Genomic DNA, 110,908 nt, shown 5'->3' on the forward strand with positions numbered 1-110,908 from the left:
CCCGTACTTCGTCGATCACCAGGGCCAGGTCTTGCTCGAAGCGGCGGTCGTGGGGCAGGTCGCCGCGGGCGCCGCCGGAGGCGCCATGCCCGCGCTGGTCATGGCCGACCACATGCCAGCCCCAGTGGTTCAGATGGGCGGCCACGTGCTCGTAGCGGCCCACATGCTCGCCCAGGCCGTGAACAATCAGTACCGTGCCTCGGGCCGGCCCCATGCCGGTCTTGTTCCATTGCCGCCAGTGCAGGGGCACGCCATCGTCAGTCTTCAGGGTTCGCATGCGGCGCAGTGTAGGCAGGGCCGGCGGCGGCTCTCCCTGGGGCAAGCCCTGGGAAGCGTGCGCTTTGACCTAGGGGCAGCTCTCCATCTTGTCACCTGCGCGATGGCCGAACGCCCCGGCGGCGCTAGGCTTGGCGGCTTCATCGAGCATGCAAGGATCCCCCATGAGCGCAGCCCACTACTTCGACCTGGACCTGCAGGAGGGCGGCGTGGCCCTGCTGACCCTCAACCAGCCCGAGCGCATGAACACCATGGCGCCGGACTTCTTCCCTGCCCTGCGTGACGCCGTGCAGCGCCTGCATGACGAAGGCCAGGCCCGCGTGCTGGTGATCGCATCCACCGGCAAGCACTTCAGCGCCGGCATGGCCTTGCAGACCTTCGCGGGCCAGGGAGGCCTGCTGGATACGGGCGATGCCCGCGCACGGCTCTCCTTCCAGGATTCCCTGCGCCGCCTGATGGCCTGTTTCACGGTGCTGGACGAGGCGCGCTTCCCGGTGATCTGCGCGGTGCAGGGCGGCTGCATCGGCGGCGCCTTCGACCTGGCGGCGGCCTGCGACATCCGCCTGTGCAGCGCCGACGCCTTCTTCAGCATCCAGGAGACCACCATCGGCATGGCGGCCGACCTGGGCATCCTGCAGCGCCTGCAGGGCCTGATCCCGGCCGGCATGGCCCGCCAGATGGCCTACACCGGCGAGCGCCTGGGCGCCGAGCGCGCGCTGCAGCTGGGCCTGGTCAACGCCATCGCGCCGGATGCGGCCGCGCTGCTTGAGCAGGCCCTGGCCCTGGCGCGGCAGATCGCGCTGAAGTCGCCCCTGGCCATCGCCGGCAGCAAGCTGGCGCTGAACCATGCGCGGGACCACGGCGTGGCCGCTTCGCTGCAGCAGATGAGCCTGCTGCAGAGCGCCCTCTTCGACACCGGCGAAATGGGCCGCGCCATCATGGCCTGGCAGGCCAAGCGCGAGGACGCGGGCTTCGAGGCCCTGAAGCCGGTGGCGCCGCTGCCGCAGGGCTGAGCGCGTTCGGCGAGGCCCTTCAGCCGGCGCGGCCCAGGCGGTCCAGCGCCGCCTCGGCCGCCGCGATGGCGTGGCGGTTGTAGTCCCGCGCATGGGCGCTGCTGAGGCGCGCGTCCTTCAGCACCTGCTCCAGCACGGGCCGTGCCTCGGCCTTGCGATCCTGGGCCAGCAGGAACTGGCCCCAGGCGCTGTGGGTCTCCAGGCCGCTGTGCGTGCGCAGGGCGACCTCGAAGGCGGCCTCGGCTTCCTCGGGATGCACGACCGCCAGCAGCCGGGCCATCAGCAGCGCGAGCTCGCCGCTGTAGCGTTCGGGCTGGTCGGCGAACAGCCGGCGCAGGCTGGCCACGGCCGCGGCCTCCTGGCCCGCGGCGGCCTGGCAGCGCGCCAGTCCGCCCAGCGCGGCGGCGTCATGGGCGAACACACCCTGGGCGCAGGCCTGGAAATGGGGGAGGGCCTCCGCCGCCTGGTCCGCCTCCAGCAGGGCCTGGGCCAGGCGCAGGCGGTTGCCCATGCTGGGCGTCTGCTCCAGGGCCAGGCGCGCTTCGCGCAGCTCCCGCTGGGGATCGATGATCTGCCGCAGCGCGGCGCCGGCCTGGCGTCCCAGGCGGCTGTGGCGCTGCTCGGGGAGGAACTCGGCAAAGAGATAGACCAGGCTGCCCAGGAAGGGGAAGGACAGCAGCACGAACAGCCACACGGTGTTGCGGCCGGTGCGCACGGCGTGCACCGCGAAGAAGATCGCGATGGCGACGTGCAGGATGGCGAGGACAGGCATGGATTCTCCCTGGGGGCAGCCTCGTAGGGGCGCTTGGGGCGGCACTATAGCGAGTGCGCCGCCTGCGGTCTCGCGCTGACGCCCTTCGTCCAGGTGGGCTGGGGGCCCCGTGCGGCCGCCCTTGCGAATGGCATGCGGGCCGAAGGCCCTTAGCATGGCGCAGCGCCTGCAGTCCCGCTGCGGCACCCTCACCGCACTCCGCGCCCTCCATCCCCACTGCCCACGACGCTCATGCTCGGCCCAGATCCCAGGAACCCCCACCCCATGCCCGGCTTTCCCCAGGTGTGCTTCATCAAGAACCAGGTCCGGAACCCGAACATCGAGATCGGGGACTACACCTACTACGACGACCCCGAAGGCGCCGAGAACTTCGAACGCCAGGTGCTCTACCACTTCCCCTTCATCGGCGACCGCCTGGTGATCGGCAAGTTCTGCGCCCTGGCCCGTGGCGTCAGGTTCATCATGAACGGCGCCAACCACAAGACCTCGGGGATCTCGACCTATCCCTTCTTCATCTTCGGCCACGGCTGGGAGCGCGCGGCGCCGCAGCCCGGCGAGCTGCCGTACAAGGGCGACACGGTCATCGGGCACGACGTGTGGATCGGCTACGACGCCCTGATCATGCCGGGCGTGCGCATTGGCAACGGCGCCATCATTCCGGCGCGCTCGGTGGTCACCGGCGATGTGCCGGCGTACACCGTCTACGGCGGCAACCCGGCCCGCCTCATCCGCGAGCGCTTTGCGCCCGAGGTGGTGGCCGAGCTGGAGGCGATCGCCTGGTGGGACTGGCCCATCGAGCTGATCAGCCAGAGCCTGGAGGCCATCACGGGTGGCGACGTAGCGGCCCTGCGGGCGCGTGCGCCACGCTGAACGGGAGCGGGTGACCCAAGCCCTGGAGCCTGGCGCTTGCGGCCGCGACGGGCCTTCTGGCGCTGGAACTGCTCCCTGGCCCGGTTGTTCGTGCGGGCCCGCCGTTCACAGCCACTGCACATCCGCCTTCAGCACCTCGGCGGGGTAGTAGCGCCCCATGATCTGCTGCAGGCGGCCTTCGGCCAGGGCCTGCTCGATCAGGCGGCGCAGGCGGCGCCGGGTCTCGGCATCGAAGGTGCTGGGCGAGAGGTAGGTCCCCACCTCCGACGGCGGCAGACCGCTCAGGCGCTGGAAGCGGAAGTCCTGGGTCGCCCGTGCCTCGCTGCTGCCGTCCTGAAGGGCGGAATGCAGCAAGGTGGGCGGCAGGATCGTGAACTGCACGCGGCCGGCACGCAGCATCTGGCTCAGGGTCTTCAGATCAGCGACGACGTCGACGCGATGCTGCTCCTCCAGCCGGCGCAGCAGGCGTTCGTACTCGCTGCCCCAGGTGTAGCTGCGCACGACCACGGCGCGCCACGCCTTGCGGGCCACCAGGGCCTCGACGCTGGCGGGCAGGGCCTCCGTGCTGGCGCCGAAGGTGATCAGCGTGGGCGTCAGGCGCAGCATGGGCAGGAACTCGGCCTTCTGGTCCCGCTCGGCCGTGCGCGAGGCGGGCAGGAAGAGGTCGGCCTCGCCGGTCTCGAAGAACATGAGGCTCTGCCGGGGCCGGGGCACGACGGGGAAGCTGAAGCTGCAGCCCAGGGCCGGCTCCAGGCTGCGCAGCAGGTCGGGATAGACGCCGCGCACCTGCCCGTCCGGCAGCACCTGCACATTGAAGCCGGTGGGCGCGACGGGCACGACCAGGGCGCGTTCGCAGCGGGCCCGGGCTGCCTGTGCAAAGGCCATGCCCAGCAGCGCGGGACCCAGGCCGCGCAGGAAGCCGCGTCGCGCCGGCATCGCTGTGGCCTCGCCGCTCAGCCTCTGCAGAAGGCGTTGAGCTTGTTGCCGTCCAGATCACGGAAGTAAGCGGCGTAGAAGCCGCCGCCGCGCTGGCCCGGTGCGCCTTCGTCGGTGGCGCCCAGGGCCAGCGCCTTGGCGTGCAGGGCCTGGACCTTCTCCTGGCTGTCCACCGCCAGGGCCACCATCACGCCATTGCCCACGCTGGCGGGCTGGCCGTCGAAGGGGCGCAGCACGCCGAAGCCCGGCTTGTCCATGCTGACGCCCCAGGCGTAGCCGCGCTCGAACTCCATCAGGCGCTTGGCGCCGATCACGGCGAAGAGTTCGTCGTAGAAGGCCGCTGCGCGCGGCAGGTCGTTGGTGCCCAGGGTGGTGTAGCCGATCATGGGGGGCTCCTCGTCTCTCGATGACAGTGAATCCTGGGCGAAGCCTACACGCTGGCGTCCGTGCTGCGGGAGTGGCTTGACGGGAATCAAGGACATCATCCCCCAAGGATGCGACCGTGAGGGTTTGATGACAGCCCCGGAGTCCAGGATGAGTACTCGCAGCCGCGCCACCAGCACCCCCGCCCAGGCCCTCAATGGCAGCCAGGCGCCCAAGCCCCGCCGTGCCCGGGCCGGTGACACCAGCGGCAGCGGCGACGCCCAGCGCATCGCCCGCCAGGTGGTGACGGACCGTCTGCAGGCTGCACAGGCCCGCGAGCTGGAAGCGCTGAAGGATGTGGCACAGGCGGCATCCCCCGGCGGCAGCCTGGCCAGCTCGGTGAAGAGCCTGCTGGCCGGCGCCTCGCCGGATGACGCGCAGTCCCTGCGCCAGGCCCTGCTGGCGGAGCTGCAGGAGCTGCCTGGCGTCGGGCGCAATCCGGACGACGAGCTCTCGCCCAACTGGCGCCGCGGCGGCTACCCGTACAAGAACCTGATGTCCCGCAAGGCCTACGAGAAGCAGAAGTACCGCCTGCAGGTGGAGCTGCTGAAGCTGCAGGCCTGGGTGAAGGCCACCGGGGCCAAGGTGGTCATCCTCTTCGAAGGGCGGGACGCGGCCGGCAAGGGCGGCACCATCAAGCGCTTCATGGAGCACCTCAACCCCCGTGGCGCCCGCGTGGTGGCCCTGGAGAAGCCCAGCGAGGTCGAGCGCGGCCAGTGGTACTTCCAGCGCTACGTCCAGCATCTGCCCACCGCGGGCGAGATCGTCCTCTTCGACCGCAGCTGGTACAACCGCGCCGGCGTGGAGCGTGTGATGGGCTTCTGCTCCGACGCCGAATACCAGGAGTTCATGCGCCAGGCCCCCGAGTTCGAGCGCAACCTGGCCCGCTCCGGCGTCCACGTGATCAAGTTCTGGTTCTCCGTCAGCCGCGAGGAGCAGCGCCGCCGCTTCAAGGAGCGCCGCGCCCACCCGCTCAAGCAGTGGAAGCTCTCGCCCATCGACCTCGCCTCCCTGGACAAGTGGGACGACTACACCCGCGCCAAGGAGGCCATGTTCTTCCACACCGACATCGCCGAGGCCCCGTGGACCGTGGTGAAGTCCGACTGCAAGAAGCGCGCGCGCCTCAACGCCATGCGCCACGTCCTGCACCAGCTGCCCTATGCCAACAAGGACCTCGACAAGATCGGCCAGCTCGACCCCCTGCTCGTGGGCCGCGCCAACGTGGTCTACGAACGCGGCGAGAACCAGTCCGCCGCTGGTCCTGGCAAGACCTGACCCCGATCCTCCTACGCATCACGCCACCCTGCCCCTCACGCGCGGCGCAGCCCGCGCCCCCCTGGAGGGCTGGCGAGGCCAGTCGGGGGGGAACGACCCCACCTCCGCCCCGACGCGCGGCGCAGCCCGCGCCCCCTACGGAGGGCGCTGATCCGGCTCGGCCGGGCAGCCGCGCTCGCCCCCCTGGGGGGGCTGGCGAAGCCAGTAGGGGGGGGCTACCTCTTCAGTTTGAAGACAGCCATCGACGCCATCAGATTCGGCCATTGGCGCACCACGCGCCCGTCCTGCACCCCGAAGCTGTCCAGGATCTCCAGCCGGTTCTTGCGCGCCAGCACCTCGAAGTCGGCATAGGTGCCCACGCGGATGTTGGGCGTGTCGTACCACTCGTAGGGCAGGGTGCGCGTGACGGGCATGCGGCCCGCCAGCACCTGCAGGCGGTTGGGCCAGTGCGCGAAGTTGGGGAAGCTCACGATGCCCACGCGGCCCACGCGCGCCGTCTCGCGCAGCATGGCCTCGGCATTGCGCAGATGCTGGAGGGTCTCCAGCTGCAGCACCACGTCGAAACTCTGGTCCTCGAAAACGGAGAGCCCCTCCTCCAGGTTCAGCTGGATGACGTTGACGCCGCGCCGCGCGCAGGCCAGCACATTGGCGTCCGACAGCTCCACGCCGTAGCCGGTGCAGCCGCGCTTCTCCTGCAGCCAGGCCAGCAGCTCACCGGTGCCGCAGCCCAGGTCCAGCACGCGGGAGCCTTCGGGCACCAGGGCGGCGATGGTCTCGATCAGGGCGGTGCTCATCAGCAGGACTCCTTGGCGATGCGCTCGAAGTAGGCGCGCAGCACGCCGTGGTAGCGGGGATCCTCCAGCAGGAAGGCGTCGTGGCCGTGCGGGGCGTCGATCTCGGCGTAGGAGACGTCGCGGCGGTTGTCCACCAGGGCCTTGACGATCTCGCGCGAGCGGGCCGGCGAGAAGCGCCAGTCGGTCGTGAAGCTGGCCAGCAGGTACTTGCAGCGGCTGCTGGCGAAGGTGCGGGAGAGGTCGCCGCCGTGCTCCCGCGCGGGGTCGAAGTAGTCCAGGGCGCGGGTGATCAGCAGGTAGGTGTTGGCGTCGAAGTACTCGCTGAACTTGTCGCCCTGGTGGCGCAGATAGCTCTCGATCTGGAACTCGATGTCCTGGGTGCTGTAGCCCAGCTCGGCCGCGCGCAGCTCGCGTCCGAACTTCTGCTCCATGACGTCGTCCGACAGATAGGTGATGTGGCCGATCATGCGTGCCACGCGCAGGCCGCGCTTGGGCACCACGCCGTGCTCGTAGAAGAAGCCGCCGTGGAAGTCGGGGTCGGTGACGATGGCGCGGCGGGCGACTTCGTTGAAGGCGATGTTCTGCGCCGACAGGCTGGGTGCGGTCGCGATGGCGATGCAGTGCCGCATGCGCTCCGGGTAGCGCAAGGACCAGTCCAGGGCCTGCATGCCGCCCAGCGATCCACCCAGCACCGCCGCCAGCTGCTTGATGCCCAGGGCGTCGAGCACGCGGGCCTGCGCGTCCACCCAGTCGTGCACCGTGACCACCGGGAAGTCGGCGCCGTAGATGCGGCCGGTGTCGGGGTTGGTGTGCATGGGGCCGGTGGAGCCGAAGCAGGAGCCCAGGTTGTTGATGCCGATGACGAAGAACCTGTCCGTGTCCAGCGGCTTGCCCGGGCCCACGAGGTTGTCCCACCAGCCCTCGCTCCGCTCCTGTCCGGCATAGGTGCCGGCCACATGGTGGCTGGCATTGAGCGCATGGCAGACGAGCACGGCATTGGACTTGTCCGCGTTGAGCTGGCCGTAGGTCTCGTAGACCAGCTCGTAGTCGCGGATCTGCGCGCCGCTGCGCAGGGGCAGGGGCGCCTCGAAGCGCAGGCGCTGGGGCTGCACGTCGCCCACCGAGCTTGGGACCATCTTGGGACTCTCCAAAAGCAAAAACCGGCTCCGCGAAAGCTGCGGACGCCGGTTGCAGGAGCGCCCCTCTTTAGCGGAATTTATTGAGCGCCCGCAATTCGGAACAAATCGGCGCTGTGGCCTGGATTATAGGCCGCCGGGTCCAGACCCGGTGCCGGTGCCGTTCGCCGGCACCAGCCCGATGCGCTGCAGCAGGCGCTGGTGATCGCCCTCGCGCTTGAGCCGTTCGTAGGCCTCCTGCAGGGCCTGGACCTGGCGCTCCTGCAGGTCCGGGCTGCCCACCAGCCAGATCTCGCTCTGGTCATAGCTGGGACCCTCGACCCAGTCCCGCGGGTCCTGGCCCGCCGCGCGTATCGCGCCGATCACCGCGGGGATGGCGCCGTAGAGCAGCGTGGCGCTGCCATCGCCCATGCGGCGCAGGATCTGTTCGTAGTCGGGCTCCTGAGAGACCTGGCGGTAGCCCTGCTTCTGCAGGCTCTCGGTACTGAGGGCGCCACGCAGGGTGAGCACCTTCGATTGGCGCGCCAGGGCTTCGTCGATGCCCTTGGGCCAGCGGCTGCGCAGGCCCATCAGGGCATAGCGCTGGGTGTAGAGCGGCACCAGCCAGCGGTATTGGCCCTCGCGCTCCGGCGTGCGGGCCAGGGGCGCCATCAGCACCTGTCGGCCGGTGCGGGCCATCAGCGTGGCGCGGGCGAAGGGGTAGAAGTGCGGGTGCAGGTCCCAGCCCGTGCGTTCGCAGAGCAGGACGAGGAACTCGCCCAGCGGCCCCGGGGCGTCGCGGCCCTGCGGGCTGATCAGGGAGGGGAAGTCGGCGCTGACCAGCTCCATGGCCCGGGCCGTTCCTGCAGGCAGGGCCAGGGCGAGCCCGCAGGCCAGGCCCAGTTGCAGGGCCGCGGCCCAGGCGCTGCGCCGGCGCTGTCGCGCGTGGGGGTGCGAGTGTGGGCGCGGGCCGGGGAGAGTCGGCGGGAGGGGTGCTGCAGCCATGCCGGAAGGGGTGGACGGGTGGGCAGGAGAGGTTCAGCCTGACCCCATTGGAACCCAGCGCCTGCGATTCCTGCAAGCCGTCCTGCTGCGTCTCGCTCAGTCCTCTCGCTTGGAACTGGGCAGGGCGGCGGCCAGGCCCAGCAGCCCGGCGACCACGAGCACGTACCACAGCGAGAGGCTGCTCTCCAGCCTCAGCACCCCCGCACTGGCAAGCACCAGCAGGGCGGCCGCGCTGCCGGCCAGCAGCAGCAGGGCCGCGCCGGCCACGCGGGTGACCAGCAGGCTCTGGTCCCGACGTGCGGCCATGGCGAAGAGCACGTAGCCCAGCAGGCTGAACAGGGGGAAGAAGACCCACAGCGCCGGCCCCGCGCTGATCGGGGCCAGGTGGAGGGGTTCGGCGAGCAGGGCGGCTCCGGAGAACAGCCCCAACAGCAGCAGGAAGGCGGCGGCGATGCGCATCATGTCGTGGTTCCTTGGTCGGTCTCAGGGCGCCGTGCAAAGGCAGTGCACGGTGGTGGAGAAGGGCTTGCGGCCTTCCAGCAGCTCGCTGGCCATGGCGAGGTCCTGCTGGGGCTGCAGCAGTGCGGGCGGGACCTGGAAGCCCAGCTGGGCGCGCACCGAGGCGGCAATGCCGGGGGCCAGGGTGTCACCGACGCTCTGCAGCAACTTCTCCAGGCGGCCCGGTTCCTTCTCGATGTAGCTGACGCGTGGCTGGCCCTCCAGCTTGGCGCGGCCGGCCGCGGCCTTCACCGCGTCGTCCAGGCTGCCCAGGCGGTCGACCAGGCCGCGTTCCAGGGCCTGCTTGCCGGTCCAGACGCGGCCCTGGGCCACGGCGTCGATCTCGTCGATCTTCTTCTTGCGGGCCGCGGCGGCCTTGCCGGTGAACTCGTCGTAGATGTGCTGGATGCTGCTCTGCACCGCCGAGGCCATGCGCGGATCCAGGCCGGTGCGGAAGTCGTAGCCCTTGCCCAGCCAGGTGGTGGTGTAGCCGGCGGTGTGCAGGTTGAGCTTGTCCATCAGCTTCTCGCCGGTGGGCAGCAGGGCGAAGACGCCGATGGAGCCGGTGATGGTGCCGGCGTCGGCGATCACCTCGTCGGAGGACATGGAGATCCAGTAGCCGCCCGAGGCCGCCACGTCGCCCATGGAGATCACGACCGGCTTGCCGGCCTTCTGCGTCAGCTCCAGCTCGCGGCGGATGACTTCCGAGGCGAAGGCGCTGCCGCCGGGCGAGTTGACGCGCAGGACCACGGCCTTGACCTGATCGTCCTCGCGGGCCTGGCGGATCAGCTCGGCGGTGGAGTCGCCGCCGATGGTGCCGGGCGCGGCCGAGCCGTCCTTGATCTCGCCTTGCGCCACGACCACGCCCACGGCCGGGCCCACGGGCAGGGCCGGCTTCTGGCGGGCCAGGTATTCACCCAGGCCGATGCGGGCGAAGCTGTGGCCCTTGTCGTCACGGGCGCCGCGCTCCATCAGCAGGGCGCGGACCTCGTCGCGGGTCTTGATGCCGTCCACCAGCTTCTGCTGCAGGGCCAGCTTGGCCATGTCGCCGCGCAGGGCCAGCAGGTCCTTGTCGGCCTGCTCGACGCTGCGTGCCAGGCTGCCGGCCTCGAGCTTGCGAGCCTTTTCGATGTCGGCCAGGAAGCCGGCCCAGAGCTCGTTGTAGAGATAGCTCTCGGCTTCCAGCGAGGCCTGCGAGGGGCCGTTGGCGATGTAGGGCTCGCCGGCATTCTTGTAGGTGCCCACGCGCAGCAGGTTGGGGCTGATGCCCACGCGTTCCAGCGCGTCCTTGTAGTACATGCGCTGGCGGCCGAAGCCGTCCAGCAGCACGCCGCCCATGGGATGCACGTAGATCTCGTCCGCCTGGGCCGCGAGGTAGTAGGCGCGCTGGCTGAAGCTGTCGCCATAGGCCAGCACCTTCTTGCCGGCGGCGCGCACGCGCTGCAGCGCGGCCGCCACCTCGTGCAGGCCGGCCAGGCCGGCGCCACTGAAGCCGTCGAGGTCCAGCAGGACCTGGCTGATCTTGGCGTCCTTGCCCGCGGCCTCCAGCACAGCCAGCACGTCGCGCAGGCGCACCTGCTTGGGCTCGACGCCCTGCAGCTGGTTCAGGGCCTGGTCACGAGCCGAGCCGGAGAACTGCTCCACCAGTGGCCCGTTGAAGCTCAGCACCAGGGTGCTTTTGTCGCGCAGCGGCTTGGGGCCGCCGCTGAACAGACCCCAGACCAGTGCGACCAGCAGCAGGAGCAGGATGAGGTTGAACAGCGCACGGCGCATGCCGTCCACCACCCACCAGATCTTCTTCAACAGCCACCAGACGGGTGAGACGAGGGTCTTGATGCCCATGCGATTCCTCCAGGTTGGGCGCGCGCTCGGGCGCGGTTCTCGATGCGCGCCGATTGTGCAGCAAGCCGTCCGCTGTGGCGTGTGCGCAAAGCCACCGCACTGCAGCGTGACAGGCGCGCGCTTTGATGCTGCACTGCAGCCCTGGGGAGGGGCTGCCGGGGGTCGGGTCTTGCGTCCACCGGCTGTCGACCCGTTGCCGCCCCCCTATCCGGAGACCGCCCCCATGCTGCCCTGGCTCAGAAAAGTCGACGACTACTTCCCCCTGCGCTACCTCAGCTGGTGGCTCTGCGGCCTGGGTGCGGTGCTCAGCGCGGTGGGCACCTGGTACTTCTGGCCGGCCTGGCCCTGGTTCATCGTCTTCATGGGCCTGAGCCTGCAGGGCTTTCGCGACGTGCGCCAGACCAGGCGCGCGGTGCTGCGCAACTACCCCGTGATCGGCCACCTGCGCTTCCTGCTGGAATACATCCGGCCGGAGATGCGCCAGTACTTCATCGAGTCCGACAACGAGGCCACGCCCTTCTCGCGCCAGCAGCGGTCCCTGGTCTACCAGCGCGCCAAGGGCGACCCCGACAAGCGCCCCTTCGGCACGCAGAAGGACGTGGGGGCCGCGGGCTACGAATGGATCAACCACTCCATACAGCCCACCCAGCTGCCGGGCCACGACTTCCGCGTCACGATAGGCGGCGAGCGGGCCCAGCCCTACTCGGCCAGCGTGTTCAACATCTCGGCGATGAGCTTCGGCGCGCTGTCGGCCAATGCCATCCTGGCCCTGAACGCCGGGGCCAAGGCCGGCGGCTTCGCCCATGACACCGGCGAGGGCTCGATCAGCCCCTACCACCGCGAGCACGGCGGCGACCTGATCTGGGAGATCGGCTCCGGCTACTTCGGCTGCCGCACGCCCGCCGGGCGCTTCGACCCCGAGAAGTTCGCCCTCAACGCCCGCGACCCCCAGGTCAAGCTCATCGAGATCAAGCTGAGCCAGGGCGCCAAGCCCGGCCACGGCGGCGTGCTGCCCGGGGCCAAGGTGACGCCCGAGATCGCCCTCACCCGCGGCGTGCCGGCGGGCGAGGACTGCAATTCGCCGGCCGCGCATTCGGCCTTCACGACGCCGGTGGAGCTGATGCAGTTCATCGTCGAGCTGCGCCGGCTCTCGGGCGACAAGCCGGTGGGCTTCAAGCTGTGCATCGGCCATCCCTGGGAGTGGTTCGCCCTGGCCAAGGCCATGCAGGAGACGGGCATCCTGCCCGACTTCATCGTGGTCGACGGCGCCGAGGGCGGCACCGGCGCCGCGCCGCTGGAGTTCACCGACCACGTCGGCGCGCCCCTGCAGGAAGGACTGCTGCTGGTGCACAACACGCTGGAGGGGCTGGGCCTGCGCGAGCGCGTGCGCATCGGCTGTGCGGGCAAGGTCGTCAGCGCTTTCGACATCGCCCGCGCCATGGCCCTGGGGGCGGACTGGTGCAACTCGGCACGCGGCTTCATGTTCGCCCTGGGCTGCATCCAGGCCCAGGCCTGCCACACGGGGCGCTGCCCCACCGGCGTCACCACCCAGGACCCGCTGCGCCAGCAGGCCCTGGTGGTGCCTGACAAGGCCGAGCGCGTCTACCGATTCCACCGCAACACCCTGCATGCGCTGCAGGAGCTGGTGCAGGCGGCCGGGCTGCTGCATCCCGGCGAGATCAGCGCCAATCACATCGTGCACCGGGTCAGCCCGCACGAGGTGCGCCTGCTGACCAATCTGCTGCCCTTCGTGCGCCCCGGCGCGCTGCTGGAGGGAGAGCTGCCCGGCGCGGTCTTCAAGACGTACTGGCCCATGGCCAGCGCACACAGCTTCGAGCCGGTGCGAGCCCTGCGCCGGGGTTTCCTGGCCGTCTGAGGCGGGCGGCGCCGGCTTTTTGCGCCGCTCTTTTGATCTCGGGCAGAGCCCGGCCTGAGCCCCGTGCCTGCGGGGTGGTCAAGACCCCCTGCTGGGGGAGAATGCGCGGCTTGTAAGCAAATGCACGCATGTCTTCGGTCTTCCTGCTCCGCCACAGCCAACGTTCCCTGAACCGGGCGGTCGGAGACTTGGCGGACAGCGGCTGGCACTGCCTTGGGGCGAGTCAGCACTGGCAGGAGGCGGCGGCCAGCCTGCGTCACGCGATGCCGGCCTATCTGGTCAGCGACGTGCACCTCAGCGACGGCCATGCGAGCTGCCTGCTGCAACACCTGGACACGCTGCCGCCGGCGCTGGCGCGCCCTCGCGTGCTGCTGATCAGCGATGCCGTCGACGAGATGACCCTGTTCCGCACGCTCAGCTGCGGGGCTCATGCCTACCACCTGGACCAGCCGCGCGGCCCCGGCCTGCAGGACAGCCTGCGGGCGCTGGCGCAGGGCCGGGCCCAGATGTCCCCGGCCATCGCGCGCCAGGCCTTGCAGAGCTTCGGCGCCATGCGCCGCCAGGCCAGCGAGGCGCGCCGCATCGAGGCCGGCCATGACCGCCAGCCCCTCGCGGCGCTGAGTCTGATCAGCCGGGCGGAGCAGGCCCTGCTGAGCCTGCTCTCGCATGGCTGGCTGGTGCCGGAGATCGCCGAGGCCTGGTATGTGCTGCAGGACGAGGTGGAGCGACGCATCGCCCGCCTGTACCGCAAGCTGCACGGGCTGTGCCCGCCGGCCCATGCGGGAGGCATGGCCGGGCTGCAGCTGATCGCCGCCTGATCAGGCCGCCGGCGGGGCGGTGTCGACGAAGCTCTGGCGCGTGGCCAGCTTGGCCAGGTGGCGGGCCAGATTGGGGTATTCCTCGCGCCAGGCGATGGCGGGGAAGCGGAAGTCCAGGTAGGCCAGGGCGCAGCCGGTGGCGATGTCGGCCAGGCTGAAGTGATTGCCCGAGCACCAGGGCTTCTCGCCCAGGCCCAGGCTCATGGCCTTCAGCGCGGCCTGCACCTTCTCCAGCTGGCGCTCCACCCAGGCGGCGCTGCGCTGGGCTTCGCTGCGGCCGGTCCAGGTCTGTTCCAGGCGGGCCAGGATGGCGGCATCCAGCAGGCCGTCGGCCAGGGCTTCCCAGGTGCGCACCTCGGTGCGCTCGCGGCCCCGCTCGGGGATCAGCTTGCCCACGGGGGACAGGGTGTCCACGTACTCCACGATCACGCGGGAGTCGAAGACCGCACCGCTGATCGAGTCCTGGCCTTCCATGACCAGGCAAGGCACTTTGCCCAGCGGGTTCATCTTCATGATGGCATCGGAGGCCCAGACGTCTTCCAGCACGAACTGGTAGTCGAGCTTCTTTTCCGCCATCACGATGCGGACCTTGCGGACGTAGGGACTGGTAAGGGAACCGATGAGTTTCATGTGTGGGCAGGGGACGCGTGTCCTCGTTTCGGCCGGATTCTAGGGGCAGAGCCCGGCGTCTCAGCTGACAGCGGGGGCGCAATCCGGGCCTCGCATGGGGGATTGCTGAAGGGGAGGAAAGCACGGCTTGCCAGCGAGGCCCGGCGCCTCGACACTCCCGCCCGGGTCGCCGGGCCCGGGGCGATGCATCGTTCCGGGGCACGCAGGCGCCCGGCATTTCTACAACATTTCCGAGCCCAGGGAGGGCCTCCATGGAAGAACACGACAAGGCTGCGCCAGCAGCCGGGGCGTCCGTCGCCCTTGAATCGACGATCGCGCAGCCCACCGAGCGGCCTCTTGAACCCTCCGTTGCACGACCCCCGGAACCGCGGCGCCTGAGCCTGCAGTTCACCGGTTCTGGCAGCGAGTATTTCCGGATCTGGATCGTCAACCTGCTGCTGAGTCTGGTGACGCTGGGGCTCTACCTGCCGCATGCCAAGGCCCGGCGCCTGCGCTATTTCTATGCCAACACCCTGGTCGACGGCGAGGCCCTGGCCTTCCATGGCGACCCCTGGCGCATGTTCCGCGGCTTCGTGCTGCTGGCCGTGCTGATGGGCTGCTACGCTGTCGCCGGGCAGATGTCGCCGACCAGCGGCTTCATCGCCTTCCTGGTGCTGTGCGCGGTCTGGCCGGCCCTGTGGCAGTCCAGCCTGAGCTTCCGGCTGAGCAACACCAGCTGGCGCGGCCTGCGCTTTCGATTCCTGGGCAGCAAGAAGGACGCCTACCTGACGCTGCTGCCGACCTACGTGCCCACCATCGCCCTGGTGGGCGTGCAGGCCTTCTTTGCCAAGGACCTCGTGGCGAGCGACGGCAAGCCGGAGGGGCCTGCCCTGGCGTGGATGGGCACCATCGTGCTGGTCTGGTACCTGCTGACCCCCTGGATGCTGTGGTCCCTCAAGCGCTACCAGCATGGGGCCTATGCCTTTGCGAGCCAGCGCACGCGCATGCCGGTGGGCCTGGGCACCTTCTACCTGATGGCGCTGAAGGCCCTGGGCGTGCTGCTGCTGGCTCTGGTGGCCATCGTCGGGATGATCTTCCTCGGCGGCTGGTTGTCCAAGGGCAACATGACGTGGTTGATCGGCAGTGTCATGCTGGGCTACCTGATCTTCTTCGTGATCACCGCGCCCTACTTCACCGCCCGGGTCCAGAACCTCGTCTGGGGCCATACCGAGGCCCAGGCCCTGCGCTTCGACAGTCAGCTGAGCTTTGGCTCCCTGGCCCTGCTGACCCTGAAGAACTGGCTGCTGACGGCCGTGACGCTGGGCCTGTACCGGCCCTTCGCGGCCGTGCGCACGGCGAAGCTGCGCCTGGAGTCCCTGAGCATCCACTGCAGTGAAGACCCTGCCGAATGGATGCAGGCCGCCATGCAGGTCGACAAGGACGCGGCAGGCGAGGCCGCCGGTGACTTCTTCGGCATCGATGTCGGGTTGTGAGGCCATGAGTGCGCAGTCCCTGACGGATCCGGGGGCGGCCTCGACGCTCGCGGTCAGCCATTTCGACGGCCGCCAGGCCCGGGCCCGTGAGGCCAGGGTCTGGATCGCGGGCCAGCGCCTCATGCTGGACTCCGAAGGCCGGCAGGAGCACTACGAGCTGGCACAGGTGCGCTGGTCCGAGCTGAGCCGTCATGGCCAGCGCCAGGCTCAGCTGCCTGACGGCGGCCTGCTGCGGGCCCAGGATGCCGCGGCCTGGGACGCCTGGGCTGCCGAGGCCGGGCTGGGGCGCCCCCTGGTGGCGCGCTGGGCCCAGAGCTGGCGCTGGACCGCGGTGGCCCTGCTGGGTCTGGTCGCGGTGGTGCTCGCCCTGTGGCGCTGGGGTGCGCCGCTGGCCGGGCAGGGCACGGCGCTGCTGCTGCCCCAGTCCTCCGAGCAGGCGCTGGGCGACAAGATCCTGGCGGGACTGGACGAACAGTGGCTCAAGCCCAGCAGCCTCGATGCGGCCGAGCAGGCGCGCTGGCGCCGGCACCTGGAGCAGCTCCTGCGCGGCGGCGGCGCCCTGCCGGAGCATCGACTGGTCTTCCGCGCCGTGGACAAGTCCATCGGCCCCAACGCCTTTGCGCTGCCCGGGGGCACCGTGGTCATCACCGATGCACTGCTGGAGACGCTGAAGGACGATGACAGCGCCCTGCTGGGCGTGATCGGCCATGAGCTGGGCCATGTGCGGCACCGCCACGCCCTGCGCCTGGTGGTGCAGGGCGGCGTGGTGGCCGGTGTCTTCGGCCTGGTGGTGGGAGACTTCTCCAGCCTGCTGGCCCTGGCGCCGAGCGTGCTGGCCCAGCAGGCCTATTCGCGCGACTTCGAACGCGAGGCCGACCGCGAGGCCCTGGCCCTGCTGCAGGCCACCGGACGGGACGGCAGCGGCATGCTGCGCTTCTTCGACCAGCTCGAGGCCCTGCACAAGGGGCGGGACCTCGCCGGGGACCTGGGCCTGCTGTCCAGCCATCCCGCCGACGCCGAGCGCCGCCGCTTCTTCACGCCTCGCTGATTCCGCCTGGAGACCGCCACGCCATGAGCCCCCGCCTGCCCGCCATCACCCTGCGCCACGTCCGCGAGGACGACATGCCCCTGCTGATCCGGGCGGCGACCGACCCGGCCTGGCGCGGCGCCTTCGCGCCGGGGCGCGTCACCGCGCCGGCCACGCTGTGGCAGCGCTTCCGGGACAACGGCTTTTCCAGCGAGGACATGGAACGGCTGATGATCGTCAACGAGGAGGACCGCGTGGTGGGTCATGTGGTGCACTTCCTGGCGCACCGCTATTCCACGGCCCGCGAGATCGGTTGGTCGGTCTACGACCCGGCCGACCGCGGCAAGGGCTATGGCTCGGCCGCGGCGCGCGCCCTGGTGGACTACCTCTTCCGCAGCCTGCCCCTGCACCGCCTGTGCTGCAGCCTCTCGCCCGACAACGTGGCCTCGGCCCGGGTCGCGCAGAAGGCCGGCTTCCATTGCGAGGGCCTGATGCGGGGCGTGGTGTTCGCCGGCGGCGAGTACCTGGACGGCGAGTTCTACGGCATGACGCGCGAGGACTGGCGTCTGGCAGGCGTCGGCTCATCACTAGAATAAAAGTTCTAGACAGTATGTTCTAGAAAATCTATGCTGTCGGCATGAAGACAGCGTCCCCCCCTCCTTCCACGCCCAAGCCGACCCCGGCCGAGCTGGACCTGCTGCGCGTGCTGTGGCGCATCGGCGCGGCCGATGCCCGCCAGGTGCACGAAGCCCTGCTCCCCGAGCGCCCCGAGGCCAGCTATGCCACCGTGCTGCGCCAGCTGCAGCTGATGCACGCCAAGGGCCTGGTCGAGCGTGATGAATCCTGCCGCCCCCACCAGTACGCCGCCGCGCAGGCGCAGCAGACCCTGCAGACCCGCCTGCTCAAGGACCTCATCGCCAAGGCCTTCGCCGGCTCGGGCAAGGCCCTGGTCATGGCTGCGCTGAAAGGCCATGTGAGCCGCAAGGAGCGTGACGAGATCCGCCGCCTGCTCCAGGACAAGGCGCAGGGGGGCGCGGAATGAGCGAGCTCCTGGACCTTCTTGACACGCTCCCCTGGCTGCCCGCCCTGGGCTGGGCCCTGCTGAACTTCGTCTGGCAGGGCGCGCTGATCGGCGTGCTGATCGCCGGGGCCCTGCGCCTGCTGGCCCAGGCGCCCGCGCGGCACCGCTACCTGGTCTGCGGCCTCGGCCTGCTGTGGTGCCTGGCCCTGCCCCTGAGCGCCTGCCTGCAGGCCTGGGTGGCCGGGCCTGGCGAACTGGAGCAGGCGCTGGAGTTCAGCAGCGAGCTGCTGTGGATGCAGGCCCTCACCGAGCTGATGCCGCAGGTGGTGCTGGTCTGGATCCTCGGCGTGGGGCTGATGAGCCTGCGCCTGGCCGGTGGCCTGTGGTGGGTGCGCGGCCTGCGTCGCGCGGCCACGCCGGCGCCCGCTGAATGGCAGCTGCGCCTGGAGCTGCTGGCCCGCCGCCTGGGGCTCAGGCGGCCGGTGCGGCTGCTGCTGTCGGAGGCCGTCAGCGGCCCGGTGGCCCTGGGCCTGCTGCGGCCCCTGGTGATCCTGCCCTGCAGCCTGCTGAGCCAGATGCCCCCGGCCCTGGTGGAGGCCCTGCTGGCCCACGAGCTGGCCCATGTGCGGCGCTGGGACTACGGCATCAACCTGCTGCAGAGCCTGGCCGAGGCGCTGCTCTTCTTCCACCCGGTGGTGTGGTGGCTGTCCGAGCGCATGCGCGCCGAGCGCGAGCAGGTGGCCGACGCCCTGGCGGCCCAGGCCCTCGCCCAGCCGCGGGACCTGGCCCGCGCCCTGCAGCAGCTGAGCGAATGGCAGCCGCCCGTCCTGCCCCTGGTGCAGGCGGCCCGTGGCCGGCACGGTGGCCTGCTGCTGCAGCGCGTGCGCGGCCTGCTGCAGCCCGGCGAGCGCCTGATGCCGGCCTGGAAGCTGGCCCTGCCCGCCTTGCTGCTGGCCCTGGGCGGCCTGCTGGCCCAGGCGCAGGCCAAGGTCAATGCCGGCAGCGAGGCCGGCACAGAGGCCGCCGTGCTGGCGGCCCTGCCGCCGCCCGCCGCCTCCGAGCCGGAGCCCGCGGGGCCCGCCGCCTCGGCGGTGGCGGCGCAGGCCGTGCTGCAGGCCGCGTCTTCCGCGCCTGTGCAGCCCACGGCCGTGCTGGCCGCACCCGCCCGGCCCACGACCTCCGGCTGGCGCCTGCCCGTCAACGCCCGGCATGCCGTGGTGATCGAGGAAGGCAGCGGTCGCGTGCTGATGGCCAAGGATGCTGACGAGCCGGTGCCCATCGCCTCGCTGACCAAGCTGGTGACGGCCATGGTGGTGCTGGATGCGCGCCAGGACCCGCAGGAGCAGTTGCGCATTGCCGATGAAGACGTGGACCGCCTCAAGCACAGCGCCTCGCACCTCAAGGTGGGCAGCCGCCTGCCGCGCGAGGCCGCGCTGAAGCTGGCGCTGCTGTCCTCGGAGAACCGCGCAGCCTCGGCGCTGGCCCGGGCCTATCCGGGCGGCCTGGAGGCCTTCCGCCTGGCGGTGCGGCGCAAGCTGCAGGGCCTGGGCCTGCAGCGCACCGTGATCCAGGAGCCCACCGGTCTGTCGCCGGAGAACGTCTCCACCGCCAGCGAGATGGCACGCATCGCCGCCGCGGCCAGTCGCTACAGCGAGATCAACGCCATCACCAGTGCGTCCAAGGCCCGGGTCCCGGTCAATGGCCAGGCCCGCGAGTTCCACAACACCAACCGCCTGGTGGGCCGCAAGGGCTGGGACATCCTGCTGTCCAAGACCGGCTACACCGAGGAGGCGGGCCGCTGCCTGACCATGCGCATGAAGGAGGCGGGCAAGGCCGTCACCGTCGTGCTGCTGGACGCCGACGGCTCGGCCCAGCGCCTCAAGGACGCCGCGGCCATCCGCCGCTCGCTGGGTCGCTGAGCCGCTGAGCCGCTGAGCCGCTGAGCCGCTGAGCCGCAACTGGCGCGGGCCCCGTTGTGTGGCCCGCGCCTCCTCCACCCACTTCCGCAGTACCCGCGCAGCCCGGCCCGGCAGGCCCGGGCTGGGCTGCTGCATGCCGCTTCGATCGCTGCACTGGAGTTCCATGTCCCCGCTCTTCCGTCTCTTCCTGATGGTCTGCTGTCTGCTGCCGCTGAGCTGGCCGCCAGAGGTCGGTGCCCAGGCCACACCCACCGCCTATGCCCTGGACCGCACCGAGGTCCACCGTCTGCACTCGCGCCTGCTGCAGCGGGACTATGAGCTCTACATCGGCCTGCCGCCCGAGAGCGAGGCCGGCGCCCGCCTGCCGCTGCTCTTCGTCACCGACGCGCCGGTGGCCTTCCCGGTGATCCGCGCGATGAGCCGGCGCCTGGGCCACGAGGGGCCGCAGTCCCAGCAGATGGTGCTGGTGGGCCTGTCCTATGCCCTGGGCGACAGCGCCACGGTGAGCCGCAACCGCGACTACACGCCCAGCCAGCGCGCCTCCAAGGCCGAGGACAGCAGCACCCGCTACGGCGAGGCCGAGGCCTATGTGCGCTTCATCCGCGAGGAGGTGCTGCCCTATCTCGCCATCCATGTGCCGCAGGCCGACCCCTCACGGCGCTACTTCGCCGGCCATTCCTACGGCAGCCTGTTCGGTGCGCATGTGCTGCTGCATCACACGGACCTGTTCCAGCGCTACATCCTCAGCAGCCCGTCGCTGTGGTACGACCAGGAGCGCGTGCTGCGCGAGGCGGCGCAGCTGGCCGCGAAGCGCCAGCCGCTGAAGGCCCAGGTGCTGCTGCTGGCCGGCGCCAAGGAGCAGGCGGCGCCGGGCCGGCGCCCGCGGCCGGGGCGGGAGGCCGATGGCGACATCGTCGGCCATGTGCGCCGCTTCGAGCGCCTGCTGGCGCAGCTGCCCGGCGTGCAGGTGCAGAGCCAGATCATCCCGGACGAGGACCACCTCTCCGCCTTCCCCAGCGCCATGGTGCGCGGCCTGCGCTGGGCCCTGCCGCGGCACTGAGGCGCCTCAGCGCAGCAGCTGGTGCACGGCCGCATCGCCATACAGCGATTCGTAGTGCAGCGTGATGGACAGGCGCTTGAGCAGGGTCTCCAGCGCGTCCGGCTTCAGTGTGCAACCCGGCCCCGCCGAGGACAGCACCATCTGCCGCTGGTTGACGCGGTAGAAGTGCACCAGCGAGCCCGAGCCCATGCAGGCCGGGTCCAGCCCCAGGGCGCGGGCGGCAGCGGCCGTGCTGGGCTGGGGCTTGCCGTCCACCTGGATGTCGGCCCGCGTCACCCGCGCCGGACCCAGGCCGCTGTTCTGCACCAGCAGCGTCCAGCTGCCGTCGAGCTCGGTGTTGAGTTCGGTGTCCAGGATGGGTTGCACCATCAGCCGGTTGTGCTTCTGGATGGCATAGCCCTGCCACAGCGTGGCGGCCAGGGCGCAGACGGACACCACCATGGTCCGGGTGCGGATGGCGGTGATCGTGGCCCAGCGGCGGCCTTTGGGCGGGGCGGTGGGGGCGGTGGCTTCGGTCATGGAGGCGGAGGCATCGTTGGGAGGGAGATTCTGCCGTGCCGGGGACGCGGCCCCGGGGCTCGTTCCGACGCTGGCGCGAAGGCACGGATCCCCCCAGAGGTGGTGGTCCGCGAGCCGCTGGCGCGGCGCCCGCTTCGGCGACACTCCCGCCCGGCCCCGGCCCCGGCCCCGGCCCCGGCCCCGGCCCCGGCGCCCCGACCGATCGACGACTCCGCACCACCCGGCATGAACGACACCGCCCAACGCTTTCTCGACGCCTACGCCCGTGGGGAGATGCCGCCGGGCGGCTGGCTCTTCCCCACTGCCCTGCAGCAGTCCCGGCTCGACCATTCCGAGGACAGCCTGGCCCGGCTGGATCACCTGATGGACGCCATCCTCAAGAAGGTCCGGCCGACCCGCGAGCAGCTGTTCGACAGCGAGCCGGGCCGCAACTTCTGCGCGCTGATCGCCTTCTACCTGGTCGAGCAGGCGCGCCGCCGCACCGGCGCCTACATCGAATGGTTCCCGCGCGAGGCCGCGCCGCAGGTGCTGGCCGACGGACAGACGCTGCCCGACGAGCCCTTCGCCCGCCTCTTCGCGCGGGCGCCGGACCAGGACGTGGTCTTCTTCCCGCTGGGCTGGGTGGAGTCCCGCCTGATGGGCCAGGAGACCCCGATGCCCGCGGCGGACTACCTGGACCGCTCGGTCGCGCGCATCGAGCGCGCCGGGCCGGTGCACTGGTGGGAGGGCATGCAGGCCGTCGGCGAGCTGGCGGCCTGGCAGATGATCATGGCCAAGGGCGGGGCCGTGCTGCCGACGCTGCTGAGCGCCGCCAAGCCGCGGACCTTCATCGCGATGGGCATGCCGGGCCTGTCGGGCAGCCTGGACGACAGCGTGCAGCAGGGCGCGGAGCAGCTCCGCAGCAATCCTGACGGCGCGCGCTGGCAGGTGCTGTCCTACGACGGCTGGCTCGACGGACCGAACGGCCAGCAAGATGCCGTGATGCTGGTGCTGCAGACCTATGGCGAGTCGCCCTTGGCCCTCAAGATGGCCTTCCCCTACCAGCCTGCGACGGCCGGCCGGCAGCTGCGGATCCTGACGCCCGTCATCCAGGGCGCCAACCAGCCGACTGCCACGCTGGAATCGCTGCAGGGCGCGCTGTGGCGGGGCGTCTACGCCATGCAGTGGCCCGACGGCGACAGCTGGGACCAGCATCGCGAGGAGGGCGCCCGCGCCAGGCCGGCATCGCCGCCCTCAGCGCCGGGGCCTGTGCCCGCCGCGCCCGAACCGGCCGATCCGGCGGAACTGGCGCGGATCCTTGACAAGCTCCGCGCCAGCTTCGCGCTGCGCCAGCAGCGCATGAGCGATCTCAGCCTGGCCTCGGTGCTGGCGCCCAAGCCCGACTGGATGGGGCCTTCGGACGGCCTGAACGAGGTTGTCGTCCGGCAGCGCCTGCTGCTGACCGAAGGCGAGGTCGTCTGGGGCGCGCTGGTGATGGCCAACAAGCTGCTGTTCGAGCCGGGCACCGAGGACCTGCCCGCTCTGCTGGTGCATTCGCCGGACCGCCATTTCGATGCGCGACCCGAGGCGCTGCGGGAGGTCGGTCAGGCGCTTTTCGCGCTGAAGGACACGGTGCCTGCCGATCCCGAGCTGGCCCGACTGGCGGCCCTGATCACGGGCGAGACCGAGCGCTCCCTGGGCCTGGCGCTGCCTCCGGTGCTCTGCAGCCGGCCGGTGCGCGCCGGGGTGTTCATGGCGTACCGCCGGCACGTGCCCACGGGCGTCCTGCGCGGCGGGCTCTTCCCTGTGCTGACCCACCCCTCGACGCCGGCGGTGATGATGCTGCCCTTCGAGTTCTGGCCCATCGAGCTGATCATCCTGTGGAAGGAAGGGCGGCTGTAGCGCCGGCCCCGCCCGGATCGGCCTGATGGATCTGATCCGTCGCTGGCTCAGCCGATGAGCCAGCGGCCGCCCTCGCCGAATCGCGGTCTCAAGCCGCCGGCTTGGGCCGGTGCGCCGCGTCGGGCTTCTCGATCCAGGCGCGCAGCTCGGCGCTGCGGGCATGCTGCGGGGCCAGCTCCACAAAGCTCTTGTAGGCGGCCAGGGCCGCGGCCTCGTCGCCGGCCTGCAGCTGGGCATCGCCCAGGTTCAGCCAGGCCAGCGCGCGGCTGCCGTCCATCTCGATGGCCTTCTGGTACCAGCGCGCCGCCTCCACGGGCTTGCCGCGCTTGTAGTAGATGAAGCCCAGGTTGTTGGCTGCCAGCGCGAAGCGGGGCTGCAGCTTGAGGGCCTCGGTGAAGGCGGCCTCGGCCTCTTCGTAGCGGCGCTCCTTGTAGAGCTGCAGGCCGCGGTCGTTGGCCCGCTGTGCCGCCACGCGGGCGCCCGGGTCCACCTTGGCGGTGGGCGCAGCAATGGCGACCTCCTTGCCGTCCAGACCCTGCAGCTTGACCTGCACGGCCTTGGCGCTGGGCGCCTGCGCGGCGGTCTTGGCCTCGTCCAGGCGCTTGGCCAGGGCCGAGGCCTGGGCGTCGAGCTGGCCGCTGTCCCCGCTGAGCGCCTGCTCGGGCGCGGCCGCCAGCTCGAAGACGAACTCACCGCCCTCCGAGCCCGGCAGGCTGCCGAAGGCCGGCGTCTGGTGGGCCACGGCGGACACGGCCGGCGCCACGTAGGCGGCCAGCTCGGTGGCGGTGATGAGGCCGTCGCCGTTGAGGTCGGCCTTGCCGGCGAGGGCCTGCAGCAGGGTCCAGGTGAAGACCGAGTGGCCGCCGGGGCCGTCGTCGGCCACCTGCTGGTCGGTGCCGCCGGCCGTCATCATCTGGCGGCCCAGGCGGCGGGCGTTGTCGCGGATGAAGTTGTTGCTGTTCGAGGCGCCGCCGCCGCGCGTCAGGCCCAGGCCCGAGTAGCAGGCGTCGATCACGAACAGCGCATGCTTGGCCGGCAGCGCCTCGCCCAGCTCCTGCAGCTGGGGCATGGCGATGGCGTCGGTCTGCAGGTCGTCCAGCCCGGCGTCGACCGGGATCACATAGCCCACCTCGCGCCCGCTGGGCAGCTTGCGCGTGCTGCCATGGCCGGCGAAGAAGACGAAGACGCGGTCGTCGCGCTTGAGCTCCTTGCCCGAGAGCTTGTTCAGCGCGCGCAGGATGTTGGCCCGCGTGGCCTCGCCGTCCAGCAGGAGCTTGACGTTCTCGGCGCGGAAGCCGAAGCGGGTCTGCAGCGTCTCCTGCATGGCGCGCGCGTCGCGGCCGGCGTGCTGCAGGCGCGGCCAGCGCTGGTACTGGTCGATGCCGATGATCAGCGCATGGCTGTCGCGGTAGAGCGCGGCGCCGCTGAGCTGGGTGTCGCCCGTCTCGATGGGCTTGCGGTCGGCGCTGAGGAACTGACCGTCCTTCCAGCTGGCGAACTTGTAGCCCTCGGCCACCAGCTGGTCCAGCACCAGGGGCAGGGCCTGGACGGTGCGGGCATGGATGTCGTGGAAGAGGATGATGCCCCGCTGCTGCTTCTGCACCTCGCCGATCACGCGGGCGGCGATGGACTTCGGGATGGGGTCGGACCAGTCCAGCGAATCGATGTTCCACATCATCGAGCGCAGCTTCAGGGCCTCGATGGTGTCCAGCGCCTGGTCGTTGCGCGCGCCGTAGGGAAAGCGGAAGAGCGCCTGGCCGCTGCGGCCGGCCTTGTCCAGCAGGGCCTCGGTGTGCGCGGCCTCGTCACGCACCTGCTCCTGCGCGAACTTGGACATCAGCCCGTGGGTGAAGCTGTGGTTGGCCAGCTGGTGGCCGGCGGCGAGCACGCGCTTCGCGACGTCGCTGCCGGGGCCGGGCTTCACCTGGCCCTGGGCGTCGACGCTGCCGAGGTTCTGCCCCAGCTCGAAAAAAATCGCGGGCGCCTGGTAGCGCTGCAGGATCTCCAGGATCTCGTCGGTGTAGCGGCCGTGCGGGCCGTCGTCGAAGCTGAGCAGCACCGTCTTCTCGGGCAGCTGCTGGCCAAAGAGTTCGCGCTCGCCCTTGGCCGCGCTGGGCCTGGCCTGCACCGAGGGCAGGATGGTGGCGTAGTCCTTGAGGATCTGCTCGCGGCTGTAGATCGTCTTGAGCTTGGCGACGTAGTCCGTCCACTTCTCGCGCTTGAGCTCGATGCCGCGCTGGGCGAAGCGGCCGAAGGTGTCACGCAGCTCGCGCTCGTAGGCCTGCTCCACCTCGGCCAGCACGACCAGGTCTTCCTGCGCGCGCTTGGCCAGCTTCAGCCCGGCGATGCTCTGGCTCGCGCCCAGGCGCTGCTGCAGCTGCAGCAGCAGGTCCTTGAAGGCCAGGCGGTCGGCGTCGAACCAGCTGGGTTCGCCCTCGATGCGGTCCAGCAGCTGCGCGAGGCCGTCCAGCGAGGCGTCCTTGGCGAAGGCCTGCTCCACCAGGGCGCGCTGGCCCTTCTGCAGGTCGTGGAAGAGCATCAGGCCCACGCTGGAGACGGCCTCGCGCTCGGCGGGCTTGAGCGCGGCCTCGCCCTCCATCAGCACGACCATCTGACGGTGCAGGGCCAGCAGGGCGTCGGCCTTGGCCGTGAGGCTGGGCGCGGTCTGCGCGGCGGAAGCCGCAGCGGACGCGGACAGCGCCGGGCCGGCGTTCGGGGTGCCGGGGCGCTGGCAGGCGCTCAGCGTGAGGCCCGCGGTCAGCAGCAGGCCGGCGAGCAGGCTCAGGCGCCAGGGGGTGGTGACGGACGACAAATCGGACTCCCTCTTCATGATGCAGGCGGCCCGAAGCGATGCCGGGCGCGGCCCGGATTGTGACCCGGCGCGAAGCCCGTCCTGCCCAGGCGCGACGCACGCCACGGACGCCTGCATGAGCGCAACGCTAAAATCCGCGGGTTTGCCCTCGCTCTTTTCCGGCTTCGCGGCCGGCTCCCGCCATGAACCTCTCCGCCCTCACCGCCCTGTCTCCCCTGGACGGCCGCTATGCCTCGCGCATGGGCAGCCTGCGCCCGCTGCTGTCCGAGTTCGGCCTGATGCACCGCCGTGTGCAGGTCGAGGTCGAGTGGTTCATCGCCCTGTCCGATGCCGGTTTTGACGAGTTCAAGCCCCTGTCCGCCGGCGCCCGCGAGCTGCTGCGCGCCCTGGTGACGAACTTCGGCGAGGCCGATGCCCAGGCCATCAAGGACATCGAGAAGACCACCAACCACGACGTCAAGGCCGTCGAGTACTGGATCAAGTCCCGCTTCGAGAGCCACGCGGAGCTGAAGGCCGCCGGCGAGTTCGTGCACTTCGCCTGCACCAGCGAGGACATCAACAACACCAGCCACGGCCTGATGCTCAAGGCCGCCCGCCAGGACGTGATCCTGCCCACGCTGGACCGCATCATCGACAAGCTCACCGGCATGGCCCACACCCTGGCCGCCGTGCCCATGCTCTCGCGCACGCACGGCCAGACCGCCAGCCCGACCACCGTGGGCAAGGAGATCGCCAACGTCGTGGCCCGACTGCGCAATGCGCGCACCCGCATCGCCGACGTCAAGCTGCTGGCCAAGATGAACGGCGCCGTGGGCAACTACAACGCCCACCTCAGCGCCTGGCCCGCCTTCGACTGGGAGGCCTTCAGCCAGCGCGTGATCGAGCAGCAGCTGGGCCTCACCTTCAACCCCTACACCATCCAGATCGAGCCGCACGACTACATGGCCGAGCTGTTCGATGCCGTGACCCGCGCCAACACCATCCTGATCGACTGGTCGCGCGACGTCTGGGGCTACGTCTCCCTGGGCTACTTCAAGCAGCGCACCAAGGCCGGCGAGATCGGGTCCTCGACCATGCCGCACAAGGTCAACCCCATCGACTTCGAGAACGCCGAGGGCAATTTCGGCTTGGCCAACGCCGTGCTGACCCACCTGAGCCAGAAGCTGCCCATCAGCCGCTGGCAGCGCGACCTGACCGACTCCACCGTGCTGCGCAATATGGGCGTGGGCCTGGGCTACGCGCTGCTGGGCTACGACTCCCTGCTCAAGGGCCTGGACAAGCTGGAGATCAATGAGGCCGCGCTGGCCGCCGACCTCGACGCCGCCTGGGAAGTGCTGGCCGAGCCCATCCAGACCGTGATGCGCCGCTACGCTCTGCCCAACCCCTACGAGCGCCTGAAGGAGCTGACCCGCGGCAAGGCCATCACCCGCGAGTCCATCCAGGACTTCATCCGCGGCCTGGAGCTGCCCGAGGCCGAGAAGGCCCGCCTGCTCGAACTGACGCCGGGCGGCTACACCGGCACGGCCGAGTCCCTGGCCCGCCGCATCTGAGTCTGGACGGGGCTGCGCTGAAGTCCGCTTCATGAGCCGCCCCGCCGCCGAGAACGCCCGCTTCGCCACCCTGCGCCGCATCCCCGGCGCCATCTGGGTGCTGGGCTTCGTGAGCCTGCTGATGGACATCTCCTCGGAGATGATCCACAGCCTGCTGCCTCTGTTCATGGTGGGCAGCCTGGGGATGAGCGCCACGGCCGTGGGCCTGATCGAGGGGGCGGCCGAGGCCACGGCGCTGATCGTCAAGATCTTCTCCGGCATGCTCAGCGACCACTGGGGCCGTCGCAAGCCCCTGGCTCTGCTGGGCTACGGCCTGGGCGCGCTCAGCAAGCCGCTGTTCGCGCTGGCCCCGGGCGCCGGCCTGCTGGTCACCGCGCGGCTCAGCGACCGCATCGGCAAGGGCCTGCGCGGCGCCCCGCGCGATGCGCTGGTGGCCGACCTCGCGCCGCCCGCGCTGCGTGGTGCGGCCTTCGGCCTGCGCCAGTCGCTGGACACCGTTGGCGCCTTCCTCGGCCCCCTGCTGGCTGCGGCACTGATGCTGCTGTGGGCGGGCGATTTCCGCGCCGTGTTCTGGGTCGCCTGCCTGCCGGCCGTGGCCTGCGTGCTGCTGCTGGCGGTGGGCGTGCGGGAGCCGGCACCGCCGCCGGCCGCTCCTCGGCCCAATCCCCTGAGCCGCGCACAGCTGGCGCAACTGGGGGCCGCGTTCTGGTGGGTGGCGGGCCTGGGCGCGCTCTTCACGCTGGCCCGTTTCAGCGAGGCCTTCCTGGTCCTGCGCGCCCAGCAGCAGGGCATCCCCCTGGCCCTGGTGCCCCTGGTGATGGTGGCCATGAACGTGGTCTATGCCGCCTGCGCCTACCCCTTCGGCAAGCTGGCCGACCGCCTGCCGGCGACGCAGCTGCTGGCCTGGAGCCTGCTCGTGCTGCTGGCCTCGCAGGCCCTGCTGGGCAGGGCCCAGGGCTGGCCCTGGGTGCTGGGCGGCGTGGCCCTGTGGGGCGTGCACCTGGGCATGAGCCAGGGCCTGCTGGCCGCCCTGGTGGCCGAGGTGGCGCCGGCCTCGCTGCGCGGCACGGCCTATGGCTTCTTCAACCTCTTCTGCGGCCTGGCCATGCTGGTGTCGGGCGGCCTGGCCGGCTGGCTGTGGGATGGCCTGGGCCCGGGCAGCACCTTCGCGATGGGCGGGCTGTGCAGCCTGCTGGCGCTGGCGGCGCTGCGCCTGCGGCCTCGTGCCTGAGCCCTCAGCGCACCACGCCTTCCGCGAACCACTGGCCCCAGACGGCCTCCTGCAGGCGCTCGTCCGTGCGGCCGGGCAGGCGCGCCAGGGCGGCCTGCAGCGGGGCCTCGTCATTGCCGGCGCGGAAGAGCACGTGGTCGATGGGCCCGGCCTGCATCGCATACCAGGCGCCCAGCGTGCCCTCGTCGACCAGGGCCTGCAGCGCGGCATCGAGCTGCTGGCGTTCCTCGGGGCGCAGCGCCGCGGCGCCGGACAGCATCACGATGCGGTTCTCGACGATCTTCTTCAGGTTCAGGCCGGTGGTGTTCAGTGCCTTCTTCACCACGCAGGGCTGGGCGTTGAGCGTCATGTGGCCCAGGGCCACGTACTCGTCCTCGGTGAAGTAGGCGCGCAGCGCGTCCAGGTCGGGCGCGCGCACCACCACGATGCCGCGCTTGAGCTGGGACGGGTCGCGCATGGGGCCGGCCGCGAAGAGCTTGCCCGCCGCGAAGAGGCGCTCGAAATTGGCGATGTGGCCCTTCTGCATGGCCATGACCCGCTCCTTGTCCGGCGGGGTGGGCACGCCGCGCTCCAGGAAGACGAACCAGTCGCGGCCGGGCACGGGCACCGGCGTGGGCGCCTCGTCCGCAAGGGCCGGGGGCAGGGCCATCGCGGCAGTGAAGGCAGTCAGGCCGGCGGCTTTCAGCGCGGTGCGTCTTTGCATGGCGAGCTCCTGGAGGCGGGATGGGGGGAGCATAGCCGCGGCTTCAACGCCCCGGGGGCATCTGCTGCGGCCAGCGGATCAGCAGGCGGGCGCCGCCCAGCTCGGGCGCTCGCTGCATCAGGGCCTCGCCGCCATGGCTCTCGGCCACATGCCGCACGATGGCCAGGCCCAGGCCGAAGCCGCGCGAGCGGCGGTGGCGCTCCAGGCGCTTGAACGGCGTGAAGACCAGCTCGCGCAGGGCCTCGGGCACGCCCTCGCCGTCGTCGTCGATGGCCAGCCAGACCTGCTCCTGGTCCAGCCAGGCCTGCAGGCAGATGCGCGAGCGGGCATGGCGGGCCGCGTTGCGCAGGCCGTTGCGCAGGGCATAGGGCAGGATCTGGGCGTCGAAGGGCAGGGCGGTGTCAGGCAGCTTGAGGGCCAGGCTGAGGTCCTTGCCGTCCAGCAGGGGACGCAGGCTGTCGGACTCCTGCATCAGCAGCTCGGTGAGGTCCCCCGGCTCGGGCTTGGCACTGAGGGCGCCGGTGTCCAGACGGGCGAGCATGAGGCTGGCGTCGATCAGGCCCTCGAGTTCCTCGATGTCGCGCTCGCAGGCCTGGACCTGGGCTTCGCGCCGGGCCGCGTCGTCCTCGTCGATCAGGGCGTCGATGGCGAAGCGCAGGCGCGCCAGCGGCGTGCGCAGCTCATGCGAGACCGCACCGGTCAGCTCGCGCTGGCTGGCCAGGGCCGAGGCCAGACGCTGCAGCGTGGAGCGGATGGCATGGGCCAGCGGCGCGAAGAGGCGGCTGCGCGGGCGCGGTAGGGGGGTGTCGAAGTGGCCGGCGCTGATCTGGTCGGCCGCGGCCTGCAGCTCGCGCAGGTCCCGCCAGGCCGGGCGCAGCAGCCACCAGGCCAGGCCCATCACCGCGACGGACAGGGCCAGGCCCGTGAGCAACTGAAGCCACAGCTCGCGCGGCAGCTGCCAGGACTCCCCCGGCTGCCAGTCGGCATTGAGCGGGCCCAGCTGCAGCACGGCATCGCCCTTGGGATCCAGCCGCGCATAGACCCGCCGGTTGAGGCCCGCCACCACCAGCTCGCCGCGCAGCAGCTGCTCCTGGCGCGCGCCGCTGAGGTCCTGCATGCGCACCAGGCTGACGGGATAGGCGAAGGTCTGGTCCAGCTGGCGGATGCGGGCCTCGCGGGCCTTGTGGTCCAGGGGGCGCAGCTCATTGACCAGCACGTCCACCGTGCCGCGCATGAAGCGCTTGACGTAGTCCGCCGTGAAATGGTCGACGGCCACCGCCACGAGGCCCTGGGCCATCAGCATCAGCGTCAGCACCGCCAGGCCCAGGCCCAGCGCGATGCGTGCCAGGGGCGAGGGCTTGAAACCGAGTCGTGGCAGTCGAAGCATTCGAATTGAGTGAACAGGCGGGTGAGTCGCTCAGGTCAGCCCAGCGGCGCCCGAGGATCCGGCTTTGCCGGTCCTACGGGCGCGCCCCCTTGAGGGGGCCGGCGAAGCCGGTAGGGGGTGGGTGGATCACGGGACAAAGAGATAGCCCTGGCCGCGGACCGTCTTGATGCGCTCCGGCGCATGCGCATCGTCGCCCAGCTTGCGGCGCAGGCGCGAGACGCGGGCGTCGATGGCGCGGTCCAGGCCGTCGAACTCCAGGCCGCGCAGGCCTTGCATGATGTCCTCGCGCGAGACGACCTGGCCCGCACGGCGCGCCAGGAAGAGCAGCAGCTCGTACTCGGCCGTGGTCAGCTCCACGGCCTCGCCCTGCACGCGCAGTTCGCGCGCGGCCGGGCGGATCTGCACGGGGCCGAAGTCCATCTCGTCTCCCGCCTCGGCCGGGCCGGCCTCGCTGGGCGCGGCCGGCGCGTCGCGGCGCAGCAGGGCCTTGAGCCGCGCCAGCAGCACGCGGGGGGCGACGGGCTTGGTGATGTAGTCGTCGGCCCCGCCTTCCAGGCCCAGGACCTGGTCGATGTCGTCGTCGCGGGCGGTCAGCATGACGATGCGGCCCTTGAAGTCGCGGCGCACGTCGCGCAGCACATCGAAGCCGTCCTTGCCGGGCAGGTGGCCGTCCAGCAGCACGACGTCGTAGGCTTCGGCGCGCAGCCGCGCTTCGCCCTCTGCGCCGTCGCCACAGCAGTCGACGGCATAGCCGGCCTTGCGCAGCGCCTCGGCCACCAGCGCGGCCAGGCGGTCGTCGTCTTCCACGAGGAGGATGCGTGCGGGGTCCATGGGGCCGCAGTGTACGGAACAGCGCCCGTCCGCAGGGGTGACGATGGGCATGGGCCACCCCGGTCTCCCACAATCCGGGCACTGCCGACCCGGCAGGTCCAGGGAGGATGAAGGGTATGAAGCAAAAGCTTCAAGGGCTGGTCTGGCTGGGGCTGGCGCTGGCAGGTGCCGCACAAGCCGATCCATGCCGCTCGCAGCTGCCCCGCTCGCTGCAGGCCAGCGTGGCTGCGCAGGCGCCGCAGTACCGTTTGCCGTCTGCCGGGGACTATCCCGATGCAAAGGATGCCTGCCCCGGGGTGCTCAGGGGCCGATGGGGCGGGAAGACCGCCGTGGCCGTGGTCCTCCCAAGCCGCGACGGGGCCGCCATGGAGCTGGTGCTGGCGCAGCCGCATGCGTCCTCCTGGCAGCTGGAGGTGCTGCTGCGGCCGTCCCGCGGGGACCGCCTGCCCGTGCTGAGCACGGCACCCGCAGGACGCTATCTGCGCACGCCAGCCCTGGGTGAGGGAATGGAGCCCGGCGAGCAGAGTCCCCTGGCCTGTGCGGCCGACGGCCTGCGCCTGGAAAGTCCGGAATCAGCCGCCGCCGTGTTCTGCCCCACGTCCGCCGGATGGCGGCATGTCTGGGTGAGCGACTGAAGCGTCGGGGCCGCCCTCAGCTGCCCTCGCCGGCATTCAGGCCGTACTTGCGGATCTTGTCCGCCAGCGTGGTCTTGGGCGTGCGCAGGGCCTGGGCGCTGCGTGCGATGTTGCCGCCGTGGCGCTGCAGGGCCTCGCGGATGAGGCGCTTCTCGAAGTCCTCCACCGTCTCGGCCAGCGAGAGGGCCTGGGGCGCCGGCGCGTCCGCGTTGGCCTCGTTCTGCACGTCGCCCAGCACATCGCTGCGCACGCCCAGCACCAGGCAGTCGGCCACATTGCGCAGCTCGCGCACATTGCCGGGCCAGTGGTGGGCGGTGAGGGTGCGCAGCTGGGTGACGCTGACCGTGGGCACGGCCAGGCCGTAGCGGCTGGCCGCCAGCAGCAGGAAGTGCTCCAGCAGCAGGGGGATGTCCTCGCGCCGCTCGCGCAGGGGCGGGAGGTCGATGGTCACCACGTTGAGGCGGTAGTAGAGGTCGCTGCGGAAGCTGCCCTGGCGGGACTTCTCCAGCAGGTCGTCCTTGCTCGCGGCCACCACGCGGCAGTCCACGGGCAGGGGCTGGTTGGAGCCCAGGCGCTCGATCTGGCGCTCCTGCAGCACGCGCAGCAGCTTGATCTGCGCGGCCATGGGCATGCTCTCGACCTCATCCAGGAACAGGGTGCCGCCGCTGGCATGCTCGATCTTGCCGATGCGCCGCTTCTGCGCGCCGGTGAAGGCGCCGGGCTCGTGGCCGAAGAGCTCGCTGTCCAGCAGGGTCTCGGGCAGGCCGCCGCAGTTGAGGGCCACGAAGGGGCCGCCGCGGCGCGCGGAGAGCTCGTGCAGGGCCTGGGCGACCAGCTCCTTGCCGGTGCCGGTCTCGCCCCGGATCAGCACGTCCACCCGCGACTCCGCCACGCGGGCCACCAGCTGGCGCACGGCCTCGATCTGTGGCGAGCGCCCCACCAGCTGGCCGGCCACGCCGTCGCGCCGGGCCAGGGCCTCGCGCAGCTGGGCGACCTCCAGCGTCAGGCGGCGCTTGTCCAGGGCGCGTCGCACCACCTCGACCAGGTGCTCGGGCGAGAAGGGCTTGGGGATGAAGTCATAGGCGCCGGCCCGCATGGCCTCCACCGCCAGGCTGACGTCGCCATGGCCGGTGATCATGATGACGGGCAGGGCGGCGTCCATGTCCTGGCAGTGGCGGACGAGGCTCAGGCCGTCGGCGCCGGGCAGGCGCATGTCCGTGACGACCACGCCGGCAAAGCCTGCGTGCAGCAGGGGCCGGGCCTCCTCGACCGAGGCCACGGCGCGGGCCGCCAGCCCCGCCAGCTGCAGGGCCTGGACGCAGCCCAGCTGCATGTGCAGATCGTCCTCGACCAGCAGGACGGACAGCTCGGGGTGGGGCGGCAGGCTCATGAGGGCATTGTCAGGCCTGGGCGGCGGCCTGCGGGGTGTCGTCGGCGGGCAGGTGCAGGATGAACTCCGCGCCGCCCTGCGGGTGGTTGCGCGCCTCCAGCTCGCCGCCGCCCTCGCGGGCGATGTCGCGGGAGATGGCCAGCCCGAGGCCCAGCCCCACGCCCTGCTCCTTGGTGGTGAAGAAGGGCTCGAACAGGCGGCGCAGGGCCTCGTCGCCGAGGCCAGGACCGCTGTCCCGCACCAGCAGCAAGACCTGACCCCCGCCCTGCATCGCCTGCACCTGGATCACGCGGTCCTCCTGGCCCTGCACGGCGTCCAGGGCATTGCCGATGAGGTTCAGCAGCACCTGCTCCAGGCGGTTGGGATCGAAGAAGGCGAAGGCCTGGCCAGGCTCCAGCTCGCGCTCCAGGCTGACCTGCTGCTGGCGGATGCGCTGGTCGTGCAGGAACAGGGCGTTGCCCAGGGCCTGGCCCACGTCACAGCGCTGCGGGCGCGCCTGGCTCTTGCGGGCGAAGCCCTTGAGCGGCTGGATGATCTGGCCCATCTGGTCGGCCAGGCGCGTGAGGATCTCGAGATTGCCCTGCACCGAGCGCAGGTCCTCGCGGCGCATGAACTCCAGCGCATTCCCCGCCAGGGTGCGGATGGCACCCAGCGGCTGGGCCAGCTCGTGCGTGATGCCCGTGGCCAGTTGCCCCAGCGCGGCCATCTTGCCGGCGTGCACCAGCTCGTCCTGCGCGCGGCGCAGGGTGGCCTCGGCCTGCTGGCGCTCGGTCACCTCCTGGGCGAGCTGGGCATTGGCCTCGGACAGGGCCTGCGTGCGCCGCGCCACCTGATCCTCCAGCTCGGCATGGGCTTCCAGCTTCTGGCGCAGGATGCGGCGGCGCTGCAGCAGGATCAGGGCGCTCAGCAGCACCACGCCCAGGCCCAGGCTCGCCAGCAGGCCATGGGTGCTGGCCTGCTGGCGCACGGGGCGCAGGTCGCTGAACATCATCAGCCGCCAGTCCATGCCGTTGAGCGTGCGGCCCATCACCAGCATGGCGCGGCTGGCCAGCCGCGGTGCGGAAGCGGCCGCGCCCAGGCCGTTGGGCAGCACCCCCTCGATCACCTGGCTGTCCTCGTCCACCCGCAGGTCCACCTGCAGCGGGAAGCGCGGCAGGGGCTGGGCGGCGTAGAGGCGAGAGAGCTGCAGGTCCACGCGCTGGTCCACGCTCAGCTCGGCCAGGCTGGTGTAGCGCCAGGCGGGCTCGGAGGAGAGGATGACCACCTGGTTGGAATCCGCCAGCAGGGCCGGCGAGCCCAGGGTGGCCCAGGCCTCGTTGATGGGGTCCAGCTTGATCTTGATGGCCGCCACGCCCACCACGCGGGCGCCGTCGTGAATCGGGTGCGAGACGTAGTAGCCCGGGCGCCCGTCCCGCGTGCCGATGGCGAAGTGGCGCCCCACGCGGCCGGCCAGGGCCTCGAGGAAATAGGGGCGGAAGGAGAGGTCCTCGCCCCGCAGGCCCGGCTCGCTGGAGGCCAGCACCTGGCCCTGCTGGTTCTGGACGAAGAGCTCCAGGCTGCCCAGGTGGGCGTTGAGACGGCGCAGGTACAGGGCGGCCGCCTCGATGCGTGCGGGCGACTGCGGCTCGCGCAGCAGGGCCAGCACTTCCGGGCTCAGCTGCAGCGTGGCGGGGATGGACTCCTGGCGCTTGATCACCCCCTCCGCCGCGGCGGCGAAGAGTTCCAGCTGGTGGTTGGACTCGCGCCGCAGCACTTCCGTGCCCTGACGCAGGCTGGCGGTGTAGGCCAGCCAGCCCGCGCCGCCGACCAGCAGCGCCGCGGCCAGGGAGCCAAGCAGGATGCGCAGACCTCTTTTCAAGCGAACACCAGCATGCTCAATACCCTGGCTTGGACGGGGCGGAGCCACCGAAGGTGGCCAGCCCCTCAGGCACGGCATGCGCGGATCCGGCTTTGCCGGGCCGTTGCATGCGCCCCCTTGGGGGGCTCGCGCAGCGAGTAGGGGGGGGGTCAATGGTTCAGGATTTTGGAGAGGAAGTCTCGTGCCCGCGGTGAACGTTCCTCGGGCTTGCCGAAGAAGTCCTCCTTGCGGCAGTCCTCGACGATCTTGCCGGCGTCCATGAAGATCACCCGGTGGCTGACCTTCTTGGCGAAGCCCATCTCGTGCGTGACGCACATCATGGTCATGCCCTCGTTGGCCAGTTGCACCATCACGTCCAGCACTTCGCCGACCATCTCCGGGTCCAGGGCCGAGGTGGGCTCGTCGAAGAGCATCACGATGGGGTCCATGGACAGGGCCCGGGCGATGGCCACGCGCTGCTGCTGGCCGCCGGAGAGCTGGCCGGGGAACTTGTCCTTGTGGGCGGAGAGGCCCACACGGTCCAGCATCTTCAGGCCGCGGGTCCGGGCATCATCGGCATTGCGGCCCAGCACCTTGATCTGCGCGAGCGTCAGGTTGTCCGTCACCGAGAGATGCGGGAAGAGCTCGAAATGCTGGAACACCATGCCCACGCGCGAGCGCAGCTTGGGCAGGTTGGTCTTGGGGTCGGCCAGGGAGATGCCGTCCACCACGATGTCACCCTGCTGGAAGGGCTCCAGCGCGTTGACGGTCTTGATCAGGGTGGACTTGCCCGAGCCCGACGGCCCGCAGACCACCACGACCTCGCCCTTCTGGATGCTGGTCGTGCAGTCGGTCAGCACCTGGAAGCTGCCGTACCACTTGGAAACGTTCTGGATCTGGATCATGGGTCGACCTCAGCGGATGATTTGGATGCGACGCTGCAGCCGGCGCACGAGCATGGAGAGGCTGAAGCAGATCACGAAGTAGAGGCCCGCGGCCAGCAGATAGGTCTCCACCGGGCGGTTGAAGTTGCGGCCGGCCACCTCGAAGCCCTTGAGCAGGTCATAGGCGCCGATGGCGTAGACCAGCGAGGTGTCCTGGAACAGGATGATGGTCTGCGTCAGCAGCACCGGCAGCATGTTGCGGAAGGCCTGGGGCAGCACCACCAGGGCCATGGCCTGGCGGTAGTTCATGCCCAGGGCGAAGGCCGCATAGGTCTGGCCCTTGGGCACGCTCTGCACGCCGGCACGCATGATCTCGGCGTAGTAGGCCGCCTCGAAGAGCGTGAAGGTGATGAAGGCCGAGAGCTCCGCGCTGATGGGCCCCGTGAGCAGGGGCACCAGCAGGAAGAACCACAGGATCACCATCACCAGCGGGATGGAGCGCAGCAGGTTCACGTAGGCCGCGGCCGGCTTGCTCAGCAAGGGGTTGCTGGACAGCCGCATCAGTGCCAGCACCGTGCCCAGCAGGATGCCGCCCACCATGGCCACCAGGGTCAGCTGGATGGAAAAGATGAAGCCCTTGGCGATGAAGGCGCGCAGGAACTCGCCTGTCAGGAAGGAGAAGTCGAGATTCATTTGTGACCCGCTCCGGCAAGACCTGGCACCCGCACCCAGCGTTCGAGCAGGGCGGAGAGCAGGTAGACCGCAAAGGCGGACAGGAAGTACAGCAGCGTCACCATGGCGTAGACCTCGGTGGGGCGGGAGGTTTCCTCACCCACCTGGCGCGCGAACTGCGTCAGCTCCAGCACCGACAGCGCGAAGGCCACCGAGCTGTTCTTGACGATGCTCATGGCCTCGCTGGTCAGCGGCGGCACGATGATGCGGAAGGCCACCGGCAGCAGGATGTGGCGGTAGGTCTGGGGCAGGGTCAGGCCCAGGGCCAGGCCGGCCGCCTTCTGGCCGCGCGGCAGGCTCTGGATGCCGGCCCGCACCTGCTCGGAGATCCGTGCCGAGGTGAAGAAGCCCAGGCCGATGGCCGCGATCAGGAAGCTGGGCAGGCTCTTCATCGGCGCAATGAACTCCGGCGCCACGAAGAACCACAGGAACAGCTGCACGATCAGCGGGATGTTGCGGAACAGCTCGGTCCAGGCCTCGCCCAGGAAGGCGAGCTTGCGGTTCGGGCCGGTGCGCAACACCCCCATCAGCGAGCCCAGCACCAGGGCGATGACGAGACCGATGGCCGAGACGGCCAGGGTCCAGCCCCAGGCCGAGAGCAGCCAGTCCAGATAGGTCTGTGTGCCGGGCTGGCCGAAGCAGCCCTGGACGACCGTCCCTTCGACGGTGTCCTTGCACCAGAGTTCCTGCCATTCGAATGTCATGGGGATCCTTTCCTGTGGGGTCAGGTCTTGCCTGCTCCCGTGCCGTGGCTACCGGTGGGGCCGCGGTCGTGGGCCTTACTTCTTGGCGTAGGCTTCCATGGGCTTGTCGTTCGGTGCGGCGAGCGCGGCCTTCAGGTTCTCGCTCATCGCAAGGCCCACGCGGCTGTTGGTCGGGGGGATGGGCTGCATCAGCCACTTGTCGTAGAGCTTGGCCATCTCGCCGGATTTCATCATCGCGACCAGGGTGTCGTCCACGGTCTTCTTGAAGGCGGGATCGTCCTTGCGGAACATGATGGCGATGGGCTCGACCGACAGCACCTCGCCCACGATCTTGAAGTCCGCCGGGTTCTTGGCCTTGGCGATCAGGCCGGCCAGCAGGGAGCCGTCCATCACGAAGGCGTCGGCGCGGCCGGATTCCAGCAGCAGGAAGCTGTCGGCGTGGTCCTTGCCGAAGACCTCCTTGAACTCCACGCCAGTGGCGCGCTCGTGCTTGCGAAGGGTCTGGACCGAGGTCGTGCCGGTGGTGGTGGCCACGGTCTTGCCGGCCAGCTGGCCGATGTTGGCGATGCCCGAGTTCGCCTTGACGGCGATGCGCACCTCTTCCACGAAGGTGGTCACGGCGAAGGCCACGTCCTTCTGGCGGGTCAGGTTGTTGGTGGTGGAGCCGCATTCCAGGTCCACCGCACCGTTCTGCACCAGGGGGATGCGGTTCTGCGAGGTCACCGGCTGGTACTTGATCTCCAGCTTGGCCAGGCCCAGCTGCTTCTGCACGGCGGCGGCCACCTTCTGGCAGATCTCCACGTGGTAGCCCACGTACTTGCCGTCGCCCAGGGTGTAGGAGAGCGCGCCGCTGGACTCGCGCACGCCCAGGGTCAGCGTGGCGCTGTCCTTGATCTTCTTGAGCGTGTCCTCGGCGCGGGCGGGCGCGGCGCTCAGGGCGGCCAGGCCCAGCAGCGTGGCCAGGGCGGAGGTGCGGAGGGACGTCTTCATGCGGATACCTGTCTCTTGATTTGTTGGAGGGGGATTCATTGCAGGGCGCGGTCCGAGGGCTGGCGGTAGAGCTGCAGCAGGGCCTCGGTGGGCGGCCAGTTGAGGTTCAGTCCCTTGGGCGGGATGGGACGCTGGAACCAGCGCTGGTAGATCTTCAGCGCCTCGCCGCTCTGCATGAGGCGGCTCAGCTCGCGGTCGACCAGCGTCTTGAAACCGGGATCCTCGCGGCGCAGCATGCAGCCATAGACCTCCGAGCTCATGGGCGCGCCGGTGAGGCGCCAGTCCTCGGGCTGGCTGGCCTTGGCGCGCTCGCCCAGCAGCAGGGCGTCGTCCAGCATGAGCGCGTCGACCTTGCCCGTCTCCAGGGACTGGAAGGCCTCGCCGTGGTCGCGGGCCGAGAGCAGCTGGATGCGCCCGCCGTGGGTCTCGTTCCAGGCGCGCAGCAGGCGCTCCGACGTGGTGCCGGCGGTGACCACGGCACGGCGGCCGGCGAGGTCGGCGAATTCCTGCAGCGGCGAGTCCCGGCGCACCAGCATGCGGGTGCTGACGATGAAGATGGAGACCGAGAAGGCGACCTGCTTCTGCCGCGCCAGGGTGTTGGAGGTAGAGCCGCACTCCAGGTCCACGGTGCCGTTCTGCACCAGCGACATGCGGTTCTGCGAGGTGACCGGCACCAGCCGCTGGGTGAGGGCCGGCAGCTTGAGCTCCTGGCGGATGCCCTCGACCACCTTGAGCATCAGGTCCTGCGAGTAGCCCACCACCTGGCGGCGCTGGTCGTAGTAGGAGAAGGGCACCGAGGATTCGCGGTGGCCCAGGTTGATGGTGCCGGTGGCGGCAATGCGCTTGAGGGTCTCGCTCTGGGCCAGCAGCGGGCTCGCGTCCTTGCCCGCCACGGGCTCGGCCGCCACGGCGCCGCCGGCCAGCAGGGGCAGGCTCAGCAGCAGGGCGGGGGCGAGGAGGCGGCGCAGCATGCCCTGCTTCTTGCAGGGGGCGTGCCAGCTGGGGTTATCCCTGGGTTTTCAGGGTGGGGAGGTGGGCAAGTGCTTGATTTGACTGGGGAGAGGGGGCCTCGATTGACAGGCGGGGGACGGAATTCCGTTCCTGAGGGGTGGGGTGGGACGGAAATCCGTGCGAGGGCCGGCGCTCACGGTGCGGCCGACACGGCGAACGCTGCCAGCTGCTGCGCGGACCAGGCCCTGAACAGGCGCCGCGCCAAGGGCCAGGCCTGTTCCAGTTGGGTGGCATCGGGAGCCTGGGGCAGCAGATAGGCGGCGTCATAGGCCTCGGGGCAATGCCCGCTGTCCAGGCAGGCCGCGTCCTTCAGCAGCTGCGTGGCCCAGGCCGCGGACGGGCGCGGGTCCAGGCTCACCGCCAGGTACAGGGCCAGCTCGAAGGTCTCGGGGTTGACGCCGCCCCAGGGTCGTCCTTCGAAGCTCAACTGCCGGCCGGAGCGGGCCGCTCGCATCAACCAGCGGGTGGCGCCGTCGTAGTCCTGCTGCGCCAGCAACTCGCCCAGGGCGTCCAGTTGCGGACTGTGGCGCAGCTGTTGCGCTGCGACGGAGGACGCATGCTCATGCAGGGCGCTGGCCCGCCAGCGGTCCTGTCGCAGCGGGCCGCAGGCGGCAGTGCTGCGGGCCAGGGCCTCGCGCCGCTGGAGACTGACATCGGCCGCCTCGCCTTTGGCGAGATGCAGCTGAAAGTCGTCGGCCAGATCCTGGTTCAGGTCCCGCTGGGGATCGCGCCGGGCCAGCTGCGCCACCTTCGCCATCGTGCAGGCCCGGCTCACCCGCCGAGCCTCGGCCAGGGAGGCGGGGGTGCCGGTTTGCATCCAGTGAACGAACTGGGGGTAGAGCGCTGCACCGAAGGGCATCGAGGGGCTCGACGCCGCGAAGGGGCCTTCGTCCGACGTTTGACTACTGCTGGCCCGTGCGCCAAGCACAGGCCCGAACGGCGGGGCGGGCCTGCGCATGGACTGTGGAGCCTCGGGCTTGGCGTGGTCTTCACCTGGCATTGCCGGCGGCCAGCGCTGCACCACCAGGCCCGGGGTCAGCAGCAGGGAGAGAGTCAGTAGCCAGCGATAAGGTCGGCGGAGCATGGCATCCACGTGGCCCCAATGGAGGTCAGCGTGCAGGGCAGGGGGTCAGGTTGCATCGCAGGAAGGCCTCCACCCGGCCCTGCTGCAGTGCCTCCTGCATGCGCTGGGCCAGGGCCTGGACCTGGGCTTGCTGCTCGGGCGTCTGTGCCGCCTTGCGGACGAGCGGTAGATCCGCGGATGCCTGGCCGCAGCGCCCGAACTGGACGCAGTGGGACAGGCTCAGCACATGATCCTGCATGGCCTCCGGACTCATCGTGAGGCTGGCCCACACGCGGTCCAGGGCTTCATTGAAGAGGCCGGCCGTCGGCAAGCCTCCCAGCAACTGGCCATCGAAGAAGGGGTGCGCCTGCGAGCTGGCGTGCATGAGCTGGGTCAGGGTGACGATGTCGCTGGCGTGGACGGCTTCCGTGACGTCCAGGCGCAGCGCCTCTTTCCTGCTGGCGAGGTCCTGCGCGCCTTCCGTGCGCTGGGGCGACTGCAGCATCTTCTCCCAGGATGGGTTGTCGAACATCGGTCGGCAGCGCAGCTGGACCAGGTCCCACGCCTGGCGCCGCTGGGCGGCCAGCGTCGGGGCCTCTCCCGCGAGCGGAGCCGGGGCCCGCATCTGGAAGGGGTTGTCGTAGGTCTTCTGGTCCGGGCTGCTGAAGGTGTTGAACAACGCGGACCGGCAGGTGTTCAACATGGCCCGTGCAGCAGCCTGACTGCCGGCGTCGGGCTGGCTGGACAAGCGGACATAGGTGGCATAGGTCTCGTTGCTGCTGAGCGCGCGGCGGGCGTCGGACCACTGTTGCTGGACGGGGTCGGGCCCTCTGCTCGCGGGGGGCGCCGCTGAGGAGCCTGGCAATGCCTGGGCGCTTGCTGCCATCGCGTCACCTGTCGCGGTGGAGGTCGGGTGCTTTACGGCCGCCCCGTTCTCGCTGGCGAGCAAGCCCGTCGGAGGTTCAAGAGGCGACCAGGGGGCCCAGTAGAGCAGGCCCGCGCCCAGGAGCAGGCCGGTGACTGCGGGGATCCAGTGGCGCGAACCACGAAGTGCTATCGACGGCATTGGGAAGACATCTCCGCAACCGGCTTGGGATTGCCCACCATGAGGCCGCTCGCCATGGGGAAGTCGATGGTGAAACGCCACAGGCTGCCGTTGCCTCTGCCATTGATGAACCCCCGGTCCTCCATGTCCCGCGCCCGCGTGGCGCTGGCCGCCTTCGGCGCGCTGACGCTGCTGGCCGCCGCCTTGCGCGTGATCTTGTAGAGCGCCGGCAGGTCCGGCCACGGGAACTCAGCGGCCGAGGCCGAAGTGCAGCCCAGGGCCACGATCAGTGCAGTGCAAGCTTCTTGATGAGCATGTGGGGGTCCTCCATCCCTGAATCGCTGTGGTGATGTCGCCCTGAACAGGGCCGGCGCAGCGTACAAAGAATGGGGCCGCGCGGGGCCTGCAAGTTCTTGCAGGAGGCGTGCCCCGGGTGCGATCAGCGCACCTGAAGGCCCACCGAAGCCGGGCGGAGGGCAGGGCCCGCCGGGACTCAGGGCTTCTTGCGGAACTCGAAGGCATCGAGATCCCCGCGCAGCACCGCCGCCATCATGCGGGGGTAGAGCGCCTGAATGGTGGCGCGCTCGGGGCTGCCAGCGGGGTAGTCGGCCAGCAGGCGCTCCTCAAGGCTGCCGGTGCACAGGCCCTTCTGGGCGCACAGGGCGAGGGCGTACAGATGGGGGCTGGGACTACGTGGGTCGACATAGAGCAGGGTGCCGGCCACGCTCAGCGCCTTGTCGTACAGCTCTGCATTCGCGGCGCCGCCCAGAGCCTGGCCTTCGAACCAAGGGAGGTAGCCCTCGGCCCGGCCCATGCGCGTGAGATAGCTCATCAGCACCTGATCGAGCCGGCCATAAGCGAATTCCAGGGCGACCATCTGTCGAAAATCACCGCTAGCACGAACCCGGTCTAGATCACGCTCGAAGGGCTCATCCGCCTCCGGTGCGCTCATGCGCAGGCTGTCCTGAGCAATGGGCAGGCAGCGTTGGTTGATGCGTTGCCAGGCGGCCTCACGTTGCGCGGTGCTGGCAGCCGACTCGCCAGGAATCGGGAAGGGCTTGGCCGCCATGAGGCCGCTGGTGCCGGGGACTTCGCCTTTGACCGAGGAACGCGACAGCAGGAGCGCCTGCTGGCAAGCCGCGCGCAGCGCCACGACCGTGGGGTAGCCGCCCTTGCGGTAGTCATTCCATAGCTGAACGACGCTGGCATAGAGGTCGTCGCTGTGCATGGCCTTGATGCGGTCGGCGCGGCGGGCCATGCTTGCCTCTAGGCTGACGCCCGGTCTGGCATCGCTAGCGACGGTGTCAGGGACTCCTGGATGCGAAGCAGGCGTAGGCCGGGCTACCTGCTGTACCGGCGCGTCGCTCGGTCGCTGGGCTGGTGCTTCCTCTGAGGAACCATGCCATTGTCGCGCGCACAACAGCAGAAGCACCAACGCGCTCCCTAGTAGCGCGGCAGCACGAGTCAATGGCCGCATGGACTTTGCGACCTCGATTGCGACTTGGCGCCCTGCAAGCTGAACTGGCTTGCGATATCAGAGACGTAGACGCTGAATCGCCAGACGCTGCCATCCTGGTAGGAGACATCGACCAGATCGTTAATCTGGAACGTTTGATCCGCGAGCTGTGCCTTGGCCGCTGCTGTCGCCTCGGTGTCGTAAGCGTCATAGGCCCTGCTGGCAATTTGCGTTCGAACGCAAGTGTCCAACAGCTTGGGAGCGCGGCGAAAGCCGAAGAACGCCAGCAACGGCCCCGGATTGGTCGGATCCATGGTGATGTTCTCCGGCACACCAAAGACATTGCAAGTCATCCCAGAGCAGATGGCTGCCTGCCGTTGCTCCGACTTGCCCCACAGCTCCACCTTGGCCAACTGGGTATTGATCGACACCTCGAAGCTGCCGAAGGAGTTCCAGCCGTCACTGGGGCCGATGTCTTTGCTGCACAGGCCCTCATCCCAGCTGCAGCCGCTGCCACCCGCATTGATGAGCTCCTGGTCCTCCGTGTCCCGCGCCCGCGTGGCGCTGGCCGCCTTCGGGGCGCTGACGCCGCTGGCCGGCGGTGCCGCCTTGCGGGTGACCTTGTAGAGCACCGGCAGGTCCGGCCACGGGAACTCGGTGGCCGCCGAGGCCGGGGTGGCGCCAAGGGCCACGATCAGTGCAGTGCAGTGCAGTGCAAGCTTCTTGATGAGCATGTGGGGGTTCTCCATCCCTGTATCGCTGTTGTGATGTCGCCCTGAACAGGGCGGGCGCAGCGTACAAGGCAGCGGGCCGCGCGCGTCCTGCCATCTGTTACAGGGGCAGGCGCGGCGTGTGCGCTCTGCGCGCGGGACGCCCGGGGTGAGGCGCCAGTGTGGGCTCACCGGGATTCCCGGGGATTCACCGGGACTCAGGCCGCCCGGTCCTCCCACGCGATCGCCGCGATCTTCCAGCCGCGCGCGGTCTTCACGCACTGCAGCAGCTTGTGCCCCCGGCCCTCGAAGGCCAGGCCGTCACGGCGGCCGGCCTTGGCGTAGTGCAGGCGCAGCTGGGCCAGGCCGCCCTCGTGCTCGATCTGCAGGTCCTCGATCCACTCGTGGAAGTCCTGCAGCGCGCCGCTGGCAAAAGCCTCGGCGCGGGGCTCGATGAACTCGCGCAGGCTGAGGCTGCTCAGGGCCTCGCCCTGGCGCACCACGATGCGGGCCTCGGGGAGCAGCCAGTGCGGCAGGGCGGCGAGCTGGTGGAGGCGGCCCGCGCGGTTGTCGAAGGCGCCGAGGAAGCGCTGCACCAGGGTACGCAGCTGCTGGGCGTCGTCGCCCGCGGGCTCGGGCGAGCGCCATTCGTAGATGTGGGACAGGCCCTCGTGCGCCTCGGTCTGCTGCAGGCCCAGGTCCTGGAAGCCGATGGCCATCAGCACGCGGCCGGAGCTGTCGTTGTGGGGCGCGGTGGTGGCCAGCAGGTGGCGCAGGCCCAGCACCTCGTGGGCATAGCGCAGGGAGGCGGCGGCGGCCTCGCGGGCGTAGCCGCGGCCCCAGTGGCGCTCTGCCAGGCCGTAGCCGAGATCGGGCTCGGGCAGACCCTCGCGGTGGATCAGGCCGGCCAGTCCCAGGCGCTCGCCATCCTCCTTGCGCTCCACGCACCAGAAACCGTGGCCCTGGGACCAGTAGCGGTTGAGCAGGCGGTCGCGCATCCACTGGCGGGCCTGCTCGGGCGTGCTGACGCCGGGGTCGGCGATGTTGGCCTTCCAGGACGGTTCGTTGATCAGGCCCAGGATGAAGGGCACGTCGCTGTCGTCGAACCAGCGCAGGCGCAGGCGTTCGGTTTCCAGAATCTGCATCGTCGGGACTCTCGTGTGCTGAGGGCGGCGGCCATCCAGCCCGGATGAACGGTAAATGGGCCGAAAGCGAGACAATACGGCACCTCCACCAGCCCAGCCCGCTCAAGGGTGCGATCCATGACCTTCCTCCAGCAACTCCACGCCGCCGAACGCCTGAACCAGTCGATGCTCTGCGTGGGCCTGGATCCGGAGCCGGGCAAGTTCCCCGGGGCCTGGAAGGGCGATGCCGGCCGCATCTACGACTTCTGCAGCGCCATCGTGGACGCCACCAAGGACCTGGTCAGCGCCTTCAAGCCCCAGATCGCCTACTTCGCCGCCCACCGCGCCGAGGACCAGCTGGAGCGGCTGATGGCCCACATCAAGCGCGTGGCGCCCCAGGTGCCGGTGATCCTGGACGCCAAGCGCGGGGACATCGGCTCCACCGCCGAGCAGTACGCCCGCGAGGCCTTCGTGCGCTACCAGGCGGACGCCGTCACGCTCTCGCCCTTCATGGGCTTCGACACCATCGAGCCCTTCCTGCGCTACGCGGACAAGGGCGTGATCCTGCTGTGCCGCACCTCCAACCCCGGCGGCAGCGACTGGCAGAACCAGCGCCTGGCCGACGTCCCTGGCCAGCCCCGCCTCTACGAGCACCTGGCCCACCTGGCCCAGACCGAGTGGAACAAGACCGGGCAGCTGGGCCTGGTCGTGGGAGCGACCTTCCCCGAGGAGATCGCCCGGGTGCGCGAGATCGCCCCGACCCTGCCCCTGCTGATTCCCGGCGTGGGCGCCCAGGGCGGCGATGTCGCGGCCACGGTGCGCGCGGGCTGGCGCGGCACGGCCGAGGCCAGCAGCGCGCCCATCATCGTCAATTCCTCCCGTGCGGTGCTCTACGCCAGCAGCGGCGAGGACTTCGCCGCCGCCGCCCGCCGCGTGGCCCTGGCCACGCGCGAGCAGCTCAACGCCGCCCGCGGCTGAAGCCCCGGCGCGCGCGCCTGGGTCAACCCCGCGCGGACCCAGGCTGCGCATTCCTTCTCGCTCCGCTGCCGGGCGTTGCATTTGTGCGTGGTTTGCTGCGCTGAACCGCTGTTCAGCCGGCCTGCCCTGACCGAGACTCGCAACCTGGCTCGGCTCCGTGGTGGGGCGGGCATCCCCGGAGCATGCCCGCCAACGTGAGCAAGGACCCCCTCGACGATCTCAGCAGCCTGGTCGGCCAGGAGATGTCGCTGGACGAGCGGCGTCAGGCCCTGGAGCGCGGCCTGCGCTGGCGCTCCGTGCGCATGCTGCTGGGCGCCTCGGCCCTGATCGGCGGCCTGGTCACGCTGCTGCTGGCCGGCACCATCCGCGAGGGCGAGCCCCTGCGCGGCGCGCTGCCGCCCCTGCTGGCGGCCCTGGTCTGCGTGGTCGGCACGGCCTTCTACCTGCGCCTGCCGCGTGAACGGGCCAAGCCCGGCGTCATGCTGCTGATGAGCCTGGTGATGATGATGGGCCTGGCCCTGGCCTGGTCCCGCGGGGCCGGCCTGGGCTCGCCGGGTCTGGGCGTGCTGGCCCTCATGGTGGCCCTGGGCACGGCCGTGACGGGCCTGACGGCGGGGCTGTGGCTCTTCGGCGTGGGCGCCGTGTGCCTGCTGGTGATGGCCTGGCTGGAGGCCCACCAGATGCTGCCGCCGGTGGCCCTGGGGTCCAGCGTCTCGGCCCAGCTGGTGACGCAGCTGGTGCTGCTGAGCACCGGCCTGGTCGTGGGCCTGGGCACGCTGCGTCTCGTGCGCCGCTCCATGCGCGAGGCCAGCGAGCGCAATGCCCGTTTCCGCCACCTGCTGTCCATGGCCGCGGACTGGTACTGGGAGATGGACCGCGACTTCCGCTTCACCCACATGGCCGAGAACATCCCCGGCCAGTCGGGCCTGGACCTCAACAACCGGCTGGGCAAGACGCCCTGGGAAGTCGACCAGGCCCAGGGCCTGGGCGACGAGGACATGGACGCCCACCGTGCCGACCTGGAGGCCCACCGCCCCTTTCGCGGCATGGTGGCGCGCCGCCGCGGCGAGGACGGCCTGCTGCGCTACGTCTCGGTCAGCGGCGAGCCGCGCTTCGATGCGGCGGGCAACTTCCGCGGCTACTGGGGCGTGGGCCGTGACGTCACCGACGAGGTGCAGGCCGAGCAGGCCATCGTGGCCACCGAGGCCCGCTACCGCGAGCTCTTCCGCCGCTCGCCCTCGCCCCTGGTGCTGCACCGCTGGGGCCGGGTGCTGGACGCCAACCCCGCCGCCATGGCCATGTTCGGCTACACCCAGCGCTCCAGCATGATCGGGCAGGACCTCTTCGCCCACTACGAGAGCGGCGAGGACGAGCGCGCCCGCGAGCGGGCCGCCAAGATCGAGTCCATGCCCGTGGGCGCCATCCTGCCCATGGCGGAATTCAAGCTGCGCACGCTGTCGCGCCGGCGCCGCCTGGTGCAGGTGACCAGCGTGCGGGTCGACGCCGCCAGTGGGCCCGCGACCCTCTCGTTCTTCATCGACCAGACCGAGGCCTCGCGCGCCCAGGAGGCGCTGCGCCGCTCCGAGGGCCTGCTGTCCCACCTGGTGGCCACCAGCCCGGACGTGATCACGCTGACCGAGATCGCCACCGGCCGCTATGCCATGGTCAACAAGACCTTCGAGGAGCTCTCCGGCTACAAGGCCGAGGAGGTGCTGGGCCGCACCGCGGACGAGCTGGGTGTCTGGCACAACCCCGAGGACCGCGAGCGCCTGGTCGACGGCGTGCGCCTGCATGGCCGCGTGAACGACATGCCGGCCGCCTTCAAGGGCAAGAACGGCGAGCTGATCTCCATGGTGATGTCGGCCGCGCCCTTCAACATGGAGGGGCAGGCCTATCTGGTGATCAACGCCCGCGATGTGTCCGAATCGGAGCGCACGCGGCTGATCCATGCGGCCATCCTGGAGAACGCCTCGATCGGCATCACGCTCACCCGGGACCAGAGCTTTGTGCAGGTCAACCGCGCGGTGGAGGAGATGTTCGGCTGGCCCGACGGCAGCCTGATCGGCCAGTCCGGCCGCGTCGTCTGGCCCAGCGACGAGGAGTACCGCGACGCCGGCCGCGAGCTGGGCCCGCGCCTGGCCGCCGGCGAGCAGGTGGAGACCGAGCGCCGCATGGCCCGCAGGGATGGCAGCACCTTCCTGTGCCGCATCCTGGCTCGCGCCGTCGATCCCGACCACCCCAGCCGCGGCGGCACCATCTGGATCCTGGAAGACGTCACCGAAAAGCGCCGCGTCGAGGCCGCGCTGGCCCAGGCCAAGGACGAGGCGCAGGCCGCCAGCCGCGCCAAGAGCGCCTTCCTGGCCAACACCAGCCACGAGATCCGCACGCCGCTCAACGGCGTCGTGGGCCTGGCCCGCCTGCTGCAGCAGCCGGACCTGGACGACGAGACCCGCCGTCACTACCTGGACCAGATGCTGGACAGCGCCGAGAGCCTCTCCGGCCTGATCGCCGACATCCTGGACCTCTCCAAGATCGAGGCCGGCCGCCTGACGCTGGAGTCCCAGCCCTTCGCCCTGCGCGACATGCTCTCCACCATGCGCATGGCCTACCTGACCCTGGCGCAGGCGCGCGGCCTGTCCTTCCGCATCGACGTCGACGAGGATGTGCCCGGCTGGGTGGTGGGCGATCCGGTGCGCACCCGCCAGATCCTCTCCAACTACCTCACCAATGCGCTGAAGTTCACCGAGAGCGGCTCGGTCTCGGTGCGTGTGGCCCGCATCAGCGACGAGCGCCTGCGCATCGAGGTCACCGACACCGGCCCGGGCATCACGCCCGAGGTGCAGGCCCGCCTCTTCCAGCCTTTCACCCAGGCCGACGAATCGACGACGCGGCGCTACGGCGGCACGGGCCTGGGCCTCTCGATCTGCCGCGAGCTGGCCCACCTGATGGGGGGCGAGGTGGGCGTGCAGTCCGAGACCGGGCGCGGCTCCACCTTCTGGGCCGAGCTGCCCCTGGTGGCCGCGGCCAGCAGCCTCTCGGCCCAGCCCCGCGAGGCCCGCGACAATGCCGATCTCGACGGCCTGCGCGTGCTGATGGTGGAGGACAACCCCGTCAACATGATGATTGCCGTGGCCCTGCTGGAGCAGTGGGGCCTGGAGGTCTCGCAGGCCAGCGACGGCCACCAGGCCATCGAGGCCATCCATGCCTCGGCCAGCATGGGCAAGCCCTTCGATGTGGTGCTGATGGACGTGCAGATGCCCGTCATGAGCGGCCACGAGGCCACCCGCGAGATCCGCCGCCGCTTCGCCGCCGAGCAGCTGCCCATCGTGGCCCTGACCGCCGCCGCCCTGGTCTCCGAGCGGGACGAGGCCCTGGAAGCCGGCATGAACGAGTTCCTCACCAAGCCCATCGACGCCAACCGCCTGCGCCAGGTCCTGGTCAAGCTGATCGGGCACAAGCCCAACGACCGGCAGCGGCGCTGAGGCCGTCGCAGAGCGCTGCCACAATCCGGGCGCGGCGGCCCCGGCATCGCGGGCTGCCGCTGTCCCGCGTCCCCCGTTTGCCGACCTCATGCTGAAGTCCCTGTTCATCGGCCTTTGCGGCTTGTCGATGGCCGTCCAGTGCGCGGCCCAGGCCCCCGCCGTGGCCCCTGCCTCGTCAGCCCTGCCTGCCGGCGGCGCCAGCGCCGCCGTGCCTCCGTGGATCCACGTCGAGGCCCAGGCGACACTGCGCGTGCAGGTCCGCCTGCTTCCTATGGGCTTCAGCCAGGGGCGGGACACGCCCGTCTACACCGGCTACCGGCCCCAGCTGCGCTTCCCGGACCATCCCGCGGGCTCGACTTGCGCGCTGAACATCCCACCCGGCATCGGCGGCGAGCTCAAGCCTGGTGAAAGCGCCGAGGCCACCGTCCGTTGCCTGGATGCCCTCCAGCTGCGCGACGACCGTCGGCAGTTCCAGATGTTCCAGGGCGGGCGCCTGGTGGGTGAGGGGCAGGTCTTGCCCTGACCCTCGGCGCAGGCTCGGGCTCCCCGCCTTTCACCTGGCGTCCGGGCCGAGGCTCCGTCAGTGGGGGCCTCGGCTTTCTTGTCCCCGCTCGGAGGCGGCGTGCGTGCCGGTGCGACCTGTCAGCAGGTACATCGTCTCCAGGTTGCGGCGCTCCAGCCGGTGCTCGGACAGCAGGGGCAGCAGGCCCTGCCAGGGCGCGTGCAGGGCCTCGAAACAGCACAGCGAATGCCAGGCGGCACCCCACACGAAGGCATTGCCCAGCCATTGCCAGGCCGGTGCCCATACCAGGCCCGCCGCCACCACCCGCGCGCCGGGCTTCAGCGCCTGGCGCAGGTGCTGCAGCGCTGGCGGACTCTGCTGCAGGTCGTGGGTGAAGAAGAGCAGGGCGGCGTCCGCCTGCCCGCCGGCCTGGGCCGTCCAGCCGGCGGCCTCGGCGGCGGCCTCGATCAGCGTCAGCCGCGGATCGGCGCCGCAGCGCTTGCGGGCCTGGTCCAGCATGGCGCGGCAGGGCTCCAGGCCGATCACCTGCCCTGTTGGCCCCACGGCCTCCAGCAGCGAGGGCAGGCTCAGGCCCGTGCCGCAGCCCAGGTCCAGGACGGTCTCACCGGGCGCGAGCCCCAGCTGCGCGATGGCCTCGCGTCGCAGGCCGGCCAGCGCCGCCAGCTCCAGGTCATAGACCGGCGCACGGCGCGCATAGAGCGCCTGCGAATGCCGGTGGCGCAGCGGGGGCGAGGAGGCGCTGGGGTGCGGCTTGGAGGGCATGGCGGGACTCCGGCGGTGGTGGCCCCGGCAGCTTCAGGCCGGACCGGGGGGACGTCAAGCCAAGGGCTTGGCTCCTGTGTGTCCATCGGCCTCCCATCCTGGCGGCGGCTTGAGCTGGCGCAAGCGGCGGGCCTGGCCCGGGCCGCCCCGTTCAGCGCAGGCTCAGGCTCCCCGCCTTCCACCCCGCATCCGCCCAGCGCTGGAAGGGGCCCAGCTGCTGGGCGTCGCCGCTGCGGCGCAGCACCTGCAGGCTCTGCAAGTCCAGCACCTCGAAGCTGCGCGGCGTGTAGCGGCCCTCGGCGCGGGCCTCGCGCACCATCAGCAGCTGCTGGCCGCCGGGCACCCAGCCGGCGAACTCGGCATAGCCCAGGCCGGGGTTGGCGGCCACCGGGGGCAGCACGTCCAGGCGCCAGCCCTGGGGCGTCTGGCGCAGCACCCACAGTTCGCGCCAGGACTCCGTGGGCTGCACCGCCAGCGTGGCGGCCGTGCCCTCGCGGTTGACACTGAAGGAGGCCGTCTGGATCAGGCCGAAGCTGCAGTGGCGCAGCAGGGCCTCCCTGGCCTGTGCGGACTGCAGCACCAGGCATTGGTCGCCCTCGGTGCCGGGCAGCAGGCGCAGCTGCAGCGAGTCCTTGCCCCGGCTCCAGCTCATCGTGCTGGACCCCGCGGGCAGGGCCTGCCAGCGCACGGCATTGGCCTGCATGGCGGCGTCGTTGGACAGGGGCTGGTCCTCGTCCGCCAGTTCCGCGGGCTGGACACGGGCCAGGGCCTGCAGGGCGCGGGCGCTGGCGGCCTGGGCGGCGGGGCCGGCGTCCGCCTGCCGCGCCTGCGCGTAGGCCAGCCGGCCCCAGACCGCCGCCTGGCGCAGGACCACGCGGTTGCGCCACAGCGGGGCCAGGCCGTTGGCGGGCACGCGCTCCAGGATGTCGGCGCGCCACTGTTCGCGCTGCAGCTTCTGCGAGGGCGTGGCGGCGGGGTTCTGGCAGTCCAGGCGGGTGAGGGCCAGGGCGGCGCGCGCCTGCTGCTCGGGCGTGCTCGCGGGCAGGGCCAGCACACGGCGGAAGACCTCGCCCTCGTAGCAGAGCTGCAGGCTGCCGGCCTCGCGCTCGAAGCTCTGGAACTTCAGGCCGTAGCGCGCGGCCACGTCCAGCTGGGCGGCCAGCTGGGTGTCGGTGGAGGTCTGCGGCGTGTCCAGCTTCGCCGCGCTGCTGCGCGAGGCGCGGTCGGCCAGGCGCTCGGCGAGGCTGCCCAGAGCGTCGAGGGCCTCGACCCCCCCGGGGCCGGCCATCTGCTCGGCGCTGGCCTGCTGCACATAGGCGGCAGCCAGGCCCAGGCCCAGGGACTCGGCGCCCGCTTGCAGCCGCACCAGGCGCAGGGCAGCCAGCAGGGCGGCGGGATCGGCGGCCTGGCCTTCCAGAGGCAAGACCTGACCCTTGCGGACGAAGCCACCGCGCTCGCGCCGGTAGTCGTAGACCTGGTAGAAGTCCAGGCGTTCGCCGCGGATCTCCACCGCCTCGCCCCGCCACAGGGCGGCCTGCGAGGGGGCGGCGTCGCGCGCGGCGGCGCGCAGGGCGGCCTGGTCCTGCAGGACCAGGGCGGTGGCGGCGTGGGTCGGGGCCGGCTGCAGCAGGGCTGCGGTGGTGGCCAGGGCGGCAGTGCACAGGGTGGGGCGCATGATCGGGTCCTCGCGGGGATGCTCAGGGGGTCAGTCGTTGCCTTCGGTCTGCGCTTCCTGCGCCTCGCGGGCCTTGGCCACGGTCTCGGCCTTGCCGCCCAGCAGGGTCTTGCCGATGAAGCCGCCGTCGGCCGGGGGCGGGGCGATGATGACCTGCACCTTGTCCGAGAGCTTGTCGGCCATGGCCTTCTGGATCAGCAGGGGGTGCTTGCTCAGCAGCGCTCCTTCCGCCGACATCTGCTCCAGGCTCACCTTGCCCAGCCGGCCCTGGCGGTAGGCCTCGGCGTCGGCCAGCTTTTCGCGAGCCTTGGCCTCGCCCTCCGCCTCGATGCCGCGCGCCTGCGCGGAGCCCTCAGCCATGCGCACGCGGGCCACGCGCTCGGCCTCGGCTTCCAGCTGGCGCTGCTCGACCTGGCGCTGCTTGAAGGGCAGCACATGCTTCATCGCCTCCTCCTGCGCCTTGGCGGCGATGATCTGCTCGCGCGCGGCGGCCTCTGCGGCGGTCTCGCGGCGGATCTTGTCGGCCGCAGCCTCCAGCTCGGTCTGCTTGACCTTCTTCTCCTGCTGCTCCAGCGTGTAGCGCATCTTCTCGGTGGCCAGGCCCTCGGCCAGCAGCTTCTCCAGGCCTTCGCGGTACTCATGCGGCAGGTCCACATTGCCGATCTGCACGCTGTGCAGCACGATGCCGTCGGCCAGCAGCTTCTTGCGCAGCTCGGTCTCCAGGGCCTGCTGGATCTCGGCGCGCTGGGTCGAGAAGATCTCGCGCACCGTGTGGCTGGCGATCTGGCGGTAGATCACGCCCTGCAGGATGGGGTCGATCAGCTCGCGCTCGATGTTGTCCGGCAGGCTGCGGGCCAGCTGGGGCAGGCGGGTCTGGTCCACGCCCCAGCGCAGGGTCAGCGTGAGTCCCAGCGACAGGCCCTCCACCGACTGCAGCGGTGCCGGGCCGTCGGCACGGGCGAAGGCGCCGGGCTGGTAGCTGCGGTCCTGCTGGGGCAGGGTGCGGATCTCGTGCAGGCCGGGCAGACGAAAGAGACTGCCGTCGCGGGCCTGGGTGACGCCGCCGGTGAGCGTGTTGGTGCGCAGTGCGACTTCACCACGGGGCACCGGGTAGAAGGGGGGATGCAGGGCCAGGGCCGTGACCGACACGATGCTCACGCCCAGGGCCAGCAGCAGTGGGGCATGGCGGCGCAGCTGGGCACCCAGCGAAGGCCTGACGGCCTCGTGGGCGGCGGCGGCTTCGTAGTCCTCGACCAGACGGCTGTGCAGGATGTCGTCGTCGGCCTGGCCTTGCTCGGGGGTGTGCTCGTTCATGTGCGGCTCCTCTCTTGGTTCGGGGCGGACCCCGTGTGTGGATCGATGGCCGCAGTGTTTGTCGGGGGCCGCGGAGGGCGCCAGGGCGGCGCCGGGGCACTGTCGTCACAGCCCGGAAGAAAGCTTCACAGGGGGCGGGGCAGGGGCTGCCGATAATCGGGCGCATGAACAAAGTCGCCGTCATCGAGGACGACCGCCCCACCAGCGAGCAGCTGGCCGGCTGGATCCGCGCCGCCCGCCCCGAGCTGCAGGTCGACCAGTGGTTCGACCGCGACAGCGCCGAGGCCGCGCTGGGCCGCGAGGCCTATGCCATGGTGGTGCTGGACATCGAGCTCGGCCGCGAGCGCCACGCCGGCGTGGCCCTGATCAACGCGATCAACAAGCTGCACCAGGGCACGCCGGTGCTGGTGGTCTCGGCCATGCCCGCGGCCATCTACCGCGGCATCATGAAGGCCCTGGACGCCTGGGACTACCTGCAGAAGACCAGCTTCGACGAGGCCGAGTTCACCGAGACCTTCCTGGACATCCTGCGCGCCGCCCGCGCCCGCGCACCCAGCCCCGCGCCGGACACCGCGACGGCCCTGCAGCTCGATCCCCTGTGGCAGCGCAGCCCGCTGTGGAAGGGCCAGCGCATCAACCTGCCGCTGACCGCCCAGCGCATCCTCGCCACCCTGCACCAGCGCGCGCCCGAGGTGGTGAGCTACGAGGAGCTGTTCGACGTGGTCAAGAGCGGCCGCACCCGGGACAACGTGCGCAAGCATGTCTCCACCCTGCGCGAGGCCCTGCGCGAGGTGGACGCCGACTTCGACGCCATCGAGAACGTCCCCATGCGCGGCTTCCGCTGGGCCGGCCCGCGATGAAGGCCCGGCACGCATGAAGCTGGGCCCCGTCACGCTGCCGGCCCTGCCGGTGCCGCGCCTCGGGCTGGCGGCCTTCCGCCGCCGCCTGGTGGTGCACCTGGCCTTCATGCTGCTGGTGGCCGCCACCCTGGGCCTGGCCCTGACCGTGCTGCAGGACCAGAAGCAGCGCAGCTACCAGCGCTACGAGCAGGGCTTCCGCCAGTCGCTGGCGGAGATCACCCTGCAGCTGCGCCACCCGGCCGGTCAGCTGGCCCTGCTCAACCCCGGCATGGAGCCGGGCAATGGGCAAGACCTGGCCCCGGTGCTGCTGCCCTTCTCGGCCATCGATTTCGACGACCAGTACAAGGCGCTGCGCGCCGTGGAGATGGCCGGCTGCGGCCTGCGCTGGCCGCAGGGTGCCAGCCTCTGCGCGGCGGTGGGCAGCAATGCCTATGCGGGCGGCTTCGTCTACCTGGTGGGCAGCCTGGACGCCGGCCCGCTGCAGCCGCGCAGTGTCGGCCAGCTGGAGCTGGGCGGCGTGCACCGCCTGCGCGTGAGCCTGGACTACCGCGGCCAGCGCAGCGTCTGGACCGCGCCCTATGAAGCCAGCCGCCCCGACGAAGGCCCGGCCCAGCAGCGCGGCCGCCTGACCGGCTTCCTGGCCGAGGGGGACCAGCTGGAGCGCCAGTCCCGCCCGCAGCGCGAGTTCCGCGGCTGGCTGTGGCGCGAGGGGCCGTGCGTGAAGACGGCCGATGCCGAGGCGTCCTGCGCGCGGCACACGGTCTTCTCGGTCCGTCTGCCGGTGGAGGCCTTCAAGACGGCGCTGTTCGAGCGCGGCGCCCAGGCCTGGCCGCCGCGGGACCTGGACCAGCTGCGCCTGCATGTGCAGCTGCTGGGCCCGGCCGGCGAGGGCGGGACCGCGGCAGTCCTCTTCGACAGCGCCCGCTCAGGCGCGACGGTGGGCGTGTCCCTGGACCGCCTGGGCGCCGGTCTGCAGGCCGGGGAGACCCTGCGCATCGAGCGTCTGGGCGAGCATCCGCTGGTGATCGCCGAGCGGCGCGGCGCGGAGATCGGCGACGCGCCCCTGCCCTGGCTGAGCCGCCTGATCCGCCGCCTGCCGGTGGATGTGCCCGTGGGCGATGCGAGCCTGCGCCTGCAGGCCCGTGAGGAGGTCGCCACGGCCACCGGCCGCTACCGGCTGAGCCTGCAGGGCGACCTGCGCAGCCTGGACCGCCAGCTGGCGCGCGAGGCCCGCAGCCTGCTGTGGCTGGTGGGCGCCATGCTCGCAGCCATCGCCTTCGCCTGGCTGCTGGTGGAGCTGGGCCTGATCCGCCGCATCACGGTGCTGACGCGGCGCGCGGCGGCCGTCTCCTACAACATGCAGGACCCGCGCGCCGAGCAGCGCATCGGCGAGCTGGACGTGGCGGACCTGGAAGGGCGCGACGAGTTGGGCATCCTGGCCGGCACCCTGCAGGCGCTGCTGCAGCGGGTCAAGGACGGCCTGCGCCGCGAGCAGCTGCGCGCCGAGCGCGAGCGCGAGATGTGGCATGCCGTGGGGCACGAGATCATGTCGCCCCTGCAGTCCCTGATGGTGTTGCACGGCGGCGTGGACGATCCCAGCCACCGCTACGTGCAGCGCATGCAGCAGGCGGTGCGGGTGCTCTACGGCACGGCCTCGCCCAGCGAGGCGCTGGAAGCCGCCGACCTGCAGCTGGAGACCCTGGACCTGGCCCAGTTCTGCCGCGAGGTGGTGGCCAATGCGCCGCATGCCGGCATCGAGGGCGTGCAGCTGCTGGGCGACGAGGGCGCGACACTGCCGGTGCGCGGCGAGGCCTACGCGCTGGAGGATGTGGTCACCCATGTGCTGCGCAACGCCCAGCGTCACCGCCAGCCGGGCACGCCCATCACCCTGACGCTGGCGGCCGAGGACGGCTTCGCGCTGCTGGGCATTCACAACATCGGGCCGGCCATTCCGGCGGACATGCTGACGCGCATCTTCGAGTACGGCGTCTCCGACCAGCCGCCCGACGCCGGGCCCGAGCGGCGCGGGCAGGGCCTCTTCGTGGCCCGCAGCTACCTGGCCAAGATGGACGCGCAGATCGAGGCCCACAACGAGGACGGCGGGGTGCGCTTCTGGCTGCGGCTGCGGCGGGCCTGAGCCGGGGCTTTCATTCGGGGGACTTGCGGTCAGGCCCCCGCCGCGCACAATGCAGGCATGAGTGATGCCGTCCCCCACCGATCCCACGCCCTGGCCCTGCTGCCCGACAAGGGCGTGCCCAACCTGCTCTTCCTGCTCTTCCACGGAGCCGGGGCGGATGCCACCCAGATGCGGCCCCTGGCCCAGGCCCTGCGCGGCCAATACCCGCAGGCGGCCGTGCTGGCGCTCAGCGGGCCCGAGGCCTACGACCTGATCCCCGGGGGCGGCAGCGGCCTGCAGTGGTACTCCCTGGACGGCGCCAACGACGAGAACCACGCCCGCCGCGTGGCCGACGCCCTGCCGGACTTCATCGCCCTGGTCCGTGCCTGGACCGAGCATTTCGAGCTGCCCTGGCAACAGGTGGCCCTGGGCGGCTTCTCCCAGGGGGCCGTGCTGGCCCTGGAGGCCGTGCAGGCCGAGCTGCAGCTGGCCGGCCGCGTGATGGCCTTCAGCGGCGCCTACGCCACCTTGCCCGAGCATGCGCCGCAGGAGGTCTCGGTGCACCTGCTGCACGGCCAGCAGGACGGCGTGCTGCCCTACCAGGACCAGATCCAGGCCGCCAAGCGCCTGGTGGCCCTGGGCGCCGATGTCACCGCCGACGTACTCCCCGACATCGGCCACGAGCTGCACCCCGAGTTGATCGAGCGCGCGCTGCACCAGCTGCGCACCTTCGTGCCCGCGCGCCTCTGGCGGGAAGCCATGCAGGCCGCCGAGGAGCAGGGGCTCAAGGCCCCGCTGCAGTGAGCATGGGCGGCGGGCTGCGCCGGACCCCGGGCCTGGCCCGCAGCCCAGTCGCCCGTCTCTGGGCCAGGGCCGCCCTCGCTGCGTTGGCGACCCTGGCGGGCGCGCTGGGGTCAGGTCTTGCCCGGGCCACCGGCGCCGAGGCCACGCCGCTGCCGAGCGTGGACCTGCTCTACCAGGACCGCCCGCCCTACTACGTCCCCCAGCCCGGCCGGCAGCCGCCCACGGGCCTGGTGATCGCACCGCTGCGCCATGCGCTGGAGCGCACGGGCCTGCCGCACCGCTGGGTGCTGACGCCGGCGGTGCGCCAGCTGCTGATGGTCGAGAGCGGCGAGCACCTGGTCTGCGGCGTGGGCTGGTTCCGCAGCCCGGCCCGCGAGGCCAGGGGCCAGTTCAGCGCGCCGCTCTACCGCGGCCAGCACCTGGCCATGATCGCCCGCCGCGACGCGCCCCTGCGCGAGGGCATGAGCCTGCGCGAGGCCCTGGACTCGCCGGCGCGGCTGCTGGTGAAGCAGGGCTATTCCTACGGCGCCGAACTGGACGCCCTGATCGCCGAGCGCCCCGGCCGTGCCACCCAGGGCAGCGGCGAGGTCGGCCAGCTGCTGCGCATGCTGCAGGCCAGCCATGCCGACTGGATGCCGGCCGCACCCGAGGAGGTGCAGGCCCAGCTGCAGCGCGACGACAGCCGGGAGAAGACCCTGCACCTGCTGCACTTCAGCGACCCGCCTGTCATCGTGCCCCGGCACCTCTACTGCAACAAGGCCGTGCCGGCGGCCTGGCTGGAGCGGCTGGGGGCGGCGCTGCGCTGAGGAGGACGCCGGCTCAATCCAGCGTCACCTCCGCCCTCACCACCCCCGCCCGCTCCGTGCGGGCCGAGAGCGAGAGCCGCGTGCCATGCGGGGCGCGGACGATCCATTCGGCGACGGCGCGGTCGCCGGTGATCTCGTCGGTGGGCAGGAAGCTCAGCTGGCTGGCCTGGGGCGCGTGGCCGGCCAGATGCGGCCCTTCCATGCGTTCCTTGCCGGTGACGAGGCTGGCGCTGCCGTCCGCAGGCAGCTGGATCTCGAAGATCACGCCGCGCACCACCTGGCGCTCCTTGGCGCGGGCGGTGACGGCGGCGCTGAGGTAGCCGCTGTTGGCCACGGCCAGGCGCACGCGCCAGCTGTCGGCGCCCAGGGCGCGCACCTCGGTGCGCAGCAGCTCCAGGCGCGGCAGCGAGAGGCCGATCTGCGTCAGCCAGGCGGGGAAGCGCGCGGCCTCGCGCTCGCGCAGGGCCGGCGGCGGGTTGCGCCAGTAGTTCATCTTGTCCCAGCCGCCGATCTCCACCGCGCCCAGCTGCGGATGCTGGAAGGGGCGCCAGTCCACATGGGCCTGACCGCCGCAGTGCTCGTCGCTCCACTTGAGCAGCTTGAGCTCGTCCTCCACCGGGTGCTCGCGGAACCAGTCGATCCACTTGTAGCCGCTGATGCCGGCCTCCTGGTTGGGGTTCCACAGCTCCACCACCCAGAACAGGGCGCCCAGGTGCTCGTAAAGCCATTCCTGCGTGCCGCTGATGCTGTCCTTGGGGTGGTACTTGAAGTCGTGCCAGATGCTCACGGCCGGGTAGCCGCTGTGCTTCTCGCCCAGAGCCGAGAACTGCTTGATGAGCCAGAGGTCCTCGGGCGTCATGTCCTCGTCCGGGCAGCTGCCCATGGGGCGCAGGATCACGCCGCTGTAGGTGTGAAAGCTGATGGCCGCGCCGATGTTGGGATGCTTCACGATGAAGTCCACCATGGCCCGCACCTCGGGCTCGCTGGCCGGGTAGGGGCCGGCGCCGCCCTGCTCGTGCTCCTGGCGCCAGCCGCCGGGGAAGTTGCGGTTGAGGTCCAGGCCCTCGACGTCCCCGTTGACCTTGATCTGCAGGCCGTCGTAGTGCTGGATGAAGCCCTCGGGCATCAGGCGGTAGTACTCGCCGCCGAACTCGCCGGGCTCGCGCGCCACCATGAGGCGCGGGTCGCCGGCATGCTTCTTGTAGCCGCCATGCGGGTCGGGCACGCGCAGGGTGAGGATGCGGCCGTCGCCATCGATGTCCTCCATCGTGAGGCCGTCCACCGGGTCCTCGTCATGCGGGTAGCGGCGGGTGGAGGAGCGGATGTGGCGCGGCCGGTCCGCCAGGGCCAGCTCGGCGCCGTCGGGGTTCAGGCGCGGCACGATGTAGACCACGCGGCTGTCCAGCAGCTGGGTGGCGCGGCGGCCGTCCTCGCTGTCCTGGCCATGGTGGCTCAGCAGCTGGTGCAGGTAGTAGAGGCAGGTGGTGCTGGCCGTCAGCTCCGCGGCATGGATGTTGCCGTCCAGCCAGAGGGCGGGCTTGTCGGTGTCGGGGCCGGTGGCCTCGTTCGTGAGGGCCAGCAGCCAGATCTCGCGGCCCTCGTGGCTGTGGCCGATGGAGCGCAGCGTGACGAGATGCGGCCGCGCCGCGGCGTAGGCCTGCAGCAGTTCGGTGAGGGGCTGGTAGCGGAGGAACTGGCTGAAGTCCGGGGTCGGGAGGGCGGTGGCCATGGCATGCGTCTTGTGGAGGCAGGGGGCCATGCTACGGGCGGGCCCGGCGCATCCGGCTGGGGGCGAACCCGTGCCAGCATCCAGGGCGTCAGGCGCTGCCGCAGCGCCTCACTGCCCCTTGAACAGGCCCTGGAACTGGCGCGACACCGGCAGCTTCTCCTCTCGGCCCTTGAGCGTCAGCTGCATGGTGTTCTCGTCGATGCGCACGGCGCTGGCGATGCTGCGGCTGTTGACCAGCACCGAGCGGTGCACCTGCCAGAAGAGCTCGGCGTCCAGCGAGGCCAGCAGCTCCTTCAAGGGGGTGCGGATCAGCGCCTCGCCGCCGGTGTAGACGACGCGGGTGTAGCGGTTGTCGCTCTCGAAATAGACCACGTCCTGCGGATCGATCATCTTGACCTCGCGGCCCAGCGAGGCCTGGATCAGGCGGGACTTGGGCGCGGCGGCTGCCATGGGCAGCAGCTGCTTGAGCAGGGCCTGCAGGTCGGGGGCGGGCTGCTGCAGCCGGGACTTCAGCCGCTCGATGGCCTGGGCCAGGCGGGCGTCCTCCACGGGCTTCATGACGTAGTCCACCGCACCGGCATCGAAGGCCGCCAGGGCATGGTCGCCGTAGGCGGTGACGAAGACCACATGCGGCGGGCGCGCGGTGGCGCCCATGCGGCGGGCCACCTCGATGCCGGTGAGGCCGGGCATGTTGATGTCCAGGAAGCAGACCTGGGGCTCGTGCGCCAGGAAGTCGTCCCAGGCATCGACGCCATGGCGGCTGGCGGCCACGATGTCCAGCTCCGGCCAGAGGCGCTGCAGGGCGGCGCGCAGTTGCTCGCGCGGGCCTTCCTCGTCGTCGGCAATGAGGGTGCGGATGGCAGTGTTCATGGGGGTCCTCGCTCCTTGTGTTGTGCTGGTTCAGGCGGGCTGGATGCGCACCTCGGCGGCGCATCCCCCTTCGTCCAGGGATCGCAGCTGCAGGCTCGCGCGCTCGCCGAAGGCCTGGCGCAGGCGCTGCAGGGTGTTGCGCAGGCCCAGGCCGCCCTGGGTCGCGGCCGTGGCCGAGTCCTGACTGAAGTCCAGGCCGGCTGCGGGACCGTGGCCGTTGTCCAGCACCTGCAGGCACAGGCCAGCGCGGTCATCCAGCGTCGCCCGGATGGTGATCTCGCCGCCCTCCAGGCACGGCTGCACGCCGTGCTCGACGGCGTTCTCCACCAGGGTCAGCAGCACGCCGGGCGGCAGCTGGGCGCGGGCGGCGTCGGGCGAGATGTCCAGGCGAAAGCGCAGCCGCTCGCCCAGGCGTGCCTGCATGACCTCGAGGTAGCGGCGTGCGGCCTCGGACTCCTCGGCCACGCTCAGCAAGGGGCGGTCGAACAGCGGCAGGGTGGCGCGCAGATAGCCCGTCAGCGAGCTCAGCAGGGGGGCGGCCCGGTCGTCCTTGACCTGCACCCAGTGCTGCAGCGCGGCCAGGGAATTGAAGAGGAAATGCGGCTGGATCTGCGCCGTGGCCAGCCGGCGGGCCAGGTCCAGGGCCTCGGCCTGGCGGTCCTGCTCACGCAGCCACTGGGCGCAGTACTCGTTGCGCCAGCAGGCCAGGACCCACAGCGCCAGCGCGCCCAGCATCATGCCCAGCATCAGCATCAGGAGCAGGGCCCGGGCCAGCGCCTTGTCCAGGAGGGCGCTGGCCTGCCAGGCATGGAAGCCGAGGATCGCGGCGATCCAGACCAGGGCATACAGGCTGGAGGTCAGGTACAGCCGCTTCATGGTGGGGCGGCGCCAGAGCTGCCTCAGCATGGACAGCTGCATCACCCCGAGCCCATGGTTGGCCAGGAAGATCGCGAGCAGCCCTTGCCAGGGCGTGCCCGGGATGAAGCGATCCACGGCCCAGATCTGGAACAGCCCGGAACCGATGATGTTGATCCAGATGGCCGCCGCCACGCTGGCAGACATGGCCGGCAGCGTGGCCAGGCGCGCCCACTGCGCGTCCGTGAAGCGGTGGCGGGGGCCCAGCATCAGCGCGACGCGCCAGTCCACCTCGCGCCAGAAGCCCAGGACGCGATCTCGCAGGGCGACCCCGCTCACGCCAGCCCCTGCAGCAGCAGGCACACGCGGGTGCCGGGGCCGTCCTCGCGCGGGCTGAGCTGCAGCGCGGCGCGTTCGCCGAAGAAGCCCTGCAGGCGCGCGCGGCTGTTGCCCAGGCCCAGCCCCTCCTGCCAGCCCTCGGCCAGGCCCACGCCGCTGTCCTCGATCAGCAGGCGCCATCCGCCCGCGGGCTGCGGCGCCAGCTGCACATGGAGCTCGGCGCCGTTGAGCGTGGGGGCGATGCCGTGCTCCAGCGCGTTCTCGACCAGGCTCAGCACGATGCCCGGGGGCAGGCTGGCGGCCTCGGCGGCGGCGGGGTCGATGTCCAGGCGGTAGCTCAGGCGCTCGCCCCAGCGGGCCTGCATCACGCCCAGGTAGGCCTGCACCAGGCGGAGCTCCTCGGCCAGGCTCACTTCGGGCCGCAGCATCAGCTCGGCCGAGCCGCGCAGGAAGCTGCTGAGCTGGCGCAGCAGCGGGCTGGCGCGCTGGTCGCCGGTGTCCACCCAGTGCTGGACGGCGGCCAGGGTATTGAAGATGAAATGCGGCTGGATCTGGGCCTGCAGCAGGCGCAGCCGGGCCTCGCTGGCCTCGCGCCGGGCCTGTTCGTGGTCTGCGCGGCTCTGCGCCATGGCCAGCTCGCGGGCCATCTGCTCGCGGCGCTGGCTGGCCGTCAGGATCACGACCAGCAGCAGCGCGAAGGCCATCACCAGGGGCAGAGGCATGCCGATCTTGGCGGCCACGATGGCGCCGTCCAGCTGCTCGCGCCAGGGCAGGGCGTGGTCGACCGGCGCCCGGCGCAGGCCCTGCGTCATGCCGATGGCACCGGCGATGAGGCCGACCACGGCGCTGAGGATGGCAGCCGGCCGCCCCGAGAACCACAGGGGCCGCAGCCAGGACAGGCCCATCAGGCCCAGGAATCCGCCGCTGAAGCCCACCCAGGCGAGCAGGGCCAGCAGCAGGCTGCCGCTGTCCTTGTAGACGCCGGCGAACATGCCCATGCCGCCGAAGACCGCCCCGATGACGGCGCCCAGAAACTGGGAGTTCCGGCTGCAGCCGTTCTCGTTGCGCAGCAGGCGGCCCAGGGCCTGAGCGGCATCGGCGCGCAGGGAGGCGTGCCAGGAGAGGGGGAGGGTGGGGGTTGCCATGGCGTGAGTATCTCCGCCGCGTGGCGGGCGGATCCGGGGCGATGCGGCGAACGGCGGGCTGCCGCGGCGAATGGCGGACTGCCGGGCGCCGGCGGGGGTCAGCCCGCCAGCGCGCCGCCCACGAAGACCTTGAGCTCGCCGGGCTGGAAGGCCACCCAGGGCTCGTCACGGGTCAGGGGCTCCGTGGCGATGATGGCGGCGCGGTCCAGCGGGGAGGTGTGCTGGGACAGGTCCAGGCTCAGGTCCTCATCCTGCAGCTGCACCCGGCCGAAGGGATGCTGGCGCAGCAGGTAGTGCAGACGGGTCGAGCCATGCGCCCACAGGGCCTGCCCGTTGGACAGCAGCATGTTGAAGGTGCCGTAGGCATTGAGGCGCGGCATCAGCTCAGCCAGGGTCAGGCTCAGCTCCTCGATGCTGGGTACGCTGCAGTGCGCCTTGGCCAGCTCCTGCATCAGCCAGCAGAAGGCCCGCTCGCTGTCGGTGTCACCCACGGGGCGGAAGGCGGCATGCAGGGGCGGGTGGAAGTCCTTGAGATTGCCGTTGTGCGCGAAGACCCAGTAGCGGCCCCACAGCTCGCGCACGAAGGGATGGGTGTTCTCCAGCAAGACCTGACCCTGCGTGGCCTTGCGGATGTGGGCGATGACGTTGTCGCTCTGGATCGGATAGTGGCGGATGAAGCCGGCCAGGGGCGAGACGCGGGCGCTGTGGTGGTCCACGAAATGGCGCAGGCCGCGGCCCTCGAAGAAGGCGATGCCGAAGCCGTCCTTGTGCTCCTCGGCCCGGGTGGCCAGCCCGGTGAAGCTGAACATCACGTCGGTCGGCACATTGCAGTTCATGCCCAACAGCTGGCACATGGGGAGGTCCTTGCTTACTCGAGGAACAGGCGCCTGAGGCCCTTGAGGCTCAGCAGGGTGCCCGGGTTGCTGGTCTCGTTGAGCACGCCGCTCATGCGCTTCAGCAGGCGCGGGCTGCGCTTGGCGCGCCAGATCAGCAGGTCGGCCAGCCAGGGCGCCGCGTTGATGCGATTGGCGCGCTCATAGAGATCGTAGCGGGGCTTGAGCTCCTGCAGCACGGCTTCGTAGCGCTGGCGGGTGTCGGCGTCGTCGCGGCCCTGCAGCACGGCCTCGGCGGCGGCCATGCCCGTGGCCATGGCCTTGCCGATGCCTTCGCCGGTGAAGGAGTAGGTGCTGCCGGCGGCCTCGCCGCTGACCAGCAGGCCCGGGCGCGTCCAGCGGGCGCCCTGCAGGGTGCAGCGCAGGGGGGCGCCCTTGAGCTCGCCCTCCAGCTGGCCGTGGCGCATCAGCTCTGCCGCGGGGGGGTAGTGCTGGCAGAAGGCGTCGAACAGGGCGCGCAGGTTGACGTCCTTCTTGCGCCCCTTGCCGGCCACGGCGCTGTGGCTGTCCGTCACGCCCACGCCGATGTTGAAGCGGCCCTGCGGCGCGGGGAAGATCCATCCGTAGCCCGGCCGGACCTCGCGCGACCACACCACCTCCATGGCCTGGATGCGGCCGACCATGGCCGGCGCGTGCACATAGCCGCGCAGGGCCACGCCGCTGGGCGTGTGGCGTTCGCACATGCCGGCGGCGATCAGGGCCTTGGGCACGGCCCCGGTGGCGAGGATGACCCAGTCGGCCTGCAGCGTCAGGCGCTCGTCCCCTCGCTGGAGCACGGCACCGCAGACGCGGCCCTGCGCATCCTCCAGCGCCTGCTCGAAGCGGGCCTGCTCGAAGCGCGCGCCGGCGGCCACGGCGTGGCGGGCCAGCAGCTCGTCCAGGACCTGCCGGGGCAGCACGGCCAGCTCGCCGGGCACGTCGACCCGCCCGCCGCGCGGGCCGACGCAGCCCACCTCGCGCACGGGCTCGGCGCGGGCCATCACCGCCTCCAGCAGGCCCAGCTTCTGCAGGGCCTGGTGCGCGTCGGGAATGAGGCCGTCGCCGCAGGTCTTGTCACGGCCCAGGGGGTGCTGGTCGACCATCAGCACGCGACGGCCGGCCTGCGCGAGCAGCCGGGCCGCCGCCGCACCGGCGGGGCCGGCGCCGACCACGAGCACCTCGTAGCGCTCCTCCAGGGCCGGAGTCAGCGGTGTTGCACAAGAGGGCGGGACGCCCTGGGGGGTGGCGGAGGAGGCAAGGCAGTCGGTCATGGGCTGGGCAGGGGGTGGCGGCGCGATTCTAGAGATCGTCAGGCCTCTTGCCGACGCCCGGCGGCCTCGGCGATGCACCCGCCGCGCCGGCCCGGCCCCTGCCCGGCCCCTGCCCGGCGCAATGTGGGCGCACGGCAACAGGCCGGCGGGTGGGTGTCCTTCGCCCTGTGCCAGGGCCGCCGCCGGGCTGCCCAGGACAAAGGGCGACCCTCGGGCCGCCCTTGCTCATGGGGCCGGGGGCTCGGCCCCGGCCCGGTCCGGCACTCAGGCCTGGCCGGCCTTCACCTTCAGGCGCCAGGCGTGCAGCAGGGGCTCGGTGTAGCCGCTGGGCTGCTCCTTGCCCTTGAAGACCAGGTCCAGCGCGGCCTGGAAGGCGGCGCCCTGCGGATTCGCGGCGAGGGACTTGTAGGCGGGGTCGCCGGCGTTCTGCTGGTCCACCACCGTGGCCATGCGGGCGAAGGTCTCGCGCACCTGCGCCTCGCTCACCACGCCGTGGTGCAGCCAGTTGGCGATGTGCTGGCTGGAGATGCGCAGGGTGGCGCGGTCTTCCATCAGGCCGACGTTGTGGATGTCCGGCACCTTGGAGCAGCCCACGCCCTGGTCGACCCAGCGCACGACGTAGCCCAGGATGCCCTGGACGTTGTTGTCCAGCTCCTGCTGGCGCTCGGCGGCGCTCCAGTTCGGGGTCGCGGCCACGGGGATGGTCAGCAGCTTCTCCAGGATGCCGGCGCGCTCGGCGGCTTCGTCGGTCTTCTCGAGTTCCTGCTGCACGGCGGCCACGCTGACCTGGTGGTAATGCAGGGCGTGCAGGGTGGCGGCGGTGGGGCTCGGGACCCAGGCGGTGTTGGCGCCGGCCTTGGGATGGGCGATCTTCTGCTCCAACATGGCGGCCATCAGGTCCGGCATGGCCCACATGCCCTTGCCGATCTGGGCACGGCCGCGCAGGCCGCAGGCCAGGCCGACCAGCACATTGCTGCGCTCGTAGGCCTGGATCCAGCTGCTCGTCTTCATGTCACCCTTGCGCAGCATGGGGCCGGCCAGCATGGCGGTGTGCATCTCGTCGCCCGTGCGGTCCAGGAAGCCGGTGTTGATGAAGGCCACGCGGCTGGCGGCCGCGGCGATGCAGGCCTTGAGGTTGACCGAGGTGCGGCGCTCCTCGTCCATGATGCCCAGCTTGACGGTGCTGTCGGGCAGACCCAGCAGCTGCTCCACGCGGCCGAAGAGCTCGTTGGCAAAGCCCACCTCGGCCGGGCCGTGCATCTTGGGCTTGACGATGTAGATGGAGCCGCGGCGCGAGTTGCGCAGGCCGCTGCCCGAGAGCTGCTTCAGGTCATGCAGGGCGATGGCGGTGGTGATGACCGCGTCCATGATGCCCTCGGGGATTTCCTTGCCGCCGTCCCACAGGATGGCTGGGTTGGTCATCAGGTGGCCGACATTGCGCACGAACATCAGCGAGCGGCCATGCAGCACGAGCTCGCCGCCGGCGGGCGCGGTGTAGCGGCGGTCGGCGTTGAGGCGGCGCACGAAGGTCTTGCCACCCTTGGCGACTTCCTCGGTCAGCGTGCCGCGCTGGATGCCCAGCCAGTTGCGGTAGGCCAGCAGCTTGTCCTCGGCGTCCACCGCGGCGACCGAATCTTCCAGGTCCAGGATGGTGGACAGGGCGGCTTCCATCACCACGTCGGCGATGCCGGCGGCGTCGGTCTTGCCGATGGCGGTGCTGCGGTCGATCTGGATGTCCAGGTGCAGGCCATGATGGACCAGCAGCACGCTGCTGGGCGCGCCGGCATCGCCCTGGTAGCCGGCGAACTGGCTGGCGTCCTGCAGGCCGGTGCTGGCGCCGCCGGTGAGGCTCACCACCAGGCGGCCGTTCTCGACGCGGTAGCCGGTGGCGTCGCGGTGCGAGGCGCCGGCCAGCGGGGCGGCCTGGTCCAGCACCTGGCGGGCGAAGGCGATGACCTTGGCGCCACGCACCGGGTTGTAGGCGCCGGCGCGCTCGGCGCCGTCGGCCTCGGGGATGGCGTCCGTGCCGTAGAGCGCGTCATAGAGCGAGCCCCAGCGGGCGTTGGCCGCGTTCAGCGCATAGCGGGCGTTGAGGATGGGCACCACCAGCTGCGGGCCGGCCTGGGTGGCCAGCTCTGCATCGACGTTGGCGGTGGTGGCCTGCACCTGCTCGGGCACGGGCACGAGGTAGCCCAGCTGCTTCAGGAAGGCCTGGTAGGCCGGCATGTCGGTGATGAGGCCGGGGTGGGCGCGGTGCCACTCGTCCATGGCGGCCTGGATGCGGTCGCGCTCGGCCAGCAGGGCGGCATTCTTGGGCGCCAGCTCATGGACGAGGGCGTCGAAGCCGGCCCAGAAGGCGGCGCGGTCCACGCCGGTGCCGGGCAGGACCTCCTGGTCGATGAAGTCGGCCAGGCGGCTGTCGACCTGCAGGCGGTGGAGGGAAGTGCGTGCGTTCATGGCGGAACCTCGTGAAGGCAAAGGAGAGAAGGACGTGGAGTCAGGAGACGGTGTCGGGAAAGAGGGCCAGCACCCCGCGCAGGGAGCTGGCCTCGTGATGCGGCGGCGGGCCCAGCTGCTCGCGCGGCTGGCCCTGGCGGTTGACCCACAGCGTGGTGTAGCCGTGCCAGGTGGCGCCCAGGGCGTCCCAGGCATTGCTGGAAACAACGAAGAGGATCTCGCGCGCCGGCAGGCCCAGGGCGGCGGGCCCCAGGGCGTAGGCGGCGGGGTCGGTCTTGTAGCGCCGGGTCTCGTGCACGCTCAGCACCGGGTCCAGCCAGGGCGCAAGGCCGGCGCTCTGCACGGCGACCTGCAGCATGCCCGGGTCGCCGTTGCTGAGGATGCCGGCGCGGATGCCCCGGGCCTGCAGCTGCTGCAGCACTTCGCGGTTCTCGGGGAAGGCGCTGAGGTGGCGGTATTCGTTCATCAGGCGCTCCTCGCCTGCCGCAGTCAGCGTCAGCCTGAGGCTCAGGCAGGCATGGCGCAGCGCGGCGCGGGTGAGTTCCCAGAAGGGCTGGTACTGGCCGCTCATGGAGCACAGGCGGCTGTACTCGATCTGCTTGTCCCGCCATCGCTGGGACAGTGCCTGGCCCTGGCCGGCGAAGAGCTGCTCCGCCATCAGCGCGACGCTGTGCACGTCAAAGAGCGTGCCATAGGCGTCAAAGAGCACGGCGCGGAGGGTGGGCGGGGTCATGTGCCCAATTTAGGCCCAAACAGGGCCTGGATTGCTGCGCTGCACACGCGGAGATTCGTGATCAAAACGCAAAGATCCAGGCCTTTACGGTCTTCATTCCACTTCGAGAAATCACTTTTCATTCAGTGAAATGAGGATTGCAACCTTGCATAGGTGTAAATCCAACATTTATTGATGCATTGCCATCATTGGCCATGGGTGAGCGCAGAATGCGGCGCATGGACCGGCTCAAACAGATCGAATCCTTTGTCGCCGTGGCGACCAAGGGCAGCCTCACCGCCGCCGCGCAGGCGGAAGGGGTGGCGCCCGCGGTGATGGGGCGGCGCATCGACGCGCTGGAGGAGCGCCTGGGCGTCAAGCTGCTGCTGCGCACCACGCGGCGGCTCTCGCTGACGCACGAGGGCACCGCCTTCCTGGAGGACTGCCAGCGCCTGCTGGTGGATTTCGCCAATGCCGAGGCCAGCGTCAGCGCGGGCGGCGTCAAGGCCAGTGGCCATCTGCGCATCACCGCGCCGGCCGGCTTCGGCCGCCGCCATGTGGCGCCCCTGGTGCCGGACTTCCTGGCGCAGCACCCGGACGTGTCCCTGTCCCTGAACCTCTCGGACCGCGTGGTCGACATCGTGCACGAGGGCTTCGACTGCGCCGTGCGCGTGGGCGACCTGGCGGACTCCAGCCTGGTCAGCATGCGCCTGGCCGACAACCGCCGCCTCTGCGTGGGCGCACCCGGCTACCTGAAGCGCGCCGGCACCCCGCAGCATCCCGACGAGCTGTCCCGCCATGCCTGCCTGGTGCTCAGCTCTGATGCCAGCCAGTCGCGCGGCTGGGCCTTCACGGTGGACGGGCAGCTGCAGCACATCCGCCCCGTGGGCCGCCTGGACTGCAGCGACGGGCAGGTGCTGCACGACTGGTGCCTGGCCGGCCTGGGCCTGGCCTGGCGCAGCACCTGGGAGGTGGAGGCCGACGTGGCGGCGGGCCGTCTGGCCTCGGTGCTGGACGACTTCGCCGCGCCGGCCAACGGCATCTACGCGCTGATCCCCCAGCGCAAGCACCTGCCGCTGCGGGTGCGCCTGTGGATCGACTTCCTCAAACACCACTACGGCAGCGCGGAGTACTGGCAGCGCCAGGGCCGCGCATCTGAGGCACACTCCGCCTGAATTTTTCGGCTGACATCGCAATTCAGGGGAGTGCGTCGATGGTTCTTGAGACCGGCCTGGCCATCTTTCACTGGCTGTCCATCCTGACCCTGGTGGTCTTCATCAGCAGCGAGGCGGCGCTGTGCCGCGTCGAGTGGCTCAATGCCGCGGTGGTGAAGCGCCTGCAGCGGGTGGACCTGATCTACGGCATCGCCGCGATGGCGGTGCTGGCCTCGGGCCTGCTGCGGGCCTTCCTGGGCATGAAGGGCTCGGCCTGGTACTGGGGCCAGCCCCTGCTGCATGCCAAGCTGACGCTGTTCGTGGTCGTGGGCCTGATGTCCATCAAGCCCACGCTGACCTTCCGCCGCTGGGGCCGGCAGCTGGCCGCCGACGGGCGCCTGCCCGAGGCCGCCGAGATCGCCGCCACGCGCCGCCTGGTGATGATCCAGGCGCACCTGATCCTGGTCTTCCCCATCCTCGGGGCCCTGCTGGCGAGGGGCGTGCTGACGCGCTGAGCACGCGCGGTTCCACGAGCAAAGGCCCGCCTGCAGCGGGCCTTTGGCTTTCAGCGGAACGAAAGGGGATCAGCCCTTGGCGGCGTCCGCCGCGCACTTCTTGACGAAGCTGCTCTTGGCAGCGCCCGCCAGCTTCTTCTCTGCGGCCATGGCCTCGCAGGCGGCGGCCGGATCGGGCTTGGCCTCGGCGGCGGCCGGGGCGGCGCCACCGGCGGCGTCGGCATTGCACTTCTTCAGGAAGCTGGTCTTGGCGGCGCCAGCGAGCTTCTTCTCGGCGGCCTTGGCGTCGCAGCCGTTGGCGGCGCCGGCGTCGGCATTGCACTTCTTCAGGAAGCTGGTCTTGGCCGCGCCGGCCAGCTTCTTCTCGGCGGCCTGCTCGTCACAGCCGGCATGGGCGCTGAGGTGGACGGCACCCAGCACGAAGCTCAGGGCCAGGAGGGAGAGGGACTTCTTCATGGTGGAACTGCCTTTGATGGTGGACTACGGGTGCAGCACTGCGTACTGCGGGGAACTGCGGTGGCAACGGGGTCAGGTCTTGCCCGGTGATGCCCTGGGGACTCAATGCGCGGGGCGGCCCGGCGGTTGACCGCCTTCAGAGAATGCGCCGTGGATGGGCCATGGCCTCGTGCGCGGCATGCAGGCGCCGCACGAGAACCTGGATGAAGGCCCGGTCGAAGCGGTGCTGGCACTCGGGGCTCAGCAGGGCCAGGGACTCGGGGGTGAAGGAGATCGTCGTGCAGACCTCGGTCACGCGGATGTCGGTGCTGTGACGGCGCAGTTCGGGATTGGGGGCCAGGTAGGCCATCTCGCCCACGGAGGTGCCGGTGCCCAGGGTCGCGACCTGCTGGCCGTCCCGGAAGACCTCCACCTCGCCCGCGGCGATGATGTGGAAGCTGTTGCCCTCCTGGCCCTTCTTGTACAGCGCATGGCCCTCGGGATAGCGCCGCCACTTGGCGCGGTGCACCACCTCCCACAGCTCCACGTCCCCGAAGCCGGCGAAGAACTCCAGGCCGCGCGCGAGGTTGAAGCGCTCGGAGTCCTTGACCTCGTACAGCCGTGCCAGAGGCACCAGCTGTTTGGCCACCAGCTCGGACAGGGCGGTGGCGAAGCTGTCCCAGTCCGGGAAGCGCTCGGCGGGGTGCTTGGCCAGGGCTCTCTGGATGACGGCGTCCAGCTCGGCCGTGACCCCGCCGCGCAGGTCGGTCAGCGGCTGGGGGGCCTGGTGGTAGATCTGGTGCATCAGCGCCATCTGGTTGGGCGCGTCGAAGGGCGGGCGGCCAGCGACCAGGTGGTAGAGCACGGCGCCCAGGGCGTAGATGTCGGCCTGGCAGCCGACGTCGCCGCCCTCGATCTGCTCCGGCGGCATATAGGCCAGGGAGCCCACGCGGTGGATCTGGGTCTGGTCGGCGTTGAGGTTCAGGGCGCTGCCGAAGTCGCTGACCTTGACATCGGTCACCTGGCCTTGAGCGTCCAGCACGGCCAGGAGGTTGGCGGGCTTGACGTCGCGGTGGATCACGCCCTGGCGGAACACATAGCCCAGGGCCATCGCGCACTTGAAGCCCAGCTCCACGATCTGGTCCAGGGGCAGGAGGCGGTCGCTGCGGCAGAAACTCTTGAGGGTGACGCCGGGCACGTACTCCATCACGAGGAAGGGCGCATCGGCGTCGGGCACGGCGTCCAGGATCTGGACCACGTTGGGGTGCTGCAGCCGCCCGGCCAGCGCGGCCTCGGCGGCGAAGAAGCGCCAGCTGATCTGCCCTTCCGCGGACTCCCGCTGCTGGCTGGCCCAGGCACGCTGGCGCTTGATGGCCACCTCCAGGTCGCGGAATTCGTCCAGGGCCAGGAAGACGTCGCTGGTGGCGCCCTCGCCCAGCTGGCGCAGGACCTTGTACTTGCCGATATAGGCGGGGAGGTCGCGGGAGGAGATCGGGCCCAGGGCGTCGGAGCCGGCGGACGGCACGGAACTGGCGAGTGTGCGGGAGTCAAGGCTCATGGCGGCTCGTATCCTGCCCCAGGCCCCCAGGCGAGGCAAGACCGTGAACAGGCAGTAACAGCCCCGGGCAACAGCTGTTCCGCGATGGCACATGCGCCAGGGCCCGGGAGCGGGGCGGGGGGTTTCGTAGAATCGCGCCCATGATCCAAGCCAAGCAGGAACTGCTCGCCGCCCTGGGCGAGGCCATCCACTCCCTCAGCCCCGAGGCCACCCTGGCCCCGGCCTTCGAATCGCCCAAGCAGGCCAGCCATGGGGACTACGCCTGCACGGCCGCCATGCAGCTGGCCCGCCCGCTCAAGAAGAACCCGCGCGAGCTGGCCCAGGCCCTGATCGAGGCCCTGCAGGCCAAGCCGGCCTTCCAGCGATGGGTCGAGGGCATGGAGATTGCCGGCCCCGGCTTCATCAACATCCGCCTGAAGGATGCCGCCAAGCAGGCGGTCGTCGCCGAGGTGCTGGGCGCAGGCAGCCATTTCGGCGACCGTCCGGCCACCAGCAAGCACGTGATGATCGAGTTCGTCTCGGCCAACCCGACCGGCCCGCTGCACGTGGGCCATGCCCGCCAGGCCGCGCTGGGTGATGCGATCTGCTCGCTGCTCAAGACCCAGGGCCACGATGTGACCCGGGAGTTCTACTACAACGACGCGGGCGTGCAGATCGCCACGCTGGCCCACTCCACGCAGTTGCGGCTCAAGGGCTTCAAGCCGGGCGACGCCTGCTGGCCCACCGATCCCGACCACCCCGACAGCAAGAAGTTCTACAACGGCGACTACATCCAGGACATCGCCGACGCCTTCCTGCGCAAGGAAACGGTCAAGGCCGATGACCGTGAGTTCACCGCTTCGGGCGATGTCGAGGACCTCGACGGCATTCGCCAGTTCGCCGTGGCCTATCTGCGTCACGAGCAGGATCTGGACCTGCAGGCCTTCGGCCTCAAGTTCGACAACTACTTCCTTGAGTCCAGCGTCTATGCCAACGGCCAGCTCGAAGCCGCGGTGCAGCGCATGATCGACAGTGGCAAGACCTACGAGAAGGACGGCGCACTGTGGTTCCGCTCGACGGACTATGGCGACGACCAGGACCGGGTGATGCGCAAGCGCGAGGGCGGCTTCACCTATTTCGTGCCGGACGTGGCCTACCACGTCAACAAGTTCGGGCGCGGCTACACCCAGTGCATCAACATCCAGGGCACCGACCACCACGGCACCATCGCCCGCGTGCGCGGCGGTCTGCAGGCGCAGAACCTGGGCATTCCGCAGGGCTTCCCGGACTACATCCTGCACAAGATGGTCACGGTCATGAGGAACGGCGAGGAGGTCAAGATCTCCAAGCGCGCCGGCTCCTACGTGACGCTGCGCGACCTGATCGACTGGACCAGCCGCGACGCCGTGCGCTTCTTCCTGATCAGCCGCAAGGCCGACACCGAGTTCACCTTCGACGTGGACCTGGCCCTGAAGCAGAACGACGAGAACCCTGTGTTCTACGTGCAGTACGCCCATGCGCGCATCTGCTCGGTGATCCGCAAGTGGGCCGAGCAGGGCGGTGATGAAGCCGGCCTGGCCGGTGCCGACCTCAGCCTGCTGACGGCCCCCACCGAGGCCGCGCTGATGCTCAAGCTGGCGGACTACCCCCGCATGCTCAGCAGCGCTGCGCAAGACCTGGCCCCGCACGACGTGGCCTTCTACCTGCGCGACCTCTCCGGCGCCTATCACAGCTACTACGCCGCCGAGCGCGTGCTGGACCAGGCCCCCGAGCTGACCCGTGCCCGCGTGGCCCTGCTGGCGGCCACCCGTCAGGTGATCCGCAACGCCCTGGCGGTGCTGGGCGTCAGCGCGCCGGAAGTCATGGCGCGCGAGGCGCTGGCCTGAAGTCTTTCCGGACCAGTCGGCGGACCTAGAATCCGCCGCGTTGAAGGGTCGGCCCCGGGTGGGGCCGCGAGCATGGAGATGGCATGAGCAAGGCTGAAGCTGGCAAGCAGCGCGGTGGATTTGTCCTGGGGCTGATCGTGGGCCTGCTGCTGGGTCTGGCGATCGCGCTGGGCGTGGCGCTCTACATCACCAAGGTGCCCATCCCCTTCGTCAACAAGGTGCCGCAGCGCACGGCCGAGCAGGACGCCGAGGAAGCGGCCCGCAACAAGAACTGGGACCCCAACGCCCCCCTGGCCGGCAAGGCCGCCCGCAGTGCCAGCGGCGTGCTGAGCCCGGCCGTGCCCGCCTCCGCTCCCGCGCCGCAGGAAGTGGCCCGGCCCGTGGACAAGCCGGCCGACAAGCCCGCGGAAAAGCCTGCCGACAAAGTGACCGACAAGGCGGCCGACAAGGTCATGGAGAAGGTCGCCGAAAAGACGGCCGAGAAGGCCGCAGCGGATGCAGGCAGCCTTTACTTCGTGCAGGCCGGTGCCTTCCTGAAGCCCGAGGATGCCGAGGCGCAGCGCGCCAAGCTGGCCATGGCCGGCTTCCAGTCCAAGGTCTACGAGAAAGAACAGTCGGGTCGCACGGTCTACCGCGTCCGCATCGGCCCGATCGACAACCGTGACGAAGCCGAGGCCCAGCGTGGCAAGGCCGAGGCCGCAGGCTTCGAGGCCAACCTGGCCCGTGTCGCACGCTGAGCCGGCCGCCCCGCGCCCCCTCCCGCCCCCCTCGATCCCAGGAGAATGCCGTGAGCATCAACCGCCGTGATTTCGCCGCCGCTGCCAGCCTGGCAGCCCTGAACCTGCCTCTGATCGCCCAGGCCCAGGGCGGCCCGGTCGAGGGCCGCCACTACCAGAAGCTGCAGCAGCCCCTGCCCACCACCGCCGGCAAGATCGAGGTGGTGGAGTTCTTCTGGTACGGCTGCCCGCACTGCTACGTCTTCGAGCCCGCCCTGGCGGCCTGGACCGGCCAGCTGCCGGCCGACGTGAGCCTGCGCAAGTCCCATGTGCTGTTCCGCCCCAATATGCGGGTGCACCAGCGCACCTACTTCGCACTCGAGGTGATGGGCAAGGAGGCGGAAGTCCGCGGCAAGATCTTCGACGCCATCCACCGGCAGGGCCAGCGCCTGGACGAGCTGGACGCCATGGCCGCCTTCCTGGCCAAGCAGGGCATCGACGCGGCCAAGTTCAAGGACACCTTCGGCTCCTTCGGCGTCAACAACAAGTGCGGCCAGGCCGACAAGCTGGCCGAGGGCTTCCGCCTCGAGGGGGTGCCCGCGGTGGGCGTGGCCGGCCGCTTCCTGACCTCGCCGGCCATGGCCAGCGCGGGCATGCGCATCGACGAAGAGCAGAGCGGGCTGCGTGCCCTGGCCGTGGTGGACTTCCTGATCAAGCGCGCCCGCCAGGGCGCCTGAGCCGCTGCAGGGCGTCGCGCCTAGCCCCCGGCCGCGGGGGCTGGCATGGGCCGCCTCGTGGCAGAATGGTCTGCAAGAACCGTGCCTTGCCTTGTGCGGCCTCGGGCGCCCAGGCTGCCGGGGCGCGCCATCCCTGAACTTTTGTCCGAGCGCTGTATGACTGCCACCGGCTTGCGAGCCTCCGCCCTGCTGTGCCTGTCCCTGTCGACGGGCCTGATCGGCACGACCCCGGCCCATGCGGCCCGGGACGATGCCAACAAGCCGCTGAGCATCAGTGCCGACAAGGGCGGGCGCCTGGACGTGGCGCGCCAGCGCACCGAATGGAATGGCAATGTCGTCCTCAGCCGCGGCAGCATGCTGCTCAAGGCCGAGCGCATGGACATCCAGGAGGGCTCGGACGGCTACTACCTCGCCTATGCCCAGGGCGAGGCGGGCAAGCCGGTCAATTTCCGTCAGGACCGCGACGTGGCCGGGGAGTCCATCCAGGGCTATGCCGACCAGCTGGAGTACGACGGGCGCTCCGACACCGTCCGCTTCATCGGCAACGCCGTGGTGCGCCGCATGCGCGGCAGCGTGGTGGCGGACGAGGTCAGCGGTGCCGTCATCGTCTATGACAACCGCACCGAGGTCTTCGGCGTGGAAGGCGGCCAGGGCGCCCTGCAGCCCAACGGCCGCGTCCGCCTGGTGATGAGCCCCCGCGGCAGCGCCTCCGCGCCGGCCCCCGCGGCCTCGACGCCGTCCCTGCAACTGCAGCCCAGCCCGGGCCTGCAGCCGCTGCGCAAGACGCCATGAACCAGCGCCCCGCCCTCGAAGCCGGGCCGCCCAGCCGCCTGGAGGCCGAAGGCCTGCAGAAGAGCTACGGCGTGCGCAAGGTGGTCAAGGACGTGCACCTGGCCGTCAACAGCGGTGAGGTCGTGGGCCTGCTGGGCCCCAACGGTGCCGGCAAGACCACCAGCTTCTACATGATCGTGGGCCTGGTGCGCGCCGATGCCGGCGAGATCCGCATCGACGGCCAGCCGGTCCAGCGCCTGCCCATCCACCAGCGCTCGCGCCTGGGCCTGAGCTATCTCCCGCAGGAGGCCTCGATCTTCCGCAAGCTCAGCGTCGAGGAGAACATCCGCGCCGTGCTGGAGCTTCAGCAGGACGAGCACGGCAAGCCCTGGCCCGAGACCCGGGTGCGCGAGCTGCTGGAGAGCCTGCTGGCCGACCTCAGCATCGAGAAGCTGCGCGACAGCCCGGCGCCGGCCCTCTCCGGCGGCGAGCGCCGCCGCGTGGAGATCGCCCGCGCCCTGGCCACCCAGCCCCGTTTCATCCTGCTGGACGAGCCCTTCGCGGGCGTGGACCCGATCGCCGTGCTGGAGATTCAGCGCATCATCGGCTTCCTCAAGGCGCGCGGCATCGGGGTGCTGATCACCGACCACAACGTGCGCGAGACCCTGGGCATCTGCGATCGCGCCTACATCATCAGCGAGGGCCGCGTGCTGGCCGAGGGGCAGCCGGACGAGATCGTGCAGAACCCCGAGGTCCGCAAGGTCTACCTGGGCGAACACTTCCGCATGTAAGGGCGGCCCGCGATGAAGCCCTCTCTGCAGGTCCGCCTTTCCCAGCATCTCTCGCTGACGCCGCAGCTGCAGCAGAGCATCCGGCTGCTGCAGCTGTCGACCCTGGAGCTGAACCAGGAGGTCGAGCAGATGCTGGCCCAGAACCCCCTGCTGGAGACCGAAGAAGAGTTCGAGACCCGCCAGGAGCCGGCCCGTGCCGAGCTGCAGGCGCCCGCCAGCACGGGCGGCGATGAAGGCAGCGGCAGCGGCGGCGACGAAGGCGGCGAGGCCCTGGGCGAGATGCGGGCCGAGGACTTCGGCACCACCGAGCGTGAGGACTGGGAGAACGGCACCGAGGGCGACGACTTCGACGGCATCCGCGAGCTGCCCAGCGGCAATGCGGCGCCCAGCGACGACGGCGACGACCGCACGGACACCGACGCCGGCACCATCAGCCTGCAGGAGCATCTGCAGGCGCAGATGGCCGGCATGAGCCTCTGCGACGAGGACCGCGCGGCCCTGCTGGTGCTGATCGAGTCCCTCAACGAGGACGGCTATCTCGAGGATCCGCTGGAGGAGATCGCCACCAGCCTCAACCCCGAGGGCGACCCCGCGGTGCAGGAAGAGCTGCTGGACCGCCTGCGCTGCGCGCTCAAGTGGCTGCAGAGCCTGGAGCCCTCCGGCGTGGGCGCGCGCGACCTCTCCGAATGCCTGGTGCTGCAGCTGCGCGCGCAGCCGCGCAGCCAGGTGCAGGCCGTGGCCATCCTGATCTGCAAGCAGCACCTGGACCTGCTGGCCCGGCGCGACCTGCGCCGCCTGGGCTCGCTGACTGGCGCCGACGAGCCCCTGCTGCGCGAGGCCCAGGCCCTGATCGCCCGCCTGGAGCCCAAGCCCGGCCGCCCCTTCGTGCGCAATGTGGCGCAGGCGGTGATCCCCGATGTCATCGTGCAGAAGGCCGGCCGCGGCTTCCGGGTGATGATCAACCCGGAAGTGGCGCCCAAGCTGCGCATCAACGAGCTCTACGCCCAGGCCCTGCGCCAGACCCGCGGCGGCGTGACCAACTCGCCGCTGGGCGGGCAGCTGCAGGAGGCGCGCTGGTTCATCAAGAACATCCAGCAGCGCTTCGACACCATCCTGCGGGTGTCCGAGGCCATCGTTGAACGCCAGAAGGGCTTCTTCACCCACGGTGAGCTGGCGATGAAGCCCCTGGTGCTGCGCGAGATCGCCGACGAGCTCAGCCTGCACGAGTCCACCATCTCCCGCGTGACCACGGCCAAGTACATGGCCACGCCCTGGGGCACCTTCGAGCTCAAGTACTTCTTCGGCTCGGGCCTGGCGACGGAGACCGGCGGCAATGCCTCCAGCACGGCGGTGCGGGCCCTGATCAAGCAGTTCGTCGCGGCCGAGGACCCGAAGAAGCCGCTGTCCGACAGCGCCCTGGCCAGCATGCTGGAGGAGCAGGGCATCCAGGTGGCGCGCCGAACGGTGGCCAAGTACCGCGAGGCCCTCAAGATCGCGCCGGCCAATATGCGCAAGACCTGACCCTTCGGGCCTGGCGCGCAAGACCTGACCCCAGTCGAGCCACGGAGACCCCAGCCCATGGACCAGCTCAAGGCGATGCGCGTGTTCGCGCGGGTGATCGACGAAGGCAGCTTCGCCGGCGCCGCCCGCGCCCTGGACCTGGCTCCCGCCGTGGTGACCCGCCTGGTGGCCGACCTCGAGGAGCACCTGGGCGCGCGGCTCCTGAACCGCACCACCCGCCGCCTGGCCCTCACCGAGGTGGGCGAGGCCTACCTGGAGCGCTGCCGCCGCGTGCTGATGGAACTGGAGGACGCCCAGGCGCTGGTGCAGTCCGCCACGCACGAGGCGCGCGGCCATGTGCGGGTGCTGGTGCCGCCGGCCATCGCCGTGCACCAGCTGGCCAAGCACCTGGCCCGCTTCCACCAGCAGTACCCGCACGTGACCCTGGAGCTGCATTCGCCGGGCCCGGTGACGCAGATCGACGAGGCCTTCGACATCAGCGTCATCAGCACCAAGGAGCCGCTGCAGGGCGACTTCGTGGCGCGGCGCCTGGCGCGCACCGAGGTCATCCTCTGCGCCGCGCCGGAATATCTGCAGCGGCGCGGCCGGCCGCAGCATCCGGTGGAGCTGCAGCAGCATGATGTGCTGGTGCCGCCCGTGGCCATCCAGCAGCGCGGCATCGTCTTCGTGCGGGGGCGGCGCGAGGCGCCCGAGGAGCGCATCGAGGGCGAATGCCGCCGCGGCGTGCTGACCACCGGCCACAACGACACCAACTACGCCGCCGCCCTGCATGGCCTGGGCATCGCTGCCCTGCCGTCCTTCATGATCGAGGACGCGCTGCTGGAGCATGCGCTGGAGCGCGTGATGCCGCAGTGGCACATGCAGAGCTACGACCTCTGGGCCGCCATGCCCTCGCGCAAGTTCCTGCCGGCGCGCACGCGGGTCTTCCTCGACTTCCTGGTCAGCATCTTCGGCGGCCAGGACCACGACCCCTGGCTGGAGGCCGCCGGCTGCGCGACCCGCTGAGCCGGGTCGTCGGGGCGCTCAGCGCAGGCTGAAGCCGTCCTGGACCAGGCTGCCGCGCAGGTCCTGCAGCAGGTGCGTCAGCGGGGACAGCTCCACGTAGCGCGTGCTGACCTTGATCGCATAGGCGAAGAGGCGGGGCAGGTCCTCGGCATAGCGGGGCTTGCCGTCGCGGTGCTTGAGGCGGCAGAAGATGCCCAGGATCTTCAGGTGGCGCTGCAGCCCGCACCACTCGATGCGGCGCCAGACCTCGCCGAAGTCGTCGCCAATGGGAATGCCGGCCCGCCGCGCCTGCTCCCAGTAGCGGATGGCCCAGTCCAGCTCGCGCTCCTCGTCCCAGGAGATGAAGGCGTCGCGCAGCAGGGAGGCGATGTCATAGCAGACCGGGCCGCGCACCATGTCCTGGAAATCCAGGATGCCGGGCAGGGGTTCGCAGACCATCAGGTTGCGCACCATGTAGTCGCGGTGCATGGCGACCGTGGGTTGGTCCAGCATGTTGCGCACCAGGGCCTTGCAGCTCATTTCCCACCAGGTCTGCTGCTGTTCGGACCACTGACGGCCATGTTCCTTCTGCACGCACCAGTCGACGAAGATCTGCAGCTCGCGGCGCACGAAGGCCTCGTCGTAGGCGGGCAGGCTGCTCGCGTCGGCGCGCGACTGCCACTGCACCAGGGCGCCGATGGCGGCGCGCATCAGGCGGTCGGCCTCCTTGGGCTCGGCCTGCAGCAGAGCCTGCAGATAGGGCGTGTCCCCGAGGTCTTCCAGCAGCATGAAGCCCAGCTCGGTGGAGCTGGCCAGCACCTGGGGCGCGTGCAGGCCGGCCTGGCGCAGCTGCTCGCCCACCTGCAGGAAGGGGCGCAGGTCGTTGCCGGCAGGCGGGGCGTCCATCAGCACGAGCGGACCCTGGGCTGCGTCCAGGCGCAGGTAGCGGCGGGTGCTGGCATCCTCGCTGGCCGGGCGCAGGGTGTCGGCGCGCAGGCCGAGGGCAGGATCCAGGCCTTGCAGCCAGTGGTGCAGGACCTCGGCACGGGCGGGATCGGTCCAGGAAACGTTGGACATGGGCGGTGGCTGATCTGGGCGGCGCAGGCGGAGCCGCGGTCGAAGGGGGAGGCGGGCCGGCCATTCCCATCCCTGCCTGATGGCAGGGGGGCGCGTCGGCCGGCTCATGGATAATGAATTCTACAAACCGCCGTCATGGCGAGCGCCGGCCTGCCCAGCAGGCTGCCACTCCACTTCGATCGATGCCGTCGCCGTGCTGCGTCCCGCTCCCGTCCTGCCACCTCCGCTGACCTCCCTGCGCTCCCTGCTTGCTCTGACGCCCCTGGCGCTGGCAGCCATGAGCGTGGGCGCCCAGACCCTGGACCCCGAGGCCATCCCGCCGCGCCTGAAGCCGGCGCGCAGCCTGGACACGGCCCGGCCGGGCAGTGCCGAGCAGAAGCCGGCGCTGGTGCTGGAGGCCGAGTCGCTGAAGAGTCAGGTTGATGCCCAGACCTTCGCCCAGGGCCAGGTCCGCCTGCGCTACGGCGACCTGCTGCTGCGCGCGGACCAGCTCAGCTATGACCAGACCAAGGACCTCGCCCGTGCCGAGGGCTCCGTCGAAGTCAGCCGCAACGGCACCGTGGTGCGCGGGCCGAGCCTGCAGCTCTACCTGGAAAAGTTCGAGGGCGAATTCGTCTCGCCCCAGTACAGCTTCGCGCTGACGGGCGGCAGCGGCCGCGCCCAGCGCCTGCGCTTCATCGACGCCTCGCATGTGGAGGCGCAAGGGGCGACCTACTCCAGCTGCCCCGTCGAGGAAGGCAGCGGCCGCCCCGCCTGGCAGCTCACGACCCGGCAGCTGCGCATGAACTTCGACGCCAACGAGGGCGTGGCCGAGGACGCCGTGCTGCGCTTCTACGGCGTGCCCATCCTGGCCGCGCCCGCCCTGAGCTTCCCGCTGGGCGAGGGGCGCAAGTCGGGCTGGCTGCCGCCCAATATGGGCCTGGACAACCGCAGCGGCTTCGAGCTGGGCCTGCCCTACTACTGGAACATCGCTCCGCAGCGCGACGCCACCCTCACGCCCTTCTTCATGACGCGCCGCGGCGCGGGCCTGGACAGCGAGTTCCGCTACCTCGAGCCCGGCCATGCAGGCCAGCTGAACCTGGCCTTGCTGCCGCGCGACCGCATCATCGACCGCAGCCGCTGGGACCTGCGGCTGAGCCACGATGGCGAGCTGATGGACGACTGGCGCTACCGCTGGCGCCTGGAGCGGGTGTCCGACGACGAATACTGGAAGGACATGCCGAGGCGCCTGCAGAACGTGCCGCAGCGCCTGCTGCCTGCCGACTTCAGCCTCAGCCGTCTGCGCAGCTACGGCTGGGGCGAGATGCAGACCTACGCCCGCGTGCAGCGCTGGCAGGCCTTGCAGGGCCTGGACATGGCCGCGCAGTTCGAGACGCCCTACCAGCGCTCGCCCCAGGTCGGCCTGCGCCTCAACACCCAGGCCGACGACCTGGTGCTGGCCGGCTTCCGCCCCTGGGGCCGCCGCGCCCGTCTGGAGGGCGGCCTGGAGCTGGAATACAACCGCTTCGACCTGACCACCTCGAGGCAGTTGCTGGATCCGTCGGATCCGCTGGGCAAGAAGCTGCTGCCCGTGCCCAACACCGGCGAGCGCCTGCACCTGCTGAGCCACGTCAGCCTGCCCATGGGCGGCGCCGCCTGGTGGCTGGTGCCCAAGCTCTCGCTCAACACGGCCCGCTACCGCCTCGACCAGGCCGTGGCCGACGGCCGCACCAGCCTGGGCCGCAGCATCCCGACCTTCAGCCTGGACCACGGCTGGGTCTTCGAGCGCAACACGACCCTGTTCGACCGCGCCATGCAGCAGAGCCTGGAGCCCCGCCTGCTGTATGTGCGCACGCCCTATCGCCAGCAGGACCTCTTCCCGCGCTTCGACAGCGCGGCCAAGGACTTCAACGCCGACTCCATCTACGCCGAGAACCAGTTCTCCGGCGTGGACCGCGTCTCCGATGCCCATGCCCTCACCGCCGGCGTGACCTCGCGCTGGCTGGACGCCGCCCAGGGCGAGGAGATGCTGCGCCTGGGCCTGGTGCAGCGCTTCCTCTTCGCCGACCAGCGGGTCACGCCGGACGACAAGCCGGTGTCGCAGCGGGTCTCGGATGTCCTGCTGCTGGGTGCCGCCCACCTCGACCGCCGCTGGTGGATGGACGGCGCCCTGCAGTACAGCCCCGAGGCCGGCCGGACCATGCGCTCGGTGCTGCGAGCCCGCTATGCGCCCGGCCCTTTCCGCACGGTCAGCGTCGCCTACCGCCTGGCCCGCGAGCAGAGCGAGCAGGTGGAGCTGGCCTGGCAATGGCCGCTGTTTGGCGCCGCCGAGCGCCCGCAGCGCCGCAGCAGCGCCGGCAGCTGCAGCGGTGCCTGGTACAGCGCAGGCCGCATCCAGTACAGCATGCGCGACCGGCGCCTCACCGATTCGGTGGTGGGTTTCGAGTACGACGCTGGCTGCTGGGTGCTGCGCGTGGGTGCCGAGCGCCTCTCCGCCGGCCGCGCCGAAACCAACACGCGCCTGCTGCTGCAGATCGAGCTGGTGGGCCTCTCCCAGCTCGGTTCCAATGCGCTCAAGGTCTTGAAGGACAATATCCCCGGTTACCGTCAGCTGAGCTCAGACCGCTCGGCAAGCTCTCATGGCATCTATGACTGATCTGTCCCTACGCTCCCTTCTTGTCGCCGGCATGTGCGCCAGCCTGTACGCCGGTGTGGTGCCCCAGGCCTCGGCCCAGACCGGCGCCAGCCGCATCAAGCCCGGGGACCATATCGCCGTGGTGGTGAACCAGGATGTCGTGGCGGCCAGCGAGATCACCCTGCGGGCCGAGCGCGCCCGCGAGGAAGCCCGCCGCCGCGGCGAGGCCAATCCCAATATGGACGAGCTGCGCAAGGCCGCGATGGAGGCGCTGATCGAGGAGCGGGCCATGGTGACCCTGGCCCGCGAGACCGGCCAGCGCGTCGAGGACCCCGAGCTGGATCGCGTGGTGGCCAATGTGGCCACGCAGAACAAGCTGACCATGGCCGAGCTGAAGGAACGCCTGAAGGCCGACGGCATGGACTTCAAGACCTTCCGCGAGAACCTGCGCGACCAGATGCTCATGGAGCGGGTGCGCGAGCGTGAAGTGCAGAAGCGCATCAACATCACCGACGGCGACATCGACCGCTACCTGGACGAGCGCCAGGCCAAGGCGGACAGCAACCCGCAGCTGAACATCGCCCAGGTCCTGATCCCCATTCCCGAGAAGGGCACGGAGGCCCAGGTGGCCGAGCGCAAGGCCCGTGCCGAGACGGCCCTGGCCCGCGTCAAGGCGGGCGAGGACTTCGCCAAGATCGCGCGCGAGTTCTCCGAGGATGCCAACAAGGACCGGGGCGGCGAGGTGGGCCTGCGCCAGGCGGAACGCCTGCCGGATGTCTTCGTCGACGCCGTGCGTGAGCTCAAGCCGGGCCAGGTGAATCCCCGCCTGATCCGCTCCGAGGTGGGCTTCCACATCATCAAGCTGCTGGCCCGCGAGGCCGCTGCCAATCCCAACGTCATCACCCAGACCCATTCCCGCCACGTGCTGCTGCGCCCCTCGCAGCAGCTGACGGCCGAGGTGGCCGCGCGCCGCCTGCAGGAGTTCAAGCGGGCCATCGAAGCCGGTCAGGTGAGCTTCGAGCAGGTGGCCCGGGACAACTCCGAGGACGGCAGCGCCCCCAATGGCGGCGACCTGGGCTGGGTGAGCCCCGGCAACTTCGTGCCGGAGTTCGAGGAGGCGATGAACGGGCTGCCGATCAAGGGCATTTCCGGCCCGGTGATGTCCCGCTACGGCGTGCACATGATCCAGGTGCTGGAGCGCCGCCAGATCGAGCTGGAGCCCAAGCAGCTGCGCGAGCAGGCCAAGGTGGCCCTGCGCGAGCGCCGCTACGAGGACGCCTACAAGGACTGGCTGAAGGAGTTGCGCGCCAACGCCTTCATCGAGATGCGCGAGTGGCAGTGAGCGAAGGCGCCTGATGCAGCACGTCGCCCGCAAGCGTTTCGGCCAGCACTTCCTGACCGATGGCGCGATGATCGAGTCCATCATCGACGCCATCGCACCGGAGGCCGGTGATGCCATGGTGGAGATCGGCCCCGGCCTGGGTGCCATGACCCTGCCGCTGCTGGCCCGCATCCAGCCGCTGACCGTCATCGAGCTGGACCGCGACCTCGCCGCCCGCCTGCGCAAGCGGGGCGACCTGGAGGTGATCGAGTCCGACGTGCTGAAGGTGGACTTCGCGGCCGTCGCCGCATCCAAGGGGAAGAAGCTGCGCGTGGTGGGCAACCTGCCCTACAACATCTCGACGCCCATCCTCTTCCACCTGCTGGGCTTCGTGGACCATGTCGTCGACCACCACTTCATGCTGCAGAAGGAAGTCGTGGACCGCATGGCGGCCTCGCCGGGCAGCAAGGACTACGGCCGGCTGTCGGTGATGCTGCAGTGGCGCTATGACATCGAGTCGGTGCTGGACGTGCCGCCCGAGTGCTTCGACCCGCCCCCGCGCGTGGACTCCGCCATCGTCCGCATGATCCCGCTGGCCCAGCCGCCGGTGCTGGACTCCACCCTGCTCGAGCAGATGGTCGCCGCCGCCTTCTCGCAGCGCCGCAAGCTCCTGCGCCACAGCCTGGGCGTCTGGCTCGCCCAGCGCGGCTTCCAGGGCCATTTCGACCTCCAGCGCCGCGCCGAGGAAGTACCCGTCCACGAGTTCGTGGCCCTCGCGCAGCAGCTCCAGAAATGACCAAGCCCGCCATGAGCGGGCTTTTTTGTCGTTGCCAGCAGGGTTCATCGTGCCGTGGCGTCTGCGAGATCCGTCTGCATAGATTCGTGCATCGCCGGGTGGTAGCGGGCGTGATTGCTCCGTGTCCCCCGGGCCTGCGGCCCTCCTCCTTTACCTGCGCAATCACGCCCCCTGTCGCCCGGCTCATCTACGACTGAGGCTTGCGATGCATGCGTCGGCGATGGCATGGAGCCCCCAGTGCAGCAGACCATTCCCAAAAGCAAAGAAGCCCACCGGTGCAACTCTGTGGGCTTCTCCCCCAGCGAATACCGCTGATCCGGCTTTGCCGGGCAGTCGGTATTGCCCCCTTGAGGGGGCGGCCGTCAGGCCGTAGGGGTGCTCAACCAGGCATCGTCAGACCCTGAGCGGGGATCGGCTTCCCAAAAGCAAAGAAGCCCACCGGTGCACCCCGGTGGGCTTCGCCCCCCGCGACGGCCGCGGAACCGGCTTTGCCGGGCCGCCGGGCGTGCCCCCTTGAGGGGGCGGCCGCAGGCCGTAGGGGTGCTCAACCAGGCATCGTCAGACCCTGCACGGGGATCGGCTCCCAAAAAGCAAAGAAGCCCACCGGTGCAACCCGGTGGGCTTCGCCCCCCGCGACGGCCGCGGATCCGGCTTTGCCGGGCCGCCGGGCGTGCCCCCTTGAGGGGGCGGCCGCAGGCCGTAGGGGGTGGTCTATCAGGCCGCGCTCAGCCACATGGCCGTGTCGAAGGCACTGCTCATCATTGGCATGTTCATGCCGAAATTGGCATTCGCAGCAGCCTTGCTGCTCTTCGTTGCAGGCTTTTCAGCAACCGGGGCCACCTCAGCAGCCCGCTCCCATGACCCGTTTTCTTGGGAGCGGGCTACTGAAAAGAATAGAAACACCGGAAGGGGACCTTGCGATCCGCCCAGTAGTCGGCGGCATCGCGGAACACGTCCAGCAACTGCTCGCGGGACTCGCGGTCGAAGCGCAGGTTGTCCGGCAGCTGCTCCAGTACCACCACGAAGCCCGGCTGCGCGCCGGACTTGTGGACGAGGTCGGTCATGCAGTCATAGAGGGCGTCGAGGTTCTTGCCAAAATGCGCAGGGAAGAGGAAGGACTGTGCGATCCCTTCCAGCACGTCCTGCTTGGACTCCGCCTCGGTCAGGTTGGCGTAGAGGAAATGCTGGCCGGCCGCCTGGGCCGCCTGCATCAAGTCCTCTACGCGGTAGGCCCGTATGGCCTGCACGATATTGGGACGGACGGTCTGCAAAAGCATGGTCACGTTCCTCCTAGAATGGTCACAGAACTGGGTGCGCCGCTGCTCATTTCACGATCTTGCGAAAGCTCGCGTAATGATCCTCGGTGTAATAGCAAACCTCGGGATTGCTGGGGGGCTGGCCGCCGCACACGATCCGCCTGGCGCCGCGGTTGCGTGCGCCGGGCGTCTTGACGGTGTACTCGTGGTAGAAGCCGCGGGCCTTCTTCGGCAGCTGCCGCTCGCGATTGCCGAAGACCACGCCGTCTTTCTCGTAGGGGAAAGGTCCCCCGGAAAGAATCAGCTGATGGGTCCGCTGGGCTTCGCGCGGCAAGGCCGACAAGGCCACCGTGCCGCTCGCTGCGCCGGTCGTGGAGGCGTTTTCCTTGGCCTGCGCACTGGGCGCCATGGCCAAGACCACGGCTGCTGTGAGGACGCCGCCCCACTGTCGCCACGCGGGCCAAGCCCCTGACCGATCGAGCAAAAACACGGGTTTACCCTGAATCCTGAAGGCAAGATGGTACCGAAGCCCCCCGGAAATCTCAAGCCGAGGGTTTTGCCGATGCCTAGAAATGCGGCAATGTGAGTGTGCGCACACCATGCTTATGGCGGGCTTAAATACTCACTTCCTGCTCGGAAATCTGGCTCAGTGAGCCGTCACAAACTTTTATGAAGAGGCTGTGCTCCAGACGGACAATTGCACAAAAAAGGTGCACTTCCGGCCGGAGGATTCACTGAATTTACTGCGCCGCAGCACGCCGACGGGCTGAGGGGCGCTGCACCCAGGCTCTCCCGGGCCCGGGCGTCCGGCTGGGGATTCAGCGGGCGGCGTTGGCGTCCGCCACGGTCAGGGCCGTCATGTTGACGATGCGGCGCACGGTGGCCGAGGGCGTCAGCACATGCACGGGCTTGGCCGCGCCCAGCAGCACCGGACCGATGGCAATGCCGCCGCCGGCCGTCGTCTTGAGCAGGTTGTAGCTGATGTTGGCGGCGTCGATGTTCGGCATCACCAGCAGGTTGGCCTCGCCCGACAGCGTGGTGCGCGGCATCAGCTGGGTGCGGTAGTTGGCGTCCAGCGCGGTGTCGCCGTGCATCTCGCCGTCCACCTCCAGCCAGGGGGCGGACTGCTGGATCAGCGCCAGGGCCTCGCGCATCTTGACCGCCGAGGGGTTGTTGCTGGAGCCGAAATTGCTGTGCGAGAGCAGCGCCGCCTTGGGGCGGATGCCGAAGCGGCGCAGCTCCTCGGCCGCCATCACCGTGATCTCGGCCAGCTGCTCGGCCGTGGGGTCGTAGTTGACGTGGGTATCGACCAGGAAGACCTGGCGGCCCGGCAGGATCAGGCCGTTCATGCAGGCATAGGTCTTGACGCCCGGGCGCTTGCCGATGACCTGGTCGATGTACTGCAGGTGCATGGCCGTGTTGCTCCAGGTGCCGCAGAGCATGCCGTCGACCTCGCCCTTGTGCAGCAGCATGGCGCTGATCAGCGTCAGGCGGCGGCGCATCTCGATCTTGGCCAGCTGCTCGGTCACGCCCTTGCGCTCGGTCAGGCGGTGGTAGGTCTGCCAGTAGTCGCGGTAGCGGTGGTCCTGCTCGACGTTGACGATGTCGTAGTCGCGGCCCTCCTGCAGGCGCAGGCCGAAGCGCTCGCAGCGCTGGGCGATGACGGCGGGGCGGCCGACCAGCGTGGGGCGCGCCAGGCCTTCGTCGACCACCACCTGCACGGCGCGCAGCACGCGCTCTTCCTCGCCCTCGGCGTAGGCCACGCGCTTGTTCGCACCGGCTCGCTTGGCGATCTGGAAGATGGGCTTCATCGTCGTGCCCGAGGCATAGACGAAGCTCTGCAGCTTCTCGCGGTAGGCGTCCCAGTCTTCGATGGGACGGCGGGCGACGCCCGAGTCCATCGCGGCCTGCGCCACGGCAGGCGCGATCTTGATCATCAGCCGCGGATCGAAGGGCTTGGGGATCAGGTACTCGGGGCCGAAGCTCAGGTTGGCGCCGGCATAGGCCGCGGCCACCACCTCGCTCTGCTCGGCCTGCGCCAGTTCGGCAATGGCGTGCACGGCGGCGATTTCCATCTCATCGGTGATGGTGGTCGCGCCACAGTCCAGGGCCCCGCGGAAGATGTAGGGGAAGCACAGGACGTTGTTGACCTGGTTGGGGTAGTCGGTGCGGCCCGTGGCCATCACCGCGTCATTGCGCACGGCCTGCACTTCCTCGGGCAGGATTTCCGGCGTGGGGTTGGCCAGCGCGAAGATCAGCGGACGCTCGGCCATGCTGGCCACCATGTCCGGCTTGAGCACGCCGCCAGCCGAGAGGCCCAGGAACACATCGGCCCCGGCGATCACCTCGCGTAGGCTGCGCAGCTCGGTGGGCTGGGCGAACTGGGCCTTGTCGGGGTCCATCAGCTCGGTGCGGCCGGTGTAGACCACGCCGGCGAGGTCCGTCACCCAGATGTTCTCGCGCGGCAGGCCCAGCTTCAGCAGCAGGCTCAGGCAGGCCAGGGCCGCGGCACCGGCGCCGGAGGTCACGAGCTTGACCTGCTTGATGTCCTTGCCCAGCACCTTCAGGCCGTTGAGCAGGGCGGCGCCCACCACGATGGCCGTGCCGTGCTGGTCGTCGTGGAAGACGGGGATCTGCATGCGCTCGCGCAGCTTGCGCTCGACGTAGAAGCAGTCCGGCGCCTTGATGTCCTCGAGGTTGATGCCGCCGAAGGTGGGCTCCAGCGCGGCGATCACGTCGACCAGCTTGTCGAGGTCGCGCTCCTGGATCTCCAGGTCGAAGACGTCGATGCCGGCGAACTTCTTGAAGAGCACGCCCTTGCCTTCCATCACCGGCTTGGAGGCCAGCGGGCCGATGTCGCCCAGGCCCAGCACGGCCGTGCCGTTGGTGACCACGGCGACGAGGTTGCCGCGCGAGGTGTAGCGGAAGGCATTGGCCGGATCGGCCACGATCTCCTCGCAGGCCGCGGCCACGCCCGGCGAGTAGGCCAGGGCCAGGTCACGCTGGTTGACCAGCTGCTTGGTGGGCGTGACGGCGATCTTGCCCGGGGTCGGGAACTCGTGGTACTCCAGGGCGGCTTGGCGGAGCTGGGCGCGTTTTTGTTCAGCAGTGGGCATGGACAGATCTCGTCGTTCTGGGCCGGAACCGGTGCCGGGCCTGAGGCCCTGACGCCTGTCCGGACAAGCCGGGGTGGGCGGCGATTGTAGGAGCCGGGTCCTGACGCCAGCTGACGCCGCCATGCCGAATCGGCATGCGCCCCAGCCGGTGCCTGCGGGGGGGCTCCGGTGCTCGAGCGTCCTAGTGTGAACCCGAATGGCCGCGCCGGGGTACGCGAAACTGCGCATCTGAATTGCGCGCCAAGCAGCAATACTGGGCCGACCTCATGACTGACTCCCGCCCCTCCCCTGCCAGCCTCGCGCAGCCGGCCGCTGCGCTGCCGCCCCGTCGCGGGCGCCGCTGGCTGCTCTGGGCGGCCCTGATCGGCCTGCTGCTGGTCGCCCAGAGCCTGCTGCTGGCGCTGACCCTCAGCTACGAGACCCAGCGCGCCCAGGATCAGGTCGACGCCCTCGCGCTGGAACTCGTGGGCCGGCTGCAGCAGCTGGGATCGCACCAGATGCAGGACGTGCAGGCCCTCATGTGGGAGGAAGGCGCCATGAGCTGGCAGGCCGAGGCCGCACGCCTGATGCGCGCGTCGCGGCCCTTGCTGCGCCTGGAATGGCGGGACGCCCGGCGCCAGGTGCAGCGCGCGGTGGAGTCGCCCTTCGGCGGTCCCATGTTCGCGCGCCTGGCCCGGACCGAACTGCAGCTGGAGACGGAGCTGGCCTGCACCGCGGCGGTTCGCCAGGGCTCGCCGCAGTACTCGCGCAGCTACTTCGTGCCGCTGGGCGGAGGGGACGGCCTGGAGGTGATCGACCTCTGCCTGCCCCGCCTGCAGGCCGGCCGCACCGAGGGCTACCTGGTCGCGACGCTCGGCCTGCATCAATGGCTGGAGGAAGCTTCCACGCCCGAACAGGCGCGGCGCCATGAGTTCAGCTTCGTCGAGGGCGATGGCACCCGGCTGGCCCGCGCCGGCCTGGTCCGTGGTGCCGGCCACTTCCGCGCCGAGCGCGTGCTGGACATGCCGGGCCTGACCCTGCAGCTGCGCGTGGACAGCGCGGCGGGCAGCCCCAAGCTCATCCCCAACCTGATGACCTCGCTGGTGCTGGGCCTGTCCCTGGCGCTGTTCGGCGTGGTGATTCTGCTGGCCCGCGACGTGCGCCGCCGCGCCGCCGCCGAGCGCGCCCTGGCCGAGGCCCTGGCCCTGCGCAAGGCCATGGAGAACTCCCTGATCACCGGCCTGCGGGCCCGAGACATGGACGGCCGCGTGAGCTACGTCAACCCGGCTTTCTGCCAGATGGTGGGCTTCAGCGCCGAGGAAATCCTGACCACCGGCGGCGAGCGCGAGCAGAGCGCGCCGCCCTACTGGCCGCCCGAGTTCATCGAGGAATACCGGCGCCGCCACCGCGAGCGCAGCGCCCGCTGGCAGGCGGACACGCCCGCGCCCGGCGGCCAGGACCCGCGCCAGGGCTTCGAGACCGTCTTCATGCGCCGCAACGGCGAGCGCTTCCCGGTGATGATCTTCGAGGCCCCGCTGCTGGACGCCCAGGGCCAGCAGACCGGCTGGATGAGCGCGGCCCTGGACATCAGCGAACAACGCCGCATCGAGGAGCTCTCGCGCCAGCAGCAGGAGCGCCTGCAGGCCACCGCCCGGCTCGCGACGGTGGGCGAGATGGCCTCGCTGCTGAGCCATGAGCTGAACCAGCCGCTCTCGGCCATCGCCAGCTATGCCGCGGCCTCACTGAACCTGCTGCGCCTGGAGGCCACGGACCCGCAGACGCCGGACATGGTGCGCCAGGCGGTGTCCCGCATCGCCGAGCAGGCCGAGCGCGCCGGCCGCGTGATCAAGAGCGTGCACGACTTCGTGCGCCGGCGCGAGCAGGCCCGCGAGTCCATCGCCGTGGAGCGGCTCTTCGACGCCGTGCTGCCCCTGGTGCGCCTGCAGGCCCGCAAGAGCGGCACGCGCATCGAGCTCGCGCTGCCGCCCGGTCTGCCCGCCCTGCGCTGCGACCGCACCATGGTCGAGCAGGTGCTGCTCAATCTCAGCCGCAACGGCATCCAGGCCATGGAGGCGCACACGGCGCTGGGCGAGCGCGTGCTGACCCTGGGCGCCAGCCTGCAGGGCCGCTGGGTGATGATCACCGTGCAGGACCGCGGCCCCGGCATTCCCGAGGGCGTGGCACGCCAGCTCTTCACGCCCTTCTTCACCACCCGCAGCGAGGGCATGGGCCTGGGCCTGAGCCTGTGCCGCACGGTCATCGAGCAGCATGGCGGCGCCATGGACTTCGAGAACCTGGGCGAGGAGGGCGCACGGCGCGGCTGCGTGTTCCGCTTCACGCTGCCTGCCGACACCGCGGGCTGAGGCCCTAACATCCGGACTGCCGACAAGGAGCCTGCCCATGTCCTCCAGCCTGCCCATGGTCTACATCGTCGACGACGAAGAGGTCGTGCGCGACGCCCTGGGCTGGCTGCTGCGCTCGCGCCGCCAGCTCTTCGAGGGCTTCGCCAGCGCCGAGGCCTTTCTCGACTTCCTGGACGGCCTGCCCGAGGGCGGCGCCCACTGGCCCAACTGCCCCAGCTGCCTGCTGCTGGACGTGCGCATGCCCGGCCTCAGTGGCCTGGCCCTGTTCGAGCGCCTGATCGAGCGCGGCCTGCTGCGGCGCCTGCCGGTGATCTTCCTCACCGGCCATGGCGACGTGCCCAGCGCGGTCGACGCCCTCAAGCGCGGCGCCTACGACTTCGTCGAGAAGCCCTTCTCCGACAACGCCCTGGTGGACCGCGTGCTGCAGGCCCTGGCGCTCAGCGGCGAGGCCATCGCCCTGCGCGACCGCGACCGCCTGCTGCAGCAGCGCGTGCAGGAGCTGACCGAGCGCGAACGTGAGGTGATGCAGCTGATCGTGCGCGGCCTGCCCAACAAGCTGATCGCCGACCAGCTCCACATCAGCGTGCGCACGGTGGAGGTGCACCGCGCGCGGGTCTTCGACAAGATGGAGGTGAAGTCCGCCGTCGAGCTGTCCAACCTCCTGCGTGAGCCCGGTGTGGCCTGAGCGCCCCGCCGCCCGGCGACAATCGCCGCATGAGTGCAAGCCTGGGTGAATTCGAGCTGATCCGCCGTTTCTTCGACCGCGGGGATCGCGCCGCGGACGGCGTAGTCAAGGGCATCGGTGATGACTGCGCCGTGCTGGCGCCCACGCCGGGCTGGCAGTGGCTGGTCTCGACCGACATGCTGGTCGAGGGCCGGCACTTCCTCTCCACGGTCGACCCCGAGCGCCTGGGCCACAAGGCCCTGGCCGTCAACCTCAGCGATCTGGCCGCCTGCGGCGCCAGGCCGCGGGCCTTCTTCCTGGCCCTGGCCCTGCCGCGCGCCGATGCGAAGTTCCTGGAAGGCTTCGCCCGCGGCCTCTTCGCCCTGGCCGACGCCCACGGCATTGCCCTGGCCGGCGGTGACACCACGGCGGGCCCGCTGAACGTCTGCATCACCGTGATGGGCGAGGCGCCGCAGGGTCAGGTCTTGCTGCGCAGCGGCGCCCGGGCTGGTGACGAGCTGTGGGTCAGCGGCACCCTGGGCGATGCGCGGCTGGCCCTGGAGGTCTTCCGCGGCACGCATTCGCTGCCCGGTGATCAGTTCGTCCAGGTGCGCCGCGCCATGGAGCTGCCCCAGCCGCGCCTGGCCCTGGGCCAGGCCCTGCGCGGCATTGCCAGCAGCGCCATCGATGTGTCGGACGGCCTGGGCGGCGATCTGGGCCATGTGCTGAAGGCCTCCGGCGTGGGCGCGGAGGTCTACTTCAACGCGCTCCCGCGAAGCGCCATCCTGGCCGGGCAAGACCTGATGCTTCAACAGCAGTGCCTCCTGGCCGGTGGCGACGACTACGAGCTGGTGTTCACCGCCGCTCCCGAACACCATGAGGCGGTCAAGGATGCCGGCGCTCGCACCGGCACGCGCGTGACCCGCGTGGGCCGGATTCGCACGGAGCCGGGCCTGGATGTCCTGGACTCCGACGGCGCGCCCATGGCCGTTCTTTTGGCGTCCTTCGACCATTTCAAGAGCTGAGCATGAGCGAGCAGCAAGACCTGACCCCCGAGGCAACGGACGACAGCGGCGCGCCCCTGCGCCCGGATGACGTGCACATGGCCGACGCCACGCCCAGCAGCGCGGCGCCCGCCCGCAAGGCCCCGCGTCGCGCCACGGTGGGCTTCATGCTGCGCCATCCGGCCCGCTGGATCGCCCTGGGCTTTGGCAGTGGCCTCTCGCCCGTGGCGCCGGGCACTGTGGGCACGCTGTGGGCCTGGCTGAGCTTCGTGCTGCTGCGGCCGCATCTGGCGGAGCTGCAATGGCTGCTCCTGATCGCGGTGGGCACCCTGGTGGGTGTATGGGCCTGCACGCGCTGCGCCCAGCACCTGGGCGTGGCGGACCCGGGCGCCATCGTCTGGGACGAGATCCTGGCCTTCTGGCTGGTCCTGTGTCTGGTGATGCCCGTGGGCTTCGGCGGCCAGCTGCTGGCCTTCGGGCTCTTCCGCTACTTCGACGCGGCCAAGCCCGGCCCCGTGCGGTGGGCGGACGGCCTGTTCAAGAGCAGGCCCGGCGAGGCCATCGGCTGGCGCCAGGGGCTGGGCATCTTGTTGGACGATTTCGTTGCCGCTGGATGTACCCTCGTGGTGTTGGCGCTGTGGCGCTTCACCATCGGAGGATGACCATCATGCTGTGCCCTGACGAACCCGAACTGATCGAACGCATCGCCCTGGCCCTCATCCAGCGCCGCGAGCGCATGGGCACGGCCGAGTCCTGCACCGGCGGGCTCATCGCCGCGGCCTGCACCAGCCTGGCCGGCTCCAGCCAGTGGTTCGAGCGCAGCGTGGTCAGCTACAGCAACCAGGCCAAGACCGAGATGCTGGGCGTGCCGCCGGGGCTGCTGGAGCTGCACGGCGCCGTCAGCGCCGAGGTGGCGCAGAGCATGGCGCGCGGCCTGTACGCCCATGCGCCCGTCGAGTGGACCCTGGCCGTGACCGGCATCGCCGGGCCCAGCGGCGGCAGCGAGGACAAGCCCGTGGGCACGGTCTGGCTGGCGCTCTACCACCACGGCAAGCCGATCAAGGTCTGGCAGGAGCTGTTCAAGGGCGACCGCCACGCCGTGCGCGCCGCCACCGTGCGCGTGGGCCTGTCGGCCCTGTGCGAGGCCCTGGAGGACCGGGACAGCTGATGGCGATTCTCCTGTGTGGTGCCTGGGCGCTGGACCAGCCCGAAGGCCGGGCCGAGCAGCAGCGCTGGCTGCAGGCCCTGCATCAAGCCCTGCCGGGCGAGGACTGGGTGCTGCAGGCGCCCGAGGACCCGGCGCAGGCCGCGGCCATCGAGATTGCCGTGGTGGCCAACCCGCCGCCCGGCAGCCTGCAGGGCCTGCCGCGCCTGGCCTTGATCCAGTCCCTGTGGGCGGGCGTGGACCGCCTGATGCAAGACCTGACCCTGCCGTCAGGCATCCCCCTGTGCCGCATGGTCGACCCGGCCATGAACGAGGCCATGGTGCAGACGGCGCTGTGGGCCACCCTGGCCCTGCACCGCGGCTTCTTCCAGTGCCAGCAGCAGCAGCGCACGGCGCTGTGGCGCCAGCCCCCGCAGCTGCGTGCGGCCGAATGGCAGGTGCTGGTGCTGGGGCAGGGCGAGCTGGGCGGCCGCGTGGCCCGCAGCCTGGCCGGCCTGGGCTACGCCGTCTCGGGCTGGAGCCGCCGGCCCAGGACGCATGAGGGCGTGCAGGGCCTGCATGGCGAAGACGGCTTGTCCCGGGGCCTGGCCGCGGCGGACACGGTAATCAACCTGCTGCCGCTCACCGACGAAACCCGCGGCTTCTTCGACGCCCGGCGACTGGGCGCCTTCAAGCGGGGCGCCAGCCTCATCAATCTAGCGCGCGGCGCCCATGTCGACGAGCAGGCCCTGCTGGCGGCCCTGGACGCGGGCCACGTCGGGCATGCGGTGCTGGATGTCTTCCGCCACGAGCCGCTGCCGGCGCCGCATCCCTTCTGGTCGCACCCGCAGGTGACGGTCCTGCCCCACACGGCGGCGCAGACCGATCCGCGCTCGGCGGCCGAGGTGGTGGCGTCCAATGTCAGGGCGCTGCGCAGCGGAACGACTTTGCAGCACCGGGTCGAGCGCAGCCAGGGCTACTGAAGCGGCCGGCCCGCCGCCCCGCAGGCGGGTGTGCGTCCCTGAAGCGGGGCTTCTCAAGCGCGGCGGCCCTGCGTTAGCCTTGGGCCTCGTCGTCGGGATGTAAAACACCATGGACTGGCTTCGCAGGCCTGCGCTGTTTCCGGGTCGCCTGGCATCGGCTGTCGCGGGTGTCGATGCGCCCCCGTCCCTGCCGCTGCTGGCGCTGGCCCGGCGGGCCTGGGCCGAGCGCCAGCTGGACAGCCGCCAGGCCCTGTCCTGGGCCGCCGCCGTGCTGGAAGGCCTGCCCACGCTGGACCTTCCCGCGGCCGATGCCCGCCTGCTGGGCGCGCGCATGACCCTGGTCCGGGCCGAGGTTCATCTGCAGCAGCTGCGCCTGGACGAGGCCGAGCAGGGCGTGAAGGCGGCGCGTGCGCAGTTCGAGGCCTGCAGCGACGACTGCGGGCTGGCCGATGCCTGCTGGCTCGAGCACATCCTGGCCAGTGACCGCGGCGACACCCAGGGCCTGCGCCGCGCCTTGCTGGACGCCCTGGCCTGCGCCGAGCGGGCCGCCGAGCCGGACCGCGCGCTGTTCCTGCGCATCGTGCTGGCCCGGTCCGACATGTTCCGGGACGCCGAGGAGGCGCGCCAGGCCTGGGCCGGCCGCCTGCCTGAATCCATCGAAGGACTCTCGCCCATGTGCGCCGCGGCCCTGGCCGACTACCTCGGCGTCCGCGAGGGGCTGCTGTCGCATTTCTCGCTGTCCGCCACCTGGCTCGAGCAGGGATTCGAACTGGCACTGGCCTCCGGGCAGCTGCGCCGGGCCATGGCCCTGGCCTCGAACCTGGGCTACACCTTCACCGCGGCCTCGGACTATGCCCGCGCCATCGACTGGCTGCAGCGCGGCCTGGCGCTGGCCCGGCGTGCCGGCTGGCCCGGTTCCATCGGCCTGTGCCTGGCGCAGACCGGCGAGGCCATGCGCCGCGTCGGGCAGGTGGGAGCGGCGCGCGAGCTGCTGCAGGAGTGCCTCGACACGCTGGCCGGCCACCCCGACAGCCGCACCATCCTGCTGGCCCTGAGCTACCTGGGCCAGGTGGAGCTGGACTGCGGCCATGCGCCGCAAGCCCTGACCCTGTTCGAGACCCTGGTCCGGCGCGCCCTGCAGGTGGGCTCCAGCGACCTGCGCCTGGACGGCGAGCTGGGTCGTGCGCGCTGCCTGCTGCGCCTGCAGCGCCTGGCCGAGGCGCAGGCTGCGGCCCGGGGCGCGCAAGACCTGGCACGCCAGCTGCAGCAGCAGACCCTGCAGGTGGAGCTGTTGTGGCTGCAGGCGGCCATCACGCGCGCGGCTGCGGCGCCGCCGGCCGAGGTGCTGGACGGGCTGCTGGAGGCCTCGCAACTGGCCGCGGTGATCGAGGGCTACCGCCCGCCGCCGGCCCTGCTGGAGGAGACGGCCGAGGCCCTGGCCGCCGCGGGCCGGCACCAGGAGGCCTATGCAAGCGCACGGCAGGCGGCCCGGGTGCGCAAGGACAGCCTCAGCGACGAAGCCGCCAAGCGCGCCGCCGCCCTGCAGCTGCACCAGCAGATCGAGACCCTGGCCGCGGAGCGCGAGCATCTGCGCCGCCTGGCCGAGGCAGAGTCGGCCCGTGCGCGGGCCCTGGAGGATGCGCAGCAGGTGCTCAGCCACCTGAGCCGCGTGGGGCAGGAGATCACGGCCGAGCTGGTGGCCGAGCGGGTGTTCGATTCGCTGGAGCGCCATGTGCACGCCATGCTGCACGTGGCCTGCATGGCCATCTACCTGCTCGACGAGGCCGGCACCCAGCTCTACTGCGCCTTTGGCGTGGAGGAAGGCCAGCCCTTCGTGGACCCGCCCGTGCCGGTGGACGCGCCGCACAGCTACTGCGCGCGCTGCGTGCGGGAGCGCTGCAGCTTCGTCCTGGGCGTGGACGAGCAGCCGCATGCAGACTCGCAGGTGCCAGGCACCAGCCAGATGCTCAGCGTGATGTTCGCGCCGCTGATGATCGGCGAGCGCGTGGTGGGCGTGATGACCGTGCAGTCGCCGCGCGCCGCGGCCTACGGCCAGCGCGAAGAGCTCATCTTCTCCAGCCTCTGTGCCTACGCGGCCATCGCGCTGGACAATGCGCGCGCCTACCAGCGCCTGTCCGAGCTGCAGCGGCACGTGATGGCCCAGGAGAAGCTGGCCGCCCTGGGTGCGATGGTGGCCGGCGTGGCCCATGAGCTGAACACCCCCATCGGCAACAGCCTGCTGGTGTCCTCGGCCCTGCTCAGCGATGCGCGCGACTTCGAGGCCCGCGTGAGCCGCGAGCCCCTGCGCCGCAGCGACTGGCAGCAGCACGCCACGCGGACCCGCGAGGGCCTGGAGGTCATCGAGCGCTGCATGGACACCGCGGCGGCCCTGGTGCGCAGCTTCAAGCAGGTGGCGGTGGATCGCAGCGCCGAGCAGCGCCGGCGCTACGAGCTGCTGGAGCTGTGCCAGCAATGCCACCAGAGCCTGGGCCTGATGCTGCGCCGCGCGGGCGTGCAGCTGGACATCGCCGTGCCGGCCGGCCTGCTCCTGCACGGCTACCCGGGTGCGCTGAGCCAGGTGCTGGTCATCCTCATCAACAACGCCGTCACGCACGCCTTCGACGGGCGCGAGCAGGGCCTGATGCGCCTGGAGGCGCAGCTCAACGGGCCGCACCAGGTCCAACTGAGCCTGCGGGACGATGGCGCCGGCATGAGCCCGGCCGTGCTCAAGCGGGTGTTCGAGCCCTTCTTCACCACCAAGTTCGGGCAGGGGGGCAGCGGCCTGGGCCTGTCGATCTGCCTCAACATCGTCGAGACCCTGCTGGGGGGCCGCATCCGGGTCAGCAGCGAGCCGGGCCAGGGCAGCTGCTTCACGCTGGAGCTGCCCCTGATCGCCCCCTGATCGCGGGAACGGATCAGCTCAGGCCCGCGAACAGCGATTCCGGCGGATCCTCGGCGTCCAGGGCCGGCGGCTTCCACTGCTCCAGCCAGTCCACGAACTGGGCCTCGGGCATGGGCTTGCTGATGAAGTAGCCCTGACCCTCGTCACAGCCCAGGCGGGCCAGGATCTGCCAGGCCCGCAGGGTCTCCAGCCCTTCGGCCACCACCGACAGCCCGAGGTTGTGTGCCAGCTCGACGGTGGAGCGCACGATCTTGGCGTCGTCCAGGTCGCGCTCCATGGCCATCACGAAGCTCTTGTCGATCTTCAGCTCGTCCACGGGCAGGCGCTTGAGGTAGGCCAGCGAGGAGTAGCCGGTGCCGAAGTCGTCGATGCTCAGCTTGAAGCCCATGGCGGACAGTTGCTCCAGCGTGCTCAGCGCGCGGGCGGGGTCGTCCATGATGGCGCTCTCGGTGATCTCCAGGCACAGCGCGGAGGGCGGCACACCCTCAGCCTCGATGGCGGCGCGGATCTTCAGGGGCAGGTCCTGGTCCATCAGGTCGCGCGTCGAGAGATTGACGCTGATGCGCAAGACCTGACCCCGCTCGCGAGCCTGCCGCCAGGCGCGGGCCGAGGCGGCCACCACCCAGGCGCTGAGTTGGCGGATGAAGCCGGTCTGTTCCGCGAAGGGAATGAACTGCATGGGCGGCACCAGGCCGCGCTGCGGGTGCTCCCAGCGCACCAGGGCCTCGGCGCTGATGACCTGGCCGCTGCGCAGGTCCACCTTGGGCTGCAGGAAGAGGCGCAGCTGGCCGCCCTCGACCGCCCGGCGCAGCTCGCCCAGCAGACTCAGGGACTCCTGGCTGCCCGCGTCCAGGCTGGGGCTGTAGAGCTGGCTGCCGCTTTGACGCTGCTTGGCGGCGTACATGGCCAGCTCGGCCCGGCTCAGCAGGCTGCTGGCGTCGCGGGCCTGGCGCGGGTAGAGCACGATGCCGATGCCGGCACCCAGGTCCACCGTCTGGTCCTCGATGTGCAGGGACTGTTCGAAGTCGCGCTGGATGCGCTGGGCCATGGCCAGCGCGGCCTCCTCGTCCGCGCCGTCCAGCAGCAGCGCGAACTCGTCGCCGCCCAGTCGTGCCAGCAGGCTCTGGGAGCCGCGGCACAGCTCGCTGAGCCGCGCGGCCACGCCGCACAGCAGCTGGTCGCCCAGCCGATGGCCCAGCACGTCGTTCACATGCTTGAAGCGGTCCAGGTCCAGCATCAGCACGGCGCAGGGCGCCTCGCTGGCCTGCAGGCGCTCCTGCAGGCGCTGGCTGAACTGCTCACGGTTGGGCAGGCCGGTCAGCGGGTCCCAGTAGGCCAGGCGATGGACCTGCTCCTCGCGCTCGCGGATGCCCAGGCGCATGGCCTCGAAGCTGCGGGCCAGCTCGGCCACCTCGCCGAGGTCGGAGCCCGAGGCCACGGGCGTGTCGTAGTCGCCCGCGCCCAGTCGCAGGGCCGATTGCGTCAGCGAGGCGATGGGGCGGCTGATCCGCCGCGCGGTGAACACGCTGCCCATGGCGAAGGCGGCGATGCCCGCGGCCGTCAGGGCCAGCAGGGACCACTGCAGCTGGCGGTAGGGCGCCACCGCTTCGTCGAAGGAGGCCCACATCACCGCGCCGATCTGGCGCTTGCCGGCCAGCTCCTGCGGCAGGGGCAGCAGGCGCACCCGCCAGTGCTGCCCGCCCCATTCGCGCTGCACGGACTGGCCCGGGCTCAGCTCCGCCATGGCGCTGGTGAAGGCGGGGCCGCGCTCGGCGTCTTCCACCACGGAGACGCTCTCCTGCCAGCGCCCGCGCTCGCCGGTGACGAACATGGCGTCGACATTGATCAGGCGCTTGAGGTCCAGCAGCGGCACTTCATCGAGCCGGAAACCCATCAGCACATGGCCGATGGTCATGGGGGCGCGGACCGGCACGGTGACCACCTGCATGATCTCGCGGTCCACCAGGACCAGAGTGGCCTGCTCGGGGTCCAGGTCCTGGCGCTTGAGCAGGGGCAGGTAGAGCTCGGCCTGGTCACGGGTGGCGGCCACCAGCTGGCCCGTCACGTTGGCATAGGCCACCAGCGAGGCGTTGACGCGCTCGCCGTTGTTGTGAAGGGCGTCGCGCAGGGTCTCGATGTCGACCTGCTCGGACGGGCCCTGGCTGCGGCCCACGGCCTCGCGGAAACCGTAGTCCGCGGCCAGCAGCTCGGCGGCGGCCCGCTCGCGGGCGGCCTGCTGGACGACCAGCCGCTGCAGCATGCGCCCCGCGGTGGCCAGCTTGGCCTCGATGGCGGCCTCGGCGTTGGCCTCGATGCTGTGGCCGATGAAGCCGAAGCTGGCGAGCTGGATCAGCAGCAGCAGCCCCAGGAACAGGGCCACGATGCGGCCCTCGATGCGGCGCGGGTTGAGGAAGGCCGGCAGTTGCAGGGACCCCATCAGCATCGGCCCTTCACTGCGGGGCCAGCACCAGGCTGGACTGGCCCGAGGCCTGCCCGGCAGGCACGGTGAGCTTCTGGCTCAGCAGCAGCGGCTGCAGGCGCGAGGGATGCCACAGCTTCAGCGCATGCTCGCCCGGTGGCAGGTCCAGGCTCAGCTCGCCCTGGGCGTTGGTCTTGCCGAAGACGGGGGTGTCGACCACCACGATGAAGGCGCCCATGCGGTCGTGGATGTTGCAGCCCAGCGCGGCGACGCCCGGCTTGTCGAAGACCACAGGCTCGGAGGGCGTGCCCGAGTAGAGCTTGATGTCGAAGGGCTTGATGGGCGAGAAGGAATAGACGTGGTGGCGGACCGTGTCGAAGTTGGGGAAGGACACGGCCGTGCCCGTCTGCACCACCAGCACATGCGGCTGGAACTGGCGATCGCGCTGGGCCATTTCGGCGCGGCCGTTGCTGCTGCGCGCGGGGCCCTTGATCTCGACGGCGACCACCGCCTCGGCCAGCGGCTGGCCTTCGGCCGTGCGCAGCTGGAACTGCCACGGAATGGCAGCGGCCAGGCTCGGCAGCAGGCACAGGGCGGCGCAGCTGCCGCCCAACAGGGTTCGGATCGTTCGCGGGAGCGTGGGCTGCATGCCTGCGCCTTCCAGGAAGGGACAACAGGTCAGACCATAACGCGAAATACCGCGTCGCGGCGTGCCGAATCAGCCGTCTCAGGCCTTGAGAACGAGGCTGGCGTGACGTCCGCCCGCCCCGCGGCCCGGCTGACCCTGCGCAGTCTCCAGCAGCATCAGCGCCAGCTTCTGCAGCGCGGCCCAGGGGTCCAGCGGCCAGTCGCGGTGGCGCAGGCCCTTGACGATGCCGTCAACGACCTGGGCGGCATCGACCAGGGCCTGGACCTGCATGCCATGCAGCCCCGGCACGATGCGCTCGAACAGCCGCTCCTTGGCGCCCCAGACCCGCGATTCGCGCAGGGCCATGGGCAGGGGCTTGCCGGCATCCACGGCCTCGCGCACGCGCTTGAGGGCGCGGATGTCGTCGGCCAGGGCCCAGTGCACCAGCACGGCGGCCTCGCCCTCGGCTTCGAGGCCTTCGAGCATGCGCAGCACGCGGGGCGTCTGGCCCGAGAGGATGGCCTCGCTGAGCTTGAAGACGTCATAGCGCGCCACGTTCAGCACCGCGCTCTCGATCTGCTCGAAGCTCAGCGGCCCCGGCGGATGCAGCAGGGCCAGCTTCTGCAGCTCCTGGTGCGCGGCCAGCAGGTTGCCCTCCACGCGATCGGCAAAGAAGGCCAGGCTGCGCTGCCCTTCCTCGCCCTCGACCACGGACTGCCCCTGAGCCGAGAGGCGCTGGGCGAGCCACTGCGGCAGGGCGCGGCGCTCCACGGGTTCGACCTTGATGCTCACGCCTTGCTGGTCCAGGGCGGTGAACCAGGCGCTCGAGAGCTGGGTCTTGTCCAGGCGGGGCAGGGTGACCAGCGTCAGCACGTCCTCGGGCAGGGCCTGGCAGTAGCGCTGCAGGGCCTCGGAACCGTCCTTGCCGGGCTTGCCGGAGGGGATGCGGATCTCGATGAACTGGCGCTCGGCGAAGAGGCTCAGCGCCTGCGCCGCGCCCAGCACCGGGCCCCAGTCGAAATAGGCGCCGCTGACGATGAACACCTTGCGCTCGCTGTAGCCCTGGGCGCGCGCCGAGGCACGGATGGCGTCCGCGGCCTCCTGTGCGAGCAGGGGCTCATCCCCATGCACGGTGTACAGGGGCTTGAGGCCTTTGGCGAGTTGCGCGGCCAGCGCGTCGGGGCGGATCTGCATGGTGGCGGCTTCAGCGCAGGCGCACGCTGCCCAGACGGCGCATCACCTGCGCGGCGGCGTCGTACTGCATGGCGCGATAGAGCTGCGCTTCCTCCTGCTCCTTGGCCAGGGCCTGGGATTCGAGGTAGCTCATTTCGCGGCTCATGCGCAGCTCGGTGATGGGCAGCAGCGGCTCGCCGCCGGGCGTGCGCACCAGGTAGTCCAGCTGCAGCTTGAGCTGCCACTCCCGCACCTGGCCGGCGCTGGTGGACACCACGACCGAACGCTCGCGGCTGTCCCGCAGGGCCTCCAGCACCACCTGGGCCTTGGACGGGTCCTGCACCAGCTGCAGCGGCGATTGCCGCAGCTGCCGGCGCAGCTCCTCGACCAGCGGGGACTCCGGCGCGAAGCCGGTCAGCGCCAGGGTCTGGAAGGCGTATTCGGGATCGCGGCGCAGCTCGAAGCCGCAGGCCGCAAGACCCGAGAGCAGGGGCAGCGCAAGCAGCCCGCGGCGCGAGAGAGGGCTCATGGCGCTCAGACCACCACGTTGACCAGACGTCCGGGCACGACCACGACCTTCTTGGGAGGCTGGCCACCGCTGAACTCGGCGAACTTCTCATGGGCCAGGGCGGCGGCCTCGATGGCGGCCTTGTCGGCGCCGGCGGGCACCTTCAGCGAGCCGCGCAGCTTGCCGTTGACCTGCAGCATCAGCTCGATCTCGTCCTGCACCAGGGCGCCTTCGTCGACCGTGGGCCAGGCCGCGTCCAGCAGATCGCCCAGCTGGGCCGCGAAGCCGAGCTCCTGCCACAGGGTGTGGGCGATGTGCGGGCAGGCTGGGTAGATCACGCGCAGCAGCACAGAGACGCCCTCGCGCACGGCGGCGGCCTGGCCGGCCACGTCCTTGAAGGCCTCCAGCGCGTTCAGCAGCTTCATGGCCCCGGAGACCACGGTGTTGTACTGCATGCGCTCGTAGTCGTAGGAGACCTGCTTGAGCACCAGGTGCACCTCGCGGCGCAGGGCCTTGCCCTCGGCGCTCAGGGTGGCGAAATCGCTGCCGGCGGACTTCAGCGCCTCGGCGTTCTTGGCGGCGAAGCCCCAGACGCGCTTGAGGAAGCGGTGCGCGCCTTCCACGCCGGCGTCGTTCCACTCCAGCGTCTGCTCGGGCGGGCTGGCGAACATCACGAACAGGCGGGCGGTGTCGGCGCCGTACTGGTTGATCAGCTCCTGCGGATCCACGCCGTTGTTCTTGGACTTGGACATGGTGCCCACGCCCTCGTAGTCGATGGCCGAGCCATCGCTCTTGAGCTTGGCGCCGATGATCTTGCCGCTCTTCTCGTCGAAGACGTTCTCGACCTCATGCGGCCAGAAGTACTCGATGCCGCCTTGTGTCGTGCGGCGCGAGTAGATGTGGTTGAGCACCATGCCCTGCGTCAGCAGCTTGGTGAAGGGCTCGTCGATCTTGACCAGGCCCAGGTCGCGCATGACCTTGGTCCAGAAGCGCGCGTACAGCAGGTGCAGGATGGCGTGCTCGATGCCGCCGATGTACTGGTCCATCGCGGCGCCCTGGCGCATCCAGTAGGCCGTGCCGTCGCCGACCATGGCGTCCTTGTTCTGCGCGTCGCAGTAGCGCATGAAGTACCAGGACGAGTCCACGAAGGTGTCCATGGTGTCGGTCTCGCGCTTGGCGGGCTTGCCGCAGACCGGGCAGGGCACGTTCAGGAAGGCGCTGTGCTTGTTCAGCGGGTTGCCGCTGCCATCGGGGATGCACTCCTCGGGCAGCACCACGGGCAGGTCCTTCTCGGGCACCGGCACGGCGCCGTGCTCCTCGCAGTGGATGATGGGGATGGGCGTGCCCCAGTAGCGCTGGCGGCTCACGCCCCAGTCGCGCAGGCGCCAGGTGGTCTTCTTCTCGCCCAGGCCCTTGGCCCCTACGAGCTCGGCGACCTTGTCCACCGCCTGCTTGTGGGTCAGGCCATCCAGCACGCCGGAGTTGATGCACACACCCTGCGACTTGTCGCCGAACCAGTCGGCCCAGGTGGTGGTCGAGAAGGTCTGGCCCTCGACGGCCACGACCTGCTTGATCTCGATGCCGTACTTGTTGGCGAAGGCGAAGTCGCGCTCGTCATGCGCGGGCACGCCCATCACGGCGCCGTCGCCATAGCTCATCAGCACGTAGTTGCCGATCCACACCGGCACCTGCGCGCCGGTCAGCGGGTGCGTGACCACGAGGCCCGTGGGCATGCCCTTCTTCTCCTGCGTGGCGAGCTCGGCCTCGGTCGTGCCGCCCTGCTTGCATTCCTCGATGAAGGCGGCCAGTGCCGGGTTCGTGGCGGCGGCGTGCGCGGCCAGGGGGTGCTCCGGCGCGACGGCGCAGAAGGTCACGCCCATGATGGTGTCGGCGCGGGTGGTGAAGACGTAGAGCTTGCCGTCCTGGATCAGGGCGCCGCTGGCGTCCTTGATCTCATGCGGGAAGGCGAAGCGCACGCCCTGGCTCTTGCCGATCCAGTTCTCCTGCATCAGGCGCACGCGCTCGGGCCAACCGGACAGGTAGTTCCTGTCCTCGGGGTTGGCCACCGCGGCCAGCAGTTCCTCGGCGTAGTCGGTGATCTTGAGGTAGTAGCCGGGGATCTCGCGCTTCTCGACCAGGGCGCCGGAGCGCCAGCCGCGGCCGTCGATGACCTGCTCGTTGGCCAGCACGGTCTGGTCCACCGGGTCCCAGTTGACGACCTGGGTGCGGCGCTCGGCGATGCCCTTCTCCAGCATCTTCAGGAACAGCCACTGGTTCCACTTGTAGTACTCGGGCTGGCAGGTGGCGATCTCGCGCGACCAGTCGATCGCCAGGCCCATGGCCTGCATCTGCGACTTCATGTAGGCGATGTTGGAGTACGTCCACTGCGCCGGCGGCACCTTGCCCTTCATGGCGGCGTTCTCGGCCGGCAGGCCGAAGGCGTCCCAGCCCATGGGCATCAGCACGTTGTAGCCCTTCATGCGCAGCTGACGCGTGAGCATGTCGTTGATCGTGTAGTTGCGCACATGGCCCATGTGCAGCTTGCCGCTGGGGTAGGGCAGCATGGAGCAGGCGTAGAACTTCGGCTTGTTCTCGTCCTCTAGCACGCGGTAGGCGTCGCGTTCGTTCCAGTACTGCCGCGCGGCGGCTTCGATCTCGTTGGGGGCGTACTTGTCGTTCATGCGCCAAATTGTAGGCGCAGGGTGTGGCGGGCCCGCTTCAGGGCTTGTCGCTGCTCGGTGCTTGGGCGACGAAGGCAATGCGGTGCAGGCCGCCGTCCTGGATCCAGCCGATCAGCTCGGCCACGCGGCCGTAGGGCACGGCCTGGTCTGCGCGCAGCTGCACCTCCATCTCGGGGCGGGCCTGGCCCAGCTGCTGGATGCGCTGCTTGAACTCGGCGGGCGTGAGGCGCTCCTCGCCGAGGTAGAGCTCGCCTGCCGGGTCCATCGCCACGCTGATGAACTGCGGCGTGTCCGAGGGCGTGGCAGCCTCGCTCTTGGGCAGGTCCAGGCGCAGTGAAGAGCTCATCAGCGGCGCCGTGATCATGAAGATGACCAGCAGCACCAGCATGACGTCGATCAGCGGCGTCATGTTGATCTCGCCCATGGGCCTGGGCGATTCGCGGCGTTCAAGGCGGCCGAAGCTCATGCCGACCCCCGTGTGGCAGCAGGCCGGCAGGGGCGCGGCCCGGCGCTCGGCCTGCGGCGGATGCTCATGATGCGGCGCTGTCCAGGAACTCGCGCAGGTCGTGCGCAAAGCCTTCCAGCTCGGCCTCACAGGCGCCAATCAGCTTGCCGAAGACGTTGTAGGCCAGGACCGCAGGGATGGCCACGGCCAGGCCGGCGGCGGTCATGATCAGGGCTTCCCCCACCGGGCCGGCGACTCGGTCGATGGTCAGGTTGCCCGCGGCGGAGATGCTCTGCAGCGCGTGATAGATGCCCCAGACGGTGCCGAACAGGCCCACGAAGGGCGCTGTGCTGCCCACAGAGGCCAGCAGCACCTGGCCGTACTGCAGCCGTTGGACCACGCGGTGCAGGGCGTCGCGCAGCTGGCGGGTCAGCTGGGATTCCTTGTGCCCCTGGGCTGCCAGCGTCTGGGCCGCGGGCGCCTCGGTGGCCGCTTGCAGCAGGGGGACCAGCACGCCCTCGCGGTCCAGCCGTGACACCGTGCTGTGGCCGTCAGCCAGCGAGGCCGAGTTCCAGAACGCCGACATGCCCTGGGCCAGATCCAGCCGGGCACGGCGCAGCTGCCAGCCTTTCCAGAAGATCAGCACCCAGGCGCTCACCGACATGGCCAGCAGCAGCAGGGCCACCAGGCGGCCCACGCCGTCACTCTGCGTCCAGAACTGGAGGAAGCCGCCCATGGTGCTCAGGCGCGCTTCGCGCTCAGGCCGAGCACGTCGTCCATGTCGTAGAGGCCCGGGCCGCTGCGTGCCAGGAAGCGTGCCGCGCGCAGGCTGCCCTGGGCATAGGTGGCCCGGCTGGAGGATTTGTGCGAGATCTCGATGCGCTCGCCCGTGCCGGCAAAGAGCACGGTGTGGTCACCGATGATGTCGCCGCCGCGCACCGTGGCGAAGCCGATGGTGGAGGGGTCGCGCTCGCCGGTCACGCCTTCGCGACCGTAGACGGCGCAGCTCTTGAGGTCCCGGCCCAGGGCCTGGGCCACCACCTCGCCCATCTTCAGGGCGGTGCCGCTGGGGGCGTCGACCTTGTGGCGGTGGTGGGCCTCGACGATCTCGATGTCATAGCCCTCGTTGAGGGCGCGGGCGGCCATGTCCAGGAGCTTGAGCACGACGTTGACGCCCACGCTCATATTGGGCGCCATCATGATGCCGATCTTCTGGGCGCCGGCGGCGATGCGGGCCTTCTGCTCGGGTTCGAAGCCGGTGGTGCCGATCACCATGGCGACGCCCAGCTCCTCGCACAGGGCCAGATGGGCCAGCGTGCCTTCAGGGCGGGTGAAGTCGATCAGCACCTGGGCGCCCTGCAGGCCGGCGCGCAGGTCGTCCGTGACGCGCACGCCGCTCTCGCGACCCAGGAAGCCGCCGGCATCCTGGCCCAGCAGCAGGCTGCCGGGGCGGTCCAGGGCGCCGCTGAGCTGGCAGTCGGGGGACTGCAGCACGGCTTCGATCAGCATGCGCCCCATGCGTCCCGAGGCGCCGGCAATGGCGATGCGCACGCTCATGAGCGGGGCTCCAGCGGCGGATAGCTGCGCACCGGGCCCATGGGCTCCAGCACGGCCGGCGCCTGCTTGGCCGGGGCCGGCAGGGCCTTGCGCTCGTTCTCGCTGAGCGCCAGCTTGGGGGCATCGCCCTTGAGCTTCAGCGTATTGATGGAGGCGACGAATTCGCGCTCCGTGGGGATGTCGTTCGGGGCGTCCACACTCTTGAGGGCGTCGCCCTCGAACCAGACCACCACATGGCGGCGCTGGGGCTCGGTGCCCTGGCGACGGATGGTGAAGATGTAGTCCCAGCGGTCCTCGTGGAAGACGTCGGTCAGCATGGGCGAGCCCAGCAGATCCTGGACCTGCGCGCGCGGCATGCCGGGCTTGACGCTGGCCAGCAGCTCCTTGGTCAGCACGTTGCCTTGCACCACCTCGACGCGGTAGGGGCGCACCAGGCCCAGCACCTTGTCGCCGGTGGCGGAGGTCAGCTCGCTCAGCTTGGGCATCTGGCTGCAGCCGCCCAGGGTCAGCAGCGCCAGCGCCAGCGCGCCGGGCAGCGGCCAGCCGCGGGGGCTGGCGTCAGGAGAAATGAGTCGCATGTCACTAGGGGCTTAGAAGTCGGCGGCCCAAGCTGGCTATGATCGACCCATTCTAGCGGCAGGCCTGGAGCCTGCTGAACGCACGCTGATTGCCAGCAAGACCATGAACCGCACCGACGAAATCAAGAACAGCGGCCTCAAGGCCACGCTGCCGCGCATCAAGATCCTCGAGATCTTCCAGAAGACGACGCAGCGCCACATGACGGCCGAGGACGTCTACAAGGCCCTGCTCGTGGAAGATGCCGACATCGGTCTGGCCACGGTCTACCGGGTGCTGACCCAGTTCGAGCAGGCCGGCCTGCTGTCGCGCAATCATTTCGAGTCCGGCAAGGCGGTGTTTGAGCTTAACGAGGGCCACCACCATGACCACCTGGTCTGCCTGACCTGCGGCAAGGTCGAGGAATTCTTCGACCCCGAGATCGAATCGCGCCAGCACAAGATCGCCCTGGACCGGGGCTTCGAGCTGCAGGAGCATTCGCTGTCGCTGTACGCGAACTGTATCAAGAAGGATTGCGCCAACCGGCGCTGATCCGTTCTGCCCCTGCCGGACCAAGGCCTCAGGCGTCGTCCTGCAGGCCTTTTTCGATGGCGCGCTGGTGGCGCTCGACGAACTCACGGTAGGTGTCGATGCCGCGCAGCTGCAGGATGGTGTTGCGCACGGCGGCTTCCACCAGCACGGCCAGGTTGCGGCCGGCGTCCACGGCGATCACCACCTTGCGCACGGGCATGCCCAGCACGTCCTCGTACAGGGGCTCGTAGGGCAGGCGCTCGAAGTCGCGCTCCATGGTTTCCTTGCGGACCAGGTGCACGATGAGCTTGAGCCGCATCTTGCGGCGCACGGCGGTCTCGCCAAAGATGGCCTTGATGTCCAGCAGGCCGATGCCGCGCACCTCCAGCAAGTTCATCAGCAGTTCAGGGCAACGGCCTTCGATGGCGGTCTGGGAGATACGGAAGAAGTCCACCGCGTCGTCGGCCACCAGGCCGTGGCCGCGGGAGATCAGTTCCAGGCCCAGCTCGCTCTTGCCCAGGCCGGATTCGCCGGTCAGCAGCACGCCCAGTCCCAGGATGTCCATGAAGACGCCGTGACGGGTGGTCCGGTTGGCGCACAGCAGGGCCAGGTAGGAGCGCACCACATCGATGGTGTGGCCGGCAGACTCGGAGGTGACGAAGAGCGGGATCTCGGCGCGGTCGCACATGGCCACCAGACGGTCCGGCGGGTTCTGGTCGTCGGCGACGATGATCACCGGCGGCTCCAGGGTCACGATGCGCGCGATGCGACGGTCCAGCACTTCGCCCGAGGCTTCGCTGAGGTAGGCCACCTCGCGGCGTCCCACCAGCTGCACGCGGTAGGGGTGGATGTAGTTCAGGTAGCCGACCAGGTCGGCGGCGGACTGGGCGTCCCGCACGGCGGTGTCGTCGAAACGGCGCTCCGGGTGGGCGTGCCCGGCGATCCAGGCCCAGCGCAGGGCCTCGCGGAGTTCTTCGAAGAGGCGGTCGGCGCTGATCGAGGTGGGCTTCATCCCGTCATCGGCCTCAGGCGACCGACTTCAGCGGTTCCCAGTCGGCGATCAGCTTGTGCAGCGTCGCCGCCTCGGCCTCGGTCTTGAGGCGCTCGCGCAGTTCGCGGTCCGAGAGCATCTCGGCAATCTCGGAGAGGATTTCCAGGTGGCGCTGGGTGGCGGCTTCGGGCACCAGCAGGAAGATCAGCAGGGAGACGGGTTCATCATCCGGGGCGTCGAAGCCGATGGCCTGCTGCACGCGCAGCACCGCAGCCAGCGGATTCTTCAGACCCTTGATGCGGCCGTGGGGGATGGCCACGCCATGGCCCAAGCCGGTCGAGCCCAGGCGTTCCCGGGCAAAGAGATTGTCCGTGACCAGGGCGCGCGCGATGGAATGGTTGTTCTCGAACAGCAGGCCTGCCTGTTCGAAAACTCGTTTCTTGCTGG

The 110,908-nt window shown here is 70.5% G+C and carries 98 protein-coding genes (2 of these 98 running past the window's edge); 42 read left to right on the forward strand and 56 right to left on the reverse strand.

What is annotated here, in order from left to right; all coding sequences use genetic code 11:
• A protein-coding gene (locus tag ABDJ40_RS17205) for an alpha/beta hydrolase (RefSeq protein WP_347611597.1) crosses the window boundary here: on the reverse strand, window positions 1-277 show its 5' end (the start). It extends 578 nt beyond the left edge of the window; only the first 277 of its 855 coding nucleotides appear in the window; its start codon is at window positions 275-277; the stop codon falls past the left edge of the window.
• Window positions 278-440: 163 nt separating this feature from the next.
• Here ABDJ40_RS17205 and ABDJ40_RS17210 point away from each other — a divergent pair, with 163 nt between their 5' ends.
• Window positions 441-1,289 (forward strand): enoyl-CoA hydratase-related protein, encoded by an 849-nt coding sequence (locus ABDJ40_RS17210; RefSeq protein WP_347611598.1) that lies wholly within the window; start codon window positions 441-443, stop codon window positions 1,287-1,289.
• A gap of 19 nt (window positions 1,290-1,308) precedes the next feature.
• Here the strand turns inward: ABDJ40_RS17210 and ABDJ40_RS17215 are convergent, their stop codons facing one another.
• Window positions 1,309-2,061 (reverse strand): tetratricopeptide repeat protein, encoded by a 753-nt coding sequence (locus ABDJ40_RS17215; RefSeq protein WP_347611599.1) that lies wholly within the window; start codon window positions 2,059-2,061, stop codon window positions 1,309-1,311.
• A gap of 231 nt (window positions 2,062-2,292) precedes the next feature.
• On the opposite strand from ABDJ40_RS17215, the gene ABDJ40_RS17220 reads away from it, so the two are divergent.
• Window positions 2,293-2,931, forward strand: coding sequence for a Vat family streptogramin A O-acetyltransferase (locus tag ABDJ40_RS17220; RefSeq protein WP_347611600.1), 639 nt, complete (start codon window positions 2,293-2,295; stop codon window positions 2,929-2,931).
• 105 nt (window positions 2,932-3,036) lie between these two features.
• On the opposite strand, the gene ABDJ40_RS17225 is transcribed toward ABDJ40_RS17220, so the two are convergent.
• Window positions 3,037-3,867 carry a substrate-binding periplasmic protein gene (locus ABDJ40_RS17225; protein ID WP_347611601.1) on the reverse strand — a complete coding sequence of 277 codons (831 nt, stop codon included), beginning with the start codon at window positions 3,865-3,867 and terminating at the stop codon, window positions 3,037-3,039.
• A gap of 17 nt (window positions 3,868-3,884) precedes the next feature.
• Window positions 3,885-4,253, reverse strand: coding sequence for a VOC family protein (locus tag ABDJ40_RS17230; protein WP_347611602.1), 369 nt, complete (start codon window positions 4,251-4,253; stop codon window positions 3,885-3,887).
• A gap of 148 nt (window positions 4,254-4,401) precedes the next feature.
• Here ABDJ40_RS17230 and ppk2 point away from each other — a divergent pair, with 148 nt between their 5' ends.
• Window positions 4,402-5,565: a polyphosphate kinase 2 gene (gene ppk2, locus ABDJ40_RS17235; protein ID WP_347611603.1), complete on the forward strand. Its 1,164-nt coding sequence runs from the start codon at window positions 4,402-4,404 to the stop codon at window positions 5,563-5,565.
• Between the two features lie 215 nt (window positions 5,566-5,780).
• Here the strand turns inward: ppk2 and metW are convergent, their stop codons facing one another.
• The 5 genes from metW to sppA form a co-directional block, all read right to left on the reverse strand.
• Window positions 5,781-6,359 (reverse strand): methionine biosynthesis protein MetW, encoded by a 579-nt coding sequence (gene metW / locus ABDJ40_RS17240; RefSeq protein ID WP_347611604.1) that lies wholly within the window; start codon window positions 6,357-6,359, stop codon window positions 5,781-5,783.
• Window positions 6,359-7,495: a homoserine O-succinyltransferase MetX gene (gene metX, locus ABDJ40_RS17245; protein WP_347611605.1), complete on the reverse strand. Its 1,137-nt coding sequence runs from the start codon at window positions 7,493-7,495 to the stop codon at window positions 6,359-6,361. The genes metW and metX overlap by 1 nt, the downstream gene beginning before the upstream one ends.
• A 126-nt stretch (window positions 7,496-7,621) precedes the next feature.
• Window positions 7,622-8,479, reverse strand: a complete 858-nt coding sequence (locus tag ABDJ40_RS17250; protein ID WP_347611606.1) for a substrate-binding periplasmic protein — start codon at window positions 8,477-8,479, stop codon at window positions 7,622-7,624.
• A gap of 96 nt (window positions 8,480-8,575) precedes the next feature.
• On the reverse strand, window positions 8,576-8,941 hold the full coding sequence (locus ABDJ40_RS17255) for a hypothetical protein (protein WP_347611607.1): 366 nt from the start codon (window positions 8,939-8,941) through the stop codon (window positions 8,576-8,578).
• A 21-nt stretch (window positions 8,942-8,962) separates the two neighbouring features.
• Window positions 8,963-10,819, reverse strand: coding sequence for a signal peptide peptidase SppA (gene sppA / locus ABDJ40_RS17260; RefSeq protein ID WP_347611608.1), 1,857 nt, complete (start codon window positions 10,817-10,819; stop codon window positions 8,963-8,965).
• Between the two features lie 223 nt (window positions 10,820-11,042).
• Here sppA and ABDJ40_RS17265 point away from each other — a divergent pair, with 223 nt between their 5' ends.
• Both ABDJ40_RS17265 and ABDJ40_RS17270 read left to right on the forward strand, forming a co-directional pair.
• Entirely contained in the window at window positions 11,043-12,695 is a 1,653-nt protein-coding gene (locus ABDJ40_RS17265) for an FMN-binding glutamate synthase family protein (protein ID WP_347611609.1), read from the forward strand.
• A gap of 128 nt (window positions 12,696-12,823) precedes the next feature.
• Window positions 12,824-13,513 (forward strand): response regulator, encoded by a 690-nt coding sequence (locus tag ABDJ40_RS17270; protein WP_347611610.1) that lies wholly within the window; start codon window positions 12,824-12,826, stop codon window positions 13,511-13,513.
• Here the strand turns inward: ABDJ40_RS17270 and ABDJ40_RS17275 are convergent, their stop codons facing one another.
• A complete protein-coding gene (locus ABDJ40_RS17275; protein ID WP_347611611.1) occupies window positions 13,514-14,143 on the reverse strand; it encodes a glutathione S-transferase family protein in 630 nt (209 codons plus the stop codon).
• Window positions 14,144-14,394: 251 nt separating this feature from the next.
• Here ABDJ40_RS17275 and ABDJ40_RS17280 point away from each other — a divergent pair, with 251 nt between their 5' ends.
• From ABDJ40_RS17280 to ABDJ40_RS17305, 6 genes are all read left to right on the forward strand, one after another.
• Window positions 14,395-15,615, forward strand: a complete 1,221-nt coding sequence (locus tag ABDJ40_RS17280; RefSeq protein ID WP_347611612.1) for a YjgN family protein — start codon at window positions 14,395-14,397, stop codon at window positions 15,613-15,615.
• Between the two features lie 4 nt (window positions 15,616-15,619).
• A complete protein-coding gene (locus tag ABDJ40_RS17285) occupies window positions 15,620-16,663 on the forward strand; it encodes a M48 family metallopeptidase (RefSeq protein WP_347611613.1) in 1,044 nt (347 codons plus the stop codon).
• 23 nt (window positions 16,664-16,686) lie between these two features.
• Entirely contained in the window at window positions 16,687-17,238 is a 552-nt protein-coding gene (locus ABDJ40_RS17290; protein ID WP_347611614.1) for a GNAT family N-acetyltransferase, read from the forward strand.
• 41 nt (window positions 17,239-17,279) lie between these two features.
• A complete protein-coding gene (locus ABDJ40_RS17295; RefSeq protein ID WP_347611615.1) occupies window positions 17,280-17,684 on the forward strand; it encodes a BlaI/MecI/CopY family transcriptional regulator in 405 nt (134 codons plus the stop codon).
• Window positions 17,681-19,582, forward strand: a complete 1,902-nt coding sequence (locus ABDJ40_RS17300; protein ID WP_347611616.1) for a M56 family metallopeptidase — start codon at window positions 17,681-17,683, stop codon at window positions 19,580-19,582. The genes ABDJ40_RS17295 and ABDJ40_RS17300 overlap by 4 nt, the downstream gene beginning before the upstream one ends.
• A 163-nt stretch (window positions 19,583-19,745) precedes the next feature.
• Window positions 19,746-20,642 carry an alpha/beta hydrolase gene (locus ABDJ40_RS17305; RefSeq protein ID WP_347611617.1) on the forward strand — a complete coding sequence of 299 codons (897 nt, stop codon included), beginning with the start codon at window positions 19,746-19,748 and terminating at the stop codon, window positions 20,640-20,642.
• A gap of 6 nt (window positions 20,643-20,648) precedes the next feature.
• Here the strand turns inward: ABDJ40_RS17305 and ABDJ40_RS17310 are convergent, their stop codons facing one another.
• Window positions 20,649-21,161, reverse strand: coding sequence for a hypothetical protein (locus ABDJ40_RS17310; protein ID WP_347611618.1), 513 nt, complete (start codon window positions 21,159-21,161; stop codon window positions 20,649-20,651).
• A gap of 225 nt (window positions 21,162-21,386) precedes the next feature.
• On the opposite strand from ABDJ40_RS17310, the gene ABDJ40_RS17315 reads away from it, so the two are divergent.
• The gene (locus tag ABDJ40_RS17315) at window positions 21,387-23,042 is read left to right on the forward strand and encodes a hypothetical protein (protein ID WP_347611619.1); all 1,656 of its coding nucleotides are present in this window, start codon (window positions 21,387-21,389) and stop codon (window positions 23,040-23,042) included.
• Window positions 23,043-23,130: 88 nt separating this feature from the next.
• Here ABDJ40_RS17315 and ABDJ40_RS17320 read toward each other — a convergent pair whose 3' ends face one another.
• Window positions 23,131-25,854, reverse strand: coding sequence for a polysaccharide deacetylase family protein (locus ABDJ40_RS17320; RefSeq protein WP_347611620.1), 2,724 nt, complete (start codon window positions 25,852-25,854; stop codon window positions 23,131-23,133).
• 182 nt (window positions 25,855-26,036) lie between these two features.
• On the opposite strand from ABDJ40_RS17320, the gene purB reads away from it, so the two are divergent.
• Both purB and ABDJ40_RS17330 read left to right on the forward strand, forming a co-directional pair.
• Complete coding sequence (gene purB, locus ABDJ40_RS17325) at window positions 26,037-27,404, forward strand: adenylosuccinate lyase (RefSeq protein WP_347611621.1); 1,368 nt, start codon at window positions 26,037-26,039, stop codon at window positions 27,402-27,404.
• A gap of 31 nt (window positions 27,405-27,435) precedes the next feature.
• Window positions 27,436-28,635 (forward strand): MFS transporter, encoded by a 1,200-nt coding sequence (locus tag ABDJ40_RS17330; protein ID WP_347611622.1) that lies wholly within the window; start codon window positions 27,436-27,438, stop codon window positions 28,633-28,635.
• 4 nt (window positions 28,636-28,639) lie between these two features.
• On the opposite strand, the gene ABDJ40_RS17335 is transcribed toward ABDJ40_RS17330, so the two are convergent.
• The 3 genes from ABDJ40_RS17335 to ABDJ40_RS17345 form a co-directional block, all read right to left on the reverse strand.
• On the reverse strand, window positions 28,640-29,338 hold the full coding sequence (locus ABDJ40_RS17335; protein WP_347611623.1) for a YciI family protein: 699 nt from the start codon (window positions 29,336-29,338) through the stop codon (window positions 28,640-28,642).
• Window positions 29,339-29,381: 43 nt separating this feature from the next.
• Window positions 29,382-30,725 carry an ATP-binding protein gene (locus ABDJ40_RS17340; protein WP_347611624.1) on the reverse strand — a complete coding sequence of 448 codons (1,344 nt, stop codon included), beginning with the start codon at window positions 30,723-30,725 and terminating at the stop codon, window positions 29,382-29,384.
• Between the two features lie 126 nt (window positions 30,726-30,851).
• Window positions 30,852-31,556 (reverse strand): winged helix-turn-helix domain-containing protein, encoded by a 705-nt coding sequence (locus tag ABDJ40_RS17345; protein WP_347611625.1) that lies wholly within the window; start codon window positions 31,554-31,556, stop codon window positions 30,852-30,854.
• Between the two features lie 116 nt (window positions 31,557-31,672).
• On the opposite strand from ABDJ40_RS17345, the gene ABDJ40_RS17350 reads away from it, so the two are divergent.
• On the forward strand, window positions 31,673-32,191 hold the full coding sequence (locus ABDJ40_RS17350) for a hypothetical protein (RefSeq protein ID WP_347611626.1): 519 nt from the start codon (window positions 31,673-31,675) through the stop codon (window positions 32,189-32,191).
• A gap of 16 nt (window positions 32,192-32,207) precedes the next feature.
• On the opposite strand, the gene ABDJ40_RS17355 is transcribed toward ABDJ40_RS17350, so the two are convergent.
• From ABDJ40_RS17355 to ABDJ40_RS17415, 13 genes are all read right to left on the reverse strand, one after another.
• A complete protein-coding gene (locus tag ABDJ40_RS17355) occupies window positions 32,208-33,581 on the reverse strand; it encodes a sigma-54-dependent transcriptional regulator (RefSeq protein WP_347611627.1) in 1,374 nt (457 codons plus the stop codon).
• A 10-nt stretch (window positions 33,582-33,591) separates the two neighbouring features.
• On the reverse strand, window positions 33,592-35,439 hold the full coding sequence (locus ABDJ40_RS17360) for a sensor histidine kinase (RefSeq protein WP_347611628.1): 1,848 nt from the start codon (window positions 35,437-35,439) through the stop codon (window positions 33,592-33,594).
• Window positions 35,440-35,588: 149 nt separating this feature from the next.
• The gene (locus ABDJ40_RS17365) at window positions 35,589-36,323 is read right to left on the reverse strand and encodes an amino acid ABC transporter ATP-binding protein (RefSeq protein WP_347611629.1); all 735 of its coding nucleotides are present in this window, start codon (window positions 36,321-36,323) and stop codon (window positions 35,589-35,591) included.
• A gap of 9 nt (window positions 36,324-36,332) precedes the next feature.
• The gene (locus ABDJ40_RS17370) at window positions 36,333-36,995 is read right to left on the reverse strand and encodes an amino acid ABC transporter permease (RefSeq protein ID WP_347611630.1); all 663 of its coding nucleotides are present in this window, start codon (window positions 36,993-36,995) and stop codon (window positions 36,333-36,335) included.
• Window positions 36,992-37,738 (reverse strand): amino acid ABC transporter permease, encoded by a 747-nt coding sequence (locus ABDJ40_RS17375; protein WP_269630969.1) that lies wholly within the window; start codon window positions 37,736-37,738, stop codon window positions 36,992-36,994. The genes ABDJ40_RS17370 and ABDJ40_RS17375 overlap by 4 nt, the downstream gene beginning before the upstream one ends.
• 75 nt (window positions 37,739-37,813) lie before the next feature.
• Window positions 37,814-38,728, reverse strand: a complete 915-nt coding sequence (locus tag ABDJ40_RS17380; protein WP_347611631.1) for an amino acid ABC transporter substrate-binding protein — start codon at window positions 38,726-38,728, stop codon at window positions 37,814-37,816.
• Window positions 38,729-38,763: 35 nt separating this feature from the next.
• Window positions 38,764-39,699: a transporter substrate-binding domain-containing protein gene (locus tag ABDJ40_RS17385; protein ID WP_347611632.1), complete on the reverse strand. Its 936-nt coding sequence runs from the start codon at window positions 39,697-39,699 to the stop codon at window positions 38,764-38,766.
• A gap of 173 nt (window positions 39,700-39,872) precedes the next feature.
• Window positions 39,873-40,823 (reverse strand): hypothetical protein, encoded by a 951-nt coding sequence (locus tag ABDJ40_RS17390; RefSeq protein ID WP_347611633.1) that lies wholly within the window; start codon window positions 40,821-40,823, stop codon window positions 39,873-39,875.
• Between the two features lie 25 nt (window positions 40,824-40,848).
• Entirely contained in the window at window positions 40,849-41,505 is a 657-nt protein-coding gene (locus ABDJ40_RS17395) for a hypothetical protein (protein WP_347611634.1), read from the reverse strand.
• Between the two features lie 350 nt (window positions 41,506-41,855).
• Window positions 41,856-42,131 carry a hypothetical protein gene (locus ABDJ40_RS17400; protein WP_347611635.1) on the reverse strand — a complete coding sequence of 92 codons (276 nt, stop codon included), beginning with the start codon at window positions 42,129-42,131 and terminating at the stop codon, window positions 41,856-41,858.
• 209 nt (window positions 42,132-42,340) lie between these two features.
• Complete coding sequence (locus ABDJ40_RS17405) at window positions 42,341-43,105, reverse strand: hypothetical protein (RefSeq protein WP_347611636.1); 765 nt, start codon at window positions 43,103-43,105, stop codon at window positions 42,341-42,343.
• 206 nt (window positions 43,106-43,311) lie between these two features.
• Window positions 43,312-44,037 (reverse strand): hypothetical protein, encoded by a 726-nt coding sequence (locus tag ABDJ40_RS17410; RefSeq protein WP_347611637.1) that lies wholly within the window; start codon window positions 44,035-44,037, stop codon window positions 43,312-43,314.
• Between the two features lie 194 nt (window positions 44,038-44,231).
• Window positions 44,232-45,158, reverse strand: a complete 927-nt coding sequence (locus ABDJ40_RS17415; RefSeq protein ID WP_347611638.1) for a GNAT family N-acetyltransferase — start codon at window positions 45,156-45,158, stop codon at window positions 44,232-44,234.
• 117 nt (window positions 45,159-45,275) lie between these two features.
• On the opposite strand from ABDJ40_RS17415, the gene pyrF reads away from it, so the two are divergent.
• From pyrF to ABDJ40_RS17430, 3 genes are all read left to right on the forward strand, one after another.
• On the forward strand, window positions 45,276-46,115 hold the full coding sequence (gene pyrF / locus ABDJ40_RS17420; RefSeq protein WP_347611639.1) for an orotidine-5'-phosphate decarboxylase: 840 nt from the start codon (window positions 45,276-45,278) through the stop codon (window positions 46,113-46,115).
• A gap of 194 nt (window positions 46,116-46,309) precedes the next feature.
• Window positions 46,310-49,597 carry a PAS domain S-box protein gene (locus ABDJ40_RS17425; protein ID WP_347611640.1) on the forward strand — a complete coding sequence of 1,096 codons (3,288 nt, stop codon included), beginning with the start codon at window positions 46,310-46,312 and terminating at the stop codon, window positions 49,595-49,597.
• An 88-nt stretch (window positions 49,598-49,685) separates the two neighbouring features.
• Window positions 49,686-50,120 carry a hypothetical protein gene (locus ABDJ40_RS17430; RefSeq protein WP_347611641.1) on the forward strand — a complete coding sequence of 145 codons (435 nt, stop codon included), beginning with the start codon at window positions 49,686-49,688 and terminating at the stop codon, window positions 50,118-50,120.
• A gap of 57 nt (window positions 50,121-50,177) precedes the next feature.
• Here the strand turns inward: ABDJ40_RS17430 and ABDJ40_RS17435 are convergent, their stop codons facing one another.
• From ABDJ40_RS17435 to ABDJ40_RS17445, 3 genes are all read right to left on the reverse strand, one after another.
• Window positions 50,178-50,882, reverse strand: a complete 705-nt coding sequence (locus tag ABDJ40_RS17435) for a class I SAM-dependent methyltransferase (protein WP_347611642.1) — start codon at window positions 50,880-50,882, stop codon at window positions 50,178-50,180.
• A 151-nt stretch (window positions 50,883-51,033) separates the two neighbouring features.
• Entirely contained in the window at window positions 51,034-52,557 is a 1,524-nt protein-coding gene (locus ABDJ40_RS17440; RefSeq protein ID WP_347611643.1) for a hypothetical protein, read from the reverse strand.
• 30 nt (window positions 52,558-52,587) lie between these two features.
• Complete coding sequence (locus ABDJ40_RS17445; RefSeq protein ID WP_347611644.1) at window positions 52,588-53,871, reverse strand: SPFH domain-containing protein; 1,284 nt, start codon at window positions 53,869-53,871, stop codon at window positions 52,588-52,590.
• 164 nt (window positions 53,872-54,035) lie between these two features.
• Here ABDJ40_RS17445 and ABDJ40_RS17450 point away from each other — a divergent pair, with 164 nt between their 5' ends.
• The 4 genes from ABDJ40_RS17450 to ABDJ40_RS17465 are packed head-to-tail and all read left to right on the forward strand — an operon-like array spanning window position 54,036 to window position 58,457.
• Complete coding sequence (locus tag ABDJ40_RS17450) at window positions 54,036-54,731, forward strand: response regulator (protein WP_269630979.1); 696 nt, start codon at window positions 54,036-54,038, stop codon at window positions 54,729-54,731.
• 13 nt (window positions 54,732-54,744) lie between these two features.
• Window positions 54,745-56,868: an ATP-binding protein gene (locus ABDJ40_RS17455; RefSeq protein WP_347611645.1), complete on the forward strand. Its 2,124-nt coding sequence runs from the start codon at window positions 54,745-54,747 to the stop codon at window positions 56,866-56,868.
• A gap of 57 nt (window positions 56,869-56,925) precedes the next feature.
• Window positions 56,926-57,651 carry an esterase gene (gene ypfH / locus ABDJ40_RS17460; protein ID WP_269630981.1) on the forward strand — a complete coding sequence of 242 codons (726 nt, stop codon included), beginning with the start codon at window positions 56,926-56,928 and terminating at the stop codon, window positions 57,649-57,651.
• A 2-nt stretch (window positions 57,652-57,653) separates the two neighbouring features.
• Complete coding sequence (locus ABDJ40_RS17465; protein ID WP_347611646.1) at window positions 57,654-58,457, forward strand: hypothetical protein; 804 nt, start codon at window positions 57,654-57,656, stop codon at window positions 58,455-58,457.
• Window positions 58,458-58,470: 13 nt separating this feature from the next.
• Here the strand turns inward: ABDJ40_RS17465 and ABDJ40_RS17470 are convergent, their stop codons facing one another.
• The 8 genes from ABDJ40_RS17470 to ABDJ40_RS17505 all read right to left on the reverse strand — a co-directional run bounded on the left by ABDJ40_RS17470 (window position 58,471) and on the right by ABDJ40_RS17505 (window position 68,728).
• Window positions 58,471-60,186, reverse strand: a complete 1,716-nt coding sequence (locus tag ABDJ40_RS17470) for a M14 family metallopeptidase (RefSeq protein WP_347611647.1) — start codon at window positions 60,184-60,186, stop codon at window positions 58,471-58,473.
• Window positions 60,187-60,294: 108 nt separating this feature from the next.
• Entirely contained in the window at window positions 60,295-61,056 is a 762-nt protein-coding gene (locus ABDJ40_RS17475; protein ID WP_347611648.1) for a LytR/AlgR family response regulator transcription factor, read from the reverse strand.
• A gap of 30 nt (window positions 61,057-61,086) precedes the next feature.
• Entirely contained in the window at window positions 61,087-62,250 is a 1,164-nt protein-coding gene (locus ABDJ40_RS17480) for a sensor histidine kinase (RefSeq protein ID WP_347611649.1), read from the reverse strand.
• Window positions 62,247-63,395 (reverse strand): sensor histidine kinase, encoded by a 1,149-nt coding sequence (locus ABDJ40_RS17485; protein ID WP_347611650.1) that lies wholly within the window; start codon window positions 63,393-63,395, stop codon window positions 62,247-62,249. Before ABDJ40_RS17485 ends, ABDJ40_RS17480 begins: the two co-directional genes overlap by 4 nt.
• Before the next feature lie 98 nt (window positions 63,396-63,493).
• The gene (locus ABDJ40_RS17490) at window positions 63,494-64,249 is read right to left on the reverse strand and encodes a class II glutamine amidotransferase (protein WP_347611651.1); all 756 of its coding nucleotides are present in this window, start codon (window positions 64,247-64,249) and stop codon (window positions 63,494-63,496) included.
• Between the two features lie 14 nt (window positions 64,250-64,263).
• Window positions 64,264-65,538, reverse strand: a complete 1,275-nt coding sequence (locus tag ABDJ40_RS17495; protein WP_347611652.1) for an NAD(P)/FAD-dependent oxidoreductase — start codon at window positions 65,536-65,538, stop codon at window positions 64,264-64,266.
• A 264-nt stretch (window positions 65,539-65,802) separates the two neighbouring features.
• Window positions 65,803-67,995 carry a malate synthase G gene (locus ABDJ40_RS17500; RefSeq protein ID WP_347611653.1) on the reverse strand — a complete coding sequence of 731 codons (2,193 nt, stop codon included), beginning with the start codon at window positions 67,993-67,995 and terminating at the stop codon, window positions 65,803-65,805.
• 40 nt (window positions 67,996-68,035) lie between these two features.
• Complete coding sequence (locus ABDJ40_RS17505; RefSeq protein WP_347611654.1) at window positions 68,036-68,728, reverse strand: haloacid dehalogenase type II; 693 nt, start codon at window positions 68,726-68,728, stop codon at window positions 68,036-68,038.
• Window positions 68,729-68,946: 218 nt separating this feature from the next.
• On the opposite strand from ABDJ40_RS17505, the gene ABDJ40_RS17510 reads away from it, so the two are divergent.
• Together ABDJ40_RS17510 and ABDJ40_RS17515 are read left to right on the forward strand one after the other, a co-directional pair.
• A complete protein-coding gene (locus ABDJ40_RS17510; protein ID WP_347611655.1) occupies window positions 68,947-69,882 on the forward strand; it encodes a LysR family transcriptional regulator in 936 nt (311 codons plus the stop codon).
• Window positions 69,883-69,920: 38 nt separating this feature from the next.
• Window positions 69,921-70,376: a DUF2214 family protein gene (locus ABDJ40_RS17515; protein WP_347611656.1), complete on the forward strand. Its 456-nt coding sequence runs from the start codon at window positions 69,921-69,923 to the stop codon at window positions 70,374-70,376.
• A 69-nt stretch (window positions 70,377-70,445) separates the two neighbouring features.
• Here the strand turns inward: ABDJ40_RS17515 and ABDJ40_RS17520 are convergent, their stop codons facing one another.
• Both ABDJ40_RS17520 and ABDJ40_RS17525 read right to left on the reverse strand, forming a co-directional pair.
• Entirely contained in the window at window positions 70,446-70,832 is a 387-nt protein-coding gene (locus ABDJ40_RS17520) for a hypothetical protein (RefSeq protein ID WP_347611657.1), read from the reverse strand.
• Between the two features lie 136 nt (window positions 70,833-70,968).
• On the reverse strand, window positions 70,969-72,369 hold the full coding sequence (locus ABDJ40_RS17525; RefSeq protein ID WP_347611658.1) for a serine/threonine-protein kinase: 1,401 nt from the start codon (window positions 72,367-72,369) through the stop codon (window positions 70,969-70,971).
• A 140-nt stretch (window positions 72,370-72,509) separates the two neighbouring features.
• On the opposite strand from ABDJ40_RS17525, the gene argS reads away from it, so the two are divergent.
• The 7 genes from argS (at window position 72,510) to ABDJ40_RS17560 (ending at window position 79,775) form a co-directional block, all read left to right on the forward strand.
• Entirely contained in the window at window positions 72,510-74,234 is a 1,725-nt protein-coding gene (gene argS, locus ABDJ40_RS17530; protein ID WP_269630997.1) for an arginine--tRNA ligase, read from the forward strand.
• 83 nt (window positions 74,235-74,317) lie between these two features.
• Window positions 74,318-74,971, forward strand: a complete 654-nt coding sequence (locus tag ABDJ40_RS17535; protein ID WP_347611659.1) for an SPOR domain-containing protein — start codon at window positions 74,318-74,320, stop codon at window positions 74,969-74,971.
• A gap of 50 nt (window positions 74,972-75,021) precedes the next feature.
• Complete coding sequence (locus ABDJ40_RS17540; RefSeq protein ID WP_347611660.1) at window positions 75,022-75,687, forward strand: thiol:disulfide interchange protein DsbA/DsbL; 666 nt, start codon at window positions 75,022-75,024, stop codon at window positions 75,685-75,687.
• Window positions 75,688-75,843: 156 nt separating this feature from the next.
• Window positions 75,844-76,479: a lipopolysaccharide transport periplasmic protein LptA gene (lptA, locus tag ABDJ40_RS17545; RefSeq protein WP_347611661.1), complete on the forward strand. Its 636-nt coding sequence runs from the start codon at window positions 75,844-75,846 to the stop codon at window positions 76,477-76,479.
• Window positions 76,476-77,249 carry an LPS export ABC transporter ATP-binding protein gene (gene lptB, locus ABDJ40_RS17550; protein WP_269631001.1) on the forward strand — a complete coding sequence of 258 codons (774 nt, stop codon included), beginning with the start codon at window positions 76,476-76,478 and terminating at the stop codon, window positions 77,247-77,249. Before lptA ends, lptB begins: the two co-directional genes overlap by 4 nt.
• Window positions 77,250-77,261: 12 nt before the next feature.
• Window positions 77,262-78,770 carry an RNA polymerase factor sigma-54 gene (locus ABDJ40_RS17555; RefSeq protein ID WP_347611662.1) on the forward strand — a complete coding sequence of 503 codons (1,509 nt, stop codon included), beginning with the start codon at window positions 77,262-77,264 and terminating at the stop codon, window positions 78,768-78,770.
• 57 nt (window positions 78,771-78,827) lie between these two features.
• Window positions 78,828-79,775: a LysR family transcriptional regulator gene (locus tag ABDJ40_RS17560; protein WP_269631003.1), complete on the forward strand. Its 948-nt coding sequence runs from the start codon at window positions 78,828-78,830 to the stop codon at window positions 79,773-79,775.
• An 18-nt stretch (window positions 79,776-79,793) separates the two neighbouring features.
• On the opposite strand, the gene ABDJ40_RS17565 is transcribed toward ABDJ40_RS17560, so the two are convergent.
• Entirely contained in the window at window positions 79,794-80,831 is a 1,038-nt protein-coding gene (locus ABDJ40_RS17565; protein ID WP_347611663.1) for an aminoglycoside phosphotransferase family protein, read from the reverse strand.
• 193 nt (window positions 80,832-81,024) lie between these two features.
• Here ABDJ40_RS17565 and ABDJ40_RS17570 point away from each other — a divergent pair, with 193 nt between their 5' ends.
• From ABDJ40_RS17570 to rsmA, 3 genes are read left to right on the forward strand one after another with little or no spacing between them, the layout of a single operon-like run.
• A complete protein-coding gene (locus tag ABDJ40_RS17570) occupies window positions 81,025-83,466 on the forward strand; it encodes an LPS-assembly protein LptD (RefSeq protein WP_347611665.1) in 2,442 nt (813 codons plus the stop codon).
• A complete protein-coding gene (locus tag ABDJ40_RS17575) occupies window positions 83,450-84,787 on the forward strand; it encodes a peptidylprolyl isomerase (protein ID WP_347611666.1) in 1,338 nt (445 codons plus the stop codon). Before ABDJ40_RS17570 ends, ABDJ40_RS17575 begins: the two co-directional genes overlap by 17 nt.
• Before the next feature lie 13 nt (window positions 84,788-84,800).
• On the forward strand, window positions 84,801-85,562 hold the full coding sequence (gene rsmA, locus ABDJ40_RS17580) for a 16S rRNA (adenine(1518)-N(6)/adenine(1519)-N(6))-dimethyltransferase RsmA (RefSeq protein ID WP_347611667.1): 762 nt from the start codon (window positions 84,801-84,803) through the stop codon (window positions 85,560-85,562).
• Between the two features lie 881 nt (window positions 85,563-86,443).
• Here the strand turns inward: rsmA and ABDJ40_RS17585 are convergent.
• The 3 genes from ABDJ40_RS17585 to ABDJ40_RS17595 form a co-directional block, all read right to left on the reverse strand.
• Window positions 86,444-86,839, reverse strand: a complete 396-nt coding sequence (locus ABDJ40_RS17585; RefSeq protein WP_183103513.1) for a barstar family protein — start codon at window positions 86,837-86,839, stop codon at window positions 86,444-86,446.
• Between the two features lie 46 nt (window positions 86,840-86,885).
• Window positions 86,886-87,227, reverse strand: a complete 342-nt coding sequence (locus ABDJ40_RS17590; protein ID WP_347611726.1) for a guanyl-specific ribonuclease — start codon at window positions 87,225-87,227, stop codon at window positions 86,886-86,888.
• 409 nt (window positions 87,228-87,636) lie between these two features.
• Window positions 87,637-89,934, reverse strand: a complete 2,298-nt coding sequence (locus tag ABDJ40_RS17595; protein WP_347611669.1) for an NADP-dependent malic enzyme — start codon at window positions 89,932-89,934, stop codon at window positions 87,637-87,639.
• A 266-nt stretch (window positions 89,935-90,200) separates the two neighbouring features.
• Between ABDJ40_RS17595 and ABDJ40_RS17600 the strand changes: the two genes are divergently transcribed.
• From ABDJ40_RS17600 to ABDJ40_RS17630, 7 genes are all read left to right on the forward strand, one after another.
• Window positions 90,201-92,276 (forward strand): PAS domain-containing sensor histidine kinase, encoded by a 2,076-nt coding sequence (locus ABDJ40_RS17600; RefSeq protein WP_347611670.1) that lies wholly within the window; start codon window positions 90,201-90,203, stop codon window positions 92,274-92,276.
• Between the two features lie 37 nt (window positions 92,277-92,313).
• On the forward strand, window positions 92,314-92,961 hold the full coding sequence (locus tag ABDJ40_RS17605) for a response regulator transcription factor (protein ID WP_347611672.1): 648 nt from the start codon (window positions 92,314-92,316) through the stop codon (window positions 92,959-92,961).
• Window positions 92,962-93,002: 41 nt separating this feature from the next.
• The gene (thiL, locus tag ABDJ40_RS17610) at window positions 93,003-93,965 is read left to right on the forward strand and encodes a thiamine-phosphate kinase (RefSeq protein WP_347611727.1); all 963 of its coding nucleotides are present in this window, start codon (window positions 93,003-93,005) and stop codon (window positions 93,963-93,965) included.
• 77 nt (window positions 93,966-94,042) lie between these two features.
• The gene (locus tag ABDJ40_RS17615; RefSeq protein WP_347611728.1) at window positions 94,043-94,606 is read left to right on the forward strand and encodes a phosphatidylglycerophosphatase A family protein; all 564 of its coding nucleotides are present in this window, start codon (window positions 94,043-94,045) and stop codon (window positions 94,604-94,606) included.
• Window positions 94,607-94,611: 5 nt separating this feature from the next.
• Complete coding sequence (locus ABDJ40_RS17620) at window positions 94,612-95,112, forward strand: CinA family protein (RefSeq protein ID WP_347611673.1); 501 nt, start codon at window positions 94,612-94,614, stop codon at window positions 95,110-95,112.
• Window positions 95,112-96,071: a 2-hydroxyacid dehydrogenase gene (locus ABDJ40_RS17625; RefSeq protein ID WP_347611674.1), complete on the forward strand. Its 960-nt coding sequence runs from the start codon at window positions 95,112-95,114 to the stop codon at window positions 96,069-96,071. The genes ABDJ40_RS17620 and ABDJ40_RS17625 overlap by 1 nt, the downstream gene beginning before the upstream one ends.
• A 109-nt stretch (window positions 96,072-96,180) precedes the next feature.
• Window positions 96,181-98,973 (forward strand): ATP-binding protein, encoded by a 2,793-nt coding sequence (locus ABDJ40_RS17630; protein ID WP_347611675.1) that lies wholly within the window; start codon window positions 96,181-96,183, stop codon window positions 98,971-98,973.
• 13 nt (window positions 98,974-98,986) lie between these two features.
• Here ABDJ40_RS17630 and ABDJ40_RS17635 read toward each other — a convergent pair whose 3' ends face one another.
• From ABDJ40_RS17635 to ABDJ40_RS17675, 9 genes are all read right to left on the reverse strand, one after another.
• The gene (locus ABDJ40_RS17635) at window positions 98,987-101,416 is read right to left on the reverse strand and encodes a putative bifunctional diguanylate cyclase/phosphodiesterase (protein WP_347611676.1); all 2,430 of its coding nucleotides are present in this window, start codon (window positions 101,414-101,416) and stop codon (window positions 98,987-98,989) included.
• 7 nt (window positions 101,417-101,423) lie between these two features.
• Window positions 101,424-102,041 (reverse strand): methylamine utilization protein, encoded by a 618-nt coding sequence (locus tag ABDJ40_RS17640; RefSeq protein ID WP_347611677.1) that lies wholly within the window; start codon window positions 102,039-102,041, stop codon window positions 101,424-101,426.
• Window positions 102,042-102,119: 78 nt separating this feature from the next.
• Complete coding sequence (holA, locus tag ABDJ40_RS17645; protein ID WP_347611678.1) at window positions 102,120-103,214, reverse strand: DNA polymerase III subunit delta; 1,095 nt, start codon at window positions 103,212-103,214, stop codon at window positions 102,120-102,122.
• A gap of 10 nt (window positions 103,215-103,224) precedes the next feature.
• Window positions 103,225-103,722 (reverse strand): LPS-assembly lipoprotein LptE, encoded by a 498-nt coding sequence (locus ABDJ40_RS17650; RefSeq protein WP_347611679.1) that lies wholly within the window; start codon window positions 103,720-103,722, stop codon window positions 103,225-103,227.
• A 5-nt stretch (window positions 103,723-103,727) separates the two neighbouring features.
• Complete coding sequence (leuS, locus tag ABDJ40_RS17655) at window positions 103,728-106,382, reverse strand: leucine--tRNA ligase (protein WP_347611680.1); 2,655 nt, start codon at window positions 106,380-106,382, stop codon at window positions 103,728-103,730.
• A 37-nt stretch (window positions 106,383-106,419) separates the two neighbouring features.
• Entirely contained in the window at window positions 106,420-106,848 is a 429-nt protein-coding gene (locus ABDJ40_RS17660) for an ExbD/TolR family protein (protein ID WP_347611681.1), read from the reverse strand.
• Window positions 106,849-106,912: 64 nt separating this feature from the next.
• Entirely contained in the window at window positions 106,913-107,563 is a 651-nt protein-coding gene (locus tag ABDJ40_RS17665) for a MotA/TolQ/ExbB proton channel family protein (RefSeq protein WP_347611682.1), read from the reverse strand.
• Window positions 107,564-107,568: 5 nt separating this feature from the next.
• Entirely contained in the window at window positions 107,569-108,384 is an 816-nt protein-coding gene (gene dapB / locus ABDJ40_RS17670) for a 4-hydroxy-tetrahydrodipicolinate reductase (protein WP_347611683.1), read from the reverse strand.
• Window positions 108,381-108,962 (reverse strand): outer membrane protein assembly factor BamE, encoded by a 582-nt coding sequence (locus ABDJ40_RS17675; protein WP_347611684.1) that lies wholly within the window; start codon window positions 108,960-108,962, stop codon window positions 108,381-108,383. The genes dapB and ABDJ40_RS17675 overlap by 4 nt, the downstream gene beginning before the upstream one ends.
• Window positions 108,963-109,065: 103 nt before the next feature.
• Here ABDJ40_RS17675 and fur point away from each other — a divergent pair, with 103 nt between their 5' ends.
• Window positions 109,066-109,491, forward strand: coding sequence for a ferric iron uptake transcriptional regulator (fur, locus tag ABDJ40_RS17680; protein WP_347611685.1), 426 nt, complete (start codon window positions 109,066-109,068; stop codon window positions 109,489-109,491).
• A 28-nt stretch (window positions 109,492-109,519) separates the two neighbouring features.
• Here the strand turns inward: fur and hprK are convergent, their stop codons facing one another.
• Window positions 109,520-110,482, reverse strand: coding sequence for an HPr(Ser) kinase/phosphatase (gene hprK, locus ABDJ40_RS17685; protein WP_269631025.1), 963 nt, complete (start codon window positions 110,480-110,482; stop codon window positions 109,520-109,522).
• Window positions 110,483-110,495: 13 nt separating this feature from the next.
• Window positions 110,496-110,908, reverse strand: the 3' portion of a protein-coding gene (locus ABDJ40_RS17690) for a PTS sugar transporter subunit IIA (RefSeq protein WP_183103497.1). 58 nt of this gene lie beyond the right edge of the window; 413 of the gene's 471 nt are visible here — the last part of the coding sequence; its start codon lies beyond the right edge, outside the window; it ends in the stop codon at window positions 110,496-110,498.

Source organism: Roseateles flavus, assembly GCF_039872765.1.
Lineage (GTDB): Bacteria > Pseudomonadota > Gammaproteobacteria > Burkholderiales > Burkholderiaceae_C > Roseateles_B > Roseateles_B flavus.

What these genes read in the sequence shown, in the direction of transcription:
- ABDJ40_RS17210 (WP_347611598.1), top strand. Translation starts at nt 441, where the DNA reads ATGAGCGCAGCCCACTACTTCGACCTGGACCTGCAGGAGGGCGGCGTG.
- ABDJ40_RS17215 (WP_347611599.1), bottom strand. Translation starts at nt 2,061, where the DNA reads ATGCCTGTCCTCGCCATCCTGCACGTCGCCATCGCGATCTTCTTCGCG.
- ABDJ40_RS17220 (WP_347611600.1), top strand. Translation starts at nt 2,293, where the DNA reads ATGCTCGGCCCAGATCCCAGGAACCCCCACCCCATGCCCGGCTTTCCC.
- ABDJ40_RS17225 (WP_347611601.1), bottom strand. Translation starts at nt 3,867, where the DNA reads ATGCCGGCGCGACGCGGCTTCCTGCGCGGCCTGGGTCCCGCGCTGCTG.
- ABDJ40_RS17230 (WP_347611602.1), bottom strand. Translation starts at nt 4,253, where the DNA reads ATGATCGGCTACACCACCCTGGGCACCAACGACCTGCCGCGCGCAGCG.
- ppk2 (WP_347611603.1), top strand. Translation starts at nt 4,402, where the DNA reads ATGAGTACTCGCAGCCGCGCCACCAGCACCCCCGCCCAGGCCCTCAAT.
- metW (WP_347611604.1), bottom strand. Translation starts at nt 6,359, where the DNA reads ATGAGCACCGCCCTGATCGAGACCATCGCCGCCCTGGTGCCCGAAGGC.
- metX (WP_347611605.1), bottom strand. Translation starts at nt 7,495, where the DNA reads ATGGTCCCAAGCTCGGTGGGCGACGTGCAGCCCCAGCGCCTGCGCTTC.
- ABDJ40_RS17250 (WP_347611606.1), bottom strand. Translation starts at nt 8,479, where the DNA reads ATGGCTGCAGCACCCCTCCCGCCGACTCTCCCCGGCCCGCGCCCACAC.
- ABDJ40_RS17255 (WP_347611607.1), bottom strand. Translation starts at nt 8,941, where the DNA reads ATGATGCGCATCGCCGCCGCCTTCCTGCTGCTGTTGGGGCTGTTCTCC.
- sppA (WP_347611608.1), bottom strand. Translation starts at nt 10,819, where the DNA reads ATGGGCATCAAGACCCTCGTCTCACCCGTCTGGTGGCTGTTGAAGAAG.
- ABDJ40_RS17265 (WP_347611609.1), top strand. Translation starts at nt 11,043, where the DNA reads ATGCTGCCCTGGCTCAGAAAAGTCGACGACTACTTCCCCCTGCGCTAC.
- ABDJ40_RS17270 (WP_347611610.1), top strand. Translation starts at nt 12,824, where the DNA reads ATGTCTTCGGTCTTCCTGCTCCGCCACAGCCAACGTTCCCTGAACCGG.
- ABDJ40_RS17275 (WP_347611611.1), bottom strand. Translation starts at nt 14,143, where the DNA reads ATGAAACTCATCGGTTCCCTTACCAGTCCCTACGTCCGCAAGGTCCGC.
- ABDJ40_RS17280 (WP_347611612.1), top strand. Translation starts at nt 14,395, where the DNA reads ATGGAAGAACACGACAAGGCTGCGCCAGCAGCCGGGGCGTCCGTCGCC.
- ABDJ40_RS17285 (WP_347611613.1), top strand. Translation starts at nt 15,620, where the DNA reads ATGAGTGCGCAGTCCCTGACGGATCCGGGGGCGGCCTCGACGCTCGCG.
- ABDJ40_RS17290 (WP_347611614.1), top strand. Translation starts at nt 16,687, where the DNA reads ATGAGCCCCCGCCTGCCCGCCATCACCCTGCGCCACGTCCGCGAGGAC.
- ABDJ40_RS17295 (WP_347611615.1), top strand. Translation starts at nt 17,280, where the DNA reads ATGAAGACAGCGTCCCCCCCTCCTTCCACGCCCAAGCCGACCCCGGCC.
- ABDJ40_RS17300 (WP_347611616.1), top strand. Translation starts at nt 17,681, where the DNA reads ATGAGCGAGCTCCTGGACCTTCTTGACACGCTCCCCTGGCTGCCCGCC.
- ABDJ40_RS17305 (WP_347611617.1), top strand. Translation starts at nt 19,746, where the DNA reads ATGTCCCCGCTCTTCCGTCTCTTCCTGATGGTCTGCTGTCTGCTGCCG.
- ABDJ40_RS17310 (WP_347611618.1), bottom strand. Translation starts at nt 21,161, where the DNA reads ATGACCGAAGCCACCGCCCCCACCGCCCCGCCCAAAGGCCGCCGCTGG.
- ABDJ40_RS17315 (WP_347611619.1), top strand. Translation starts at nt 21,387, where the DNA reads ATGAACGACACCGCCCAACGCTTTCTCGACGCCTACGCCCGTGGGGAG.
- purB (WP_347611621.1), top strand. Translation starts at nt 26,037, where the DNA reads ATGAACCTCTCCGCCCTCACCGCCCTGTCTCCCCTGGACGGCCGCTAT.
- ABDJ40_RS17330 (WP_347611622.1), top strand. Translation starts at nt 27,436, where the DNA reads ATGAGCCGCCCCGCCGCCGAGAACGCCCGCTTCGCCACCCTGCGCCGC.
- ABDJ40_RS17335 (WP_347611623.1), bottom strand. Translation starts at nt 29,338, where the DNA reads ATGCAAAGACGCACCGCGCTGAAAGCCGCCGGCCTGACTGCCTTCACT.
- ABDJ40_RS17340 (WP_347611624.1), bottom strand. Translation starts at nt 30,725, where the DNA reads ATGCTTCGACTGCCACGACTCGGTTTCAAGCCCTCGCCCCTGGCACGC.
- ABDJ40_RS17345 (WP_347611625.1), bottom strand. Translation starts at nt 31,556, where the DNA reads ATGGACCCCGCACGCATCCTCCTCGTGGAAGACGACGACCGCCTGGCC.
- ABDJ40_RS17350 (WP_347611626.1), top strand. Translation starts at nt 31,673, where the DNA reads ATGAAGCAAAAGCTTCAAGGGCTGGTCTGGCTGGGGCTGGCGCTGGCA.
- ABDJ40_RS17355 (WP_347611627.1), bottom strand. Translation starts at nt 33,581, where the DNA reads ATGAGCCTGCCGCCCCACCCCGAGCTGTCCGTCCTGCTGGTCGAGGAC.
- ABDJ40_RS17365 (WP_347611629.1), bottom strand. Translation starts at nt 36,323, where the DNA reads ATGATCCAGATCCAGAACGTTTCCAAGTGGTACGGCAGCTTCCAGGTG.
- ABDJ40_RS17370 (WP_347611630.1), bottom strand. Translation starts at nt 36,995, where the DNA reads ATGAATCTCGACTTCTCCTTCCTGACAGGCGAGTTCCTGCGCGCCTTC.
- ABDJ40_RS17375 (WP_269630969.1), bottom strand. Translation starts at nt 37,738, where the DNA reads ATGACATTCGAATGGCAGGAACTCTGGTGCAAGGACACCGTCGAAGGG.
- ABDJ40_RS17380 (WP_347611631.1), bottom strand. Translation starts at nt 38,728, where the DNA reads ATGAAGACGTCCCTCCGCACCTCCGCCCTGGCCACGCTGCTGGGCCTG.
- ABDJ40_RS17385 (WP_347611632.1), bottom strand. Translation starts at nt 39,699, where the DNA reads ATGCTGCGCCGCCTCCTCGCCCCCGCCCTGCTGCTGAGCCTGCCCCTG.
- ABDJ40_RS17390 (WP_347611633.1), bottom strand. Translation starts at nt 40,823, where the DNA reads ATGCTCCGCCGACCTTATCGCTGGCTACTGACTCTCTCCCTGCTGCTG.
- ABDJ40_RS17395 (WP_347611634.1), bottom strand. Translation starts at nt 41,505, where the DNA reads ATGTTGAACACCTGCCGGTCCGCGTTGTTCAACACCTTCAGCAGCCCG.
- ABDJ40_RS17405 (WP_347611636.1), bottom strand. Translation starts at nt 43,105, where the DNA reads ATGGCCCGCCGCGCCGACCGCATCAAGGCCATGCACAGCGACGACCTC.
- ABDJ40_RS17410 (WP_347611637.1), bottom strand. Translation starts at nt 44,037, where the DNA reads ATGCTCATCAAGAAGCTTGCACTGCACTGCACTGCACTGATCGTGGCC.
- ABDJ40_RS17415 (WP_347611638.1), bottom strand. Translation starts at nt 45,158, where the DNA reads ATGCAGATTCTGGAAACCGAACGCCTGCGCCTGCGCTGGTTCGACGAC.
- pyrF (WP_347611639.1), top strand. Translation starts at nt 45,276, where the DNA reads ATGACCTTCCTCCAGCAACTCCACGCCGCCGAACGCCTGAACCAGTCG.
- ABDJ40_RS17430 (WP_347611641.1), top strand. Translation starts at nt 49,686, where the DNA reads ATGCTGAAGTCCCTGTTCATCGGCCTTTGCGGCTTGTCGATGGCCGTC.
- ABDJ40_RS17435 (WP_347611642.1), bottom strand. Translation starts at nt 50,882, where the DNA reads ATGCCCTCCAAGCCGCACCCCAGCGCCTCCTCGCCCCCGCTGCGCCAC.
- ABDJ40_RS17440 (WP_347611643.1), bottom strand. Translation starts at nt 52,557, where the DNA reads ATGCGCCCCACCCTGTGCACTGCCGCCCTGGCCACCACCGCAGCCCTG.
- ABDJ40_RS17445 (WP_347611644.1), bottom strand. Translation starts at nt 53,871, where the DNA reads ATGAACGAGCACACCCCCGAGCAAGGCCAGGCCGACGACGACATCCTG.
- ABDJ40_RS17450 (WP_269630979.1), top strand. Translation starts at nt 54,036, where the DNA reads ATGAACAAAGTCGCCGTCATCGAGGACGACCGCCCCACCAGCGAGCAG.
- ABDJ40_RS17455 (WP_347611645.1), top strand. Translation starts at nt 54,745, where the DNA reads ATGAAGCTGGGCCCCGTCACGCTGCCGGCCCTGCCGGTGCCGCGCCTC.
- ypfH (WP_269630981.1), top strand. Translation starts at nt 56,926, where the DNA reads ATGAGTGATGCCGTCCCCCACCGATCCCACGCCCTGGCCCTGCTGCCC.
- ABDJ40_RS17465 (WP_347611646.1), top strand. Translation starts at nt 57,654, where the DNA reads ATGGGCGGCGGGCTGCGCCGGACCCCGGGCCTGGCCCGCAGCCCAGTC.
- ABDJ40_RS17470 (WP_347611647.1), bottom strand. Translation starts at nt 60,186, where the DNA reads ATGGCCACCGCCCTCCCGACCCCGGACTTCAGCCAGTTCCTCCGCTAC.
- ABDJ40_RS17475 (WP_347611648.1), bottom strand. Translation starts at nt 61,056, where the DNA reads ATGAACACTGCCATCCGCACCCTCATTGCCGACGACGAGGAAGGCCCG.
- ABDJ40_RS17485 (WP_347611650.1), bottom strand. Translation starts at nt 63,395, where the DNA reads ATGGCAACCCCCACCCTCCCCCTCTCCTGGCACGCCTCCCTGCGCGCC.
- ABDJ40_RS17490 (WP_347611651.1), bottom strand. Translation starts at nt 64,249, where the DNA reads ATGTGCCAGCTGTTGGGCATGAACTGCAATGTGCCGACCGACGTGATG.
- ABDJ40_RS17495 (WP_347611652.1), bottom strand. Translation starts at nt 65,538, where the DNA reads ATGACCGACTGCCTTGCCTCCTCCGCCACCCCCCAGGGCGTCCCGCCC.
- ABDJ40_RS17500 (WP_347611653.1), bottom strand. Translation starts at nt 67,995, where the DNA reads ATGAACGCACGCACTTCCCTCCACCGCCTGCAGGTCGACAGCCGCCTG.
- ABDJ40_RS17505 (WP_347611654.1), bottom strand. Translation starts at nt 68,728, where the DNA reads ATGACCCCGCCCACCCTCCGCGCCGTGCTCTTTGACGCCTATGGCACG.
- ABDJ40_RS17510 (WP_347611655.1), top strand. Translation starts at nt 68,947, where the DNA reads ATGGACCGGCTCAAACAGATCGAATCCTTTGTCGCCGTGGCGACCAAG.
- ABDJ40_RS17515 (WP_347611656.1), top strand. Translation starts at nt 69,921, where the DNA reads ATGGTTCTTGAGACCGGCCTGGCCATCTTTCACTGGCTGTCCATCCTG.
- ABDJ40_RS17520 (WP_347611657.1), bottom strand. Translation starts at nt 70,832, where the DNA reads ATGAAGAAGTCCCTCTCCCTCCTGGCCCTGAGCTTCGTGCTGGGTGCC.
- ABDJ40_RS17525 (WP_347611658.1), bottom strand. Translation starts at nt 72,369, where the DNA reads ATGAGCCTTGACTCCCGCACACTCGCCAGTTCCGTGCCGTCCGCCGGC.
- argS (WP_269630997.1), top strand. Translation starts at nt 72,510, where the DNA reads ATGATCCAAGCCAAGCAGGAACTGCTCGCCGCCCTGGGCGAGGCCATC.
- ABDJ40_RS17535 (WP_347611659.1), top strand. Translation starts at nt 74,318, where the DNA reads ATGAGCAAGGCTGAAGCTGGCAAGCAGCGCGGTGGATTTGTCCTGGGG.
- lptA (WP_347611661.1), top strand. Translation starts at nt 75,844, where the DNA reads ATGACTGCCACCGGCTTGCGAGCCTCCGCCCTGCTGTGCCTGTCCCTG.
- lptB (WP_269631001.1), top strand. Translation starts at nt 76,476, where the DNA reads ATGAACCAGCGCCCCGCCCTCGAAGCCGGGCCGCCCAGCCGCCTGGAG.
- ABDJ40_RS17555 (WP_347611662.1), top strand. Translation starts at nt 77,262, where the DNA reads ATGAAGCCCTCTCTGCAGGTCCGCCTTTCCCAGCATCTCTCGCTGACG.
- ABDJ40_RS17560 (WP_269631003.1), top strand. Translation starts at nt 78,828, where the DNA reads ATGGACCAGCTCAAGGCGATGCGCGTGTTCGCGCGGGTGATCGACGAA.
- ABDJ40_RS17565 (WP_347611663.1), bottom strand. Translation starts at nt 80,831, where the DNA reads ATGTCCAACGTTTCCTGGACCGATCCCGCCCGTGCCGAGGTCCTGCAC.
- ABDJ40_RS17575 (WP_347611666.1), top strand. Translation starts at nt 83,450, where the DNA reads ATGGCATCTATGACTGATCTGTCCCTACGCTCCCTTCTTGTCGCCGGC.
- rsmA (WP_347611667.1), top strand. Translation starts at nt 84,801, where the DNA reads ATGCAGCACGTCGCCCGCAAGCGTTTCGGCCAGCACTTCCTGACCGAT.
- ABDJ40_RS17585 (WP_183103513.1), bottom strand. Translation starts at nt 86,839, where the DNA reads ATGCTTTTGCAGACCGTCCGTCCCAATATCGTGCAGGCCATACGGGCC.
- ABDJ40_RS17590 (WP_347611726.1), bottom strand. Translation starts at nt 87,227, where the DNA reads ATGGCGCCCAGTGCGCAGGCCAAGGAAAACGCCTCCACGACCGGCGCA.
- ABDJ40_RS17595 (WP_347611669.1), bottom strand. Translation starts at nt 89,934, where the DNA reads ATGCCCACTGCTGAACAAAAACGCGCCCAGCTCCGCCAAGCCGCCCTG.
- ABDJ40_RS17600 (WP_347611670.1), top strand. Translation starts at nt 90,201, where the DNA reads ATGACTGACTCCCGCCCCTCCCCTGCCAGCCTCGCGCAGCCGGCCGCT.
- ABDJ40_RS17605 (WP_347611672.1), top strand. Translation starts at nt 92,314, where the DNA reads ATGTCCTCCAGCCTGCCCATGGTCTACATCGTCGACGACGAAGAGGTC.
- ABDJ40_RS17615 (WP_347611728.1), top strand. Translation starts at nt 94,043, where the DNA reads ATGGCCGACGCCACGCCCAGCAGCGCGGCGCCCGCCCGCAAGGCCCCG.
- ABDJ40_RS17620 (WP_347611673.1), top strand. Translation starts at nt 94,612, where the DNA reads ATGCTGTGCCCTGACGAACCCGAACTGATCGAACGCATCGCCCTGGCC.
- ABDJ40_RS17625 (WP_347611674.1), top strand. Translation starts at nt 95,112, where the DNA reads ATGGCGATTCTCCTGTGTGGTGCCTGGGCGCTGGACCAGCCCGAAGGC.
- ABDJ40_RS17630 (WP_347611675.1), top strand. Translation starts at nt 96,181, where the DNA reads ATGGACTGGCTTCGCAGGCCTGCGCTGTTTCCGGGTCGCCTGGCATCG.
- ABDJ40_RS17635 (WP_347611676.1), bottom strand. Translation starts at nt 101,416, where the DNA reads ATGCTGATGGGGTCCCTGCAACTGCCGGCCTTCCTCAACCCGCGCCGC.
- ABDJ40_RS17640 (WP_347611677.1), bottom strand. Translation starts at nt 102,041, where the DNA reads ATGCAGCCCACGCTCCCGCGAACGATCCGAACCCTGTTGGGCGGCAGC.
- holA (WP_347611678.1), bottom strand. Translation starts at nt 103,214, where the DNA reads ATGCAGATCCGCCCCGACGCGCTGGCCGCGCAACTCGCCAAAGGCCTC.
- ABDJ40_RS17650 (WP_347611679.1), bottom strand. Translation starts at nt 103,722, where the DNA reads ATGAGCCCTCTCTCGCGCCGCGGGCTGCTTGCGCTGCCCCTGCTCTCG.
- leuS (WP_347611680.1), bottom strand. Translation starts at nt 106,382, where the DNA reads ATGAACGACAAGTACGCCCCCAACGAGATCGAAGCCGCCGCGCGGCAG.
- ABDJ40_RS17660 (WP_347611681.1), bottom strand. Translation starts at nt 106,848, where the DNA reads ATGAGCTTCGGCCGCCTTGAACGCCGCGAATCGCCCAGGCCCATGGGC.
- ABDJ40_RS17665 (WP_347611682.1), bottom strand. Translation starts at nt 107,563, where the DNA reads ATGGGCGGCTTCCTCCAGTTCTGGACGCAGAGTGACGGCGTGGGCCGC.
- dapB (WP_347611683.1), bottom strand. Translation starts at nt 108,384, where the DNA reads ATGAGCGTGCGCATCGCCATTGCCGGCGCCTCGGGACGCATGGGGCGC.
- ABDJ40_RS17675 (WP_347611684.1), bottom strand. Translation starts at nt 108,962, where the DNA reads ATGCGACTCATTTCTCCTGACGCCAGCCCCCGCGGCTGGCCGCTGCCC.
- fur (WP_347611685.1), top strand. Translation starts at nt 109,066, where the DNA reads ATGAACCGCACCGACGAAATCAAGAACAGCGGCCTCAAGGCCACGCTG.
- hprK (WP_269631025.1), bottom strand. Translation starts at nt 110,482, where the DNA reads ATGAAGCCCACCTCGATCAGCGCCGACCGCCTCTTCGAAGAACTCCGC.